Source organism: Brevibacillus jepli (genome assembly GCF_047229145.1).
Lineage (GTDB): Bacteria > Bacillota > Bacilli > Brevibacillales > Brevibacillaceae > Brevibacillus.
Genome location: NZ_JBFEFW010000012.1, coordinates 57672 through 172609 on the forward strand (window position 1 = coordinate 57672; position 114938 = coordinate 172609).

121 protein-coding genes, 1 pseudogene and 4 riboswitches (1 of these 126 only partly in view) are annotated in these 114938 nt (G+C 46.6%); of the genes and pseudogenes, 24 read left to right on the plus strand and 98 right to left on the minus strand.

Annotated features, from left to right (window positions below):
* Positions 1–165, minus strand: the start of a protein-coding gene (locus AB1L17_RS14790) for an MFS transporter (protein ID WP_412845659.1). It extends 1053 nt beyond the left edge of the window; 165 of the gene's 1218 nt are visible here — the first part of the coding sequence; its start codon is at positions 163–165; its stop codon lies beyond the left edge, outside the window.
* Positions 166–367: 202 nt separating this feature from the next.
* On the opposite strand from AB1L17_RS14790, the gene AB1L17_RS14795 reads away from it, so the two are divergent.
* The gene (locus tag AB1L17_RS14795) at positions 368–805 is read left to right on the plus strand and encodes a winged helix-turn-helix transcriptional regulator (protein WP_412845658.1); all 438 of its coding nucleotides are present in this window, start codon (positions 368–370) and stop codon (positions 803–805) included.
* Between the two features lie 131 nt (positions 806–936).
* On the opposite strand, the gene AB1L17_RS14800 is transcribed toward AB1L17_RS14795, so the two are convergent.
* From AB1L17_RS14800 to AB1L17_RS14825, 6 genes are all read right to left on the minus strand, one after another.
* Complete coding sequence (locus AB1L17_RS14800) at positions 937–2136, minus strand: MFS transporter (protein WP_412845657.1); 1200 nt, start codon at positions 2134–2136, stop codon at positions 937–939.
* Between the two features lie 142 nt (positions 2137–2278).
* The gene (locus tag AB1L17_RS14805) at positions 2279–2509 is read right to left on the minus strand and encodes a glutaredoxin (protein WP_412845656.1); all 231 of its coding nucleotides are present in this window, start codon (positions 2507–2509) and stop codon (positions 2279–2281) included.
* A 388-nt stretch (positions 2510–2897) separates the two neighbouring features.
* Positions 2898–3671: a CsxC family protein gene (locus tag AB1L17_RS14810; RefSeq protein ID WP_412845655.1), complete on the minus strand. Its 774-nt coding sequence runs from the start codon at positions 3669–3671 to the stop codon at positions 2898–2900.
* 97 nt (positions 3672–3768) lie between these two features.
* Positions 3769–4629: a hypothetical protein gene (locus AB1L17_RS14815; protein ID WP_412845654.1), complete on the minus strand. Its 861-nt coding sequence runs from the start codon at positions 4627–4629 to the stop codon at positions 3769–3771.
* Positions 4630–4792: 163 nt separating this feature from the next.
* Positions 4793–5452: a helix-turn-helix transcriptional regulator gene (locus tag AB1L17_RS14820; RefSeq protein WP_412845653.1), complete on the minus strand. Its 660-nt coding sequence runs from the start codon at positions 5450–5452 to the stop codon at positions 4793–4795.
* Between the two features lie 13 nt (positions 5453–5465).
* Complete coding sequence (locus AB1L17_RS14825; protein ID WP_412845652.1) at positions 5466–6080, minus strand: superoxide dismutase; 615 nt, start codon at positions 6078–6080, stop codon at positions 5466–5468.
* A gap of 235 nt (positions 6081–6315) precedes the next feature.
* Between AB1L17_RS14825 and AB1L17_RS14830 the strand changes: the two genes are divergently transcribed.
* Positions 6316–7026, plus strand: coding sequence for an EAL domain-containing protein (locus tag AB1L17_RS14830; protein ID WP_412845651.1), 711 nt, complete (start codon positions 6316–6318; stop codon positions 7024–7026).
* Positions 7027–7076: 50 nt separating this feature from the next.
* On the opposite strand, the gene AB1L17_RS14835 is transcribed toward AB1L17_RS14830, so the two are convergent.
* The 15 genes from AB1L17_RS14835 to AB1L17_RS14905 form a co-directional block, all read right to left on the minus strand.
* Positions 7077–7619: an NAD(P)H-dependent oxidoreductase gene (locus tag AB1L17_RS14835; RefSeq protein WP_412845650.1), complete on the minus strand. Its 543-nt coding sequence runs from the start codon at positions 7617–7619 to the stop codon at positions 7077–7079.
* A gap of 92 nt (positions 7620–7711) precedes the next feature.
* On the minus strand, positions 7712–8149 hold the full coding sequence (locus tag AB1L17_RS14840) for a MarR family winged helix-turn-helix transcriptional regulator (protein ID WP_412845649.1): 438 nt from the start codon (positions 8147–8149) through the stop codon (positions 7712–7714).
* Between the two features lie 118 nt (positions 8150–8267).
* On the minus strand, positions 8268–8456 hold the full coding sequence (locus tag AB1L17_RS14845) for an alpha/beta-type small acid-soluble spore protein (RefSeq protein WP_412845648.1): 189 nt from the start codon (positions 8454–8456) through the stop codon (positions 8268–8270).
* 66 nt (positions 8457–8522) lie between these two features.
* A complete protein-coding gene (locus AB1L17_RS14850) occupies positions 8523–9473 on the minus strand; it encodes a DNA primase (protein ID WP_412845647.1) in 951 nt (316 codons plus the stop codon).
* Positions 9474–9539: 66 nt separating this feature from the next.
* Positions 9540–9836 carry a hypothetical protein gene (locus AB1L17_RS14855; protein WP_412845646.1) on the minus strand — a complete coding sequence of 99 codons (297 nt, stop codon included), beginning with the start codon at positions 9834–9836 and terminating at the stop codon, positions 9540–9542.
* A gap of 7 nt (positions 9837–9843) precedes the next feature.
* The gene (locus tag AB1L17_RS14860; protein ID WP_412845645.1) at positions 9844–10314 is read right to left on the minus strand and encodes a MarR family transcriptional regulator; all 471 of its coding nucleotides are present in this window, start codon (positions 10312–10314) and stop codon (positions 9844–9846) included.
* Positions 10315–10430: 116 nt separating this feature from the next.
* Positions 10431–10706, minus strand: a complete 276-nt coding sequence (locus AB1L17_RS14865; protein ID WP_412845644.1) for a hypothetical protein — start codon at positions 10704–10706, stop codon at positions 10431–10433.
* Positions 10707–10820: 114 nt separating this feature from the next.
* Complete coding sequence (locus AB1L17_RS14870; protein ID WP_412845643.1) at positions 10821–11279, minus strand: GreA/GreB family elongation factor; 459 nt, start codon at positions 11277–11279, stop codon at positions 10821–10823.
* Positions 11280–11451: 172 nt separating this feature from the next.
* The gene (locus AB1L17_RS14875) at positions 11452–13350 is read right to left on the minus strand and encodes a putative bifunctional diguanylate cyclase/phosphodiesterase (protein ID WP_412845642.1); all 1899 of its coding nucleotides are present in this window, start codon (positions 13348–13350) and stop codon (positions 11452–11454) included.
* A 115-nt stretch (positions 13351–13465) separates the two neighbouring features.
* Positions 13466–14953 (minus strand): YcdB/YcdC domain-containing protein, encoded by a 1488-nt coding sequence (locus tag AB1L17_RS14880; RefSeq protein ID WP_412845641.1) that lies wholly within the window; start codon positions 14951–14953, stop codon positions 13466–13468.
* A gap of 125 nt (positions 14954–15078) precedes the next feature.
* Entirely contained in the window at positions 15079–17268 is a 2190-nt protein-coding gene (locus tag AB1L17_RS14885; protein ID WP_412845640.1) for a M56 family metallopeptidase, read from the minus strand.
* A gap of 11 nt (positions 17269–17279) precedes the next feature.
* Complete coding sequence (locus tag AB1L17_RS14890) at positions 17280–17666, minus strand: BlaI/MecI/CopY family transcriptional regulator (RefSeq protein WP_412845639.1); 387 nt, start codon at positions 17664–17666, stop codon at positions 17280–17282.
* Between the two features lie 158 nt (positions 17667–17824).
* Positions 17825–19939: an RCC1 domain-containing protein gene (locus AB1L17_RS14895; protein ID WP_412845638.1), complete on the minus strand. Its 2115-nt coding sequence runs from the start codon at positions 19937–19939 to the stop codon at positions 17825–17827.
* A gap of 320 nt (positions 19940–20259) precedes the next feature.
* On the minus strand, positions 20260–21852 hold the full coding sequence (locus tag AB1L17_RS14900) for a catalase (protein WP_412845637.1): 1593 nt from the start codon (positions 21850–21852) through the stop codon (positions 20260–20262).
* 85 nt (positions 21853–21937) lie between these two features.
* Positions 21938–22672 carry a 2-phosphosulfolactate phosphatase gene (locus AB1L17_RS14905; protein WP_412845636.1) on the minus strand — a complete coding sequence of 245 codons (735 nt, stop codon included), beginning with the start codon at positions 22670–22672 and terminating at the stop codon, positions 21938–21940.
* A 124-nt stretch (positions 22673–22796) separates the two neighbouring features.
* Between AB1L17_RS14905 and AB1L17_RS14910 the strand changes: the two genes are divergently transcribed.
* Positions 22797–23321 carry a hypothetical protein gene (locus AB1L17_RS14910; protein WP_412845635.1) on the plus strand — a complete coding sequence of 175 codons (525 nt, stop codon included), beginning with the start codon at positions 22797–22799 and terminating at the stop codon, positions 23319–23321.
* A gap of 173 nt (positions 23322–23494) precedes the next feature.
* Here the strand turns inward: AB1L17_RS14910 and AB1L17_RS14915 are convergent, their stop codons facing one another.
* On the minus strand, positions 23495–23698 hold the full coding sequence (locus tag AB1L17_RS14915) for a cold-shock protein (RefSeq protein ID WP_007729289.1): 204 nt from the start codon (positions 23696–23698) through the stop codon (positions 23495–23497).
* Between the two features lie 420 nt (positions 23699–24118).
* On the opposite strand from AB1L17_RS14915, the gene AB1L17_RS14920 reads away from it, so the two are divergent.
* Together AB1L17_RS14920 and AB1L17_RS14925 are read left to right on the plus strand one after the other, a co-directional pair.
* Entirely contained in the window at positions 24119–24472 is a 354-nt protein-coding gene (locus AB1L17_RS14920) for a rhodanese-like domain-containing protein (RefSeq protein ID WP_412845634.1), read from the plus strand.
* 78 nt (positions 24473–24550) lie between these two features.
* A riboswitch (cyclic di-AMP (ydaO/yuaA leader) is annotated at positions 24551–24706 on the plus strand.
* 7 nt (positions 24707–24713) lie between these two features.
* Complete coding sequence (locus AB1L17_RS14925) at positions 24714–25439, plus strand: CAP domain-containing protein (protein WP_412845633.1); 726 nt, start codon at positions 24714–24716, stop codon at positions 25437–25439.
* A gap of 64 nt (positions 25440–25503) precedes the next feature.
* On the opposite strand, the gene AB1L17_RS14930 is transcribed toward AB1L17_RS14925, so the two are convergent.
* From AB1L17_RS14930 to def, 3 genes are all read right to left on the minus strand, one after another.
* Complete coding sequence (locus AB1L17_RS14930) at positions 25504–25659, minus strand: hypothetical protein (protein WP_412845632.1); 156 nt, start codon at positions 25657–25659, stop codon at positions 25504–25506.
* Between the two features lie 100 nt (positions 25660–25759).
* Positions 25760–26770 carry a homoserine dehydrogenase gene (locus AB1L17_RS14935; RefSeq protein ID WP_412845631.1) on the minus strand — a complete coding sequence of 337 codons (1011 nt, stop codon included), beginning with the start codon at positions 26768–26770 and terminating at the stop codon, positions 25760–25762.
* 37 nt (positions 26771–26807) lie between these two features.
* Positions 26808–27326: a peptide deformylase gene (gene def, locus AB1L17_RS14940; protein ID WP_412845630.1), complete on the minus strand. Its 519-nt coding sequence runs from the start codon at positions 27324–27326 to the stop codon at positions 26808–26810.
* A gap of 179 nt (positions 27327–27505) precedes the next feature.
* Here def and AB1L17_RS14945 point away from each other — a divergent pair, with 179 nt between their 5' ends.
* A complete protein-coding gene (locus AB1L17_RS14945) occupies positions 27506–28813 on the plus strand; it encodes an aminotransferase class I/II-fold pyridoxal phosphate-dependent enzyme (RefSeq protein WP_412845629.1) in 1308 nt (435 codons plus the stop codon).
* Positions 28814–28941: 128 nt separating this feature from the next.
* On the opposite strand, the gene AB1L17_RS14950 is transcribed toward AB1L17_RS14945, so the two are convergent.
* From AB1L17_RS14950 to dacB, 10 genes are all read right to left on the minus strand, one after another.
* Positions 28942–29841: a DMT family transporter gene (locus tag AB1L17_RS14950; protein ID WP_412845628.1), complete on the minus strand. Its 900-nt coding sequence runs from the start codon at positions 29839–29841 to the stop codon at positions 28942–28944.
* Between the two features lie 61 nt (positions 29842–29902).
* Positions 29903–31078: an acyltransferase gene (locus AB1L17_RS14955; RefSeq protein ID WP_412845627.1), complete on the minus strand. Its 1176-nt coding sequence runs from the start codon at positions 31076–31078 to the stop codon at positions 29903–29905.
* A gap of 168 nt (positions 31079–31246) precedes the next feature.
* Positions 31247–32032, minus strand: coding sequence for a YqjF family protein (locus tag AB1L17_RS14960; RefSeq protein WP_412845626.1), 786 nt, complete (start codon positions 32030–32032; stop codon positions 31247–31249).
* Between the two features lie 20 nt (positions 32033–32052).
* On the minus strand, positions 32053–33465 hold the full coding sequence (locus AB1L17_RS14965; RefSeq protein WP_412845625.1) for an FMN-binding glutamate synthase family protein: 1413 nt from the start codon (positions 33463–33465) through the stop codon (positions 32053–32055).
* A gap of 320 nt (positions 33466–33785) precedes the next feature.
* A complete protein-coding gene (locus AB1L17_RS14970; protein WP_412845624.1) occupies positions 33786–34970 on the minus strand; it encodes a DUF418 domain-containing protein in 1185 nt (394 codons plus the stop codon).
* Between the two features lie 132 nt (positions 34971–35102).
* Complete coding sequence (gene brnQ / locus AB1L17_RS14975; protein WP_412845623.1) at positions 35103–36443, minus strand: branched-chain amino acid transport system II carrier protein; 1341 nt, start codon at positions 36441–36443, stop codon at positions 35103–35105.
* 189 nt (positions 36444–36632) lie between these two features.
* Positions 36633–37325: a YheC/YheD family protein gene (locus AB1L17_RS14980; RefSeq protein WP_412845622.1), complete on the minus strand. Its 693-nt coding sequence runs from the start codon at positions 37323–37325 to the stop codon at positions 36633–36635.
* A 38-nt stretch (positions 37326–37363) separates the two neighbouring features.
* Positions 37364–37756: an aspartate 1-decarboxylase gene (gene panD, locus AB1L17_RS14985; RefSeq protein WP_412845621.1), complete on the minus strand. Its 393-nt coding sequence runs from the start codon at positions 37754–37756 to the stop codon at positions 37364–37366.
* A gap of 84 nt (positions 37757–37840) precedes the next feature.
* A complete protein-coding gene (locus AB1L17_RS14990; RefSeq protein WP_412845620.1) occupies positions 37841–38905 on the minus strand; it encodes an Ldh family oxidoreductase in 1065 nt (354 codons plus the stop codon).
* A gap of 166 nt (positions 38906–39071) precedes the next feature.
* Positions 39072–41966, minus strand: coding sequence for a D-alanyl-D-alanine carboxypeptidase/D-alanyl-D-alanine endopeptidase (dacB, locus tag AB1L17_RS14995; RefSeq protein WP_412845619.1), 2895 nt, complete (start codon positions 41964–41966; stop codon positions 39072–39074).
* Between the two features lie 174 nt (positions 41967–42140).
* On the opposite strand from dacB, the gene AB1L17_RS15000 reads away from it, so the two are divergent.
* Positions 42141–42683: a hypothetical protein gene (locus tag AB1L17_RS15000; RefSeq protein ID WP_412845618.1), complete on the plus strand. Its 543-nt coding sequence runs from the start codon at positions 42141–42143 to the stop codon at positions 42681–42683.
* 247 nt (positions 42684–42930) lie between these two features.
* Here AB1L17_RS15000 and AB1L17_RS15005 read toward each other — a convergent pair whose 3' ends face one another.
* The 3 genes from AB1L17_RS15005 to AB1L17_RS15015 are packed head-to-tail and all read right to left on the minus strand — an operon-like array spanning position 42931 to position 45344.
* Positions 42931–43671: an ABC transporter permease gene (locus AB1L17_RS15005; RefSeq protein WP_412845617.1), complete on the minus strand. Its 741-nt coding sequence runs from the start codon at positions 43669–43671 to the stop codon at positions 42931–42933.
* Between the two features lie 12 nt (positions 43672–43683).
* Positions 43684–44433 (minus strand): ABC transporter permease, encoded by a 750-nt coding sequence (locus AB1L17_RS15010; RefSeq protein WP_412845616.1) that lies wholly within the window; start codon positions 44431–44433, stop codon positions 43684–43686.
* Positions 44433–45344 carry an ABC transporter ATP-binding protein gene (locus AB1L17_RS15015; protein WP_412845615.1) on the minus strand — a complete coding sequence of 304 codons (912 nt, stop codon included), beginning with the start codon at positions 45342–45344 and terminating at the stop codon, positions 44433–44435. The genes AB1L17_RS15010 and AB1L17_RS15015 overlap by 1 nt, the downstream gene beginning before the upstream one ends.
* Positions 45345–45499: 155 nt before the next feature.
* Between AB1L17_RS15015 and AB1L17_RS15020 the strand changes: the two genes are divergently transcribed.
* A complete protein-coding gene (locus AB1L17_RS15020; RefSeq protein ID WP_412845711.1) occupies positions 45500–46213 on the plus strand; it encodes a response regulator transcription factor in 714 nt (237 codons plus the stop codon).
* Positions 46214–47605: a sensor histidine kinase gene (locus tag AB1L17_RS15025; protein ID WP_412845614.1), complete on the plus strand. Its 1392-nt coding sequence runs from the start codon at positions 46214–46216 to the stop codon at positions 47603–47605.
* 68 nt (positions 47606–47673) lie between these two features.
* On the opposite strand, the gene AB1L17_RS15030 is transcribed toward AB1L17_RS15025, so the two are convergent.
* From AB1L17_RS15030 to AB1L17_RS15095, 14 genes are all read right to left on the minus strand, one after another.
* On the minus strand, positions 47674–48654 hold the full coding sequence (locus tag AB1L17_RS15030) for a phosphotransferase (protein WP_412845613.1): 981 nt from the start codon (positions 48652–48654) through the stop codon (positions 47674–47676).
* 13 nt (positions 48655–48667) lie between these two features.
* Positions 48668–49702, minus strand: coding sequence for a glycosyltransferase family 4 protein (locus AB1L17_RS15035; protein ID WP_412845612.1), 1035 nt, complete (start codon positions 49700–49702; stop codon positions 48668–48670).
* A gap of 562 nt (positions 49703–50264) precedes the next feature.
* Complete coding sequence (locus AB1L17_RS15040; protein WP_412845611.1) at positions 50265–51296, minus strand: ABC transporter substrate-binding protein; 1032 nt, start codon at positions 51294–51296, stop codon at positions 50265–50267.
* On the minus strand, positions 51293–52051 hold the full coding sequence (locus AB1L17_RS15045) for an ABC transporter permease (protein ID WP_412845710.1): 759 nt from the start codon (positions 52049–52051) through the stop codon (positions 51293–51295). Before AB1L17_RS15045 ends, AB1L17_RS15040 begins: the two co-directional genes overlap by 4 nt.
* A complete protein-coding gene (locus AB1L17_RS15050; protein WP_412845610.1) occupies positions 52051–52833 on the minus strand; it encodes an ABC transporter ATP-binding protein in 783 nt (260 codons plus the stop codon). The genes AB1L17_RS15045 and AB1L17_RS15050 overlap by 1 nt, the downstream gene beginning before the upstream one ends.
* Positions 52818–53498 carry a thiaminase II gene (gene tenA / locus AB1L17_RS15055; RefSeq protein WP_412845609.1) on the minus strand — a complete coding sequence of 227 codons (681 nt, stop codon included), beginning with the start codon at positions 53496–53498 and terminating at the stop codon, positions 52818–52820. Before tenA ends, AB1L17_RS15050 begins: the two co-directional genes overlap by 16 nt.
* 7 nt (positions 53499–53505) lie before the next feature.
* Entirely contained in the window at positions 53506–54801 is a 1296-nt protein-coding gene (locus AB1L17_RS15060) for an acetylornithine deacetylase (protein ID WP_412845608.1), read from the minus strand.
* Positions 54794–55564 (minus strand): thiazole synthase, encoded by a 771-nt coding sequence (locus AB1L17_RS15065; protein WP_412845607.1) that lies wholly within the window; start codon positions 55562–55564, stop codon positions 54794–54796. Before AB1L17_RS15065 ends, AB1L17_RS15060 begins: the two co-directional genes overlap by 8 nt.
* 5 nt (positions 55565–55569) lie before the next feature.
* Positions 55570–55773: a sulfur carrier protein ThiS gene (gene thiS, locus AB1L17_RS15070; RefSeq protein WP_412845606.1), complete on the minus strand. Its 204-nt coding sequence runs from the start codon at positions 55771–55773 to the stop codon at positions 55570–55572.
* A 205-nt stretch (positions 55774–55978) separates the two neighbouring features.
* Positions 55979–56089, minus strand: a riboswitch (TPP riboswitch).
* Between the two features lie 41 nt (positions 56090–56130).
* Positions 56131–56514, minus strand: coding sequence for a kinase-associated lipoprotein KapB (gene kapB, locus AB1L17_RS15075; RefSeq protein WP_412845605.1), 384 nt, complete (start codon positions 56512–56514; stop codon positions 56131–56133).
* Positions 56515–56527: 13 nt separating this feature from the next.
* A complete protein-coding gene (locus AB1L17_RS15080) occupies positions 56528–57736 on the minus strand; it encodes an alanyl-tRNA editing protein (protein ID WP_412845604.1) in 1209 nt (402 codons plus the stop codon).
* A gap of 81 nt (positions 57737–57817) precedes the next feature.
* The gene (locus tag AB1L17_RS15085; RefSeq protein ID WP_412845603.1) at positions 57818–58045 is read right to left on the minus strand and encodes a hypothetical protein; all 228 of its coding nucleotides are present in this window, start codon (positions 58043–58045) and stop codon (positions 57818–57820) included.
* Positions 58046–58142: 97 nt separating this feature from the next.
* Complete coding sequence (locus tag AB1L17_RS15090) at positions 58143–59426, minus strand: glycoside hydrolase family 18 protein (protein ID WP_412845602.1); 1284 nt, start codon at positions 59424–59426, stop codon at positions 58143–58145.
* A 64-nt stretch (positions 59427–59490) separates the two neighbouring features.
* The gene (locus tag AB1L17_RS15095; RefSeq protein ID WP_412845601.1) at positions 59491–59799 is read right to left on the minus strand and encodes a thioredoxin family protein; all 309 of its coding nucleotides are present in this window, start codon (positions 59797–59799) and stop codon (positions 59491–59493) included.
* A gap of 174 nt (positions 59800–59973) precedes the next feature.
* On the opposite strand from AB1L17_RS15095, the gene AB1L17_RS15100 reads away from it, so the two are divergent.
* Positions 59974–61269 (plus strand): DUF6080 domain-containing protein, encoded by a 1296-nt coding sequence (locus AB1L17_RS15100; RefSeq protein WP_412845600.1) that lies wholly within the window; start codon positions 59974–59976, stop codon positions 61267–61269.
* A 158-nt stretch (positions 61270–61427) separates the two neighbouring features.
* Here the strand turns inward: AB1L17_RS15100 and AB1L17_RS15105 are convergent, their stop codons facing one another.
* On the minus strand, positions 61428–62318 hold the full coding sequence (locus AB1L17_RS15105) for an NAD(P)-dependent oxidoreductase (protein ID WP_412845599.1): 891 nt from the start codon (positions 62316–62318) through the stop codon (positions 61428–61430).
* A 26-nt stretch (positions 62319–62344) separates the two neighbouring features.
* Positions 62345–63817, minus strand: coding sequence for an aldehyde dehydrogenase family protein (locus tag AB1L17_RS15110; RefSeq protein WP_412845598.1), 1473 nt, complete (start codon positions 63815–63817; stop codon positions 62345–62347).
* A 102-nt stretch (positions 63818–63919) separates the two neighbouring features.
* Here AB1L17_RS15110 and AB1L17_RS15115 point away from each other — a divergent pair, with 102 nt between their 5' ends.
* Positions 63920–66052, plus strand: coding sequence for a helix-turn-helix domain-containing protein (locus tag AB1L17_RS15115; RefSeq protein WP_412845597.1), 2133 nt, complete (start codon positions 63920–63922; stop codon positions 66050–66052).
* Between the two features lie 133 nt (positions 66053–66185).
* Here the strand turns inward: AB1L17_RS15115 and AB1L17_RS15120 are convergent, their stop codons facing one another.
* From AB1L17_RS15120 to AB1L17_RS15130, 3 genes are all read right to left on the minus strand, one after another.
* Positions 66186–67205 (minus strand): serine hydrolase domain-containing protein, encoded by a 1020-nt coding sequence (locus tag AB1L17_RS15120; protein ID WP_412845596.1) that lies wholly within the window; start codon positions 67203–67205, stop codon positions 66186–66188.
* Between the two features lie 13 nt (positions 67206–67218).
* Entirely contained in the window at positions 67219–68043 is an 825-nt protein-coding gene (locus AB1L17_RS15125; RefSeq protein WP_412845595.1) for a MerR family transcriptional regulator, read from the minus strand.
* Between the two features lie 156 nt (positions 68044–68199).
* Positions 68200–69660, minus strand: coding sequence for an Msr family ABC-F type ribosomal protection protein (locus AB1L17_RS15130; protein WP_412845709.1), 1461 nt, complete (start codon positions 69658–69660; stop codon positions 68200–68202).
* Between the two features lie 560 nt (positions 69661–70220).
* Here AB1L17_RS15130 and AB1L17_RS15135 point away from each other — a divergent pair.
* A complete protein-coding gene (locus AB1L17_RS15135) occupies positions 70221–70586 on the plus strand; it encodes a winged helix-turn-helix transcriptional regulator (protein ID WP_412845594.1) in 366 nt (121 codons plus the stop codon).
* 69 nt (positions 70587–70655) lie between these two features.
* Here AB1L17_RS15135 and AB1L17_RS15140 read toward each other — a convergent pair whose 3' ends face one another.
* From AB1L17_RS15140 to nrdI, 14 genes and pseudogenes are all read right to left on the minus strand, one after another.
* Positions 70656–71204: an NAD(P)H-dependent oxidoreductase gene (locus AB1L17_RS15140; protein WP_412845708.1), complete on the minus strand. Its 549-nt coding sequence runs from the start codon at positions 71202–71204 to the stop codon at positions 70656–70658.
* 174 nt (positions 71205–71378) lie between these two features.
* Positions 71379–72884, minus strand: coding sequence for a fatty acid--CoA ligase family protein (locus tag AB1L17_RS15145; protein ID WP_412845707.1), 1506 nt, complete (start codon positions 72882–72884; stop codon positions 71379–71381).
* Positions 72885–72947: 63 nt separating this feature from the next.
* Entirely contained in the window at positions 72948–74207 is a 1260-nt protein-coding gene (locus tag AB1L17_RS15150; RefSeq protein WP_412845593.1) for an MFS transporter, read from the minus strand.
* Positions 74208–74238: 31 nt separating this feature from the next.
* Positions 74239–75708, minus strand: coding sequence for a serine hydrolase (locus AB1L17_RS15155; protein WP_412845592.1), 1470 nt, complete (start codon positions 75706–75708; stop codon positions 74239–74241).
* Between the two features lie 44 nt (positions 75709–75752).
* Entirely contained in the window at positions 75753–77054 is a 1302-nt protein-coding gene (locus tag AB1L17_RS15160) for a CapA family protein (protein WP_412845591.1), read from the minus strand.
* Between the two features lie 41 nt (positions 77055–77095).
* Entirely contained in the window at positions 77096–77983 is an 888-nt protein-coding gene (locus AB1L17_RS15165) for a MurR/RpiR family transcriptional regulator (RefSeq protein ID WP_412845590.1), read from the minus strand.
* Between the two features lie 158 nt (positions 77984–78141).
* On the minus strand, positions 78142–78294 hold the full coding sequence (locus AB1L17_RS15170) for an SH3 domain-containing protein (protein WP_412845706.1): 153 nt from the start codon (positions 78292–78294) through the stop codon (positions 78142–78144).
* Between the two features lie 30 nt (positions 78295–78324).
* Positions 78325–78462 (minus strand): annotated as a pseudogene (locus tag AB1L17_RS15175) (SH3 domain-containing protein); the annotation flags it as partial.
* 25 nt (positions 78463–78487) lie between these two features.
* Positions 78488–78964 (minus strand): acyl-CoA thioesterase, encoded by a 477-nt coding sequence (locus AB1L17_RS15180; RefSeq protein WP_412845589.1) that lies wholly within the window; start codon positions 78962–78964, stop codon positions 78488–78490.
* A 29-nt stretch (positions 78965–78993) separates the two neighbouring features.
* The gene (metE, locus tag AB1L17_RS15185; protein ID WP_412845705.1) at positions 78994–81279 is read right to left on the minus strand and encodes a 5-methyltetrahydropteroyltriglutamate--homocysteine S-methyltransferase; all 2286 of its coding nucleotides are present in this window, start codon (positions 81277–81279) and stop codon (positions 78994–78996) included.
* A 145-nt stretch (positions 81280–81424) separates the two neighbouring features.
* Positions 81425–81623, minus strand: a riboswitch (cobalamin riboswitch).
* A gap of 86 nt (positions 81624–81709) precedes the next feature.
* Positions 81710–82660, minus strand: coding sequence for a class 1b ribonucleoside-diphosphate reductase subunit beta (gene nrdF / locus AB1L17_RS15190; RefSeq protein ID WP_412845588.1), 951 nt, complete (start codon positions 82658–82660; stop codon positions 81710–81712).
* A gap of 33 nt (positions 82661–82693) precedes the next feature.
* Positions 82694–83710, minus strand: coding sequence for a serine hydrolase domain-containing protein (locus AB1L17_RS15195; RefSeq protein WP_412845587.1), 1017 nt, complete (start codon positions 83708–83710; stop codon positions 82694–82696).
* A gap of 68 nt (positions 83711–83778) precedes the next feature.
* Positions 83779–85863 carry a class 1b ribonucleoside-diphosphate reductase subunit alpha gene (nrdE, locus tag AB1L17_RS15200; RefSeq protein WP_412845586.1) on the minus strand — a complete coding sequence of 695 codons (2085 nt, stop codon included), beginning with the start codon at positions 85861–85863 and terminating at the stop codon, positions 83779–83781.
* Entirely contained in the window at positions 85850–86209 is a 360-nt protein-coding gene (gene nrdI / locus AB1L17_RS15205) for a class Ib ribonucleoside-diphosphate reductase assembly flavoprotein NrdI (RefSeq protein ID WP_412845585.1), read from the minus strand. The genes nrdE and nrdI overlap by 14 nt, the downstream gene beginning before the upstream one ends.
* Before the next feature lie 161 nt (positions 86210–86370).
* Positions 86371–86569, minus strand: a riboswitch (cobalamin riboswitch).
* Between the two features lie 170 nt (positions 86570–86739).
* On the opposite strand from nrdI, the gene AB1L17_RS15210 reads away from it, so the two are divergent.
* Positions 86740–87561, plus strand: coding sequence for an alpha/beta hydrolase (locus AB1L17_RS15210; protein ID WP_412845584.1), 822 nt, complete (start codon positions 86740–86742; stop codon positions 87559–87561).
* Between the two features lie 32 nt (positions 87562–87593).
* Here AB1L17_RS15210 and AB1L17_RS15215 read toward each other — a convergent pair whose 3' ends face one another.
* From AB1L17_RS15215 to tlp, 4 genes are all read right to left on the minus strand, one after another.
* Positions 87594–88106: an ACT domain-containing protein gene (locus AB1L17_RS15215; RefSeq protein ID WP_412845583.1), complete on the minus strand. Its 513-nt coding sequence runs from the start codon at positions 88104–88106 to the stop codon at positions 87594–87596.
* A gap of 38 nt (positions 88107–88144) precedes the next feature.
* The gene (locus tag AB1L17_RS15220; protein WP_412845582.1) at positions 88145–88474 is read right to left on the minus strand and encodes a hypothetical protein; all 330 of its coding nucleotides are present in this window, start codon (positions 88472–88474) and stop codon (positions 88145–88147) included.
* Between the two features lie 21 nt (positions 88475–88495).
* Positions 88496–89608 carry a tRNA 2-thiouridine(34) synthase MnmA gene (gene mnmA, locus AB1L17_RS15225; protein WP_412845581.1) on the minus strand — a complete coding sequence of 371 codons (1113 nt, stop codon included), beginning with the start codon at positions 89606–89608 and terminating at the stop codon, positions 88496–88498.
* 150 nt (positions 89609–89758) lie between these two features.
* Entirely contained in the window at positions 89759–89977 is a 219-nt protein-coding gene (tlp, locus tag AB1L17_RS15230) for a small acid-soluble spore protein Tlp (RefSeq protein WP_412845580.1), read from the minus strand.
* 122 nt (positions 89978–90099) lie between these two features.
* Between tlp and AB1L17_RS15235 the strand changes: the two genes are divergently transcribed.
* On the plus strand, positions 90100–90315 hold the full coding sequence (locus AB1L17_RS15235) for a hypothetical protein (protein WP_412845579.1): 216 nt from the start codon (positions 90100–90102) through the stop codon (positions 90313–90315).
* Between the two features lie 3 nt (positions 90316–90318).
* Here the strand turns inward: AB1L17_RS15235 and AB1L17_RS15240 are convergent, their stop codons facing one another.
* Both AB1L17_RS15240 and AB1L17_RS15245 read right to left on the minus strand, forming a co-directional pair.
* Positions 90319–90669 (minus strand): DUF952 domain-containing protein, encoded by a 351-nt coding sequence (locus AB1L17_RS15240; protein WP_412845578.1) that lies wholly within the window; start codon positions 90667–90669, stop codon positions 90319–90321.
* A gap of 23 nt (positions 90670–90692) precedes the next feature.
* Positions 90693–90938, minus strand: a complete 246-nt coding sequence (locus tag AB1L17_RS15245) for a hypothetical protein (RefSeq protein ID WP_412845577.1) — start codon at positions 90936–90938, stop codon at positions 90693–90695.
* 164 nt (positions 90939–91102) lie between these two features.
* Between AB1L17_RS15245 and AB1L17_RS15250 the strand changes: the two genes are divergently transcribed.
* The gene (locus AB1L17_RS15250) at positions 91103–92110 is read left to right on the plus strand and encodes a glycerophosphodiester phosphodiesterase family protein (protein ID WP_412845576.1); all 1008 of its coding nucleotides are present in this window, start codon (positions 91103–91105) and stop codon (positions 92108–92110) included.
* Between the two features lie 72 nt (positions 92111–92182).
* Positions 92183–92368: a hypothetical protein gene (locus AB1L17_RS15255; protein ID WP_412845575.1), complete on the plus strand. Its 186-nt coding sequence runs from the start codon at positions 92183–92185 to the stop codon at positions 92366–92368.
* A 94-nt stretch (positions 92369–92462) separates the two neighbouring features.
* Here the strand turns inward: AB1L17_RS15255 and AB1L17_RS15260 are convergent, their stop codons facing one another.
* Positions 92463–93014: a GNAT family N-acetyltransferase gene (locus AB1L17_RS15260; protein WP_412845574.1), complete on the minus strand. Its 552-nt coding sequence runs from the start codon at positions 93012–93014 to the stop codon at positions 92463–92465.
* Positions 93015–93172: 158 nt separating this feature from the next.
* Here AB1L17_RS15260 and AB1L17_RS15265 point away from each other — a divergent pair, with 158 nt between their 5' ends.
* Positions 93173–93397, plus strand: coding sequence for a hypothetical protein (locus tag AB1L17_RS15265; RefSeq protein ID WP_412845573.1), 225 nt, complete (start codon positions 93173–93175; stop codon positions 93395–93397).
* A 225-nt stretch (positions 93398–93622) separates the two neighbouring features.
* On the opposite strand, the gene AB1L17_RS15270 is transcribed toward AB1L17_RS15265, so the two are convergent.
* On the minus strand, positions 93623–93874 hold the full coding sequence (locus tag AB1L17_RS15270) for a YolD-like family protein (RefSeq protein WP_412845572.1): 252 nt from the start codon (positions 93872–93874) through the stop codon (positions 93623–93625).
* Between the two features lie 115 nt (positions 93875–93989).
* The gene (locus AB1L17_RS15275) at positions 93990–94964 is read right to left on the minus strand and encodes a bile acid:sodium symporter family protein (protein ID WP_412845571.1); all 975 of its coding nucleotides are present in this window, start codon (positions 94962–94964) and stop codon (positions 93990–93992) included.
* A 181-nt stretch (positions 94965–95145) separates the two neighbouring features.
* On the opposite strand from AB1L17_RS15275, the gene AB1L17_RS15280 reads away from it, so the two are divergent.
* Positions 95146–95382 carry a hypothetical protein gene (locus AB1L17_RS15280; protein ID WP_412845570.1) on the plus strand — a complete coding sequence of 79 codons (237 nt, stop codon included), beginning with the start codon at positions 95146–95148 and terminating at the stop codon, positions 95380–95382.
* Positions 95383–95519: 137 nt separating this feature from the next.
* Here the strand turns inward: AB1L17_RS15280 and AB1L17_RS15285 are convergent, their stop codons facing one another.
* Complete coding sequence (locus tag AB1L17_RS15285; RefSeq protein WP_412845569.1) at positions 95520–95972, minus strand: YhcN/YlaJ family sporulation lipoprotein; 453 nt, start codon at positions 95970–95972, stop codon at positions 95520–95522.
* Between the two features lie 579 nt (positions 95973–96551).
* Between AB1L17_RS15285 and AB1L17_RS15290 the strand changes: the two genes are divergently transcribed.
* The 5 genes from AB1L17_RS15290 to AB1L17_RS15310 all read left to right on the plus strand — a co-directional run bounded on the left by AB1L17_RS15290 (position 96552) and on the right by AB1L17_RS15310 (position 99875).
* A complete protein-coding gene (locus tag AB1L17_RS15290; protein WP_412845568.1) occupies positions 96552–97244 on the plus strand; it encodes an O-methyltransferase in 693 nt (230 codons plus the stop codon).
* A 154-nt stretch (positions 97245–97398) separates the two neighbouring features.
* Positions 97399–97890 carry a GNAT family N-acetyltransferase gene (locus AB1L17_RS15295; protein ID WP_412845567.1) on the plus strand — a complete coding sequence of 164 codons (492 nt, stop codon included), beginning with the start codon at positions 97399–97401 and terminating at the stop codon, positions 97888–97890.
* Between the two features lie 18 nt (positions 97891–97908).
* On the plus strand, positions 97909–98469 hold the full coding sequence (locus tag AB1L17_RS15300; protein ID WP_412845566.1) for a GNAT family N-acetyltransferase: 561 nt from the start codon (positions 97909–97911) through the stop codon (positions 98467–98469).
* A gap of 304 nt (positions 98470–98773) precedes the next feature.
* A complete protein-coding gene (locus tag AB1L17_RS15305; protein WP_412845565.1) occupies positions 98774–99118 on the plus strand; it encodes a YkgJ family cysteine cluster protein in 345 nt (114 codons plus the stop codon).
* Between the two features lie 310 nt (positions 99119–99428).
* Positions 99429–99875 (plus strand): ribosomal maturation YjgA family protein, encoded by a 447-nt coding sequence (locus AB1L17_RS15310; protein ID WP_412845564.1) that lies wholly within the window; start codon positions 99429–99431, stop codon positions 99873–99875.
* 112 nt (positions 99876–99987) lie between these two features.
* Here AB1L17_RS15310 and AB1L17_RS15315 read toward each other — a convergent pair whose 3' ends face one another.
* The 14 genes from AB1L17_RS15315 to AB1L17_RS15380 form a co-directional block, all read right to left on the minus strand.
* Entirely contained in the window at positions 99988–100245 is a 258-nt protein-coding gene (locus tag AB1L17_RS15315; RefSeq protein ID WP_412845563.1) for an HPr family phosphocarrier protein, read from the minus strand.
* A 33-nt stretch (positions 100246–100278) separates the two neighbouring features.
* Complete coding sequence (locus AB1L17_RS15320; protein ID WP_412845562.1) at positions 100279–101001, minus strand: EF_0839/AHA_3917 family putative aldolase; 723 nt, start codon at positions 100999–101001, stop codon at positions 100279–100281.
* A complete protein-coding gene (locus tag AB1L17_RS15325; protein WP_412845561.1) occupies positions 100998–102122 on the minus strand; it encodes a DgaE family pyridoxal phosphate-dependent ammonia lyase in 1125 nt (374 codons plus the stop codon). Before AB1L17_RS15325 ends, AB1L17_RS15320 begins: the two co-directional genes overlap by 4 nt.
* Positions 102123–102162: 40 nt before the next feature.
* Positions 102163–102813, minus strand: a complete 651-nt coding sequence (locus tag AB1L17_RS15330) for an EF_0833/AHA_3914 family membrane protein (RefSeq protein WP_412845560.1) — start codon at positions 102811–102813, stop codon at positions 102163–102165.
* On the minus strand, positions 102813–103601 hold the full coding sequence (locus AB1L17_RS15335; RefSeq protein WP_412845559.1) for a DUF4311 domain-containing protein: 789 nt from the start codon (positions 103599–103601) through the stop codon (positions 102813–102815). The genes AB1L17_RS15330 and AB1L17_RS15335 overlap by 1 nt, the downstream gene beginning before the upstream one ends.
* A gap of 21 nt (positions 103602–103622) precedes the next feature.
* Positions 103623–103961, minus strand: a complete 339-nt coding sequence (locus AB1L17_RS15340) for a DUF4312 family protein (RefSeq protein WP_412845558.1) — start codon at positions 103959–103961, stop codon at positions 103623–103625.
* A 3-nt stretch (positions 103962–103964) separates the two neighbouring features.
* Positions 103965–104327 (minus strand): glycine-rich SFCGS family protein, encoded by a 363-nt coding sequence (locus tag AB1L17_RS15345; protein ID WP_047067412.1) that lies wholly within the window; start codon positions 104325–104327, stop codon positions 103965–103967.
* A gap of 31 nt (positions 104328–104358) precedes the next feature.
* Complete coding sequence (locus AB1L17_RS15350) at positions 104359–104730, minus strand: hypothetical protein (protein WP_412845557.1); 372 nt, start codon at positions 104728–104730, stop codon at positions 104359–104361.
* A complete protein-coding gene (locus tag AB1L17_RS15355) occupies positions 104721–105866 on the minus strand; it encodes an amidohydrolase/deacetylase family metallohydrolase (protein WP_412845556.1) in 1146 nt (381 codons plus the stop codon). The genes AB1L17_RS15350 and AB1L17_RS15355 overlap by 10 nt, the downstream gene beginning before the upstream one ends.
* Positions 105796–107796, minus strand: a complete 2001-nt coding sequence (locus AB1L17_RS15360) for a BglG family transcription antiterminator (protein WP_412845555.1) — start codon at positions 107794–107796, stop codon at positions 105796–105798. The genes AB1L17_RS15355 and AB1L17_RS15360 overlap by 71 nt, the downstream gene beginning before the upstream one ends.
* Positions 107797–107982: 186 nt before the next feature.
* The gene (locus AB1L17_RS15365) at positions 107983–109065 is read right to left on the minus strand and encodes a hypothetical protein (protein WP_412845554.1); all 1083 of its coding nucleotides are present in this window, start codon (positions 109063–109065) and stop codon (positions 107983–107985) included.
* Between the two features lie 107 nt (positions 109066–109172).
* Positions 109173–111002, minus strand: a complete 1830-nt coding sequence (locus AB1L17_RS15370; RefSeq protein ID WP_412845553.1) for a UbiD family decarboxylase — start codon at positions 111000–111002, stop codon at positions 109173–109175.
* Positions 111003–111075: 73 nt separating this feature from the next.
* Positions 111076–111777: a YjjG family noncanonical pyrimidine nucleotidase gene (locus AB1L17_RS15375; RefSeq protein WP_412845552.1), complete on the minus strand. Its 702-nt coding sequence runs from the start codon at positions 111775–111777 to the stop codon at positions 111076–111078.
* Between the two features lie 172 nt (positions 111778–111949).
* Complete coding sequence (locus AB1L17_RS15380) at positions 111950–112594, minus strand: hypothetical protein (protein WP_412845551.1); 645 nt, start codon at positions 112592–112594, stop codon at positions 111950–111952.
* Positions 112595–112711: 117 nt separating this feature from the next.
* On the opposite strand from AB1L17_RS15380, the gene AB1L17_RS15385 reads away from it, so the two are divergent.
* Complete coding sequence (locus AB1L17_RS15385) at positions 112712–113242, plus strand: cysteine hydrolase family protein (RefSeq protein WP_412845550.1); 531 nt, start codon at positions 112712–112714, stop codon at positions 113240–113242.
* Positions 113243–113354: 112 nt separating this feature from the next.
* Here AB1L17_RS15385 and AB1L17_RS15390 read toward each other — a convergent pair whose 3' ends face one another.
* Positions 113355–114038 carry a DUF4386 domain-containing protein gene (locus tag AB1L17_RS15390; RefSeq protein WP_412845549.1) on the minus strand — a complete coding sequence of 228 codons (684 nt, stop codon included), beginning with the start codon at positions 114036–114038 and terminating at the stop codon, positions 113355–113357.
* Between the two features lie 292 nt (positions 114039–114330).
* Positions 114331–114921, minus strand: a complete 591-nt coding sequence (locus tag AB1L17_RS15395; protein WP_412845548.1) for a hypothetical protein — start codon at positions 114919–114921, stop codon at positions 114331–114333.
* Between the last annotated feature and the right edge of the window lie 17 nt (positions 114922–114938).

The following is a 114938-nucleotide window of genomic DNA, read 5'->3' on the forward strand; positions in this document are numbered from 1 at the left end:
CGCTGTGACCAAGAGTCCACCAAGCTCAGGTGGAAACTGCAAATCGACTGAGATGACGGGGATAAAAGGGCCAACAATGAGTGAATCCAAGCCCACTAAAAAGGCACAAAAAATGAAAATGCGCATCATCCTGGATGCTTCCCTCGACTTCTCTGGATCTGACATGACCTTACCTCCTTTTGTCACGGTGAAAGTGAATGGGTATTTATTCCATTACGAAAACTATACGACAGTGAGTTTATTTTTTCAACTTAGTTTATTTTCAGAACCAAAAGAGATGTATATGTTGCGAATCTTATGTGATTGATCTACCATAATAAGGACACCTCTTCTGTCAGGAAATGATTGTTACGTAGGAGGTAATACAATGTCGAAGGCTTACAACTTGCCGTGCAATATTGCTGGTACGCTTGATATAATCGGAGATCGCTGGACGCTTTTAATCGTACGGGAATTGTTGCTGGGAAACACGAGATTTAATGAACTTCGTCAGTCTTTAAAAGGAATTGCTTCGAACCTCTTGTCAGACCGTCTCCAGTTTCTTGAGCAGGAAGGCTTGGTCGTGTCTGAGCTTTATTCGAGTCATCCTCCGCGTTACGAGTATGCACTGACCCAAAAGGGACAAGATCTCAAATACTTGCTTCACGCCTTGGCTGTCTGGGGCAATCGCTATCTGGAGCCGAAGTACTACGAGCTCGTTCACGCAACTTGTGAACATGAAGTAACCATCACTTGTTATTGCGAGCATTGCAAAACTACGACAGATGATGTCACTTATCTCCCTTACAGTCCGAGCGTGAAATAGAAAATGACCACTCCTCAAAGGGAGTGGTCATTTCTCTTATTTCTTATCATCAGATGAGTCCACGCCGATTGCATTCAGCCTGTCAATAATCTGGCCCGCTCCTTAGCACATATGGTTTCTTTGGCTTTCGATTACGAATCAATTATTCGATTCTCGTTCACCTCTGACCTGCTTTTTGCGAAAAGCAATGTCATCCCCATTAGCAGCACGACCAACGTTACGACTCCAAAGGGTAGATACTTGTTCAATTGGTATAGACCTGTGCTGAGAATGGGTGCGATGACAGCGGATATCCCTTGGACAGATGCCACAAGTCCCGCCACACCCCCTTGCTGTTCACGAGAAACAGCTAATGAAGCCCCTGCCATAAAACCTGGCATCATGAGCCCAGCTCCTACACCAAACAAGAAGAAAGCCACGTAATAGACGATCAAATTGATGAAGAAAAGAAAGAGCGACAAGGCGATAATAATGAGCACCGACCCGAAAAGAATCAGCGATTTTGGTTGCCATTTCGGATTTTTCATTTGCAGCCCTTGTGTGATAATCATCGCTACACCCGAAATCATGAGACCCAATGAAATCATTCGGGCGGTTTCCTTGGTCGTCAAAGACAGCTGATCCTGAAAATAAAACCCTCCAACCACTTGCAAGGTGACGATACTGAGCATCGTAGCCAAGCCGGCAAACAAATAGAGAGCGAGGCCTTTTTGAAATGGATTCACCTTGGGAGGCTTCTCTTGAATCACCGGTTTATGTGCTGGAATCAAGAAGTACACTACGCCTAATGCGACAATCGGCAACAGCGCGCCAATGTATAACGGCCAGATCAATCCGATAAGCGCAAAGGCTCCTGCGATCGCCGGGCCAAGAACAAGCCCCATGCCATTGGCTGCACCGATTAAGGCCATCCCTGCTGCTCTGCCTTTTTCGTTCGTAACGTCCGCTATATACGCCTGCGCTGCTGATGGAACGGCCGGAATAAACAACCCGATCAAGCCGCGTGCCACAATGAGCAAAACAATCAGAAGTGTACCGCCTATCAGCTGTGACAAACCCGCATACATCGTCGCTGTGAACAAGACATAGCTCACAAACATCCCGAGGAAACCAATTACGATGACTGCTTTCCTTCCTTTTATATCGCTTAATCGCCCCCAGACAGGTGCCATCACGGCCATTGCAATGGAGCCCAGTGAAATAATGATGCCCGAGTGAATTTCTCCAAGTCCTAATTCACGAATGAGCGGAGGCATGACGGGAGCGATTATCATTAGGCCCACCATAGCGACAAATACACTCAAAAATATGCTGAAACGTATTCGAAACATAGCACATCCTTCTCCTTTCAAGCCGTTCGCTTTATACCAAAATCGTAAGACAAATGCGTGACGGCTACTACCTCAGAACGGAGAGTTTATGCCCCGAAACGGATTTTGTTTGCACGGAAGTGATATTCTTAATGCTCTTGCTTCATTGAAATTTCACTTTGTCCAAATCCACTACTTTTCCATCCATCGTAACGGCTGGCAATGACTCAATCCCATATGCCTTTGTTTTCTCCTCAAATTCTCCCGTGACACTCTGTTCCAGTTTGTTATGAACGACGACTTCGCATTTTGAACAGCATAATCCTTTGACCTTTTGGACGAACGCTGAGCTTGATTGACTGCCGTCTACAAATATTTCAATTTTAGCGCCCATGCTACTTCTCCCCTTTTGCGCATTTTTGAATAATTGGACATTTTTCCTTTGAGAGGGACCACATGGATGGTGGACGACTCGTAACTTCCTCCAGCAATCCTTTGAAGTGTTGTAGCTGGATGATTTTTTTGTTGATTTCTTCCACTTTTTCAAGGGCACGCTGGTACATTTCTTCAGTAGGTAGCTCGTCATCTTTTTTGTACAGAGTCAATGGATCAGAAAAAATGGACTGCCCATTTGACAATCCATGTAAAAGCCATTCTTTCTTCTTTTATGAAACAGGATAGATTCGGATTCTAGATTGGTGCCCGGAATCCTTTTTACGCCATGAAAAAAGAGACCCCCAGTATGGATACTGGAGTGTCTCATCCAAGTTTTCCTTTTCGTATTACCATTTTTTATTGCACGGTTCTGGCGGTTTGGTAGGTGGCGGAGTCGGTTTTGGTGGTGGTGTCGTTGGAATAGGAACTTGTTGATTCTGCAAAACCTTCAGACCGATACGCAGAACAATTTTTTCACGAACAGTCGAGAATGTTTTCGTTGTGTCTTTGCACTTTTTATTAACCAAGCCGATGTCTAATTCGGTGAATTCAGTGAATAACAGCTCACAATACGGCCTCTCATTATATACTTTTCGGTTGCCAAACAGGCCTACGTTAATCTTTGCCGCATGACCCGATTTATTCAGATATTCCCCATGTGACTCGAAATCTGGAGCCAACTGCAAAGTCGGGCCTCCTGCCGGAAAGGTTAAGTCCGTACAGAAATCGAATGGTACCAGAGCTGTTGTGTGACGTACATCGCCGCATACCGCAGTGTCGGATACTTGATCGACTGTGGTGTACTCGATATTTTTCCGAATCAAGCCACTGACGAACAACTTTGCTGACAACGGGTTGAAGGTTGGGACAAGCTCACATTGCTCCAATATGACACTTTTTAATACCCGAATAATTTCGAGTGCAGGCATCTCCAGGTGGACATTTGCCTCCACACATACAACAACAGCCGTTTCTGCCAATGTTACAGGTACTTTAATCGTTCTAGGAAAAGTAGTTTCGGTTGGAGGTGTCCCGATTACGCGAGCGTTTCCTACCGTACAGCTACTTTGCGTTACTTGATCATGACTACCACACTTACAGTTATCGCCATGTATACCCATATAGATCTCTCCTTTATTAGCCACCCTCTCTCTTTATATTATATGGACTAGATTCAATATGGATTTGGCTGATGCCAAGCGTTATCTGCCCTTTTTTCTACCGAGTACTATTCACCCTGCTCGTTATATATGGAGAGCAAACAGGAACCAGCTGCTTCCGATACCACCATACACGACCACTAATGGATGCCAATCCGCTAAACTCCTTACATCCCGAATTTGTATTCATGAGCGGATCTGCTATGAGTGTGATTTGCCAATCCCCTGCCTCTACCCATCTATCTGCCGGGCAAGCTGGTACTCTTGGGGGGATTGCGCTTGTGACTACTTTTGCTGTGGGTAAGGATGGTCGTAATACTGTGGATGTAAATGGGATGCGAATCGTTTCATGCTGCAATTTTTGCGATTGGACTGTGGTTCCCAGTGCCTTTATTTCCAAATCACCAGCGATCCAGATTACCTTCTTATGATCATCGTGCCGAATATGATGGACTTCGATCTTACTATGGCATTCCACCTCATTCCAATTTTGCTTCCAAGGCACACGTAAGGCATGGACCCACTCTACGTCCCATATCTCTTCCAGCAAAGAAACCTGCATCATCGATTGTCCGATGCCCTCCGCATAGACGACTTTCGCTTGAATCAGTTCATGCTGCGCCCTGTTACTTTCTTGCGAGGTTTCCTTCTCATTCCTCTGGATAGGCGTTGAACGAGAAAAGTCATGCTCAATCGCTGTCGGGTTAACAGGAGGCCGCTTTGTATGAATTCTTTTGCCCTTATGCCTTTTGGAACGATATATAATAGGCTTCTTCATTTCATCTTCCTGCATCTGTGCCTGTTGTTGTTCCTTTGGTGCACCATAAAGGAGTGGAAGAGGTGCTCTAGATTTTCTCAAGGAGCCTCGATGGTTAAGAATCGGTCTTTTATTCTTTGGATGTTTCTTGATGTTTGCCATGATCTCACTCCTCTCCATCAAAATACTCCTTACTTTATCCATACGTTATCGCCCTTCTGTCGGTATAGACGCTTGCCCTTCCAGTAAGTAATTTGTCATCCCTTCCTAAATAACTCCAAGCTAACAACAAAAAGACATCCGCGTGCAACGGATGCCATTCTCATTACGATTCTTCAAGGTTATGGTATTTGGTAATCAGGTAACGGCATTTCCCGTGGCCTTCAGCCATACACGCAGTACGCTCTACTCGCGCGTCTAACAACGACTCAAACATAAAGAGCTCACACTGACATGCTTGACGATAGCAAGACGCTATTTGAAATACAGGACAATTGGACTCTTCAAACATATACATTCCATCTCTGACTTTTTCCAAGCATGGCATATATCCTTCTTCTTCTTGCAATCGCACCAACGATTTCACTCGCTGTTCAAAGCTTTGTCCCCTCATTGTTTCCCTGTATTTTTGAATGATCCGTTCCGTTCGCCTCTCAAATAATTGATGGAGCAATGCTTCCCCACACAAATCCTGAATGCCAGCGATTATCTCTGAAGCCAATTCGCTATAGTGTCGCGGGAATAATTGTTCCGCTGTACTCGTCAACTGATACACATAGGCTGGTCTGCCTGTTCGCTGGCGTATCATACGAGATTCTATATACCGTTCTCTTTGCAAAATATCTAAATGCTTACGAACCGCGACTTTTGTTATGCCTAAATGCTCCGACAGTTCCTGTACTTTGACTGAACGGCGCTTCTTGAGCAACACCAATATTTCACGACGTTTTTCTTGTTCTTGACGGAAGACTGCGTGTTTGTTCATCGCTGTACCTTCTTTAGCGAATGGCTTCGTTATACAGACGATTGACTTCCTCCCAGTTGACCACATTCCACCACGATGTAACAAAGTCAGGTCGCTTATTCTGGTACTGCAAGTAATAGGCGTGCTCCCAAACATCTACGACCAATATCGGCGTTTTCTTCTCCATAAAAGGCGTATCCTGATTGGGCGTACTGGTCACTTCCAACTTGTCCCCATTGACCACAAGCCACCCCCATCCAGATCCGAAACGACTGACTGCCGCTTTTGTCAATTCATCCTTCATTTGCTCAAAGCTGCCGAAATATTTATCGATCCCTTTTGCAATATCCCCATGCGGTTTACCACCGCCGACCGGGCTCATGATCGACCAATACAAACTATGGCCATAATGCCCACCACCATGATTTCGAACAGCCGTACGGATATCTTCCGGGATATCATCCAAGTGGCTGATTAGTTCTTCGACTGTCGCATTCTTGAACTGCGAGTGGTTTTCAAGAGCCTTGTTTAAGTTGGCCACATACGTTGCATGATGCTTTCCATGATGGATTTCCATCGTTTTTGCATCCAGGTATGGCTCCAGCTCATCATAACCATATGGCAGTTCTGGTAAAGTGAAGGCTTCCATTTCCTATCTCCTCCCATCCGATTGTCGGTTACATGCCTAGTTTACAAGATGAAAAAAGTTTTGTATATACCCAAAAATGTTTCCTTGAGTAAACTTATTGATTTTACATTCCACGTATATTGGCAGGCATTGCCAAATAAAGCTGATTTGTTGTAAAATATCGTCAACTTATTTTTCCTTTAGGAAATAATTTTTCTCAAAGCAAAACTTCTAGAGCAGGAAGGAATATTTATCAATGAACGACCTATCGTTAAAGGAATCCCTTTACCCTGTATTTCAACCTCTCGTGCAACTCGCGACGGGACAATTTTTCGGATATGAAGCACTTCTTCGTTCATCTACACACCAAACACCTGAATTACTTTTTCGCGCGGCTCGTACAGAAGAGCGCTTGTATGAATTAGATATTCTGTCAATGAAAAAAGCGATTCGTACCTACTTTACGAAGTCAACAGCTATTGACAGTGTTCCGCTACTGTTCATTAACGTATTTCCCTCTACTTTGTTAAACCCCGCGTTCATTGCGTTTATTACGGAAGACTTGTATAGACCGTGGAATCGTCGGATTGTCTTGGAAATCAATGAGGCCCATGAGGAAGACAAGATGTGGGAAATAAAGCTGTTGGGGCAGAAAATACATGAACTGCGTCAGCATGGATTCCTGATCGCATTAGATGATGTCGGCTCTGGTGCCGCTTCTTTGAAAAAAATCGTGGAGTATGAGCCAGATATTGTTAAGCTAGACCGTTATTTCGGCAAGCAATTGTCTTCCATTCCCACTAAACAAAAGCTCGTCTCGCTATTCGTCCATTACTGCCAAGGTCAAACGCAGCTTGTCCTAGAGGGTATCGAGGAGCCGGAGGACTTATCTGTCGCACTGGATTTAGGGGTTCCTGTTGGCCAAGGATTTTTGCTAGGCCACCCAGAGCAGCTTCCTTCCACATAAAGAAAGACGATGAAAAAGGTCGCTTCCTTCTCATCGTCTTTCGTGACTGATTATTTGCCTACTGGCTCCATCGACGCGTTCAGTGCATGGGCCACATATTCTTCCGCGCTATGTTGAATCTGTTCATCCGAGGCTCCAAGTACACCCTGGAACAAGAATGGTTTCAAGAATTTCATCCCGGTTAAATTCGCCATCGCATGCAGCGGTTTGATCAGCTCGCTGATGGAATAAAAGTTGTATCCCTCACGTTGATAGGCTTCCTCAGGACCACCTGTAGAAATCGCGAGCAGAAGCTCTTTTCCATGCAGCTTGTTTCCTTCAGAACCATAAGCCCAACCATACGTCAACACAGCATCCTGCCACTGTTTCAATAAGGCTGGTGTGCTGTACCAGTAAAGCGGAAATTGAAAAACGATACGATCGTGCTCTTGCATCAGCTTTTGCTCTTGTTCGACATCGATCTGGAAATTTGGATAAGCAGCGTATAGGTCGTGAACGGTTACGCTCTCTTCTTTTTGCATTCTTTCCTTCCATGCTTTATTGATTCGAGATTGAGACATGGTAGGGTGTACGGCGATGACGAGAGTTTTCATTGAATATCCTCCAAAATTTAATTTGTTTGTACATACAAATTATCAGAAGAACAGGACACTGTCAACTCTCCCGTTCTTCACAATTACTGGAATCAAGACTCCATCTCGTTCTTTTCCAGCATTTCGACTGACTCGTGAATCATCTGTGTAACTAATTTTGCCCGATCTTCCCCGAGCAATGCCACATAGCTCTTGTACATTTCTTTAATGGCTTCTTCTATGTTCGCCTGAGCTTCTCGCCCCTTTTTCGTAGGCAAAACGAAGATGTTTTTCCCCTCTACTTCTCGCTCCAGAAATCCTTTTACGACGAGCTTATCGACAAAACGAGTAATCGTTGATGGTGTCATATGAAGAATTTGCGCCAATTGGGTCGGGGTCACCTTCTCCTTCTCGTTTACAGCCAGCATGAGATACGCATGGGTAGGAGAAAATCCATAACGCTGGAAGGATTCTTCCGCCAATTTCGTAATCACACGGGATAAGCGATTGGAAGTGAAAAACAAACAGTTATGCAAATTGTCGCTATTCAAGCCAAGAATCCCCCTATTGCTGTTCTTCGGTCCATGCGACTGTCTCGTCGCTCTCCCCTAACTATACGCGATATTTCGGACAAATGTAAGCGAAAGAAAAATCCCTCACAAGGAGGGATTACAGTCGAAACATTTGTTGTTCTGCGTATTGTACCAAGCGCTTCGTCATCTCTCCGCCGACAGAGCCATTTTGGCGTGCCGACGTGTCTGCTCCAAGCACGACTCCGAACTCTGCCGCGATTTCGTACTTTAATTGATCAAGGGCAGTACGTGCTTGTCCATTGACCAGTGAATTTGAATTTGCCATTGCTGATTCCACCTCTAGTTGTGATTGATCGTGTGATGGTAGTATGTACTGAATATGGGAGCATATTCAAACATGCTCTGACCTTTGTCTTTGCTCTTGGGAAACCACACCACTCACCATGTAAATCGGCACGCCTTCCTGTGAATACACTTTTCTTGCTATATTCGTCTGTTCCCATTTTTCTAATACCTTCGCCGCTTCATCCATGGTGATTCTGGCATTATAAGCCAGTTCGTAAACAGCCACCGATCCGCCCTTTTTCGCAGCTACTTGTAGAGCGATTCGTTCCATTCTTTCTGGCTCCGTTGTCCTTTTGGATAAAGCGTAATACCCATAGACCCCACCTATAATGATACAAGCGAGATAGAAGATAAGGCTGTTCCAATGAACAAGGGCATAACCGCCTACATAACTGAAGATAAATGCTAAACAGCAAAATAGCAGAAACTTGGATCTTCTATCAATCCATGCAGGGATCGGATCATAATCATCGTCATATTCGTAGACTTCCGACTCATCCGAATAATTTGGAAAACGATAAATAATTCCACCGTCTTCATGATACGTAATCGTGCAGTAGTTGCTTCTGTGCCATTTATCGATGATAGGCTCAATCGATTGATAGCTTTCATGCGTATAGTAAGGAATCTCTTTCGGATTGAGTTCCCCTTCACGATCCATGACATATGTCAAAATATCGTGTTCCGAATGTCGTTGATCCTCTTTCCGATGGGATGACAATAGGTAACGTCCGATCAATACAAGAAAGATCATTGCAGTAATAGCTGCCGAGAGATACTCTTTCAAGTTCAGGAAAACCTGCTCCTCGGAGATGACAATCAGTGTGCCAATAACTCCTCCCAATACTGCCTGTACCATTCTTCTTTTACGTTTTCGCTGGATCTGTTCCAGCTTTGTTGTCTCCTCATCATCATGGTCCTCATTGTCGTCACTTTCATAAGGCATGTGTCCGTATACATGATCGTCTAAATGATAAACAGCCATCTTGCCAGGCATGGAGGACGTGCTCAGAACCTTTCTTTGCTCCAGCTCTCTCAGGATTTGCTCACATTCTGATAGTTTTCACTTCGATTCCAAAGCAAACGTAGCAGCAGAAACTACACCATGATTGCGATTGGCAGCCGTAATTGCAGAGGCTTGACGTGCTCGTTGTAATTGCTTCTTTGCCAGTCTTCTTCCTTCAAAGTAAAAAAGCGTGTATCCAATGGAAACGAGAATCATTAGGAAGCCTAAAAAGATAGTGTTGTTTAAGATTAGATAGATGCCTTCAATCACAAAAAAGCTGGAGATTAATGCTATGATGATAAAAATACAACCAAAGAGAAAAAAAATAACCAAATTTCCTAAAAAATCACCCATCTGCCTCTCATTCCTCACCTTCAGCAAAGCCCGCGAAATAGTAGAGAATGTCACCCGTCTCGGCTACACTTAAGTCAGCGAAGCCTTGTTGTTGAAGCTTATTTAATACATTTTGAGCTTTTTGTAACGTGAGTGCGGATTGGGATGCGATGTCGGCTGCCGTCACATAGCCATGCTGAGAGCGCGCAACTGAGAGAATAAAAAGGATATCATCGTTCTCCAGTTTATCAAAAAACTTGAGCTTTTTAAGCACTTTCGATACTGCCCTACTGTATTTGAGTTCAAGTGGCAGGCCAAGTATGAATCCAATCGTCATGGCATTCACCACATAATGTAGAGCCGTCATTTGATAAGGAATGTATGCTTGATATTTATCCTCGTAAACGGAGAGGAGAAAAGCTTCAACATAAGGTTGAAAGATCGGTTGCAGCCAAAGTGATAACAACCAAATGCATATGATAAAACCAAAAATGATCATGAAATCCCTTCTTTTCACTCTATTTTTCAGAAATATCGCTCGACTAAATTTTACCTGAATGCACATAAAAAGACACCAACAAATCGTTAGCGTCTTGATGGATGTGTGCCAGCAATTCAATCCTCTGAATTGCATTTTTTGATTTCTCCGAACCCAACCCTGGAAGGGAGATTCTTTACATCCTCACTGTGATAAGCATGGATGACATCCGGTACATACTCTTCCGTCAAACGTATGCCCACAAGTATCATTTCCTTTTCTTCCTCTGTCACGCTGAAGAACTGGTCACCGCATTTTTCGCAAGCCATCACCCATCTTTCGTCCAACTTCTGAAGGTGATTCATATCCCATTGCACATCTTGCTCACATGTTGGGCAGGCAATTGTTTTCATCGTTTTTTCCTCCCGTCTTACGGCTTGCTCCCCTTGCATTTTACTAAAATTTACAAAAAAAGACACTAACATCGAGTTAGTGCCTTCTTACATAGCATTGTGATGGTTAGATCCCTATGGTGACGAGAATCCCCCCATATATGTAAAGCTTATCTCCCTCACCTGCACCTGCTGCCTGCCGACCGGACTTTCCAGCACAACAGAATCGTGTGGAGCCGCTAGCAGCAATTGTCTGCCTATGGGCGATAAGAATGAAATTCTGTTGTTATCCGGGTCAATGTCTGTGGGGTACACCACAGTAAATGACTCCTCAAATTGGTCTTCCTCAAATAGCACTTTTACGCTGCTGCCTAATAAAGTAATTGCTTTAAGCGATTGAAAGAGTGCACGGTCTTCTTCTGCTAGAAGCTTTTCAAGTGTTTTCTTGTAACGAACGACAATGTCATCGATGGCTTGCTTTTCTTTCCCATAATTCCGTACATATTGATCGTAGAAAAGAGAATACTGCTCGTCAAAAAAGACTAACTGGTTGATCAGATGCTTTCTGGTGCCATTCAAAATACTAGGGTTCATAGTAGATTTCACCCCCCAGTTGATTTTCATAGACGTGTTTGATGAACGTATTGTTCTTCATTGGAAAACCCTCCTTAAAAAAATAGCCCCCGAAGGGACTCTTATTATTGTATCAATTATTTCAAAATGATTCCATCTACTGTTTCGAACTACTTTACAGACGTTGACCGAATCAATCGCGCTGTGGAATGAAAAAAGTTGTCTCCACTTCGTTTGCTGGTAATGGACGGCTAAAGTAGTACCCTTGAATTTCCTTGCAGGAATTTTCCATGAGAAAATCCAACTGACTCTGGGTCTCGATCCCTTCCGCAATCACATTCATATTCAAATGCTTCGCCATGGAAATAATCGTAGCAACAATCGCTTGATCACTGGTGTTCATCGTAATATCGGTAATGAATGAACGGTCGATCTTCAGCTTGTGAATCGGCAGCAGCTTGAGGTAGCTGAGTGAGCTATAGCCCGTACCGAAATCGTCCAAGCTAATTTTTACGCCGTACTCGTTCAATTCCTTTAAAATTTCTGTAGAGAGGTCTGCATCCATCATCATGCTTTCCGTTATTTCCAATTCCAAATACTGCGGTTCAAGTCCACTTTCTTCCAGTATTTGTCGAATATAGCCTACCAGATTAGGCTGATGGAACTGTCGCGAGGACAAATTGACCGATACAGGAATAAGCGGTCCACCTTCATCATGCCATTTCTTCATTTGCTTGCATGCTTCCTTCAATGTCCAGGTGCCAATCTCAAAAATCAGCCCTGTTTCTTCTGCAATCGGGATGAACATGCCGGGTGACAGGATGCCTTTTTTCGGATGATTCCACCGAATTAGTGCTTCGACTCCGATTAGTTGATTCTTCCCGGTTTGAATCTGTGGCTGGTAATACAAGACCAGCTCGTTATGCTTTACCGCTTTTCTTAGATCGCTCTCTAATTCAATCCGCAACAGCAGCTGGTCATCGAGCTCATTCGTAAAAAATTGAAAACCGTTTTTCCCGTTCTTCTTCACTTCGTACATAGCTGCATCTGCATTTTTGAGCAGCTGTTCGACACTGCATCCATGATCGGGATACACCGCAATACCAACGCTCGCCGATACGTAATAATCTTTCCCTTGCAAAAGATAGGGAATTTCGATTTCCTTGACCACGCGCTCTGCCAAAATCGAAAAATCGCGATCACTTTCAACATTTTGGCAGATCAGTGTGAACTCATCCCCACCCATCCGGGCAATCGTCACTTCGTATCCTTCGGAGCTGGTTTTGATCCGATTACTCACTTCTTGCAAAAAACGATCCCCGTACGTATGGCCTAATGAGTCATTAATCATTTTAAACCGATCGATATCCAAAACGAGTACAGCAAAACGAGTAACCTTTTCGCGATTACGCTCAATCGCCTCCTGCAAGGCATGATGCAGCATCCTTCTGTTTGGTAAGCCCGTTAGATCATCGTGGAACGCTTGGTATTCGATCATCGACTTCGCCCGCTGCTCCAGCAGACGAGTCTGGTCTTCGTAAGCCTCTAGTACCAATTGCTGTTCAAAGCTTAGGAGCTTCGTAATCGCTTGCGCTAGTTTTTTCGAGTCCGGATGTGATTCTTTCATTTCGTCTACGATTCGCAAAAGCGTGCCTAACAAATTTTGAAAAGAACCCATGTACCACTTAGGAGGAAGCCCGATCTTCTGATGGACCATCGCAATCTTCAAGCGCTTGTCAATAAATGCAGAATCGATCCGTCCATCAAACATTTCGATTAAATGATTGGATAAGGTTTGACGCAAACGTTCAACGGTGGTGTGTTCCATCACAATTTGCTTTAAAGAGTCAACATGGAGAATCGACTCATAAAAAGAAGCAGTAATCTGTTCTATTTCTGTCTCAATGACGGGACGAAAATCTGCGATCAACTGCAAATCCTCTTCAGTCAGGTTAATCATGTTCATTTGTGCTAATACTTCAGTGTTTCCTTCTATTAAAATGCGTGCAGAAGCAGAATTGTCTGCTCGCGGAAGTGACGGTTGGCAGCATGCAGCGCTGATTTGTTTGGACGAATGGGATGCCTTCTGCATTTACTTAGATTCTCCTTTTCCATTGAACCAAAGTACTTTTAGGCTCATGCTTTATTCATAAAGATACGTTCGACATAATTCTACATTGTCCTCCCATGTATATCCATGACAAAGATCAAGTTGTTACAGTTGCACCACTGCATGCATCGATATACAGGAGCTTTTGCTTACCACCGTCTGCCATTGTCGTAGTCTGCTCGTATATGAGTCGATATCCATTATCGTTCGTGTCTTCATACCACTTCAGCTTCAACCTGACATGCTCAGCATATCGTTCAAATGCTTCGTCGGCTGTAATCCTTGGCTGAAAGGAATGCTCAGCAATTGTGCGAAGCATGTCATATGAAACTCCCCTGTAAGCGATAATTTTACCGCTGGAAGTACTCACACTAAGTAAGACGCTCTCATTTTTAACCGGTGTATTCCCGATAACAACAGGAAGAAAAAATACCTCTCTATCTCGCAGTTCCCCGTCCATCTCTTCCTGTTCATCTTCCAGTTGAAGGTACTCATGGTAGTCAGGGAACACTTGCCGCAAAAACTGCTCCGCCTGCTCCCAGCACTGCTCCCTGCTTAGTCGTGGAGCGTCTTCTTGATTGACTTTGCGATGGAAAGCAACAATTCGTCCCGTCGACTTTTCGATATGGATCAAAAACGCCGCTTCCAGATTCCGAAACGACTCAGCGTACGTTCGCTTCATGTATGACTCTGCTGATTTTTCGTCTGGCGCCCTTCTAACGTCCTCTTCAGCTTGTACTCTACGATATCTCATGCGAATTCTTTCCCCGTCATCCGCACTTTTTTCTAGATGATAGTACTCAGGATCGACACCGAGTCTTTTCAACCAATCCGTGTTGCTGTAGATGATTGGCTCTCTGTCCACGCCTATTGAGGGAGCAATCGGACGAGAGTCTGGTAGTAGATAGTGATCCATTCCATGCAGATCGACACCAGTACTGGCATCGATCATTCGAAAGTCTGGGATTGGTTCATAGACAAGCCGATATTGTGGCTTTGTCCCAGCTTCTTCATGGCACGAAGGTTCTAAAGTGACGATGGTCAGCTTCATCTGGATTTCTTGCAGGATTTGCTGTTTAACTGTTTCTTCCTCACAGATGCTTTCTGGCCATACTGGTTTTGAAGTGGCTTCGTTTCCTTCCAAATCGTACTGAATGACGTCTAACTCATTGTCGATTGTCACTCTGCACCCTGTATGCGGCAGCGGGATTCCCCCGACTTCCTCCCTGTACGTGATGATTCGTACATGCTGTCGTTCTTCTATATGTACCCTTGTTAATAAATCATGATGGGGTGTATGTCTTTTCAGGAAGGCGTCAGCGATGCTTCGCGCTTCCTCAACCGAGCTGATTTCCCCAGCCGTATTCAGAGTTTCCTTCTCCAAATCTAACGACATTAATTGACCAGTTTCCAAATCGAGCGATACTGAAATCGTGCGGCTGGATTCTTCCGGGTCCGCCCAAATAAAGGAGCGCACGTTTTCATCGCCCTCTGGCGTATTGTCTTCCATTACGAGATGGTAATGCTTGGGGATGTCGACAATGGTGTGCGCAATCTTGCTGAGTCTCTCGTAATCGATTGACATGTTATTCCTCCTAGAGCTAAATCTCGTCTTTGTACTCTCAATGGTTATACGTAAATCTGAACAGGACGTCACAGGTAAAATGAAAAGAGCCTGCACCATAATTGTACAGACTCTATACGCTTTCTCTACTTTTTCAGGTCGATTGCCTTTGCCTTAATGAGAGCGGTGACCAATTGCTGTTGCTCCTCCGTGCCCTCATCGACAAACGTCGCCTTATAGCAAACCTCACCTTTTAGCCAAAAATACGAGTAGTTGTTTTTCTCATCAGGTCCGCTCATGGTGCCGTCAATTTTATACGGCTCTGTACGAAATACTTCTTGCCCACCAATGTTTAAAGGCGTGACTTTTACATCAAATTTTTGACCATCGATCCGATAGAAAGGAACCGTCTTTGTTTTTTTCATATTTTCCACAATTGATTTGTCCTTGATCTGAGCAAATCTGACGAGCTGAATCCCTTTCGCGTTTGCCTCTTTCGGCTTCTCCAAGGTGACATGCATCGTCCGCTTTTCTTCTTCCTCTTTATTGGCCGGGAAGCTGAAATTGAGCTTCTTGCTAACAAATGCATCTTTTGCCTTGAATCCACCAGGCAGCTCCAACGGAAAGACTGGTTCAATCCCCATCATCGTCGAGAAGTATCCCACATCATCCAAATCGAGGATCGAGATATTCTGCATGTCGTTATTGGCGTACTGTTTTCTCAACTTCTCGTTCGGTGCAGCGAGTGATTCGATGACTTTGACAAACTCTTCTTTAGTTTTACTGTTGATGGTTTGAATCTGGTAATAAACCCCTCCGTCACTCCAGAGATAAATATCCAGCTTGACATCGCGGTCTTCCAGATGAGAAGTCCTTGAGATAAGGGTGACTGGCTTGCCTTTTACGGATAATTGTTCTTTGGCCATTGTGTATTTGGGGATTTTCTTGTTGTCCAGGCTCGCATACACCGCGTCCGCAGTCTCTTCTACTTTGCTCGCTGAAATAGAAAACGCATCTCCATCCTTGCGAAAGTTGAGGGACACTAGTTTTTCCGAAGAATCTGACTGCTTTGCATTCATAATTCCACTGGATTCAAACGTAAAGCCTGCTGGCAAATAAGTAGGCACCTTAAAAGCGAAATCAACCATCTTTTCAGCTTTTTCCAACCGGTTCGTAAACTGGAACGATGCTTCGCCAAACAGAGGACGCATCTTATCGTCTTGCTTTACAGCCACCTGGAGTGAGGTCGGCTCTGCTGCGTTGGTCAGTGTCACTGCACTAATGACTAGGCCGCATGCAACGGCTACAGCTGATAACTGATAGGATCCTTTTTTGAACGTTGAAATCATCTGAATTCTCCTTTTCATTTGTTCAGAATGATGAGAATGGTGAAAATAGAGTGGATACGGCATGGGTCGTTTCTCCGAAATCTGTCTCGCAAAAGCGAGTAGCGTCATGCCATAAGGAATCGCTTCTTTTTCCCCCAATACATCCAAAACGTATTCATCACACGCAAGCTCCATATCTGCCTTCATTTTACGAATCGATAACCAGACGAGCGGATTCATCCAATGGATCGCGAGTGCGAGGGAGCCAAGGAAGCTCCACAGCAGATCCTTGCGTTTGTGATGAGCGAGCTCATGCGCGAAGACATGATAGAGCTCATCATCTGACAAGGATTGGTATACATCCCGCGGACAATATATCCAGGGTGCAAAGAGCCCGGAGATGAACGGCCCCTTCGCCAGTGTCCCTGTGTAAACTGGCATTTGCCTTTTCACACCAAACTTCTCTTTGCACGCCTTCATGATGGTCAATACTCTCTCATCTGTCACTCGCATCAGAAATCGTTCTTTGGTGTGCATGTTATACAGGTAAACGAATAATCTCACCAGCATAACTACCATTCCGATTAGCCACACCAACGCCAGAATCTGAATGTAGGCAGCGTGCGTGGATGTAACCCTTCGTTCATCATCACTGACAGCTTCCATTTGCATGACCCCGCCATTTTCCACCGATCCAGACATGTCTTGGACAGCAGGAATGACAAGAGGTTCCGTATGTGTTACTTCAGGTTCTAGAGAGGGAGAAAGCGGCTGGACAACCGACAAGCTGTTACTCGCCAAGGATATCCAGGTGAAGAGACTAAATGAACTCTCCGGCAGCACGGGAACCAAGAGGCGGGCCAAAACGATGAACCATAACAAATGATGCATGCGCCAGCTGATCGCTTGTCGAACCCCTTTTTTGATGGCTACCAACAAAATTGCTACCAGGCTTGCCCCCAGCGAGGCGTAGCTCATCCACAAAAAAACTTGGCAGAGAAGCTCCATTTACATGTCCCTCATCCCTGCTTTTTATTTTGTTTTTCCGTCAGTATTTTTTGCAGCTTGTCGATTTCTTCGTTGGAAAGCTGTACATCTTCGAGAAAATTGGTCATCATCGTGCCTACTGCGCCATTGAATACTCGCTTCAAAAACGACTCGCTTTCTGCTCGCTTGCAATCATCTTCTTCAACGAGTGGGAAATATCGATAGCTGCGACCAGATTTTTCATAGCTGATCGCCTTCTTTTTGAGCAGCCTGTTCAAAAACGTACGTACCGTCTGCTCTGTCCATTCGATATCAGCTGGTAAACGCTCAATGATCTGCTCCGCTGTCGCTGGATGATCTCTCCAGATCACCTTCATGATCTCCCACTCCGCCTCCGAAATTTTCGGAATGTTGCTCATCACATCATCACTCCTTAGATTTACAATTGTAATTTGAACTTCTGTTAAGATATTACAATTGTAAACCTTAGCTGTCAACCATCTTTTTCCACATCTTCTAAAAACGGCAAAAAAAGAAGCACAGTGGAAAATACCAATGCTCCACTGTGCTGATTCTTTTATTGTCTGACCTTATCTGGCTGAAGCTCGCCTGTTCCGTACGGATTATCGCCAATTATGACAACTTTATCATCTTCGGTGACCAGTACATGGTAGTGTGAGCCCGGTCCCTCGATCGCATAGTCGTATGTGGAAGAAATCAGGCGAACAGGTGCAGCAACTTTTTGCTTTTTAAACGGTTCCCAATCGTGCTCAAAGATTTGCCCATCTTTGGTTATCCGCAGGCGTCCACTTACCTTCGCGATGCCTTCTTCCGTTTTCGGTTCCAGCTTCACCTTGATTGCCCCTGCGTCATTTCCTTCTCTCTCTGGGTAACTCTGAATCTCTTGTACCTCGCCTGCCTCGTTGATCGCCCAAACAGATTCAATGTCCTTCGTATAACGGACAAAATATTCTGGTGCGAGCTCACGAATTCCTTCCAAGCCAGGAATCAGGGTCATCGATTTGAATGGTTCCTCATCTTTGCGCTCTGCAAACAGGACTTGCCCCTTTTTGGTCAAAGCAAAGAACGTATACGGATTGGCGTATAGCTTGCTGACATCCGCAGCAAGGCCAGCATCAATCTTGAGGTCTTCCACTTTTGTTGGCTGTAGGTCGGTAATGACGTATACCCCTCCGCGTTCCTCGGATTTAAAGCTAAGCTTTACCGTCAGAAATCGATCATCCTCCGTGCGCAACAAAAGATGCTCCTCACCACCAACGAAATCCTTGATGCGATAAGGCAATGCCAGTGTATTGCAGTTACTAAACTTACTGGTCCAGAGCTGAATTTGCCCACTTTGATTCAAGGTAACAGGAGAATTTAGTATGCTATCCAATTGCTGAATTTTTGTCGGCCCCTTGACTTCATAAGGAACACGAGCGCCATCGAGAGCCCAAATAGAGCCATCCTTGCGAACGAAATAAGGCTGATCCAGCTCTGTGACTACTTGTTTCACATCGCGAATCTCGCCGAGCTCTGTCCATTTGTCAAATGTGACAGGAATTCTTCCCAACTGTCCTGTCATATTACTGCCCCAAGAGTAGACGTTGCCTTTTTTATCGAGTGCCAACACGTGATCTGTACCGGCCTGGACATCGGTTATATCAGACAGACCTGTTATTTTTACCGGTACTTCTACCTGATTCGGCTGATTCTCTCCCAGCATCCCGAATGTATTATGTCCCCAGCCCCATACGGAACCATCTTTTTTGACAATCAAATACATGCCTTCTCCGCCAACTGCCATTCGTGTGGCACCATCTGCGTGAGCAGCACGCATGACTTTCTCACTTTCTTTTGTGTCATTACGATACATTTCGCCTTTTTCCGTTTGGATCAAGGCGAGATCCGAATAATCGACAGCTACCTGTTTGACTTTTCCGGGAATATCCATGACCTTCGCATTATTTGTGTCTAGCTCTCCAGATTGACCCTCAAGATAAAGAAGCTTCCCTTGGTCATCTACTAAAAACAGCGAAAATGAGGAGCTATACATGTCACGGATGTTCGAAAAGTTCGTCAGCTTCTGCGGTGCTTTTGCTCCGTTTTCCCATTTCAGCACAGATCCATCTTCATTCAACAAAAAGAGTACGCCGTCATGCAGGTCGATTTGCTGGATGTTTTTGATTTTGTCGATCCCTGCCAGTTTTTCCGGTGCTTTCTTCTCATCGATCTTCCATACTTCACCTGCGCCCGTGAGTACGTAATCCGTAGTCAATTGCTTGGCATCCTTGATCCCGGCTAGCTTCTGCGGTTCATACTTCTCATCAGACTGATATCCCCATTTCCACACTTGCCCATCGTCTGTGAACGCATAGGAAATGCCAGGTCTCCAACCATAGCCTGCTTCATCAAAAATTTTTCCTGTCGCAATGGCAGTTATCCCCTCCATGACCGGCCTCTCATCCAACGGTTTCCAGGACGTAAACGCCTTGTCCGAGACAGATGCTGTTGCTTTATCTGGACTGCAAGCCTGTAGCTTCACTTCGGTATTTCCAACGGTGCTAGCAAATGCTTCTGCCTTTTCAAGAGTTGCTTTTGCAGGGGAAGCAGCAACTACCCCTCCCGTTGTCAAAAGTGAGAGTACTGCTGTATAGCTCAACAGCGCTACCCATTTCCCTCTTCTCTCCATTATGATTCTCCTCGCCATTTTCTAATGTAAACAATTGTAAGACGTTGGCCAATCGAATTGTGTTACTTCTTTATTGTAAAATTACTTCGAAACCCTTCTCACTGTTTCCGCCAATACCTCGCTCCAATAACGCGTAAAGCCTTGCCAAAAATTTTGTTGCATCGCGCGCAGCTTTTCATGATACTTCTCTGTTTGACTTACCGATAGCAGATCTACTATATGATTGTTAAGTAAATATGCAGCAGCATGCCAAAAAGAGCTTCACCAAGGAATCAGCAAAGCTCCGCTGTACATTTTCAGTCTTCGTTCTTCATTTGGGATCAGTAAGGCTTGGACGGATGTGACTTTTGTTCCGCTTCCTTTACAGCCGCCCCTGGATTCGTTGCGCCCATCGGCCCGCCTATTCCTTTATTGTTTCCACCGTTGTCCTGTGTGATTCCAGCTTTCAAGCGTTGGCCGTACTCTTCGTCACATTTGAAAAAATAGCCGAGCATTTTCTCTTGAATGCGAGGATCACAGGAAAGCAGTGCATCTGTCAGATTGGTGATGAGGTCTTCTCGCTCCCAGTCTTCCATGAGGCGATAACGTTCTCCCGCCTGTTTGAAATCGTTGGTACGATCGAGCTTTTGACGGACGACCTTTCCTTCGACTTCTGGCTGGTGATCGGGAGAGGCTTGCTTCGCTTCTTGCAGACCGCCAATCGTGGATGGCTCGTAGTTAATATGCCGCTCTTTCCGATCCACACGATACAGCATCTGTCCGCCTTCCTGATTGGTAGCCACATGCTTTTGTGGAGCGTTGATTGGAAGCTGCAAATAGTTGGCGCCAACCCGATAACGCTGCGTGTCCGAATAAGAGAAGGTCCTTCCTTGCAATAGCTTGTCATCAGAGAAATCAAGTCCATCCACCAATACGCCTGTTCCAAAAGCTGCTTGCTCGACCTCTGCAAAATAGTTATCCGGGTTTTTGTTCAAAACCATTTTACCTACAGGAAGAAACGGGAATTGATCTTCTGGCCAAATTTTCGTTGGATCAAGCGGATCAAAATCGAGCTCAGGATGGTCGTCATCACTCATAATCTGGACGCACATTTCCCACTCGGGATATTCGCCTCGCTCAATAGCTTCATACAGATCCTGCGTGGCGTGATTGAAGTTTTTGCCCTGGACCTCTTCCGCCTGTCTTTGTGTCAAATTTTTAATACCTTGGGTTAACGGCTGCCAATGGTATTTGACCAGGACCGCTTTGCCTTCCTTGTTTACCCACTTGTAGGTGTTAACTCCAGAGCCTTGCATTTGCCGATAATTAGCTGGAATTCCCCACGGGGAGAACAAAAACGTGATCATATGCATGGCTTCTGGCGTATTCGAGATAAAGTCAAAAATCCGTTCCACGTCCTGAATGTTTGTCACGGGATCAGGCTTGAACGCATGCACGAGATCAGGGAACTTCATGGCATCCCGAATGAAAAAAACTTTCAGGTTGTTGCCAACGAGATCCCAGTTCCCGTCCTCTGTATAAAACTTCACAGCAAATCCGCGTGGATCGCGTAAAGTCTCGGGCGAATGTGTCCCATGAATGACCGTAGAAAACCGTACGAACACAGGCGTTTTTTTCCCCCGCTCCGAAAACAGCTTCGCTCTTGTGTACGTAGAAACAGGCTCATCTCCTACCGTTCCATACGCCTCAAAATAACCATGTGCACCTGCACCTCGACTATGTACGACACGTTCAGGCGTTTTCTCACGATCAAAATGCGTTATTTTTTCCAGAAAGTCGTAATTCTCCAGAACGGTCGGTCCACGATTCCCAACTGTCCGCAGGTTCTGGTTGTCTGTGATTGGGTGGCCTTGACGATTCGTCAGAATACTTTCTTCATCTGACTGGTTGATGGACTTGCTGTTGTCATCCATATGAATCCTCCCTGTCCAGTTTTTCTCATGTGTGCTTCATAACCATGGTTACCGAATGAGGGATTCTTTATGCGAAAAGGACGACTTACAAAATGGCTTGGTAAGCAAAATCTTCGTTGAGAATGGGGACTGCGCGACTACTATTCCACTTCGCTGCAAGTGTGACATCTTCAGCGTATCCCATACTTATCAATTCTTGACCTGACGCACAGTTTTGCAAATAAGCGGGGAGTTGATCTTGCACCGACCGAAAAGCTGCCACCGCTATTTCTGCCTCCGGTGACAAACGATACCCTTCTAATTCGTGAAGCAATGCACCTGCGGCAATCATATCCTCAATGGCGGGGCGCAAAGCTCCATTACGCCAACGCTCTCCACAAGCAATGACAGTCACTGTTCCCAAACGCTTGCGTATGTACGCTGCCACCGATGGTGCATTTCGCAAGCATGCTGCAATCACCGTCGCACCTGTTTTCTTTGCCAATACTGTGCATGTCGATCCGTTTGGTGAGGGTAAAACAATCTTACTTCCGACCGGAATCGTTTTCAGACAAGCGGGTGACAGAGAAATGGGTTCTCCACGTTTTCCAGCCAGCAGTGCTTCTTTATGCTGGGCGAACTCCACAGCAGATTCATCCTTCATCTGATAAGGATAGACGATTCCTCCGCGTCCAGTTACGATGTCGACACATGTGCTAAAGGACAGCACGTCGATGATGACGATCATATCCGATACCGCTCCGACATGCTCCACCCCTTCGTATCCCCACTCAAATCGAGCCGAATAGTCTAGTTGTTTGCATACATGATCTTCTTTCAAAAAATTCCACCTTCCCCTATCAAAAATAGTTACTCGTCCCATTACGTTCGCCGTTACAAATTTAGACAAGAAACAATATCGTATTATTGTCCCACTAGATTCTATACAAATTGGAGTGATCAGGATGACAGAAAAGGAATACGAAGAGCATCACAACCGTAACAAACATCACGAGGATCACAAGGATGATCACGAGGACCACAAAGATCACAAAGATCACGAGGATCACGAACGTCACGAACATCGCAAGCACCGCAAACATCACAGAGAAACACTTGTGAGAACAACAGGTATTTTGCAAAACAATCTCAATGTTGCGCTCACAGCTCACCTTGACATCGTAAATCTAAACAACCGAGATGTGGAAGTGCGTGTACAAGTATTAAACTGGGGTAATGCTGTTACTCAGACAAATCCAGTCAGTACATTAGTTGACGTTACAACAGTTCTTCCAGCAAACACTCGGACTGTATTTAATGCAGCGATTCCTGCTTCCTTCCATTATGAAGTACGCCTAACTGTAGCTCGCAACAATGAAAACGTTCTGCTCACCACATACGGCCGTACCTCCATTGGTGGCGGACAAGTGAATGGCCTTACTGTGCTCGATAGCCAATTTAAGACGATTGAAATCGATACTTGCCTCTAACGTGTTAGCAAAATGGAAATAAGGAATTATGGTGGGGCGCCATAGTTCCTTATTTTTTACCTTTCATTGAACAACTAGAACATCCGCTGACTTCCTCATACCTAGTCAGCGACATCATTATGTAACCAAACAAAAAAACTGCCCGCTAAAGGACAGTTTTTTTATAAGGAGACTTACAGTTTTACTACGTTCTCAGCTTGTGGACCACGGTTACCTTGAACGATGTTGAATTGAACTTTTTGACCTTCGTCCAAAGTTTTGAAACCGTCACCTTGGATTGCGCTGAAGTGTACGAATACATCGTCTCCGCCTTCTACTTGAATGAAACCGAAACCTTTTTCTGCGTTAAACCATTTTACTGTTCCGTTCGTTTGCATTTAAAAAAACCTCCAAAAATTCAATTTGAATATGCTAGTCATATTTACCGAAGCAAATAAAGCTCACATATCATGAAGAAATACCAGATCATCTATATGATACGCCTTCATGATATGTGAAAATTATTTACTCCGATTATCATAGGACGGAACTGCAAAACTAAAAACTAAACCTTTTGAAAACCTAAAACAATGAAAGCCCTTCCTCTCTTCCATCCTTGCGGCTCCGATGACCGCGCCAGTGTGAATCGGGGATTCAAAAATGTTATCCATCAGCATACAAATACACCTCGATGAATGTTAGGTATCAATTTTTCAAGTAGCAAGTTCATTCTACCATGGTTGTCCAATAAAATCAACCGTTCATCCTTATTCTGGTCATTGCGGTACTCTGTTACAATAGGACTGGGAGGGATTTCATTGCAAAATCATCACACACTAACAAAGATTCAATTATCTCAAATGCTTCAACAAAAAACGCCCGTTCTTTTAATAGACGTACGCGACGCAGAAAAATTTATGGCCGGCAGTCTTTTTAGCGAAAACGCACCAACTCGAAACATTCCCTATCTTCTAATGAAAGAACAGGACAAGCCGCTCGATGAGGAAACAGAAAAGCTGGTTCGGAATGTACAGATCGTCACCTTATGTACAACTGGAAATAAAGCGCAAAAGGCTGCTGCTCTTCTTCGTGAGCATGGTTTTACAGCAAATGCATTGGAAGGCGGCTTGACCGCTTGGAACGAACAATCAAACGAAGGGCAAAAAGCCTAATTTATCAACCATTCTAGCTATTTGCCATATATTACTCCTTTATTTCGATTGGGATTGTCTGATATCGTTGTTCATGCCAAACGAAATAAGCCGAGACTTCCTGCTTGACAGGAGGTGCGGGGGACTTTTTTGTGGATGAGCAGTTCCACATTGGGGTGAATCGCCAATTGGCGTAGGGTTGTTTCCTCAATCCGAATCCGACAACTAACCTCGTAGGCAAAAAAAAGGAGAGATTTGTTAAATGAAACGTTTTGGTTCTGTTACAATCGCGATGACTCTTGGTTTGGGCTTGGCTCTAACGGGCTTTGCTACTTCCGCTTCAGCTGCTTCTAATTGCCCTGTACCTGGCGGACAATTCCAATATATGATGCCACAATTCCAAAAAGCTCCAAATGCTCAACAATTTTGGAACTTCTATCCACAAAAGCAAGGCTATATGCCTGGACAACCAATGCCAGTACAGCCACAGCAGCCTAAGCAACAACCTGTGAAGCCAGTACAACCGACTCCAGTGCAACCAGCTCCAGCTCAGCAAGCACCAGTGCAGCCAGCACCTGTTCAACCTGCTGCTCCAGCAAATCAAGCGGATCAAGCACAAACTGGTGATTTTGCAAAGCAAGTCGCGGATTTGGTGAACCAAGAACGTGCAAAAGCAGGTCTCAAGCCTGTTCAATTGGATGCAGCACTGTCCAAAGTAGCTTTGGCAAAAGCACAAGATATGTCTAGCAACAACTACTTTGATCACAACAGCCCAACGTACGGTTCTCCATTTGACATGATGAAGCAGTTTGGCATTCAGTATCAAACTGCAGGTGAGAATATTGCCATGGGTCAACGCAGTCCACAAGAAGTGATGACACAATGGATGAACAGTGAAGGCCACCGCCAAAATATTATGAACCCTGCGTTCACTAAGATTGGTGTAGGCGTCACGAACGGTTACTGGGTACAAGAATTTATCGGATAGATCGCAAATGAATATACGAAAAGCCGGTGTCTCGTCATGAGACCCGGCTTTTTTCGTGTAGGCGCTATTCCTGCTGCTCATTAGCCGCCTGTTTATTGGGGGAACAACAACAGCTTTCCTGCTCATTTACCAGCGCAACGTCTTTTTGATGCATTTTTTGCTTGGTTGGGTAAGCAGATACTTGCTGCAGCTCGGCATTGACATCAGACGATCGATTCATCCGTATGGCCCCCTCGCCGTTTTTTGTGGTGCACACCTAGTATGCACGCCGTTGTAAACGACTCATTCCTAAGGAACGCTGGAAGCACATGCGAACCTGACTATTTGCTAATAATATGCTCAAGGTCTTTTAACGCAGCAGCTGCCGCAGCGACAGGATCTGATTTCCCACCGACGACCAATAAATCCCCCATGACATCTGTTTCTACACGAATGGCTTTCGTCGTACCTGATACAGCCGCAAATGGATGCATAGCATCAAGTGCAAGTAGCTCAACTGCTACAGAAAGTGATCCTTGCGCGTCCTTTTGGATCGTTCCGATCAGCTTTGGTATCTTCTTCTGCTGTTTCCATGCCTCTATTTGTGTTGGTGTTACTTCGCGAATACTCGTGCGATCGATATCAGACAGCTTGCATTGCGCATCAAAAGCGGCGTTGGCAAGGATCGTGAGCTTAGAAGCTGTATCCCAACCATCTATATCGTAAGAAGGATCAGGCTCAGCGATTCCCATTTTCTGAGCGAGCTGGACTGCTTCCGTGCAGGTGAGTCCTTCGTCCATCATTTTCGTGAGAACGAAGTTGGTCGTCCCTGTAAATATGCCTTCGACTCTCTTCACTTCACATCCTGCCAGGTTATATCGCAAAAGATCGATGGTCGGCAGGGCTGCTGCTGTGGCCCCACTGATTTTTAACTCGACGCCTTGTTTTTTAGCCAAATCGGCTAAACCCGCATAATCAACGACGAGTGCCCCTTTTGAAATGGCAATGGCATGGATGGCATTTTTCAAAGCATATCGAATGAAAGTGAGACCGGGCCCGCCATCTTTCATGGATGGACCAGCCTCAATAAGTACATCTGCTTGTACCGACTTCATAAAATCAAGCGAGTCCCACGATGGGTCCACTGCTTGTATTGCTTGCGCATAGTCTTCCCATTTTCGTGAATCAATTCCGTTCTCATCGTATAGACCAGAAGAAGAACGAACAACACCCACGAGTCTGACATCAGCCTGATACAGATTGCGGTACCTCTCCCTTCGCTGCTCCAACAGTTTTGCTACCTGTTGTCCTACGGTTCCAAAGCCTGTCAACATAATATTCCAACGCTTCATCGGTCAATCTCCTTGGTGTTTATGCATATTCATTTCGTTATCTTCTTCTGCGGTCAAACAACATACGATGAAGATCCTGAAGGCTTACTTTCTTTCCTGTTTTTGCCGAGAAGAGCTCTTTCACATGATCAATAAACAAAATACCTTCTAAATGGTCCAGCTCGTGCTGAATGCACCGGGCAAGGAAGTCGTCGGCTTCGATCGTGATCGTTTCTCCTTGGCGGTTTAACGTCTGAACTTTGACATAATTCGCCCTGCGTACAATTCCAAAAACACCCGGGATCGAAAGACATGCTTCTTGACCTACCTGCTCCCCTGATTTTTCAAGCAGCACAGGATTGATCAGTTCAACCAAGCCGCTACCGCAATCCATGACCACCAGGCGCTTCGGTATGCCAATTTGAATAGCGGACAAGCCAGCACGACCTTTCCCTGCATAAATGGTTTGGGCCATATCATCCAATATCTTCTCGACTTGCGGCGTAATGGCTGATACTTTTTTCGAAGTTTCACGCAAGATAGGGTCACCCAGGCGAACAATAATGCGCTCTGCCATCTCTATCTCCCTCCCGCAACTCCTCTGTTTTCGATTTCACGGTAGCAAATGAAGTCTTCGTTTGTCAAAAGGAACCTTGAAAAATCTGAAATATCCCATTGGGCAAGGGTGACAAATGCATGTAGATACGCTATCTTTATTGGTAAAGATAGATGTTTGAAATGAAGAGGGAGGCTACCATGCATTCATTGGCATCAACGCTGAACGAAACTATCCAACGGGAAAACCCGCACGTTTATGAAATGCTGTCCGATATCGCAAAGCTGATTTATTTCCCAAAAGAGGGGATTCTCAGCCAATCGGCAGAAGCTAAAGCAAAAGCGAAAAAGTACAACGCCACTATCGGGATTGCACTGGAAAACGGTCAACCGATGCATCTGAAGGTCATTCAGGATAATCTGTCTGCTTACCAGCCAAAAGACATTTACGAATATGCCCCACCAGCAGGAAAGCCTGAGCTTCGTGCAGCATGGCGTCAAAAAATGATCGAGGAACAGCCAGCATTGGCAAATCAGACGTTTAGTAATCCGATTGTGACAAACGCTCTGACACATGGCTTGAGCATCGTATCAGACTTGTTCGCTGACAAAGGCGACAGTGTTATTATCCCGGACAAAAACTGGGAAAACTACGAGCTTACTTTCTCTATCCGCCGCGGTGCGGAAATGGTCTACTACCCATTGTATAACGACGAGATGAAGTTTAATGCCTCCGCTTTGCGTGATGCAATTTTTGCGCAAAAAGACAAGGGCAAAGCCATCGTCGTACTCAACTTCCCGAACAACCCAACTGGCTATACACCAGGTCCGGAAGAAGGAAAGCAAATCGTGGCAGTACTCAAGGAAGGTGCTGAAGCAGGCATCAACATCGTTGCAGTCACAGATGACGCTTACTTCGGCTTGTTCTTCGAGGATTCCATGCACGAATCCCTCTTTGCGAGCTTGTCCAACGTTCACCCGCGCATCTTGCCTGTAAAAGTAGATGGGGCTACCAAAGAAGATTACGTGTGGGGCTTCCGTGTTGGCTTCATTACGTATGCTGCTCCATCCAGCGACTTGCTCAGTGCTCTTGAGCAGAAGACAATGGGAATCATCCGCGCGACTCTGTCCAGTGGATCTCACCCATCCCAAACGTTCGTGCTGCATGCGCTCACAGCTCCTGAATACAAAGCACAAAAGCAGGAGAAATTCGAGATCATGAAACGCCGCGCCAACCGCGTCAAGGAAGTGCTCGACAGTGGAAAATACGATGACGTGTGGGGCTACTATCCGTTCAACTCCGGCTACTTTATGTGCCTCAAGCTGAAGACGGTAGAAGCGGAAACATTGCGTCAGCACCTGCTGGAACAGTATGGTGTCGGTACGATCGCTCTTGGACAAACTGATCTGCGCATCGCCTTCTCTTGCATCGAAGAAGAAAACATCGCTGACTTGTTCGAATTGGTTTACAGTGGCGTGAAAGATTTGGAAAATGCATTAACCAAATAAATTTGATAACAACTGGACAAAAACGTCTTGGCCATGCTGCCAGGGCGTTTTTTTGCAACAGAAAAGCCCCGGAATCCCTCGACGAAATTACACAAGAGTATCCGAGACCTTTCTTTTATGCTATCCCACTAGCCTTCAACGGGTGAACTCCTACGCCGCGGCTGCTGTGTCCCGATAAAAATGGAGGCGAGTACCAGCATCATCCCCACTCCATGCATCCACGTAAACGCTTCGTTCAAGAAAAAGACAGCCACGAGAGCAGCGCTGATCGGCATCATTCCTGTGAACAAGCCAGCCTTGGAAGCCTCCACCTTCTCCACTCCTTTGTACCAGAGAAAGAAGGATAAGATACTGGCCGTAAACGCATAGTACACTAGCAACCACCATACATTTGCAGGTACTGCACTCCAATCAAACTGCAAGCTTTCCCAAATGGCAAACGGCAGAAACAAGACAAAGCTGATGACATTAATTGCGGCCGTCATTTGGAATGGCGTAATTTTTCCAGACAGTCTTTTGGCAAAAATCGTGAAGAGCGCTTCGCTGACGACTGCGAAAAATACGAGAAGATTGCCCAGCATGCTGATCCAGCTTTGTCCCCCACTGCCTCCTGTGAACGTGATGAAGGATATGCCGCCGACCGAAAGAACGATCGCCAATAAGCTGTTAGCGTGTAATTTTTCCTTGAGAATCCAGAACGAAAACAAAGCGATGCAGGCAGGTACAGTACTCGTGATGATGCCAGCTGCGGTAGCTGTCGTCCACTGCACGCCGTACAGCATGCAAATACTGAACAGAAACACACCGAAAAACGACTGCCAAAATAACACCTTGCCTTCCTCACGGCTCCAGGAAGTTTTCCACTCTCCACGCATTGCAAGCAGTGGCAGAAGGATTACGATCGCGAGTAAAAAGCGCAATTCAGAAAACAAAAACACCGGAACATGGGAAACAATTTCTTTACCGATGGAGATGTTACTTCCCACCAAGGCCATCGCCAAGGCTAACTGAATGTAAGCAAACAGCATGACGACTCGCTTCTCCCCTCATCCTCCTACGATTCACTACATCTGGCTAAACTGCTCTATGTCAACCTGCGTTTTGCCATTCCTTTTGAGCCCGCGGGATCGTTTTTGACTTTTTCTCTGCTGCCCCCACCAGCCAGGAGCCAAACGGCAGTTTTCCCAGCCCATACGATATGGCAAAAGAAAGAATCGAGCACAAGATAAATGCGACGATACTTCCCCACACTCCTGTGTGAAAAAGCTCAAGCTTGCGCAAACCCTTCATCAAGTACGTCAAGATCAACGCATGAATCAAATACGCTCCGTATGAATATTTCCCGATGAGACCTAGCCAATGTGTCCATTTTGATTGCTTTTTGCTCATCCACAAGCAGATAGCATACACAGCCAGTAAGCAAGCCATCGTATAGAGAAACATGGACGGCTTCAAGGAAGTTGCTACATTTAAATTGATCTTGCCTTCGCCCGAATCACGGAAAAGCTCATAGCCAATGATTGCGTACAGGACTCCAACCGAGATGACAATCCATTGCCAGTATCGTTTCAGAATTCCGCGAAAGGCAGGTATTGTGAAAGCAACCAAGCCACCGAACAAAAAGTAATAGAAATAATAGAAGGCATTTCTGTCCCGATATTTGATGAAATACGTATCGAGCCAAGTCATGTCAAAACGGAAAGCGTGGGCCGGAATGTAGCGAGCTGAGAACCACATCAGTCCCCCGTAGACCAAGCCGGTGACACCTAGTGCAACTGCGAGGCGGAAGCGGCTTGAAACAAATCCGCGCAATAGATCAAAAACTTTTTGCCAAAATGGATACAGCAGATAGAATTGAAAAATCATCACGACGAACCACAGATGATAGGAGGACGTCCCAGTCAGGAAGTTTTTGCTTACATTCCAGACGAACGCAGCTCCTTCTCCCAGTGGTCTCTCCATCAAGTAAAGATACACCACCGACCAGATCCCATATGGAACCAAAATCTCTGTTACCCGTTTGCGCGTGAAGGAAAGGTAGTTCACTTTCTCGGAGTAGTTGTAAAACAGAACGAGCCCCGTGATGAAAATAAATGCAGGTACGGCGAATTTCAGCAAATGAAACAACATTCCATAGACAATCGCTGTTTGCTCTGTCAGTCCCGGCTCACGGATGTACACACCAATGACATGCTGGTATACCACTGCCAGAAATGCAAAAGCACGGATCAAATCCAGCTCAGCGATTCGTTCTTTTCGTGCCATAACCGAATACCAGATCCTTCCTGTTTTTCGAAAAAAAGTACTATCTCTCATCTTACCGACCAAAAGTCAGTCTGGCAAGTCTCTTGTTCGAAAAAGACTGATACCGGATGGACAGGTATCAGTCACTTATGTCTCCTGGAATCGATATGAGTCCTGGGCGGATAGCATTCATAGGCTCTTATCTCCTGAAGATGATAGATCAGCTATTCTTTGTATCGGCCAAATAAAGCTTCGCACCCCACGTGCATACAAGGCTAGGTCCGGAGAGTCCGCTAGTGGGAACGCAAGATTTTGGGTCATCGAATTTTCACGAATATGATAGGTTGCCTGCTGTAGCTGCCACGGCTCGTGAAACACATCTGCATACATGATTTGATTCGTTCTGTTACAGGTACAAAAAAGCGTGTAGCGTTCCGTCAACCAATGAATCAGTGTCGCCTCTTGCGTCATGAAGGTGTCCGCAACGGGTTGATAGCTGCCTCTGAACAACGGAGACAAGGATGCATCCCCTATACGCCTGGATGTAAAATCGATCAAGCTCCCTTGTCGATGAAAAGTCATCTGGGCGGGATAATAGGGCAGGCGGTACCAATATTTCGCAATCTTGATCACAAGGGGATTAGATGCGTCCAGCGAAAGAAAGAAGACACCCGATTTTCCTTTCGCCTTTACATATGTTCTAACATTGATTTCTGGAAAGGTGGTCGTGTACGGAACATAAGGCATACGACGCAATCGCACGCCGCTCAGCAAAAACGGTATGATACTGATCCATGCCTTGCCTGCGTATGTATCGAGCGCAAGCCCTGCTGGTATCAGCTCCTGGATAGACGCTGGAGAAATGGCCCAATGTAAAAAGAGAAGATGCTCCCACGTCTGGGTCATGGTCCACCCGGTGTACTGTGCGGGCGACTTGATTTGGATGATCCCCTGATCGATACGAATCCCTCCCATTCGTACGACTATCATGCTGTTCAATTGGAAGAGGATGAATGATAGGCAAGAGGTACTTTCGTCACTTTGCTAGTCAGTTCATCAAGTGAGACGAGATCAGCAGCCGTAACTTCACGTAGAGACGTTTTCCCCATAGCGAGGATTGCAATTTCCATTTCATCCACAAAGGAAAGAAAAAAGTTAGTCAAATGTTTGGTAGCAGAATCGGGGTCGAATTTGTTTTTTAAGCTGCCAGGATAAGTCGTCAGCTCAGTTGGCGGTTCCCACGGTATAGCTTTTGTCACCTGATCATGGGTCATCGCCCACAAAATAGCTGTCCCCATAAAGATTCCGTCTGCTCCCAAAGCAATGGCTTTCAGGCACTCACCCGGAGTTGTATAGCCGCCTCCAGACAATAAGGTAATCCGGTCTTTTACTCCTTTTTCGTTCAAATAACGTACGGCACGCGTCAATGCATAGATAGTAGGCAAACCGAAATCATCCTCCAAGATTGGAGGTCCCCCTTTTGTTCCCGCTTGTCCCCCATCGATACTGATAAAATCTACCCCTGCTTGAATCGCTATCTCCAAGTCTTGTTCGAGAATGCCGCTCGCACAAATTTTGACGCCAATTGGCACGCCGTCTGTCAGCGTGCGCAGTTTGTCAATCAGCTTAGTAAGATCCTCCGGCTTCGATACTTCCGGCTGTCGTGAAGGAATGACGATCATTTCCTCATTTTGAACGCCCATGATTTCAGCAGCTCTTCCCTGGATGTATTCTGCAGGGATGAAGCTTGCTGCTGCAGCAGTCGCTCCCTGACCAAAATGGATTTCAATGGCGTCTGCCTGTCGTAAAATCTCCGGCTCCTTCGCCCACGTTCCCGAGTTATATTGAATCACCAGATGCTTGGCGAATTTCCTTTCTTCCGGTAATAACGGACCTTCCCCGGTATTGGTCAATGTACCCACAGCAGCTGTTCCTTTTGCCATAGCGATTTTCACATCGGCACTCACTCCGATTCCGTACCCCATCGCTCCTGCCATGAGCGGAATATCCAACGTCAACGGCTTTTTGGCCATGGGTCCAATCGTGATGCGCATGTCAACTTCTGCATCCTCACGCGTTGGCAGCACCGCCAGCTGCGCAGGAGAAAAGATCAAGCTGTCGAAATTCAAGAACTTGCGCGGACTCCCGAAAGGACGCTCGATGGCTTCTCCAGTCGTTGCTCGCAGACTGTTCTCAAGGACATAGCGAGGGCTGACTTTGGTCATCGCGGAGAACATCTCAAATATATTTTCCGGATAGCGATCTGACATAAGGCGCTTCATGAACCGAGCAAGCAACCACTGCGTTAGAGGACGAAAAAGACAGACCAAGAGCACTCCCAGCAGGATGAGAGCCGCCATCGATCCTACAAAGGAGCCGATCAAAAAAGGAATCCAATTGCCATCCATCCTCTTCCTCCTTCCTACTGCCAGAGCGCTGCTGCCTGTTATTTCTTAGGTTGATCCGGAGAAACGGCAACGTTATATATGAAGAAGCTTGGAAACCGTCATGTCCCCTCCCTTTCCCAAAACTCAAGTGAGATAGGAAAATTTTGCCCCATTGCTTCCACTTTTATCCTCCGCGTTCATACGGTTCGGAAGGCACAAAAAAACGCCCAGATCAACTGGACGTTTTCGAACGAAGCCATCTCCATAAATAATAATAACAGGACGTCAGCACAAGCACGACAGCAATTGTCATGATAGTGTCAAATCGCATGAGATCCTCCTTATCGTTTCATCGGTACATATTTGCCGTATGTCAAACACCGCCAAAGCCATTCCGCCGGACCGAACTGATAGTTGGTGAGCCACCAGCGACTCACGAAGATTTGAACTGCAAAGATAACCAAACTAAACACCAAGCCTATTGCAAGACCAGTCGTTCCGTACAAATTGCCGATACGCACAACAACCACAGCAATGATGGTTTGACTCAAGTAGTTGCTTAATGCCATCCTGCCAACCGGCTCCAAATGCTTCAGTATGCGCTTGCCGCTATCTTTCCGATAGAGAAGCAGGAGTGAAGTAACGTAAAAAGCACTCAGGCTAAGGCCACTCCAGGTAACAAATGTCTGAACAGTGATCGCGATCGAGGCTGGGAATTTTACGATGCCGAATTGAACAAGTGGAATCATCGTTACGAGTACAAGGCTAAATCCGAGTGCAATCCACCATACGCGACGAATAGCCGGAATAAATTCTTCCGTTCTCTCAAATACTCCTCGCTTCGCTGCCAACAATCCGAACAAAAAGAGAGGCAGAACGGATAGGACAATAAAAAACTCAAGTGAGAAAATGATTGGTATTTCATTCGCAATCCGGAATTGCCACAACTCGGCCATCGACCCATTCGTATAAGCATCGATTGCTTTTTGAACAAGCGGTGATTCATCCAGCACGGGAACGAAGCTCTCTGGAACGGTTAGCATAAGAGCGTACAAGGCTTGCACACCTATCAAGAGTGTCCACGCCCATCTTTTTATGGTCTTTTCTTGTCTGTGGTAAAACAACAACAAAAGAAATCCAGCCAAGGCGTACGTATGAAGAATATCTCCGTACCAGAGAAAAATCATATGTGCCATCCCAAAAATGAGCAATACAACTAATCTGCGAGTGAACAAGCTCTGATAAGGCAGCTGTTTGCTCTCGGCACGGTGCATAAACAAATAAAACCCTACCCCAAACAAAAACGCGAAGATTGTGTAAAACTTCGTTTGTACAAACATATTGAACAGCAGTCGTATCCAACCATCCATTTCTGAATGAGTATGTACGAGCCCTGAATCTGGTAAAAACAAGAGCGGATACATAAAGGACGGCATATTCACCAGCAAGATTCCCAAGAGGGCAAATCCTCTTATGCCATCTAACTGTCGGATTCGCTCACCTTCTGCAACAGGTGTTAACTTCACGTAATTGAACCTCCCCAATTCTCTCTAGGTAGTAACACATTTACTACGAATGAACCTCTTAAAAAGTAACAAATTTGTTATCCGCACAACAAGAGAGCCCCGCGAAAACGAAGCCCTCTCTTGCTTGCTGCGTTATTTAGATGATTGGGTTGGACCTGTTCTGCCACGGTTTGTCCGATTTCGAAAATCGAGCAGGACACCCGCACAACCAGCAAATAATGCAGGCATGATCCAACCGGCCCCTTCCTTGTAAAACGGAAGTACGCCCAAAATATCGTCCCAACGACGTGCGAAAAACGTAAGGTTCATCAAATCTACGAGTCCAAAGACCGTCACAACTACGACAGTCGTCATATACACTGAGGAATGCTCCGGTATCCAACGTTCAAGCAATGCCAATAGAATGAGCACGATGGCAATCGGGTAGATAGCGCCCAGGATCGGAACCGAAACACTTAGAATCTCCGATAATCCCAAATTGGCTACTCCCATGCTCAGAACACATAGAAGCATCGCCCACCCTCTATACGACAACCCGCTGAATCGTCCATGAAAATATTGACTGCACGAGGTCACGAGCCCAATTGAGACACATAGACAGGCAACTGTAAAAATAACACCGAGAATGAGCGTGCCGCTTGTCCCAAACAGCTGCCTCATGATCGCCGTCAATAGGAGTCCGCCATTTTCTGGCCTGCCTAAAGAGGCACCAGATGAACCCAGCAGTCCCAAAATAACATAGATGAACGTGAGCAAAACACCTGCGCCGAGACCTGCTTTAATCATATTCGCGGACAGTTGCTTTTTGTCTTCGATTCCCTTGCTCCTTAATGTATTGGCGATCACGATACCAAACACAAGAGCAGCCAAAGCATCCATTGTTAAATACCCGTCAAGAAAGCCTTGGACAACCGGATTAGCGGCATATTTTCCTTCTGGCATCCCTGTCGGACCGAGTGGCGTGAATAAGCTCTTGATGTAGATCAACGCAATCAAGGTCAACAGTGTAGGAGTCAGTATTTTCCCAAAGCGATCAATCAGTTTGGAAGGCGTGAGGCTGAACCAAAACACAATGCCAAAAAATACAATGGTATAGATGAACAGATTCAGGGAGGAGTCAGCAGCTTGTGCCGGCAAAAACGGCGCCATCCCCATCTCGTACGCAAGACTGCCTGCACGCGGTATGGCAAGAGCGGGTCCAATCGATACGTAGATCAAAATAGGAAAAATAAGAGCAAAGCTTGGATGAACCCGATTTGCCAAATTGTAAAAGCTTCCTGCTTTTGCGATGGCGATTACCCCAAGGATGGGAAGACCGACAGCAGATAACACAAAGCCTGCAATGGATAACCAAACAAAGGTTCCAGCCTCTTGACCGAGATAGGGTGGAAAAATGAGGTTGCCCGCGCCAAAAAACATCGAAAAGAGCATAAAACTGACAAGCAACAGTTCTTTTTTAGACAAAGTTATCATCGACGTTTATATTACCTCCCATCTTATTGAGAGGCATTCTATCAACTTTTTCGTTCCTTAGCTAGTGGCTGCGACATAGTTGTAATTGCAAGATCATTAACATTATTCCCATATTATTTTGATGTAGATAAACATAGAAAACCACCTATCCATGTTCTACCGTTTGAACATCGACAAGTGGTTTTCCCCTTATCGTTTTCTCATTGCGGCGATGCGTTTGTAAAAGGTCTGATCCTCCAGCTTTTGAAAAAGGGAAAGGGATGGGCGGAAATTCGCTTCAATAATCCATGGCTTGCCATCGACATCAATCCCTAAATCCAAACCGATTTCCCGAAGGGTCGGATAGGCTCTTCCCAGTTGCTTGGCAGCAGCCGCAGCTACAATGCGAATATCACTCAAGAGATGAGGGCCAGCCTCTATATTGGACTGTTTTATTGCCGTGCGAATGGGCAGCACCCTTCCGCGGCTGCGAGCCACATTCGTCACGACATACCCTGGACCTGCGAGCTTGGCACACCACCCCGTAATAATCCAAGGCTCCCTGCTGCTCCTTCGCTGGATCATGACACGCACATCAAAAGGTTTTCCGTTGATTCTACCAAGCGGGATACGTGGCTGGAGCAAATATGTTTTGGGTCGAAACAGCGATTGTACATACTGGATTGTGTTGTTCTTTCCTACTACGACACGACGGCGCTTCCCGCTATGAATCAAGTACTTGTCTTCTCCTTGCGCAGTTACTTGAATAATCCCTGCCCCACCGCCACCTCCCGAAGGCTTCAGCATCACACGCTTGTATGCTTCCGTATACTCCCATAGCTCTTCAGGAGAATACACGCGGGTTTTGGGCAAATGCTCCTGTAAAAATTTGTCTTTGACCAAGTGCTTATGCTTGCCCCATTTACCTACGTTTGGCGGTTTTATGGCAGTGTCTCTCCATTCTTTATAAGATGATGCTCCTCTATTTTCGTAATGCGATTGTGTTCGTCTACAAACACAACCTTGGGTACGAGCTGATCAAGCTCAGACTCATCGTACATGCCCATACTCAAAATGATGACGATATCTCCTGGCGAGAATAGATGAGCGGGTGGACCATTCAGACAAATAACTCCACTACCTAGCGCACCGGGTAACGCGTATGTTTTCCAGCGCGTGGCATTACGCAAGCTGGTTATTTGTACGATTTCATAAGGCTTGATATCAGCCGCGTCCATGAGAGCAACGTCAATCGTGATACTCCCCACGTAATCCAATTCGGCCTGCGTTACTGTCGCCCTGTGAATTTTGCCTTTGCACATATGCCGTTGCATAGGCGGTTCACTCCTTTCCAAACCGATGACATTAGTCTATGTCAGAGGAATTGTCCGTGAAACCATCGGTGAGCGGAAATCTGATCACACAGTATGGCACGCTGCCGCCAACTCGACTCCATAAGAACGACACAATTGGTTGAGTTCTTCTGCCAAGGGCAGATCAAATGGTATACCGTTTTTCATGCGTTCGTGCTTTATTCGACTCTCGATTTCCCCGGGTATCAAAATTTCGGAAACACCTTCTCTCGTAGGCACGCTTTTCACCTCACGAATGTACGCATCCATATTGATGTAAAAAGCGGGCAGCGGCATAAATCGTTGGATATCAATCGTCAAGAAAAGATGACCGACATTTTGTGGATCATGCCAATTCTCATACAGACTTTTCACATGAGGTCCAGCTGCAGCACCTGTCAGCAGGCCACATAGGATATCAATGAACATCGCCAGTCCGTAGCCTTTCGCTCCACCGATAGGCAATAGAGAGCCTAGCAAGGCTTGTTTGGGATCAGTCGTTTCCTTCCCATGTTGATCAATTGCCCAATCGGACGGAATAGACTCTCCTTTTTTAGCAGCTAAGGCAATTTTCCCCCTGGCAGCTACACTGGTAGCCATATCTAGCAAAAAGGGCGACTCTTCCCCAGCGGGAATCCCAACAGCAATCGGATTCGTCCCGAAAAACGGGCGAATTCCCCCTGTGGGCGCCATCGCTTCAGGCGCATTGGATAGTACAAGAAGAATGAAACCTTCTGCCATCGCTCGTTCGGCATAATAAGAACAGGAGCCAAAGTGGTTCGAATGACGAACGCCAACCACCCCGATTCCCATCTGTCGCGACAGTCTAATCGCTTCCTCCAATGCCGCGATCCCGACGACAGCACCCAGCTGGTTTTTGCCGTCTACGAGAGCTGTTGCTCCCTCCTGTTTACATACGACTGGTTCCTCGTTCAATTCGATCAAGCCTGCTTCGATTCGTTGTACATAAATCGGCAGCCTCGACAAACCATGTGACTCGATCCCACGCAAATCGGCGTGTACTAATGACTCAGCGACAATCCGTGCATGCTCACCTCTGACACCAGCCTGTACAAGCACTTCAGCTACGACTTGCTCCAAACGTTTCCAATGAAAGAGTGTAGGGTTCACCTTCTTATTTCCCCTCCTTCAACCCTGTGTTGTACTTCGTCTGCTTTCTAATCTGAATATAGATATGTCACCCGTTCATTGACCGCTACAGGCATTGACCCAGTTACCGAGTCGATCAAAGCAAAAAAGGAGCACCCGGTCATAGGGCTCCTCTTTCGCGCAATCCTTATTCATAACTCGCCAGAATCGTGATGATCTGGTCCTGCATCTTCGTAAACAGCTCTTCATCCTCGACATACCCATTGAACATAATCGAAACAATGAGCTTCTCTTTGCCCTTTGTCGTCATATAGCCAGACAAAGTGTTTACGCCCGTCATCGAGCCTGTTTTCGCATGCAGATTATTCGCTGCTGGCGTTTCCTTCAAGCGGTTTTTCAGAGTGCCATCCATTCCAGCTACTGGCAGGGATTCATTAAAAGCTCCAAAGGTTGATTGCTTCGTCATTCCCTCCAGGACGGCTACGATCTGACGTGCAGAGATCAGATTGTAGCGAGTCAAACCTGATCCGTCCATCATATCGAAGGTGATATTCCCGCCAAGCGAAGCGACTGTTTCCTGGACGACCTCTGCACCTGCTGCTGCCGTTCCACTCCCTTTCTTCGCAGCCCCGAGAGTCTTGAGAAGCATCTCCGCGTAGTAGTTGTCACTCCGCTTATTGAGATACTGAACGATGTCCTTCAGTGGAAGCGACTGAAATTGTGTCCACTTGACTGCCGTTGTTGGAACTGGCTGGATGACGACCTCACTCTTCGGAGCAAACGTAATCCCTTGCTGCTCCAACGCCTCCCTAAGGACAGTCCCGACATACTTGGCTGGCTCTTCCACGGGTACCCGTTCGTAGTCGCCTTCATGATCCAGCGGGAGGTTCCCGGTCAATCTGATTGTATTTGTCCCGCGGTCACGCAAAATGGAAAACGTATTGTCCTCGCCTTTTTGCACGGTCTTGGCCTCATTGATCACTTGCACATAGCTCGTCTTCGGAAGCAAATTCATCTGCACAGCTTCCCCAGCACTTCCCGCGGGCTTGTATTCAACCATGACCGTTCCACGGTTTAGAGCAAGAGCCCCTATGGTCGGGTTGTAATAATAGCTCTCGTCATCCCACGCCCAGCCGAGACCAAGGCGCTGTTGGTCAAAGTAGCTTTCGTCCATGACGAGATTCCCTTTGATTTGCTTGATTCCTTGTTGCTTGATCCAGCCTGCGATTTTTTCTATCGAGACACCTTCCTGCACCTGAAGTGCATTCTCCGTATGCAAGGTAGGATCGCCGAATCCTTTCACATACAAATTGCCCTGCTGTACGCCAGAAGGGGTGATTGGCGCATCTCCGTACACTTCCGTTTTGAAAACATAATCCGAACCGAGCTGGTTCAGAGCTGTTGCTGTCGTCAGCAGCTTCAGATTAGAGGCTGGAGTGAGTAATGTGTCTGCATCCCTCTCGTACAGGATGGGCTCACCAGCTGTGTCTAACGATTTGATCATGATGCTAGCCGTTACTCCAGCTGCTTCCGGGGTATCCAGGATGGGATCGATCAAAGCGGATAGTTCGTACGATTTTTCTGGTGGGGGGTTGAACCCTTCTGGCGCTACGATATCCGGGTAAGTCGTGAGCAATATCCCGATTCGGTCCTGCAGCTCCCTCGCATACTTCGATTTATAAATACCGTTGATCAAAATCGAAAAGGCCAGCTTATGACCATTTTTGGCGGTTACATAGCCCGACATGGTGTTGACGCCGCTTAGCGAGCCTGTCTTTGCAGCCAAATTCTTTTCCGCACTCGTTCCTTTCATACGGTTTTTCAGCGTGCCGTCTACCCCTGCAATCGGGAGTGATTCTTCCAGTTCGGTTCGATATTCCTGCTCTTGCAAAAAGATGAGCGTCTCGATCATCTGTTCCGGTGTGATCATATTAAATCTCGATAACCCCGAACCATCGACCTGGCGGAAGCCCGTATCAATGTCCGCGCGCTTCATTACGTCTGCGACCGCTTCACTGCCAGCCTCGAAGCTGCCCTCTCCCTTCTGGGTAACGCCCAGTGTCTTCAAAAGCATCTCTGCGTAGAAGTTGTCGCTATCCTTGTTGAGCTCTATCGTGATTTCACTCAACGGCTTGGATAAATGAGTATAGAGGGGAACTCCGCTTTGCAGCACTGTTTTTTTCAGTTCCACCTGCGGATTCAATTTGATTCCTTGTTTCAGCAGCTCCTCTTTCCATAAATCACCCACATAAAAAGCCGGGTCTTCCATCGTGACATCTTCATCATAAGGTGCCGCATTGACACCAATTGTTCCGGATACGATGATTTCATTTTTCCCGCGTGGACGCTCGACCAGCACATTGCTCTCCTTGCCTTCCGTCGTTATCAGTTTGTTTGTCACCGTTATGTATGTCGTAGCTGGATTCATCGTCAAGACGGGAGCTTCGTTCACCGTTTTACCAGGAGTAGCTGTTAGTGTCGTGAAGTTTTTGTTGACCGCTAATCCACTTACCTGCGCGCTGTACCCATATGGTTCGTCATCCCACATCCAGCTCGTACCCAATCTTGTCTCATCGAAATAGCTTTCATCGAGTAGCAGGTTTCCTTTTATTTGTTTGATCCCCAGATCTTTGATGGCTTTTGCCATTGTTTGCAAATCTGCTGGTGTCAGGCTCGGATCGCCATAGCCTTTTAAAATCAGGTCTCCTTGCAGAACCCCACTTGGTTGTACCTTGCCTGAGGCGAAAACATCGGTCTTCCACTGATAATCTGGCCCCAGCTTATCGAGACCTGCCATTGTCGTAAACAGCTTCATGTTGGAAGCCGGGATAAAATTGCGCGCGGCGTTGTGCTTATATAAGTACTTGTTGTCTGTCAGATCGTAGATGGCGATTCCTGCGTACATCCCTTTGCTGTTCTCATCGTTTTTCAAATCAGCGAGGTATTTTTCTATGCTGAGCGCAAGTGTACCAGAAGGAGCGCTCTCTTCTCTGGCAAGCGCAGGCGATGCCGCTACCTGAAACAAGAGAGCCAGCACGAAAAACCATGTACAGACACGTCGATAAACAAATAAATGATTCATGGTAACCTCCTTGTCTTAGTCTGAGCGATTTCAGCCAATCACAGTACGAACCCATGATAGCATGTATTCTTTTTATTCGGAATATTACCATTATACTAAAAATAAACAGGGATAACCTGTTCCGATTCCGTTCATACTACCTTCAAGACTTTTGAAAGGGAGGAATTCGGTTCCATGCTGTATCGACTGCTGTTATGCCTATCTCTTCTCTGTATCTTTTCATTCCCTGTACATGCACAGACCGACATGGGCCGTGTCCAAGTGGACGCCTCAACCTTCCCTTCTCTTGCGGAGCTCGTCAAAAAGTGCGACCTGATCGTCATTGCTTGGGTAGACAGTGCCCATCAAGCGTATCCAACTGGTCGTACCATCCCCCAAGGCAAAATCGTGAACTACACACAAAGTCTCCAGGTGAAAACCACCATAAAAGGCACGTCATCCAGATTATTAACTGTGGTTAGCACTGGAGTCGAGCCGCTTCCCGATGCTTCCAGTCCACTCAACTTACAATATCCTGGACCGCTGTCGGAGGGAAATTATTTATTGTTTTTACGAAAAGTGCGCGGTTCACAGCTGTACAGTACAGCCGGTATCTGGCAAGGCGTATATCCCATTTATGAAGGAAAAACAATTGCCCTCACAAGCGCCGGCTTTTCCGAGTTAAACCAACTGACGCAAGAGGAAGTCGTGCGAAAAATAAAAGCAATCTCTCCTTAATACTACAGCAAAAAACCGCTCTTCCTTCCGAGCGGTTTTTGACTTCCCCCACTGTGTGCTGTTTAGTTTCGCATTACATAGATGAAAATCACCATAGACACAGCACAAGCGAGAACACTGAGAACAAAGCCCCAGATGACCCATTTGCTATTGGTTTTGTTAATGTGTTTATCGTCCATGGAAAATTCTCCTTATTCAAGCATTCAACCTCTCTATTATAAGGTTGTTTAACAGGAAAGGGAAACGGTTATTGTGACATGACATCTGCTCGGATAAGACGACGAATCCCAAGCGCACAACCGCCCGTCACAAACAATACGCACATGACCACAAACGTCCCAAGCTCCCCTACTGTCATACTATCTTGACTAAGCACACCCATCCCAATCGTCAATAGTGACTGCGGAAAAAACAACCCGAGCCCAGACACATACAAGCCCAATCCTATAAACACAGAGCATACACTTATGCCAACTGGTAAAGCAAAGCTCTGTATCCGCATGGAAAGCCATAGTTGAAAGACAATGATAGTGAGCGAAGCGAGCCAGCCTCGCATGATCCATCCAAACACTTCAGGTGGAAAGGTAAAATGTGCGGGGAGTCCAGCTACGAATCCAGCACAAATATAGAGTGCGAGAAAGAATAGCTGCACGAAAAATATGAGAATGCTGACCATCATTACCTTGGCGAGAAAAACTTGAGATACCGCTACGGGTGCTGTCAGAACTATATTCCAGTTGCGATTTACATGCTCCAGTCGACATACGAACGCACAGCAAATCGCGATAAGAATCGGCAAGAAAAATTCACCATAGAACAAGCTCACCTGCGTCCATAGACTGTACCAGCCATTTCGCAGGATCGCTTGATTCATCCAGTAATTCGCGAAGCCGATCAGCGTACTCAAAACGGGAAGCACCAGCAATATTAGCCACATCCGAGAGTGACGCAGCTTTCCCCATTCAGCTTCCAAACATCTTCGTAGCATACGAGATCCTCCTTATACGTCTAGCCGGGATACGTGAATGCTCCCTGCCATATAAAATGCGATGCCCATGAGCAAAACGATGATGGGTACATGTGCGCCGATTTCGCGTGTCGTAAACAGGATCGTTTCATTTACGAATTGATACGTAACAGGCGAAAAATCTACGTAGTACGACCAGATGAAAAGGCGTCCTACTTGTGGCGGAAACAAGCTTGCTGTCATTCCGATGAAGCCCCCGATCATCCCTAGACTTAGACTGAACGCCTGATTTTTGATAGCAAGAGAAACCCATTGCTGCAGGGCGATCACCACCAGATTCGTCAGCATAGCCCCTGCAAAAAAGCGAGTCATGAGCGCAATGGGGACGGGCTCTGTTAAGCCATAGCCAATGCCAAAAACAACGATAGCCAATGCCTGTAGCAATATGGCAAACACCATCAAAACAGCCGCACATATAAATTTTGCCGCATAAATCGATTTTCTGCTGACAGACGCAGCCATCAATTGTTTCCATGTACGACCTTTGTGCTCCATGTCGCCAATCCGTGAAACGATGACAGCCGAACCGATGGGCAGGAACAAGCCGTTCATGGCTGAAATCGTGACCAATATGGCGCTCCACGAGGCTGCATTCGGATCTTTCGTCATGGAGCTACTGACAGCCATAAATCCCCATGCCAATTCGACGCCCAACAGAATGGCAATCATAAGAAACAAATGTTTATGCCGAATTTTATAAAACTCCAGGAGTAGAATCCTCACTATAGACTCCCCTCCTTCCCCGTGAGCGATAGGAAGATACTCTCCAGGCTTTTTCTGTGCTCTTCAATCCGATAAACGTCAATCCCCGCCATGATCAGCGCCCGATTTGTCTTCGCTACCTCCCTATCCTTCATGCCTTCCAATACGAGGAAGCCGTCTTGCAGACTCGGAGATAGCTCTATGTCATGAAGAACGCTTCTCGCTCTTTCATTATCTTCTGTTTTGATTCGGACACGAGACTTGCTATTCCGCTGCAGCTGCTCCATACTCCCTTGAAACAACAGTTTTCCCCCGTGAATAATGCCAACGGACGTCGCCACGTGCTCGATTTCCGAGAGCAAATGACTAGAGAGCAATACCGTCATCCCATAAAGCTGTGGCAACGATTGAATCAGTTCTCGTATTTCTCCGATTCCCGCAGGGTCCAGCCCGTTTGTCGGTTCATCAAGAATGACGAGCTTTGGAAAATGCAGCAAAGCCATAGCAATTCCGAGACGCTGTTTCATTCCGAGAGAATACTGGTCTACCTTTTTATGTTTTTGCTTTTCCAAACGGACGATCTGCAAGGCTTTCTCTACCTGTTTGTCCGGGACATTGCGCAGGCGTTGCATGACGCGCATGTTTTCGAGACCGGTAAGATGTCCGTAATAGGACGGCGACTCTATCAAGGAACCCGTCTGACTCAAAATCTCAAGTCGATCACTATTGAAGTCCTTTCCAAATACAGAAACGCTTCCTTCTGTCGGCTTGACTAATCCTAACAGCATTTTGAGTGTTGTCGATTTTCCTGCGCCATTTGGACCAAGGAAGCCATATACCTCGCCTTCTCCTACCGCAAGATTCACTTTATGAACGGAATACGTCCCCCCATATCGCTTGGAAAGGTCTTGTGTACTGATCACTGCATTCATGCCTCACTCACTCCTATCTGTTGTTCTCTGCTACCAAATCATAGAGTCCCAACCCTTCGATAAGCTGACAGGAACCTTACGACAACCTTAAATTGATTCATGAAGGGTAGAACACACAAACAGAGCGAGTATAATGAATACGGGTGATCTGAATGATGGAAGAATGGAAGCAAAAAAAAGTGCTCATCGTGGAAGATGAGCTAGAAATTAGAAGTATGATCGATGGATTTTTGCGAAAAGAGGGATTCTCTCGCATTTTTCATGCGGGGAGCTGTAGAGAGGCGTTAGCTGTATGCGCTTCGGACAAGCCTGATGTAGCGATCCTGGATGTCATGCTGCCTGATGGCGATGGGTTTGAGCTATTGACCTCGATTCGCCGTTTCACGCAAATCCCCGTCGTTTTTCTCTCCGCCAGAGGGGAAGATGAGGATCGGTTACTCGGACTCGGTCTAGGCGCTGACGACTATATTGTCAAACCATTTTTACCACGCGAGCTCGTTCTTCGGCTCCTGGTCATATTGCGGCGAGTATACGCCCCTCCCCAAATCGATCGCCAGCCCGTTTTTCAGCTTGGTGACAGTACGATTGACCTGGAAGCCGCTATCGTTACAAGAAATCAAATGGAATACTCTTTGACTGCCAAAGAACACGCACTCCTCCGTAAGCTCTATGAAAATCGGGGACGAATTGTCACGAGTGATGCTCTCTGCCAGTCCGTCTGGGGCGACGATTACTATGGGTATGAAAATACACTTATGGTGCATATGCGGCGCATTCGCGAAAAAATCGAGCCCTGTCCTTCATCACCGGAGTATTTGCTGACTGTAAGAGGGCTCGGGTACAAATTGCTAGTAAAGGAAGAGTCATAGATGGATGGAGCTGCACGAATTTTACGTCGTTATACGGGTGCTTCTGTCTTGATCGCCGTCTTCTTGCTTATCGTCAATTATGTGATTCTGGGTACATTTGTGTTCAAAGGCATGAATGAGGGATATCCTCCGGTTCACGTCACACAAAGTGTCGCAGAAGGTCTCCACAAAATCGGTGACCATTACGTATTGGATGCAAAAGCACAAGATTGGCTACGAAAGAGCCAGGCATGGGCCATGCTGATCGCGAACAATGGACAAGTCATCTGGAACGAAGCGTTACCTGAACAATTACCTCGTACCTATTCCCTTGCTGAGGTAGCGCAGCTCTCGCGAAATTACTTGCAGGATTATCCTGTTTTTGTTTGGGAGCATGAGATGGGGCTGATCGTCGTAGGCTACCCGAAGGACAGTCTGGCCAAATACCAGTTTCATTTTCCCATCAGCTGGATTAGTGACCTGCCATTTCGATTACTGGCTTTAGTGATTGGGAATATCCTCCTCGCCGCTCTTCTCTCGCTTCTCATCGGCTCTCGTCTCATTCGAGCCATCCGTCCACTGATTAGCGGGATTCACGCCCTGGCAGAAGAGCAGCAGACACAGGTCGAGGCAAAAGGAATGCTCAGCGGGATCGCCAGGAGCATTAATCATGCGTCAAAGCTACTGCAAGAGAAAAACGATCTACTTAAGGCGAGAGATGAAGCACGCTCGAACTGGATAGCTGGAATCTCCCATGATATACGCACACCTTTATCAATGGTGCTCGGGTATGCCAGTGAACTGGAAGAAAGCGAAGAGGTTCCCTACGAACAGCAGCAAAAAGCGAGCATCATTCGAAAACAGGGTGAAAAGCTCCGTTCCCTTGTCAGCGATTTGAATCTCGTCTCCATGCTCGAATACGAAATGCAGCCTCTCCATACGAAAACGATTCGCACCTCGACACTCGCCCGTCGAATCGTCTCAGATTTTTTGAACAACGGTTTGCCGGAAGCTTATACCATCGAGCTAGATGTAACGACAGAGCAATGCTTCGTGATGGGTGATGAAAAACTTCTCACCCGCGCCATCACGAACCTGGTTCAAAACAGCATCATACACAATCCTGATGGCTGTCACATACTTGTGCAAACCACGCTGTCACCAGATCAGCAGCACGCTTGTCTCATTATCGCAGACAACGGCAGAGGCATCGCAAAACACTTGCTTCCAGACTTGCTGGAATTGCCCTATTCGTCCAAAAGAAATACCCCAGTTCACAATGGTCATGGATTGGGCCTGCCGATGGTTGCTCGTATTGCCGCCGCTCATCATGGACGACTTCAGTTATCAAGCGACACAGGTAAAGGGATGACCGCAGAAATATGTCTGCCCCTCTCCTCACAGCCTGAATAGAAAATAAGTGTGAGTACCGGCTGCAGATGAGGATAAGCATCTGTCAGCTTTACTTGTTTTTATTTCGGTCAAAGCCGTAAATCACGTATTTTTTTCTTATCAATTTCTATAGAACGTTTTAATTCTTCGAACGTGGTGGGTCCAGCGGTTTTTCGGTTGTACTTCCTCGCCAAATCAATCACCTGATGGGGAAAAACCTGATCGATGAGTAGAAGCTCTTTCTCATTTTCAGTAAGTTCGCGTACTTGTTGGTAGGTGTTTAAAACCATTTCGAATCTCTCTAGAGACCAATCCTGCAGAGCGTGGTTCATCCATGTTATTAATCGAGAGAGATCCCATATGGGTAGGGATATGCTTACATTATCTAAATCGATAATCGTAAGCTCACCGTTATTGTCGAGAAGGAGATTTGCCTGAGAGTAATCACCGTGTCCAAGGAGAGGGTCAAGACGAGCTAACTTTGCCAAATTGGTAAAGCCAGTGTGGGGCAGGCGTTCTATCACCCATGTGCATCGCTTCTGAAGCCATGAATAATGATCGAAAAATAGTTGAAAAAACGGGTTACTGTCTGATCGAGCCATCAGTGAAATCTCGTTTAAAAATTTTATTCTTTTTGAATAATAGGAAGGCCAGTCAAGATTTGACTTGACCGAGTTGGCTTGAGAGACAAACCCTCGAGATCTCTCGTGAAAGATAGCAAGCAAGGTTACGATTCGTTCAGTCATATTCGGTTCCTCATAGCGTGGCACTGCTCCCTTTACCCATGGAAATAGCAATAAGCAACCATCTTTAAGTCTGACAAATGAGTCACCATATATCGTGGGCAATACAATGATTACGGGTACCCCCATTTTTGCTAAGTATTTGCTCACTTCAGCAATCGTTGAAGCTGATTTTTTCGCTACGAACTTGAGGGCATAGTCGCCTTTTTGGGTGGTAACTCGCCAAACGAGCCTGTCACTTCTTTCCGTGATCATACATATCTCTTTTTCAGTTATGCCATATTCTTTGAGGGCCTTGTCTATCACTTTCTCACTGACAATTGACATTTGTTCATCCCCCTCAGAAATTATCCTCCAATCGACGAATACAATGTTGCCAAGTAATCTGCTTAATAGTTTCAGCTCCTGTAGTACCCATAAGTAAAGAAAGTGCTCGATCGTTGTATAGAAGATCGATTGCCTCGGCAAAAGCTTTAGGTTCTGAAGGTAGTACTTTACCATTCATGCCGTCTTGTACAAACTCAAGAACTCCGCCAGAATCAGTGGTCGTAAGAATCGGCTTTGAAGATTTGAAGGCTTCTAAGGTAACCAGCCCATAGTCCTCGTCCACGGGAGCGTAGTAAACACCAAGTGAATTGGCATAAAGCTCAATAAGCTTCTCGTCAGAAACCCACCCCAGGAGTTGAACTCTCTCTTGCAGCTTGCATTCTGCGATTAACTTTTCCAGCTTTGGCCGCTCCATACCATCTCCTACGATATAGCACATCACCCCACTCTTTGTCTGTTCCATAGCCTTGATCAGCAGGTCTACTCGCTTCATGGAGACCAGCCGCCCAACAGACAAGATATAGTCGCCACTGTTACCCGCGTAATGCCTTTCTTCCAAGGGTAGTCCATGATAGAGCAGTTCACTGTCCAATTTGTTAAATGTTTTGAGTCGCTGCTGAACATTTCGAGATACAGCAAATATTTTTTTGGATTTGGCCAGTGCGGTATCTGCAGCCACCACGTATTTTCTTGCTAATTGAGTATCTGAATTCTTGGATGGACCGTATGGTGTATCAAACAAGTCGTAGGCAATCCGAAGCTGGTGGTTGAGGTATACAATTTTATTGGGATGTTGAACCAGCCAGGTTGGAAAACGGAGCGGTATGACAACATCCGCCATTTTGCTTAAATCGAGACTTTCCCAGGGAGTACAAGCGCGGACTAGGTTATCTTTTCTAAACCTCCCGAATTGAAACGGAAAAGTGACGAGTATGGCTTGATGTCCCGCCTCGTTTAATTGTTCAGTCAATTTGGCAGCGAACAACTCGCTGCCACCTGTCACAAAAGGATGTAAGGTATTACAGACTATAATCCTGGTTTTAGCCATACTCTCCCTCTTTCTCTCTTTTTAGGAACAATAATGTATATTTAAGATTAGAATCGATCCAGGGCATCGCCCATCAAACAATTGTCTGTTCTTCGGTTGTAAATGGGTATTCAAGGTGACTTTTCTCCTGAACTATCGCTACGACGTAAAAATCCTGTATCCTAATGACATTTCACTTATTATTCACGGAATTCATACCCATCTGCGAGCTTATGTTTGTATGTAGGATATGACGTTTGTGGGATTTGAGAGACAGGTTCAATCGTACATTTATTTCACCGGATCATTTCCTTTCAATCAGTATTTAGGAGAGAATCAACCAGAGAGTTTGCATTCATGAAAACTCGTGCACATCCTCTTCCTCTTTCCATGAAGGAACTCTATTACTTGAGTAGAAAAAAGCCACCAAAATCTATGAAGTGGTATTTCATAGATTAGGCGGCTCTCAATTTAGTTTATTTACCAATATTTGTCATGTGTGATTACAAGACAATGGTACTACCCCCTAATGAGAGTTGACTCCCAAAAGCGAGCAAAGGAGGTGCTTTTTCATGTTCATTGATTACTTCACGAGGTCGCGCATGATATCTTCAGCCTTGACGTCTGTCGTAATCAGCTTTTCTTTTTTCATCCAATCAATCAAGGTTTGCCACGATTCCGCAGTTTGGTAGCCAAACGGCTTATCTCCCGCATCCATCAACGGAATCAGGATATCCAAGCTCTTGGTCTCAATATCTTCTTCCAACGGGAATTCGCCTGCCTGTTTCGTCAGCAACAGATCGAGTGCCTTTTCTTTGTTGTTCTTCACATAGTCTTGGCCTTTGCCAATCGCACGGAGGAACCCTTCCACAGCCTGTTGTTTTTTGCCCAACGTATCGTCGCTGGTCGCCAATACGAGCTCATAGTAGTCTGGTACGCCAAACTCAGATGGCTTGAAGACATTCACCGAAACACCGTGCTTCTCCAAAATCGGCAGCTCGTGATTGATGTAGCCGCCTACTACTGCATCCACCTTTTTGGCCGTCATCGCTGGCACAATATCGAAGCCGATATCGGTAAATGTTAAGCCAGCATCGTCAGCACCCGCGTGCTTGATGACTTGGCGTACGATCGACTCATTGATCGGAATCGAAGGATACCCGATATTTTTGCCAGCCAGCTTTTGCGGAGTATCGAGTCCGCTATCCTGACGTGTCATGATCACGTTGAGTGGATGACGGACAAGAGCTCCTACGGATACAACCGGAACACCTTCGGAACGAGCCTGGATAAGCTGATGCTGATAGCTGATCGCCAAATCAACCTTTCCCGCTGCTGCCATTTTCAGTGGATCGTTGCTGTCTGAAGGCATTTGCATGGTCACCTTGAGGTTCTCATCTTTGAAATAGCCTTGCTCCTCTGCTGCATACAAGAAGGAGTGTACAGCATTTGGATACCAATCGAGCGCAATCGTCAGCTCTGTCGGCTCCGCTCCTTTTTCAGCAGGGGGTTGCGCTTGGCCTGCATCTGAGCTCGCCTGATTGCCGCAAGCAGCAAGACCTGTTGCCAATGTAAGTGCCATAAATGCTTTCGTCCATTTGTTGAAAGGTTTCATTGTTGTTCTCCTTTGATTTTCATATGCGGGGAAAAATGTCGTTCGATCCGTCCAACCAGCCAGAACAGCAGTATGCCGAGAATCGAGAGTAACAGGACCGAGGCAAAAAGCGCTGGCGCTTGAAAATTACCTGACGCCCGTCTGCCAAAATACCCGAGTCCCTCACTCGCTCCCAGCCACTCCCCAATCGTCGCTCCAGCCACACTGTAGGTCGCAGCTACCTTAAGACCACTGAAAAAATGCGGTAAACTCGATGGCAATTGCAGCTTCGTAAAAATTTGACCATTTGTCGCTCCCATTGTTTTTAACAGCTGGAGCATTTCCTTATCAGTCGAACGAAGCCCATCATACGTGTTGACGACGATCGGAAAGAAAGTAAACAGAATCGTAACGGCGATTTTTCCAGATAAATCATACCCGAACCACAAAATAAAAACGGGTGATAATGCTATTATTGGGATTGTTTGGGATATGACGATATACGGATAGACCAAGCGTTCCACAATCCGACTGCGAATCATCGCAAATGCAAGAGAGATTCCAAACACAATCGAGATCGAGAGTCCCAGCAGCACTTCTTGTAACGTCGCCCAAAGATGCACCCCCACTAACGAGGCACGTAAATCCCACAAAGACACAACCACAGCGCTAGGCGGCGGTAAAATGAATGGCGGCACTCCGAGGAAACGACAAACGGCTTCCCACACCAGGAGAAAAATGGCGATGGAGATGCCAAACCAGAGCCCTCTCCCCATCATGCTTCTCTCCTCAACGGCTTCATCGTGCCTTGGCGCTCCTGACGAAGCAGCTCCCAGATTTGTTCTCGCAATGCCAAAAATCCGGCTTGGTTGCGGCTGCTTGCCGTTCGAGGTCTGCTTACTGGAACGGTGAATTCAATCGGCTTGGTAATGGGGCTCCCTGTCAGCACGATGATACGATCGGCAAGCAAAATAGCTTCGTCGATGTCATGTGTAATCATCAGCATCGTACTGCCTGTTTCCTGCCACTGTTCCATCAGCCACTCTTGCATGTCCATTCTCGTAATCCCATCCAATGCACTAAACGGCTCATCCAGCAGCATCATTTCTGCACCTGAAAACAATGCGCGCAAAAAGGAAACACGTTGACGCATCCCACCGGAGAGCTGGGCTGGATAGCTGTCCGCCCAATCCGAAAGCCCATATCTCGGCAATTGCTGCCTTACTTGCTCATGCGCTTCTTTTTTCGTCATGCCTTTGATTTCTAACGGCAGAGCAGCATTTTCGACAATGGTACGCCATGGCATGAGCAAATCGCGTTGGGGCATATAGCCGACCTGCCCCAAACGATTTTCTACTTGTACACTGCCGAGTCTGATTTCGCCTTGACCCGGCGTAAGAAGACCTGCGATAAGTTGAAACAAGGTGCTTTTTCCGATCCCGCTCGGACCGATCAAGCTGACGAACTCCCCTTTTTCCACACGCAGATCAAAATGATCGAGAATCTGCTTGTCACCATACGAAAAGCTGACGTCGGCGAAAGCTAGTTGTTCTCCCACGGCCACATTTCCTCTCTGTAGGACATGTCCCAGAACATGTACTCCATTTTGGAGGTATTCACAAAATACTCTTCCATTCTAGCCAGCTCTTGCTCGCGCTTTCCTTCCGCCAGCTGATTCATGATGTCCATGAGCCAAATCGCAAGCGCACCGAACTCATCAGAGCTGTACATGCGAACCCATTCGCCATACAGTTCGTGATCCAAGGCCCCTTCTACTTGTGCCAAGCGCTTGCCGATTTCCCAATAGCTCCACGTGCAAGGGAGAAGTGCACTCACCAATTCTGCCAAAGACCCTTGATGAGCGACACGCAACATGTAGCTGGTATACCCCAGCATGACAAACGAAGGCTCTGTTGCTTCCAGTTCCGCGCGGGAGATGCCAAAACGCTCGGCATATTGACGATGCAGCTCCATCTCTGTGTTCAGCGTAGACTCTTGCAAAGCAGCGAACCGGGAGCTCGTTTCCAGATCGTACGCCTTGACACTCGCAATCGCGAACATTTTCGCGTAATCAATCAGGTAGATGTAGTCTTGCTTCATGTAATATTTGAATGCGCCAACTGGCAGGCTGCCATCTCCAAGTCCTGTAACGAAAGGATGTTGATGAACACGCTCCCAGATCGGAGCTACACTCTTTCGCAAACGATCCGTAAAGGTTGTCATGATAGACTCACTCCTTTGCTTCCTTTGAGGTATTGCACCAGGTGGCGATAAAACGGGCCATGATCTGGGCAAAATGAACAAGCTGGTCAGGATCAATCGACTCGTCTACAGCATGCGCATACGTGAGCTCACCAGGTCCGAAAAGCACAGCCGGAATGCCAGCATGCGCGAACCAGCCTGCATCTGTTACAGTCGGCGACATATTGACGACAGGCGCTTGCTTCAATTGACCTTCATAAGCGGATTGCAGCGTGGCCAGACCCGGATGCCCGGTATCCAGCTCCAGGGAAGGAAAGATTTCTCCGCGCTCCTCAATCATGGAACGTCCCCCCCACCGGAATGTTGGTGGATGGTCCCTCAGCCACAGATCGGCAGCTGCCGCACGTCCGATATGATCCTCGATTTCTCGAATGATCTCTTCATACGATTCATTTGGGTAAAAATGAACCGTAATCCATAGAGCGCAACGGTCCGCGATGAACGCAGCGTGACGCCCTCCTTCGATGACGGCAGGATTGATCGTGTTGCTGCCCGCAGGGAAACCGGGATAGGACTTCATAACAGCCCAGTCCCGCTCCAGCTCCTGTAGAGCTGTGATTACCTTTGTCATTTTCTCGATAGCAGACGCTCCACGAACACGTCCACCTGCATGAATCGTCTGTGCGCGCATTCCGTCATGCAGCGTTGTCGGACTCTCAATCGTGATCCAGCCAGTAATGACACCGCCCTGCCCTTGCATCTGCAGATTGCTCGTATCCACAACGACGGCATAGTCTGCCTGATAGCCTCGCTCGATAGCGACCAACGTCCCTGCTTCACCTGCTTCTTCTCCGATGACGGATTGAAAGAGCAGATCACCTTTCAGCTCTAGTCCGTGTTCACGCAGCATTTGGATTGTGAACAAGCTCGCTGCCAGTCCACCTTTCATATCGGCAACACCACGGCCGTACAGACGTCCATCCGTACCATATGACAGCGAAAAAGGGGCATAGGTCCACCCTGAATCGTCTCCAACCTCAGCCACATCGATATGCCCGTTGATAATCAGGCTGTTTGCATGAGTAGAGGCACTGCCTGGTAAGCGACCTACGACATTGTCGTCCCCTGGATAGACCGTCCAGCGATCCACTTCGAATCCCATCGCTTGCAGTCGGTTTGCGATTACAGCTTGTGCTTGATCGCTGTTTCGTGCGGGGGGACTTACCGTCGGATGAGAAACGAGCTCTGCCAATAATGCGAACAGCTCTTCTTTGCGGCTGGCAATCGATTCTACCGCTTCCGTCAGTCGATCCACGCTACTCAATCATCCCTTCAGTCGGGCTGCTCGCGGAAGCATAGCGTTTTTTCGCGATACGGCCAGCGAGGAAGCCTTTGCGACCTGCTTCCACCCCGAGCTTCATCGCTTCTGCCATCAGGACAGGATTGTCAGCGAGGGCGACTGCTGTATTCAGCAAGACACCGTCCGCTCCCAGCTCCATTGCTTTTGCGCAGTCAGCTGGAGAGCCAATCCCTGCATCCACGATAATCGGTACCTTGGCATCCTCGATGATAAAGCGGATGTTGTTTTCGTTGACAATTCCTTGTCCAGAACCGATTGGCGAAGCACCTGGCATAACAGCGTGTACGCCCACTTCTTGCAGACGTCTGGCGAGAATCGGATCATCATTGGTGTAGGTCAGCACGATAAAGCCTTCTTCTACCAAGATTTTCGAAGCTTCGAGTGTACCAATTGGATCAGGCAGCAATGTTTTCGGGTCTCCGATCACTTCGACCTTGATCATGTCACACAGACCAGATGCTTTTGCCAAGCGTGCAATGCGCACCGCTTCCTCAACTGTGTAGGCACCTGCCGTATTCGGCAGCAGGGTGAATTTTTTCAAGTCGAGCTGTTCCAAAAAGTTCGGTTCTTGCGGATTTTCCAAATTCAATCGACGAATGGCAAATGTCAAAATTTCTGCTTCAGACACCTCTACCGCTTTTCCTTGTGTATCCAAATCTGCGAATTTACCTGTGCCCAAAAGCAAGCGGGAGCGAAACTCGTAAGGTCCAATTTTCAATGTATCCATGATGGTCATCCTCCTCCGACAAAATGAACGATTTCTATGCGATCTCCGTCTGCAATCGGTGTTTGTTCGTACGCTTGGCGATCAATGATTTCACCATTTCGCTCAACGACGACAATCTTCTCTTGCAGGGAATAAGAAGCAAGCAAGGCTCGCACTGTTGTGATCTCTTCCGCCAACTCTACTTTTTTCCCATTAAGCTGAACAACCATCGTTTACCTCCTTCTAATGGGGACATAAAAAAACGGCTTCCTCCGCCTGCCTGAGTCGATTCAGACAAACAGAAGAAGCCGTATACCCATCCCAACTCACCGGACGAATGGTATAAAAAAACCATCCGCCTCGGATGGTTGAGTGTGATCTTATCATACGTGCACGCAAACAAGCTTCCTTCGCCTCGAATGCGACACCGTGATACCGATTCCATATACCTCTTCCTCCGCTGGCATGACCCAGGTCAGGTTCAACGGTCAGTAACACACTCGTTACAATCTCAGCCAACGTTGCTCGGCCCCCGTTTGGTAGTAAAGCTATGCAATTGTCGTACATTCGTGTACTACAGTACCACTCTATTTCGTGTTTGTAAAGGCTTCCTTGTGCATCTTTTCCAATTCATTGAGACAACGCTGTGCCCAAGCTGACATTTTCGCAAGCTTCTGCATCTCTTTCTCCATCGCCTGACGCATAGATTCCTTGTAGTCTGGAATCGCGCCATTATAGCGAATAACTCCTTGGACGGGTGTCATGAATTTTTCCATGTAAGAGAGTGCTGGACGCTGGTGAAACAGCGGTACATCTACTTCGTAGGAAGAATGCAAGTCGCCTTGTGTTGGGAATTTGGTTACTGCCAATACTTTTACCAGCAGCTTCGAATCGTGAATTTCCAATACTTCTGCAATATATTCTCCAGTTCTCTGCGCAACGCGAACGATATCTCCCGGATTCCAGTTCATCACGTTTTCCTCCTTAAGTGAGTGATGCTTCCAGCAGCTTGCGAGCATGCAGCAATACTTCCTCTGCCTCTACCAATGGCTGCCCGCCACCTTGTGCCATGGCAGGATTTCCGCCACCTTTTCCTTCTATAATCGGCAAGGTTTCTTTCAACACCTGATTAATGGCTACGTTTACTTCTTGTCCACGAGCAAACACTACCTGCATTTTCTCTCCGGTAGCTGCGAGCAGGCAAATGGCATCTGGTGCGAGAGCTGTAGCTAGCTGCGCGAACTGCTGAAGCTGTTGAATGGTTTTGTCTGTAAAGGTACGCATAATGAGGCGTGAATTGCCCATTTGGCTCGCTTCGGACAATTGTTGGTTGACTTCCACTTCCAACAGTAGCTTATCTACTTCTGCCAATTTTGCCTTCAAGGTATCTCGCTCTGCAAGGAGTCGTTCCGTCTGTGCAATCAGCTCGCCTTCATTGGTTGCGAGTAGCTTAGCCGCTTCACGAACAACGGCTTGCTTCTGATTGTAGTCCCGCAATGCTCGCCAGCCGCAAATAAATTCCAGACGAATGTTCCCGCGATGGCGCTCCCAGCCCAAGATTTTGATTATGCCGACTTCGCCCGTACGTGCTGGATGCGTACCTCCGCATGGGTTGTAGTCAAACTCAGGTATCATCACGACGCGTATATTTTCGGTAACGGTCGGCTGCTTTTTCAATGGCAACGCAGCCAATTCCTCATCATCGACGAACCGCGCAATGATTGGATGATTTTCCAAGACGATCTGATTAGCTCGATTCTCTACCTGTTCCCATACATCAGCTGTCAGTTCATCCAATCGTACGTCAATAGTGACGCGCTCCTTGCCCAAGTGAAACGCAACGGTCTCGGCCTGCACGACTTCCAGAAAGGACGCGGATAAGATATGCTGACCAGCATGTTGCTGCATGTGATCGAAGCGACGCTCCCAGTCGATGTGACCTGTCACTTCCGCTATGTTTTCGGACAAGGGCGATTCCAAGCGATGACGAATCTCGCCTTCTACTTCTTCTACATCTACTACACACATATCTCCCAATACGCCCAGATCGGAAGGCTGTCCCCCTCCTGTAGGATAAAAAGCCGTTTGACTAAGCACGACGAAAGGTGTCCCATCCTGTTCAACGCCAGTTTTGGTCACTTCAGCCGAAAATGATCTCGTATAAGCATCCTGATAATAGAGTCTGTCGTCCATCGTTACTCCTCGCTGCATGGAACCATGATTCCAGCCGTATTCTCCCACTTGGGTTAAAAGGTACACGCTTATGTAATGGGCTTAACCGAACAGACGATCCATCTGTTTTTCACGCTCCAGGCGCTCTTCCGGGCTTGCCAGATCGTACTTTTTCAACAAATGAAACAGCTCGTTAAGACGCTCTTGGCTGAGTTCGCCATTCAACTGGCTTTGGAATTGCTTCACGCGCAGCTCCGACAAATGTGGAGCTTGTTCCGCCAGCTTTTTTACTACGTCCTCATGGCTGTGATCCAATTTGCATTCTCCCATGATTTCTCCCCTTTTCCATACTGTCATTCTTCATCATACCATGATTTTTCGTTGAAAAAAAAGGCGTACAACCCTCGATGGAATGTACGCCTGATGCCTATGCACGCTTACGGACGCGAAAGCTCTCCTCGATCAGAAGCCAGTTTTGCGGAAATGGCAAACCGAGCTTCCAGTAGCTAACGCCCCGCAAATTAAGTTGTTTAACCAGATTGAACTTCGCTTGGATCGACCGGGCATCCTCAAACCACACCTGATGCTGCTTGCCTTGATCATCCGTATACGTAAAAAACGGAGCCTGCGCGCGATAGTCATACCGGATGACGGCATTATGCTGCGCAGCCAGAGCAATGGCCGCCTGGGGACTCAAAGCCCTCGCCGTCGTCCCTCGCTCATACGGTAATGTCCAGTCGTATCCGTACAGATTTTGACCCATCAAAATTTTCTCGGCTGGCATCTCGGTAACGGCGTACTGCAAGACACGCCGCACCGGGCCGATCGGGGAAACCGCCATGGGAGGACCGCCACTATACCCCCATTCATAGGTCATGATCACGACAAAATCGGCAATGGCACCGATCGCCTTGTAATCATGGGCGGTATACCATTTGCCTGCCTGCTCAGCACTTGTCTTAGGTGCCAGCGCAACAGACATCATCAGCCCTGCTGCATGGATACGGTCTCTCGCTTTTCGCAAGAAGTTGGCATACGCTTCTGCACCGGTTGTGGGTAATGCTTCCAAGTCAAAATGAATATCTCCCATTCCCAGCTCTCGTGCTGTCTGAAGAATATTGTTCAACAAGGTATTCTGAAGCTCTTGATTGTTGAGGATAAGCTCGCCCAATTCGGTGCTGAACTGCTCTCTTTCCAGATTCGTAATGACCATCATAAGTAGAACCTGGTTTTCTTTTGCGATTTGCGGAAAATTGTTCATTGTTGGTCGCACGAGGGTGCCATCCCGTCTGATACGAAAGCTGAACGGAGCCAAATATGTCAGATGCGGTGCAGCCGTGCGAACATCGGCTTCCATAGCTGGTGTGACGGTGCGTCTCGGTTCCACATAGGCATTGAAATCGGCTGCACGCCGAGGACGGGGCGGGATGTAAAGGCGTTGCCCGACTTGAAGCGGTCTGTATTGCGGAATCCTATTGATTCGTGCAAGCTCTGCCGCACTGATCTGATAACGCTGACCGATAGTGTACAACGTATCTCCTTGCTTGACCCAATAGTAGCTCCCTACAATCGGAATCACCATCGCCTGTCCAGTTACCAGCTTTTTAGGATCAGGCAGTTCATTTGCCTCAGTTATCGCCGCTGGTGTGGTTCCATACGTCTCGGCGATGCTTGCTAAGGTTTGTCCTTCTTCCACCACGTGGATTTGCATACGCCCCCTCCTTCGCATTTCTTCTCTCTTTGTCATATTCATGGCGAAGGAAATAGGTGTATGTCTAGGCAAGAGGTTTCAGAACTTCGTATACGAATCCAACAGACTGGATGGCATAATGGCGTTCCACCACTTCCTCACCGTGGAAAACAAGCAAGGCGGGAACACTCGTGATCTGCCAATGTTCAGCTAAGGTAGCAGCCGTATTGATATTAAGTTGATACAAAGGCACGGAAGGCAAAGCCTCATGTGTGATGCTGAGCATGCGCGCCGCGAGCTTGCAGGTCCCGCACATCGGTGTATAGACAAAAAGAGCGACCGACTCCTTTTTTTGCAGGTATTGTGTCAGTTCTGCGGAGGTTAGTTCTTGCAAGTCGTTCTCTCCTTTCTCTTCCTACGGACATGATGCTTAATGCTAGACCCACCCTTTGTGACTGTCAACAGACGCTGTCTATTTTTTCCTGCGCTACTGCATAATTGGTGTATAATGTACAAAACTTTAAATGCAGGTGTCCTGCGAGAAAAATATGTTGAATGGTGGATTGGTATGAGTTTTTTCAGCTATCTGTTTCAAGATCGAAAAGATAATGTCAGAGCGTTCATTTTGTTTGCCTGCTTTTTCGTCTTTTATTTGGCGATGAATGCGCCTTTTCTCACTTACATGAATCAAAATTCGGCCGTACTTGCCCCAGTCAGCCCTTTCTTAACGCCGTTTACACTTAATCTGTTTAATTTTGACCCGACGCTGTACTATAGCGATAACAACCCAACAGTGATCCATCCGTTTATTCAATTCCTCTCCATTCCTTTGGCTTATTTTTCGAAATTTTTTACGGATAACTTCTTCTTCGCGACGGTTCAATCGATTATGAACGCGCTTGGCGTTGTCATGGTTTACTATTACCTGCGCAAAGGACATGAGAGGGTCTTTACGCCTTTGCTCTTTGCGGTATTTTTCGGTACGACCTCTTATCAAATTTTCACGGCGATGATTCCCGATTCGTATCCGTACGCGCAATTCGTCATTTTATGGTCGATACTGTACATCCAATACAGCCGGGCGGAAGGAAAATTGTCCGTGTGGCCAAACGCTTCGCTAGCCTTCGTCAACTTCGCCATCACCTCGACGAACATTATCACGTTCATGAGCGCGTTGGCCTTCCATTTATTTAGCAAGGAAAGCAAGCGTATATTTATGAGGCTTGTGCGGATTGGACTTGGTTTTCTCGGATTGGTCGTTGCTTTCACGTTGCTCCAGCACGTAATATTCGGGCAATCCTGGTTGTCGACCTGGTTCAAATCACTTCATGCCGGAGGCTTCATCTACACTGCTCCGTTCTCGTTTGGCGAACACTGGAAAGCCCTGTATATGCTCGTGATCAGCCCTGTGCTAACGCCGGACATTACGTTCACCGATCCAAATCCAGGGATGGTCGCATTCGCTTCCAACCTGGCCGTGCCGTATCCATGGTATGTGCATGTCATCGGCTTTTCGCTTATTACGCTGGCAGTACTTGGTTTCATCAAGGGGATTCGAACGCAGGAAGCGTGGTCGTTGGCAGCCTATATTGGATTTGGCTTCGTCCTGCATATTGTGGTAGGGTTCGGTCTGGCCACATTCAAATACGACTTGTACCTGTACGCCGGACATTACTTGTTCGCCTTCTTCCTGCTCGCAGCCCGGTTCGTCATGCAGCTGAGCCATGTGCAAGTAAAGAAGGCAATGCTTGGTATCACCCTGTTGTTCGTCATCGCGACGCTGGGCAACAATGTCGTGAAGCACTTCGAGGCTATGGATGTGATTGAGCGATCTTATGAGCAGATGAGCAAAACAGCTGAGTAAATTCGCAACCAACTTGATCCAGTGCCATTGACAGGCGTGGTTGCCTAGTGAGCACGACATTTGCTCCGGTAACCAGTCTATTTGGCCTGCGAAAATAAAAAAGTAGACTACAAGCGAAAATCCGCTGTCATCTACTTTTTCATTCAGAATTAACTTACTTAACGCGCAATCGTTGTATGAGCTAGCTCCTCCGTCACAGTACAAACCGCACTTGAATCCCAGCTTCCCTTGCCCTGTGCTTTCGCTGCTTCATACATCTGAGCAACGGTGCCGCCAACGAGAACAGGCACCTGCTGTTCTCGTGCGGTCTGCGCATAAAGCTGCAAATCTTTGTGCATATGGTCGAGTGAAAAGATCGTATTTTCATAAGTACCGTACAAGATGTTTGGTCCAAATACGGAGAGGACACGATTATGAGCAGAGCCTTTATCCATGACGGCTGCCAGCTTGTGAGGATCTACGCCAGCTTTTGCCCCGACACTAAACGCCTCTCCCAATGCCGTCGTGATAACGGCTACAACAGAATTGTGGCATAGCTTTGCGACTTGAGCCGAACCAGATTCACCCAGATAAAAGATTTCTTTTCCGATCGCTCTAAGGTAGTCCATGATAACAGGCAGCTTTGCTTCATCGCCGCCAACCATGATGGTCAACGTTCCGGCCGCCGAACCAGCTGGCCCTCCACTCACTGGGCAATCGTAGTAGTAGATCCCCTTTTCTAGCCCTTGTTGATTGAGACGCTTTGCGGTGGCTGGGTCGATCGTACTCGTATCAAATACAAAGCTGCCGGCTTCTAATGATAAGAAAAGCCCTTCCGCCCCCAGCATGACTTCCTCGACAATAGCAGGACCTGGAAGCGAGGTGAAAACGACACGTGCTACGCTACCAACTGCCTGTGGAGACTCGACGACCGTCGCTCCTTTTTCCTTTGCCCATGCTTTTGCTGCCGGACTTGGATCATAGGCATACACATGGTAGCCTTTTTGCAACAGATTGCAAACCATTCCTTTACCCATTGCGCCTATGCCGATTACACCAATCGCTTCCATCCTCGCTCCTCCTACTTTCTCAAGGCTTATGGCCGAATATAAACCGTCTTCGTCTCGACGTAGAAATCGAGTGCTGACTCCCCTTGTTCTCTCGGACCCAATCCGGATATCTTTTTGCCACCGAATGGAAACTGTGATTCAAAATGAGTCGATGGCATATTAACATGCGTCACGCCTGACTGAATGCCTTTGACAAATTGGAAGGCCTTTTGCAAATCGTTCGTAAAAATCGTAGAAGACAAGCCGAATTCCACCTGATTGGCTACTTCCAATGCATGCTCGAATGAATCAACATCGATAACAGCAATCACAGGGGCAAAAATTTCTTCATTGGCAATCGTCATCTCCTGCGTAATTCCGGTAAACACTGTCGGAGCAACGAAATAGCCCTGCGCAAAATCACCTTCCATGAGGCGCTTACCCCCACATTCCAAAACGCCACCTTCTTCGATCCCTTTTTGTACATAATGGAGATACAGATTGAGCTGATGCTCGTCCACGACTGGACCGTTATGATTGTCTGGATCGAAGCCATTCCCAATTTTCAAGCTCTTCGCTCGCTCAATCAGCTTTGCTTTTACTTGTTCGGCTACCTCCGGGACGACCAATACACGGCTCGTACCCGTACAGCGTTGGCCGTTATCGAAGAATCCACTTAACACAATGGAATCAATGGCCAAATCGATATCTGCGTCTGCGAGAATAATCGCTGGGTTTTTCCCGCCCATCTCAGCCTGAATCTTGCCGCCTCTCGCTCCAACTGCCTTACCTAAGGCAAGTCCCACTTCAGAAGAGCCAGTAAAGGAAATGCCCTTGATCAACGGATGATTCGCCAATTCATCACCGATTACCGCACCAGGCCCCGTGACTAAATTCACTACGCCTTTAGGCACTCCGCTTTCAATCAGGAGCTCCACCAGCTTTACGCTAATCAAGGATGTGTTGCTCGCTGGCTTAAATACAACCGTATTTCCAGCAAGGATAGCAGGAACGATCTTCCACAAACCAATCCCCAGTGGGAAATTCCATGGGGCGATAATCGCAAAAACCCCCATTGGCTCACGTACCGTGTAACCAATCACCCGTTCATCAAAGGAAGGCACCGTTTGGCCTGTCAAGCGAGTAGCTTCTCCGGTGAGCTGCTTCATGGAAGTGATCGTCTTGACGACCTCGCCTCTCGCTTCCCGCAATGTTTTTCCGACTTCGCGGGTTATCGTTTCTGCGAGCTCTTCTTTGTGTTTTTCCAATAAAGTAATGAGAAAAAACAAGAACTCTCCTCGCGCAGGAGCAGATTTTTGTGACCATTCACCAAAAGCTTTGGCCGCAGCTTCAATGGCTGTACGCGCATCCAGCCCGTCCGATTTTTGAAAATAGCCGAGTACCTCGTTCGTATTGGCAGGGTTCGTGCTAGGAAAAACTTGTCCAGTATGGCTCGTGACCCAAGCTCCGTCGATGTAGTTATTGTAGGTTGCTGTCAAATCGTCTCCCACCTTCCGCATCTTATAGAAGTATTGTATATATTCTAAATATTGAATACAATGTACACACAGACACATATTTCCAAATAACAATGTGTATTTCTCTACATGGAGGATACGTGGATGAAATCTTTTTCGTTCCTGCTTGAAAAGCTACATGAATGGTTCGACGATCAGTCTTTTTCCATTTGGTTCCAATTTTCGCGTGATCGACATTTTCGCCCTTTTTACTCGTCTTCTCACGGAGACGCTACTACCATCCCCCCTCAGACTTCATTACCTATCGCAAGCAACTATACCACCCTGACACGTTACTGCTATGAAACGATTGGCTCACAACAAATGTACCGTTTTTTCTACGAGGACGAAGGACAAGCCCTCCTTTTCCTTCCCCATAAAGACGAGCGACAGATTACCCTTACCCCAGACCAATGTGACATGCTGTGGATCGGGATTCGCCTGCTGCTGGCAGAAGAAGTCATTTCAGCCAAAGCTGAGGAAAGCAAGAAGCTATTTGAAGGGATTCGTTCCATATCTGCTACCCTCGACGTCCATCAAATCATCCGGAAAATCATCGGTAACGCCCTGTCCGTTATCCCGGCAGCAGACGCAGGACTTCTGCACTTGTATGACCCAACCGTCGATCGCCTGATCCCGAAAGCGACCGTCGGCTTTCATGACACCGTGTTCAAGGATGTAAAGATGCGCGTAGGAGAATCCATTGCTGGTAAAGTGTTCGAGGACGGAATCCCCCGCATGTACAAGACCAGCCAAGAGACAAACCGCGCGATGAAGGATCTCTCCGCAGATAACTTTCATTCTCTGAACCATGCGAAAACATTGCGTGATCTGAATGGATTGTTATGCGTGCCGATTTCACGTGAAGAGAAGCGAATCGGCGTGCTCGTCCTCCATCAGTTTCATCAAGAAAATGTGTTTACCGCATACGACCTTGATCTACTGCAAGGCTTTGCAGACCAAACATCCATCGCCCTGCAAAATGCTGAGCTCTATACAAAAGCCAAGCATGCGTATGAAAATATGGCTACGATTAGCGCTCAACTGCAAGCCAAGCACGATGCTTTGATTCAACGCAACCATATTCATGAATCCATCAAACAGCTGTCTTTGCAAAATAAAGGAGCGGAGACGATTGTAAAAGCACTCGGAAAGATGACAGACCATACGATCTTCTTTGCCGATTGGCTTGAGCAGCAATTTCATCCAGAAGAAAGCCTTGTATTTTTTAGCTGGGATGAACTCCATTCATTGCTTGCTGGCAGAAGACACCCTGTTTCTATCAAACTATTTTCACCTACCACAGGTGATAGCCGGCTGTTCTACTTGTACCCGCTGGTCAATGGGAGCATCTTTCTCGGGTGTCTCATTATTCCTCTAGCTGAAGGAGAGCTTTCTGATCTGGCACGTATGACCGTCGAACAAGGGAGTTCAGTACTCATACTCGATTTGGTGAAGAAGCAATCGATCAGCTCCGTGCTGTACAAGCGAGCACACGATCTTTTTCAAGAGCTGATTACTAGCAAAGGAAATGAAGTGTACGACCGCGCACGTTCGATGGGATTACAGCCGCAGGGGAAGTACTACGTTATTTACGCCCACTTGAGTCAATGCCACGACCTGGCTTTGCTCGAAGCAAGCATTCACCGTCTCGTAACCCGTTGGAAATGGGAGTTCAGTAAATCGCAGGTGTTTGTCTACGGCTTTCACAACCATGTCACACTCCTTATTCGCTCCTTTGGTTCCCGAGATGGCAAGGACATTCGCGAGCGGTTGCAACAAGCTAGCTACGAATGGGAGCTCGGAAGGGAAGCATCGTTATCGATTGGAGTAGGAAGTATCGCAAGCGGTATCGAGCAGATCGGCAAAAGCTATGAAGAAGCCAAAAAAGCTGCTCACTATTTGACTAACCGCAGCCGTTCTGGAGTCGTCCACTATAAAGACTTGGGCGTAAATCGCCTCATGCTAAATCAAAGTCAGGCTGATATCAATGCCTTCATTCACGATGTTTTCGCCCCTTTTTGGGAAGACCCTGATAAATATCTGGAGTGGGAGCAGACGATTCTTACCTATATGAGATGCAGCCAATCCCCTCAGCTCGCGGCCAAGGAGCTTCACATTCACGTCAACACCTTGTACCAACGCTTGCGAAAAGTCGAGGAGCTGCTTCATATCGATTTGAAAAACCCGGAAGACTTGCTGAAATTACAGCTTGCGTGCCATCTGCGCCAGGAATAACGAAACGAAAAAGGAATTTGCATTGCTGCCGAAAATTACGCTTCCAAGTAAAGTGTGGTTAAACGATCGTTTAACAGTAAAACCGGGTGAGCTACAACTCCCCGGTTCATTGTTTCAATTCTTACTTGGTGCCTTAGATTACCGCCCCGATAATATGCTCCTTGATCAGCGTCCACCGATCACGAGGATTCAGCATGAAATTCGATGCGATGGCTACGACGAGGTTTTTTTCCGGGATGCAGCAGATAACATTACCGCCATCGCCCATTGCAGCGTATGAAAAAACACCGTCTTCTTCACGTAACCACCATAGATACCCGTATTGATTGGGGTTCATAATGGTTGATTCATTTATCCAAGCCTCAGGAATGATCTGATGATTGTCCCAACAGCCACGATTCAGATAGAGTAAACCAAAACGCGCCATGTCACGGGGAGTTAACGTGAGCCCCCAACCTCCCGTGGAGTTGTTGTTTGGATCTTTTACCCATCCTCTCACATCTTTACCGAATAAATCCTCAAACGCAAACGACTTCATTTCATAATCTGGGATTGATTCCATTCCGATGGGTGTAAACAAGCGTTCGTTGGCAAATTCTCTGGCACTTTTTCCTGTACTGCGTGTGAGGATCGCTGAAAGCAGATGCGCCCCGGCAGTCGAATATTTAAACGCTCCAATCTTTCCCTTTTGCCCGAGCATATCCAGGGTATATGTTATCCAATCGGACTGCATACACATCTCGTCCAGTGGTTCGTGCCAATCCTCAAAAGGATAAGGCGCTGTCATCGTGAGAAGATGGCGTATCGTAATTTCTCGTTTTTGCGTATCAATAGAATCGGGAGCATAGTCTGGAAAAAAATCCAGCACCTTTTGGTCGACGTTTTTGATAAGCCCTGCATCTATAGCAATGCCAATAAGGGCAGACAAGATACTTTTCGTTACAGAAGCTATATGATGCCTATCTTCAGGTCCATAGCCATGATAGTAACTTTCATGGGCGATATAACCATTTCTCACAACAACCATTCCGTTTATGTTGCTGTACGTAGATTTTATGATAGGGTCTAGCTCTGCTAGTTTTTCAGCGTCTATGTTCAAGATGGCCGGGTCTACTGCTTGCCATTCTGTAGTGGGCCAATAGCTTCTTTGCATGATGATTCCCTCCTCATTTTTTTCTGACTGGAAAATACACCTCCGTTACAAGCTCTTCAGGAACACTGGCTTGATCGGGTGCGGTTACATAGACTTCATAGGGTGATCTCACCAATTCATAGCCTTCATTTTCTACCCATTCCCTCAGCCTGGCATATACCGCTGTCAATTCTGAATAGGGGCCCTTACCTACAGACTTCGCGCAAATGCCCCCAGGCATCTCTCTTGTACCCTTTACATCCTCCACGATCGGAAGGGCGAACTCGGTATCGTTTCCGGCAGGATTAAATTCAGGGCTGTGATAAATCGTCATCGGCGTACCGAGCAAAGTAAGTTTTTCAGTGGCAATCCTTTCATAAAGCTTGCTAAAATACATTCCATATCCTGTAGCATAGTCATCACTACTCAACATCTGACGAATTGAAAGTATATGCATTGACTGGGTATCCACAAGCTGTACTTCTATATTGTCAAGATATGACATCATGGGAATACCCTGCTCCATATTGGCAAGATCATTGGTCAGTTGTTGCAAGGTATACTCCAAAGCGTTTCGTTTTTCATTCATCTCCCTTTGCTTGCGAAGAAGGGCGGAAACAAGCTTCTCTTCTAATTGATCTTCTTCCCATTCCAGAACGGCTTTTATTTCATCCAGCGAAAAATGATACGATTTCAAACGGTTGATGAAGAGCATCTTCTTTAATTGCCTGAGGGAATAATACCGGTAACCATTTTCAGGATTAATCTCATCCGGATTCATTACTCCGATTTCCGCATAATAGCGTAATGTTTTGGTAGACACGCCGCATATCTTCGAGAATTCTCCAATCGTTAGCAAAGGCTCACCTCCATGGGTCATGATCGCATCGATAATCTACTTATACCCCTTCCCCTAAGGGCAAAGTCAACTGTAAGTATAAAAGCAAAGAGGGCATCAGCAAAAAAATACAGCGATACTGCGTGACATGCAGTATCGCTGTATGAACGAAACGCGTTACACCTTCCGAATGATTTTCTTATCGTCGATGGTATAGACCATATCGGCTACGTTCTCCAACAATCGGACATCGTGCGAGATGAAAATGATCGTACCCGCGTAGCTTTTCATCAAGTTTTCTAGCGCTTCGACGGTAGGAAGATCGAGAAAATTGCTTGGTTCATCCATGAGCAAGATGTTAAATCGCCCCAACAGCATTTTAGCCAGCTGTAATTTCATGCTCTCGCCACCACTGAGCGCAGACAGCTCTTTGCGTACATCCTGATGAGAAAAGCCCATAGAGGCCAGTACAGCACGAATTTCGGAAACCTGGTAATCGCAGTTTTCGAGCATGAACTCCATCACACCCTGATTGCGGTCAAACTTGTAGCCATCCTGAGAAAGGTAGCCGATTTCCGCTTTGGGTGACAAGCAGATGCCTTCTTCGCGATCCATGATCATTTTCATGAGCGTTGTTTTGCCTGTTCCATTTCCGCCAACGAGGCCTATCTTGGCCCCCAACGGAAACTGGAAGGAAGCCTGCTCGAATATGATTTTGTCCCCAAACTGCTTGCTTATATCCTTCCCCACGATTGGGTATGGATTATGGAGCTCCAATGCTTTGCTCTGGCGAAACTGAATGGTACGAATCGTTTCAGGAGGCTTCACTTCTCCAAGCGCTTCGATTCTCTGCTCCATATTTTTGGCTGCATTGTGGAGCTTTTTCTGCTTGCTGCCGACCGTTTTTTGATGGCTCAAACGTCCCCCGCTCTCGGAACTGTTTTTTCTGGAAGCGCCCTTCGCCTTCTGATCCAGCTTTCGTGCCTGATCCTTTTTTTCGGCGATGGCTTTCTCAAGACGGTCTCGTTCCGCTGTAAACTGCTTATATTGTTCAGCTTGGCGTTGCCGTTCCTCTTCCTTTTGCGCCACGTATTCGGAGTATCCGCCCCAATACTCGGTAATCTTCCCCTCTTTCAACTCCCAAATCTTATCGACGGCTTTATCCAGGAAATAGCGGTCATGACTGATGATTAACATAGCTCCATTGAAATACTTCAGCTGGTTGATGAACAAGTCTACGCCATCGCGATCCAGGTGACTCGTCGGTTCATCGGCAAAAATTCCATGTACCTCTCCTGACAGAGCATGTGCGATCTTTAGCCGTGTGTCTTCTCCGCCGCTCCTATGCTCCTGTAATCGGTCCACTCCCAGCTTGCCCATCACCGCATAATCCTTTATCTCTTGTTCTACCGCATCCTCCAGCTGTGGGATGTAAGCAAAATTCCCTTCCCGTACTACTTTCCCATACGGTAAAGGCATCTCACCGAGCAGTACCTTTAACAACGTACTCTTTCCTGCCCCGTTCGCTCCTACCAGACCAATGCGGTCATAGTCATAAATCTCCAATTCGTTAATATCTAAGACTTCACGTCCCATATATTCCACATAAATATCTTTTGCCTTCAACAATACATTCATCATCGTGCCCTCCTTATAAATCGCAGTTGTTATCGTTCGCAGGTTAGCCTGCGATTTTAGGAGAGCGGATTATATAAAGAAGTACCAATGCATATACATCGTTCGCATCGTTTTCAGTCCTTTTCGTTTTTTCTACGTTTCGAATAAAGGGAAGCAGCACACGCTACGCTTGATTTTCTGGCAATAAAAAATACAGATCCCAGTCCACATTACGGGCCTAGATCTGCATGATCACGTTAGAGAACACGGCGATAGGAAGGTACGACAAAAGAAGCCTTCCCAATCGCAATCTATGTCACCATCCGTAATAATAAGCAGCTCAAAAAAAGCCCACAATTTGTGGTGGATAAAAAATCCGCTTTTTTATTGCCAGCTTATCGAATACGCTTGGAATGTAACATAGATAACGAGCCTCCTCATTCATAATTAGCTAGGATGATAACATTGACTGCTCCTTCTGTCAATCGAGTCAGGCTGCATCACTTTCAAAAAAAGGCATAATGATGTATGGTAATATATGTGCATTTACAAACTATACTTCACAAAGGAGAGTGTGCTTTGTGCGTGAATCCTGTGTTCCAACTGGCGTAGCACTAAAAGAAACTGGATTTGGATATACGTTGGCTTTAATTGGCGGAAAATATAAAATGATTATTTTGTATTGGCTAGCTGAAAATAACGTGATGCGGCATAATGAGCTGAAGCGAAGTATCGGCACCATTTCCTTTAAAACGCTAAGCATCATGTTAAAAGAGCTGGAGGCAGATGGCCTGATCATCCGAAAGGAATATCCCCAAGTACCTCCAAAAGTCGAATATTCATTATCAGAACGTGGTCTTTCTCTCCTTCCTATCTTAAATATGATGTGCGAGTGGGGAGAAAACAACAGTTTGCCCGCTCAGGTGGATGTACAGCAGCGTGCATAGCAATTATTACGGACAGTAAAAAGAAGTATCTCCTCAACAAAGGAAATACTTCTTTTTTCATTCGAACGATTACAGGTTGTCAATGAAATCCATATAGTCTTGTGCGCTTTTATCCAATGCACTTGCAGTCGGTACATCTTCTTTGCCAGGTTCATTTTCTGCACCGTAATAAGCAAAGAACGAACGATAATCTGCTTGGCAGTACAGGAAGGTCGTTTCAAAAGGTGTTAAAATTTGTTCAAGTGTATACCGGTATCTTCCTTCCTCACGATAATCTTCCTCTTTGATTCCAGCAGACACAGCCAAAGCTGCTTTGCGATTTTTTAGTTTATCGCCTCCCTTTGAACCATAAGCCCAACCATAAGCAAAAACATCGTCCAGCCATTTTTTCAGGAGTGGCGGACAATTAAACCAGTAAACCGGGAACTGTAAAACCAAATGACCATGTGATTCGATCAATTGCTGTTCTTTTTCCACATCAATGTTTCCATCAGGGTATACCTTATGCAATTCGTGAACGGTATACTTTTCTGGATATTTTTTCAGTTCTTCTACCCATCGCTTGTTAATAACGGATGTTTCCAAGCTTGGGTGCGTTACGATCACAAGAGTTCTCAACATTTTGTCCTCCTTGAAGGGTGATTTCTTGTTGAGTATAAAGTTCTCACTACAATTTTGTAAGTATGCACTTTTCCTTCAGTTACTTACATAAAGGTAAGTGTAGGGAACCGATTTGGTCCATGACACAAAAAAAGAGCGCCCATTGAGCGCCCTTCCCCTTTTGTGCAACTATTATGTTCGCAGCGAACGCCGCAAGATTTTCCCCGTACTATTTTTCGGAAGCTCGGCTACGAATTCGACCTGACGAGGAACTTTGTATTTCGCCAGCTTGTCACGGCAAAATGCCACAATATCCTCTTGGGAGACAGCGACTTCCTTCAAAGCGACGAATGCCTTGACTGCTTCGCCATGCACTTCGTCAGGAATCCCGATCACAGCTGCCTCGATGATCGCAGGATGCTGGTACAGCACTTCTTCTACCTCACGTGGATACACATTATAGCCATCGACGAGAATCATGTCTTTTTTGCGGTCGACGATGTACACATACCCTTCCTCGTCCATACGAGCCATGTCTCCTGTATACAGCCAACCATCCCGGAGCGCTGCGGCCGTATCATCTGGCAAGCCCAGGTAGCCCATCATTACGTTCGGCCCTTGGACGACGAGCTCACCCACTTCTCCACGCGCTACTTCCGTTCCTTCAGGATCAACGACCTTGTTCTTCACTAATGGAATGTCTACCCCGACTGATCCAGGCTTTCTCGTCCCGTGCAGCGGGTTGAATGTAGTAGCCGGAGCTGCCTCTGACAGACCGTAGCCCTCAAGCACCTTGGCGTCGTACTTCGCTTCGAACTTGTGCAAGAGCTCGACTGGCATCGATGCACCTCCCGAGCAGTAAATACGGATGGAGGAGAAATCGTCTTTTGTCGCTGTCGGCAATTGCAGCAAGTAGTTGTACATAGTCGGCACACCTGCGAAGCACGTAGCCTTTTGCTCGCGAATCGTTTGAACGACCTCTACCGGGTGGAATCTAGGCACGATGATGATAGTCGCTCCAGTGCGAATCGGTCCGTTCATACAAACCGTCATGCAGAAGACGTGAAACATCGGCAGAACTGCCACCATCCGATCTTCTGGCACCAGCTCGAACAGCATCCCCATCGCTTCCGCATTGGAGGCCATATTGCGGTGAGAAAGCATCGCTCCTTTTGGTTGACCAGTCGTTCCTGACGTGTACAGAATGACTGCGAGGTCATCCTCGTTGCGCTCCGGCTCCTCGTATCCTGCGTCCGATTCTTGTCCTTCCTGTACGAGGTGATCGACTGTTACCTCATTTTCAATTGCTTCTGTGTATATGAGTAGTTGCAAATCTTCCAATTGGTCCTTCATCGGGGTCAATACCGGCTGCAATGCAGATAAGGCAATGGCTGCCTTTGCCTTGCTATTCGCCAGTATGTAGCTAATTTCGCGTGATGTATAAATGGGGTTCATCGGAACAACAACCGCTCCAATACGGAGAATGGCGTAGTAAGCGCTAACAAAATGTGGTCGATTATCCATCAGCAAGGCAACGGCGTCCCCTTTTCCAATTCCGTGCTTGGCGAGTCCGGCTGCGAGATGGTCGACCTGCTGATTGAAGTCCGCATACGTCGTCGTTTCTCCCAAGAAGATGTAAGCTGGGCGATCCGGGTACTGTTGCGCACTCTGCATGAGGCTTTCATTCAAATGATACATCACACATCTACCCCCTTTTCAGAAAATTTTAACATTTAGAACCAAGCCTATAAAGTGTTTCTTTTAGGAAACATGAGAGATTGGCGGGGCGGATTGACTGGCTTGCTCATTGCGCTTCACAAAGAGCAGGAAAAGCACGCCGCAAATGATAAAGAGCAGTCCGTTGACGATCATCGCATGGCCAAAACCAGTGCCAATATCCCCGGCTGCCTGCACGATGGAACCCGTAACCAGTGGCGAGATAATTCCTGCCAACGTGACCAAGCTGGACAACACGCCTACCAAAAGACCCGTCCGTTCAGGGAGCAAGCTACTGACAATGACGGAAGCCGCTGTTCCCACAGAAAAAGCAAATCCTTTCCCTAAGCACAGCAGAATCAACACAAGCACAGTAGATTGCACGACGGTTACACCGTAAAAGCACAGCCCACCCAAAATAATGGATACGCCACCTACCATTACGTATGATTTCCGATAGCTGCGATGCTTTTTAAAGAAACGATCACCAATCGAGGAAATCAGAATAGTCATGAGCCCAGCCAAAAGTCCAGTACCTGCAATCGCGTAGGCCATTTCCTGATTGGTAAACTGGAAGACCTTGACGAGATAGACAGGCTCCCATACTGCCGCGAAAGTCGTACCCCAGATTTGCGCGAAATAAATCAGGAAGCAGAAAATAAAAGTAGAAGAGAGCAAGACCCCAGATATATCCGACCATTTCGCTTTTGGTAAGGTAGGAGCTTCGACTTTTGCAAGAGTGACGCTGACATGTGGTTTTTCTTTTCCAATCCACAGCCAGATCAAGAGCCATACCAAACTGAGAGCGCCCATAAATGCCCAGGCAAATCGCCATCCATTGCTATCAATTAGCGCGACGATGACTGGTGCAGAGGCAACAGCACCAACAAAGGCTCCGAAGTTCACCGTCGAATAAACAAGTCCGCGCTTTTCTTCTGGAAACCATTTGTTCAAATGACTGACAACCGTTGCCCAAAATGGCCCTTCCCCTATTCCAAGCAATACTCGCGCAACGACAAGCATCGGCAAACCAGCAATGGCGTAAGCGCCAAATTGAATGACGGTCCAGGAGAGTGCCATGATCGCCAGCATTTTTTTGGTCCCAATGCGATCTGATAACGCCGCCCCTACAATTCCGGCGATGGAGAAAAACCAGTAAAAGCTGCTTCCGACAAGCCCCCATTCCTTCTGGGTTAATGAAAATTCATCCATAATCGGCACAGCAGAATATCCCGCAATCGTTTTATCCGCATAATTGATCATGTAAAGCACAAACAACATTATCATTGTGATTCTGGCCATCATTTGAATCACTCCATTTGTCCTCAAAATAGAATCAGATGCGGGAAAACATGATTTCTTTTGCACCAGTTACTGGCTCGAACGGTGCGGACAAGCTGACAACCTCCCCTGACGAGTCCGTCTGAAACGTCATCGGCATGCAGAGAATGTATGTCTCATCGTAAGTGGCCAAGTAGCGATTTTCTCCGATTGGCTCCAGTAAAAATGAAAGACTGTTATAGTTCGCATGCATGATTCCCTCTACTTCCGTCACGGAAATCTGCCCGTAGCCTGCATGACGATACATTCCCACACAACCTTGATTGGATGTTTTTTCTGGCAGGATGGATGTCTCATGCAGTCCGAGCGACGTTTTCATCTCTTGGAGCTCGCGGTAACGTGCCTGTCGTTCATTCGCTTCTTTTTCGTCTTCGCTTCTCAATTTTCCATGCCAATCTACCGGCAATAGTCCAAGTACTCGATCGTAAGCTTCATGGGTCACAATCATCGGCAAGCGCGAATTGTCTACCTGGCTCAATACGACTACTCCGCATTTTTTATCAGGAAGAAAGCTGATTAGAGAGGAAAATCCTTGCAAGTTGCCCGCATGATAGACCATGCGCTCCCCGCGATAGGCTTGGACGAACCAGCCAAGAGCCGCGCTGCTGAGCATGACCTCAGGGTAAGTCGCGGGATATGGCCCTACAGCAATTTGAGGTGCCCGCAGCTCCTCCTGCATATAAGCGGACATGATTGATTCTCCTGCATTCGTCAGAGAATTGTCCGGCTGTAGCTGGAATCGCAGCCATTTACACATATCTTCGAGTGTTGCGATCATCGATCCGGCTGGGCCAATCGCCTCGTTGTTCAGAAAAGGAACCTCCGTTACTCGCTCGCCATTCCTCATGTACGGATGGGCAAGCATGCCTTTTTCCCCAGCTTCTCGTAAGGAAAAGCAGCTGTTGTTCATCCCGAGCGGCAGCAGGATTTTTTCTCTGACAAAGGTCTCCCAGGGCAAGCCTGTCAACCGTTCGACTAAGTAGCCTGCTGCTGCATACATCAGATTCTGGTATTGATAAGCGGAGCGAAAATCTTTGCTTGGTTCCAAATAGCGTAGTCGCTCCATTAATTCCAAACGGGACAGAGGTGATTGGTACCATAGTAAATCATGTCGAGATAAGCCTGATCGGTGGCAAAGCAAATCACGTACCGTCAGTCGATTGGAGGCGACAGGGTCAAACAGCCTGAATTCGGGCCAATATTGTTGAAGCGGAGTATCCCAATTCAAAATGCCTTTCTCGACGAGGATGGCGAGACTGTGTGCGGTAAATGGTTTTGTGGCTGATGCAATCGGAAAAAGCGTCTTGGGCGTAATGGGAGTGGCCTCTCCTTCTCGGCAAGAGCCAAAGCCTCTGGAAAAAATGACTTCCCCTTCTTCTATGACCGCCACCGCGCAGCCTGGCACATGCCAGTCCTGTCTTCTGCGTTCGATATCTTCTGCAAATCCAGCCAGTGTCGCAGGCACCTCATTCCCCCCTCTCTTTTTCGCGGTTAGCGCATGCTTGGCTGTTACTTTGCAAGTCTCACACGTCCAATCCCATCCTTAATTTCGATGACCGTGCCATATGGTTCACTTAACGTCTTTAGCCCTTCCAATATGGATGCATCCGCGCTCAATTTCGGCCATCCCATGCGATGAATAGGCAGATCAAAACCTAATTCAATCGGATGCAGCTCCAATTCGAGCAGTTCACCGTCCTGCATTTTCCACAATGGAATGACGGACTCCCACACCTCTTGATGAACACACAGACCGCGTGTGTAGTTGGCACTCATCGCTTCTAAGGCATCTGCCACAGTATGGGTGTGGTTCAGGCCATAATGCTCATAGAAATCAGCGGGCTGACTGGTAACCGCTTCGGTCTGGAAAATGAAATCTCCCAAGCTGTAAAAGATCGGCCGATTGTTGTAGATTTCAATACCTCGTAATAAATGTGGCCCGTGACCTACCACTGCATGGGCACCCGCATCGATGCAAGCTTTTGCAAATACAGGCAAGAAATCAGCCGCAATCTCTTTTGCTTCACCCTTCATCTCATGCGCGTGGATACTCATGATGACGTAATCAGCGCGCCTTTTGGCCTCCTCAATCGTTTTGACGATTCTGTTCAAATCACGCGGATGCGGTTGGGTAGTTGTTCCCTCTTCGTCGCTTACCATGAACCGTGCATTTCCAAACAGAAAGACATCCTTACCCGGATCGTTCATGAAGCCTTCCTCGATCAGAAGCTTGTTGAAGGCGTTAATGTCCGTAGATTCCGCAATGGCTCTCAAATCAGCCAGCTTTTCTTCCGTGACGTGATGTGTCATTACATAGCGCATCGGATTGATTCCTGGTCTGCCGATACTATCCGATCGCTGATCACCGGCCGCCCACCATGGATGAAAGGTCGACGTCGCGGCAATCAAGGCTACCCTTGCTCCTTCGCATTCGAGATAACGCGGCGCTCCCGCTTCTGCGAGATTTTTGCCTGCACCTGCATGGACGAAGCCGTATTCATTGAGATATCGCTCGGTCGCTTCTAGACCGCCATACAAATAATCGAGCGTATGGTTATTCGCCCACCCAATCATGTTAAAGCCGTAATCTTTCATGACTTGCAAAACAGAAGGTGGTGACATCGCCCACGTGCCTCCGCTTTGCGCGCTCGGATAGCCTTCGTTATCGTGTACGGTTGTCTCCAGATTCGCAATGCGTACGTCCGCACGATGCAGCAAACCGGATACTTCGTGAAAAGCCTGGTCCCTGTATGGCAAATTGCGTGTAATGAAGCTGTCACCAGTTGCTGTAAACCAAATTGGCTTCGTCATTGGCAGGATTTTCCCCTTTCCCTTTGCACATCTTTCTCATCTCAAAAGATCGAGAAGTCTTCCTCTTCCTCTCCGACAAAAGAATAGAGCTTTGAGCTGATTTCATCATAGTGCTGCAATCGTTTCTGTACATTTTCCGCATCGTGGAGCATGACGCCTTTGATCAAAACATTCAGCATGGAGAATAATGTGGGCATTCCGCTAGTGGCAGCAGGTTGGGGTGTGGTGATTTTCAGAAGATGATCGGCCACTTGACTGATGGGTGAGAGCTCGCCTTCCGTAATCGCCAAAACCTTCGCCCCCAGCTCTTTTGCTGAGTGAACCATTGCGACCGTCTCGCTGGGATGACGAGGAAATGATATCGCAATGACCAGCCACTCTTGCTCTCGTTCGGTGAGAAAGTAGTCCGCGTTATCAACTGCTCCCGTATACAGATGTGTGTTTCCCTTAATTGCATTCAACGTCTGGAACAACCATTTGGCAGGAATATGGCACCAACGAAAACCTACCACCACGATTCGATTTGCAGCCACGATGCTCTTGACCGCCTCTTGCAGCAAGGTGTAGTCAATTTGCTGCAAGGCTTGTTGAAGATACGCAATGTCACTCTCCATTACTTGATGTGCGTAATTGCTCTTATCGAGCGCAACCTCGGTATCTCGATATTTCTCGATCGGCCCCCTCCTTTGGTCTCCTATCAACAGTGACTTTTTGATTTCTTCTTGAAGCTCTGTGTATCCGGAGTAACCCAATGCGTAACAAAAGCGAATGACGGTCGCTTCACTGGTATTCGTCAAATCAGCGATTTTTTTGGCGGTATGGATCGCAAGCAGGCTCGGCTTTTCAATAGCGATCTTGGAGATGATTTTTTGGCTTGCTGTCAGCTTTCCATACTGCTTCCGAATCCGTTCTTTTACGAGTTGTGCCATGCCAGGAGCTCCTTTATCACTCGGATTTGCGTTAATTTTGAGAATAGTATATCTCTTGCAAGAAATCACTTCAATACTTATGAGAAAATGTAGTTTTCGCTTCATTTTGGTGTAAAACAAAAGGGACCCCATAGTTGGAAGTGCCCTTTCCCTCATCTTTATCGTTCCGTGCTGAGACAATCATTTGGAATCCAGCCGTATTCCCCAGTGCTCTCTAATTCACACCAACTCCAGCCATTCAACTCATGCATAGAGACTACGCGATCACCAGCGTCCACATTTAGCTCTTTTGCCGTGTAAGCTGTGGTCAAAATCCCAATCTCCCCATCTTTTTCAATGATTTGCTCAGGTACCCAGCCCTCCAGCTGTTCATCCAAGGTGTGGCAATACCGCCAATTGTGCCAATTTTCCGGACCATCATACAGCTCTCCCAATCGAACCCTTTGCCCTTCTACCAGTGTGATTGGATTCGGATAATTGGAGCGATGATTCGGGGTTCGCTTTCTACATCTCTACCTTCCGCTCCCTTCTCAATGCATGGCGTTCCTTTGCTTTTTCATACTGCCTGCATTCTTCTTCTGTATCAGGAATGACACCTGGTACAAGCGTCGGCTTTCCGTGTTCATCGAGAGCAATCATCGTCAAATAGGCGCGTGCTGTCATACGTTTTTCCCCGGTTAACAAATTCTCTGCTTCCACCCTCACGAATACTTCCATGGATGTCTTATGGGTCCAAGTGACATACGCTTCCAGGTTGATCGCTTCCCCCGTCTTGATCGGCGCGAGAAAATCGAAGGAATCGCTGGACGCAGTGACAACGGGCTTACGGCAATGTCGCATGGCTGCGATGCAGGCGATCTTGTCCACATATGCCATGACTTTCCCACCGAAAATGGTATGATGGTGATTCGTATCAGGTGGTAAGACGAGATCAGTCAAGAAGGTTCTTGATTGTTGAATCGGTCGTGCTTCCGTCATCATTTGGGTGGCTCCTCTCATGGTGTGCAACTTTACGGCTGGGCTGTCAAACGACTCCGAATTGCCTTCGTTGCCGCAACCATGTTTCGCAATGACTGAACGGTTTCTTCTCTGCCCCTTGTTTTCAGACCGCAGTCCGGGTTAATCCAAAATTGACCTGGCGGAAGTACTTGTACACCCCGTGCGACCATATCTTCCATTTCTGAGACAGCTGGAATTCGAGGGCTATGGATATCGTATACGCCGAGCCCGATGCCTTTGTCATACGTACCTGTTTCGAAAACAGACACGAGCTCTCCATGGCTGCGTGATGTTTCAATCGAAATCACATCAGCATCAAGTTCGCTGATGACATCCATAAAATCATGGAATTCGCAATAGCACATATGCGTATGAATTTGGGTGCTCGGAGCAACTGTGGACGTCGCTAGGCGAAATGCTCTGACGGCCCAATCAAGATAAGCTGGCTGCTCTTCTTTTTTAAGCGGCAATCCTTCGCGCAGCGCTGGCTCATCGACTTGAATCATGTGAATGCCCGCTTCTTCCAAGGCTTCTACTTCTTTTCGCAATGCCAAGGCGATTTGCTCGCACACCTCTTGCTTGGTGATATCGACCCGGGCGAACGACCAATTCAAAATGGTTGCTGGTCCAGTTAGCATGCCTTTCATTGGTTTGTCCGTCAATGATTTTGCATACACACTCTCTTTGACCGTCATCGGGGAAACAAACTCCACATCTCCATAAATAACGGGTGGCTTCACGCAACGCGAGCCATACGACTGCACCCAGCCGTTTTTCGTGAACAAAAAACCAGCGAGCTTTTCGCCGAAATATTCCACCATATCTGTCCGTTCGAACTCTCCATGGACGAGGACATCCAGACCGAGTTCTTCTTGTATATCGATCCATTCCTTGATTTGCCCCTGGATAAAAGCATCGTACTGCTCGGCTGTCCAATTGCCTTTTTTAAACTGTTGGCGGGCTTGGCGCACCTCCGAGGTCTGAGGGAAGCTCCCGATTGTGGTAGTTGGCAGCAGTGGCAGCTTCCACGTATGCTGTTGAATCTCTCGACGCTCCAGGTAAGAGACGTTTCTTTCAGGCTTCATAGCAGCCAATTGACGTAAAGCAAGCTTCACTTCCTGCCGATTCCTTGCTGGGGACAATGCCAGCTTGAGCAGATCAGCTTCATTTTGCGCAATCTCTTTTGAAATGACGTACTTTCCATATCGGAATCCTTGGACTAGAAGCTGTACTTCCCCTAGTTTTTCGTCGGCAAACGCCAATGCGGGCATGACTTCCTCTGGCAAATCGGTCTCGGCATCAACTGATACAGGTACATGTAACAAGCTACTCGATGGTTGTAGCCACAGCTTTTCGATTGGAACGACGTCGGAAATGTCTTTGACGAGCTCCCACTTCTCATCAATGGACGCACGCCATATATTTCGACCGTCGATGATACCCGCCGCGAGAACCTTATCTTCTGGAAAACCGTATGCTTTCAGATTGGCCAGATTGCGTTTTTCCCCGTGCACAAAATCAAGACCGATGCCTTGAACAGGCAGGGAAACGAGCTCCTCGTACCAATCCACCGCTTCAAAATACGTTTGTAGCATCAGCTGTAGATGCGGCAGTGCCTGAACGATTTGCCCATAGATGCGTGTAATGATAGCCCGATCAGCTTCCGAAACATCCAGCACAAATGCCGGCTCGTCCATTTGCACCCATTCCACGCCATGCAGCTCCAGCTCTTGGAGAATATTAATGTAGAGTGGAACGAGCTGATCCAGAACGTGCTCAAATTCTGATTTGGCATACCCCTTGGACAGCGTGACAAACGTATACGGACCGACGATGACAGGCTTCCCGATGATCCCGAGCTTTTCTTTAGCCTCCAAGAATGCTTGAAGAGGTTTGTTCTCCGTAATGGCTGGTTGCCGTTCGCCAAACTCAGGTACGATATAGTGGTAGTTCGTGTTAAACCATTTCGTCATCTCGCAAGCTACTGCGTCCTTCGAACCGCGCGCCATGGCGAAGTATGTGGGAAGCGATACTGGACCTCCCTCGTATTCATAGCGTTTCGGGACGAGTCCGAACATCACAGCCATATCCAGCATGTGGTCGTAATACGTAAAGTCACCCACCGGGATCAGTTCAACCCCTATTTCCTGTTGACGCAGTAGATGCTGATGACGGATTTGCTCCATTTGCTGTACCAGGCTCGATTCATCCATGGTCGCAGCCCAAAATGCCTCCAAGGCCTTCTTCCAATCCCGGTTCTTACCGATTCGTGGATATCCCAAATTGCTGCTTTTCATGAGCTTCCTCTCCATTCTTTTATCGATCATGACTCGAATCCACCCAATAAAAAAGGCATCTCCAACGATCAAAAAGAACGTTAGAAATGCCAAATAAGCACTGAGATCACAGCATCCTAACACCTCCCTATCTCCCGTAGGTTAAGCAGTGTCGTCGAAACAGGCAGGTCTCCTGACTTTGGGATCATCATCTGCACATGCCTTCCCAATCCATTTGGATCAGTGGCGCATCAATGTGCCGACTCCCCTCATACAGTGGCGGGACCGTGTCGGATTCTCACCGACTTCCCTTTTCATCCTTGGTCGATCTGGCTGACCAAAGAACCTGTTCCCACTTATATGAAATTGTAAGGTTATCTTGAAGTGCCCCTATTAACAAGCAGGGCAGCATTCTTTTCATACAGTAACACAGAATCCATTTTTTGTCATACTAAAAACGAAAATCATCGTCCGTCAACGGCTCTACGTTCAAGGTGCGGACATAGCCATTTCCTTTTTTCGAGAAAAAGTCATGCTGCTTCGTTTGCGTGCGAATGCCATTCAGCACGATCGGGTTCACTTCTTCCTCCGGGAAAAGCGGGTCCAGACCCAGATTCATCAATGCCTTGTTCGCGTTGTAGCGCACGTAGGCGTGAACTTCGTCTGCCAAGCCAATTTCCGTATACAACGAAGTCGTATAGGCCTCTTCATTCTCTTGCAGCTCATGCAGAAGCGCATACAGCTCCTCTTTTGCCGCTGCTTGCTCAACTACACTCAGACGTTGATATACTTCTTGCGCGAGAACACCGACATAGAGTCCGTGAATGCTCTCGTCTCGAACAATCAGGTCGATGATTTCCCCGCTGCTTGTCATTTTCCCTTGCCCAGCCAGGAAGAGCGGATAGAAGAAGCCGCTGTAGAACAGATAGCTTTCCAGGAAGACGGACGCTACCATCGCCATATACAAGTCTTTCTGGGTCGAGATTTCCTGATAACGCTTGGAGATAAGAGCCGCTTTCTTTTGCAAATGCGGATTGTTTTCTACCCAAGCAAAAATGCCGTCGATTTCTTCAGTCGATGCCAGCGTAGTAAAAATACTGCTGTAAGATTTGGCGTGGATTTGCTCCATCATGCCCATGAAGGCGAGAACCGCTTTTCGTTGCAGTCCATCGACATGCTCCATGATCTTCGGCATTCCTACCCCGCCCTGAACCGTATCCAGCAAGGTAAGACCGCCCAAAACTTTTTTATAGGTATCCCGTTCAGTCGCACTGAGCTCCATCCAGGACATCTTGTCATCTGATAGTGGAATCTCGTCATCGGTCCAGAACTGCATGATGTTTTGATTCCAAAACGTCATCGTAAAATCGTCGTCCGGCCTGTTCCAATTGACAGCTTTCATTTGGCGTTCCTCTTCTCTATGTGCTTGATCCTTCTATGAATCTAGTTCTTCCAAACATTGCATGATCTGGTCTCCGAAGCCGCGAACATCAGCCAAATAATCATAGCCCGGCGGAGAACCAAAACTGTTAAACATACGCACCGCCACCAAATCATGATCGGGTATAACCAACAGTGTCACTCCTGTATATCCAAGAATTTGGTAGGAGCCTTTCGGTACCATTTCTCCTATTTCTGTCTTGGCGGCAGGCAAATCCTTTACAAACCATAAAAATCCGTTTTGCGGCAAATCCTTCTCGATGGTACTTGGACTTTGCAAGGACGTAGCCAACTCGATAATTTCCTTTTCCACTACCTGCTTCCCGCCAATTATTCCTTGCTTCAAATGCAAGTAGCCCCAATAAGCGAGTTCTCTTGTGGACACGTACATATTCATCTGGTCTCCATCGGTGCTATCACTGGTTCGCCAGCTCGTGTCACCTGGCAGCCGAATCACTTCAACCAGCCTTTCATGAAAATGCCCGTACCACCCTGACTCCCTCAATCCTAACGGCTCGAATACTTGTCCAGATACAATTTGCGCAATCGTCTTTCCTGTCGTCTTGAAAACGATCTGAGTCAGCATCTCGATCCCGACGTTACGATACGACCAGCTCGAACCAGCAGGAAATTCACGAATCATCTCATCTCCGAGAAGGTTCAAGCCGTGTGTATGTGTAAGCAGATGGCGAATTGTTGTTTGAGAGAGCAAATCGGAATCCAGTTCGGGCAAATACTTCGTGACCGCATCATTGATGGAGTGGATGTAACCATGGTGTACTGCGTACGCAACTGCGAATCCTATATAGCTTTTCCGAACAGATGCGACGTGAAATTGCGTATCAGCTTGTACCAGTCTGGCATCGGCCGCGGTACCCTGCTTTCCCCAATATTCTTCAACGACTACTTGATCTTTGTGGATAACGAGGACGGCAGCGCCCGTTCCTACAACTGTTCCCGAGGTCTTTTTCACATGTTCGACTACTGGTAAAAATGATGCCGACTTGTTCATTTACACCCAACCCTCTCGAAAGTTTTCCTAGCCTTTACTATTCGAGAGAAATGTTGGGTTTCCTATTATTAAACGGCGCAGCTAATGCACTCTTCTACCGTCAAATGCTTCGTACGCGTGTAGTAGAGCGATTTCAAGCCTTTTTTCGCTGCGTAAATGTAATAGCGAGCCAGCTCTCTGGTTGAAATATTGCTATTCACATGTAGCACGGTCGAAATTCCTTGGTCGACGTGCTCTTGAATTTCTGCAATCAAATCAATGACTTTGAATTGATCAATGACATACGCAGATTTGTAGTAGAAATAGTTTTCCTGCGACAAATACGGCATCGGGTAATACGTCGTAGAGTTGGCATACGTTCTCGTTTCGATATGCTCTACGATTGGCATCACACTGGAAGTCGCATTCTGAATGTAAGAAATGCTCTGTGTAGGAGCAATCGCCAAACGATAAGCATGGTAAACGCCATACTTTTGTACCTTTTGTTGCAAATCCGCCCAATCCTCAGGCGTCGGAATGTGCATTCCTTCGAAAAGAAGCTTTCCTTTTTCAGTACGCGGGCTGTAATCGTTCGTCACGTATTTGGTGAAGTACGTGCCTTTGGCGTATTCCGATTGTTCAAAGCCCATGAAGGTCTTGCCCGTGTCCTTCGCGATTTCCATGCTTTTTTCCAAGGAGTAGAAGTTCATCATCATGAAGAACGTACGCGCGAAATCCTTGGCTTCCTCACTCTCGTAAGCGATTCTGTTCTTTGCCAGATAACCGTTCAGGTTCATCGCGCCGAGACCAACAGAGTGAAGCTCACGGTTTGCCTTTTGAACGCCGGGTGCGTTTTCAACACGAGTCATGTCGCTCACGGCTGTAATCGCTTCGATTCCTTCGTGAACGGATTCTCGGATCATTTTGCGTTCCATCACGTTGACGATATTCAGGGAAGCCAGGTTGCAGCTAATATCGCGACGAATGATATCCATCTCTCCGTAATTGGTGATGGTCGAAGTCTCCTGGAGCTGGAAGATTTCCGTGCACAGGTTGGACATTTTCACCGAACCGAGATCTTTTAACGCATGGTTGTTGTTCGCATTCGTTTTGTTCATGATGTACGGATAGCCTGATTCCATTTGAATCATCGCGATTTTCGTCAACATCTCGCGAGCGCTCATCACCGTCTTTTTCTTAACGCGATCGTTTGCCAGGAGCTCTTCGTACTTTTCGTCCAGGTCCATATCATCCAGATGCACGCCATATTCCTTGTACACGGAGTACGGAGCGAAAACGGTCAGCGGCTTGTTTTCTTCTGCCAGCTTGTAGAAAACGTTCGGCACGATCAAGCCGATAGACAACGTTTTGATACGTGCCTTTTCATCCGCGTTGATCTTTTTGCAATCGAGAAATTCGTTGATATCCCAACCGAAGATGTTGTAATACGCAGCACCTGAGCCTTTGCGCTGCCCCATTTGATCTGCGTAGGAAAACGCATCCTCCAACAGCTTGAGGACTGGCATGACACCTTTCGCTGCGCCCTCGACGCCTTTGATCGGCTCTCCGCGTCCGCGAAGCTTGGACAGGTTCACAGCTACACCGCCGCCAATTTTGGATAGCTGCATACAAGTTCCCAAAATAAAGTTGATAGAGTTCAGAGAATCATCCATTTCGAGCAGGAAGCAGGAGACCATTTCCCCACGGCGGCTTTTGCCTGCGTTCAGGAAGGTCGGCGTCGCAGGCTGCAAGCGTTGATCCATCATGGATACGGTTAAACGCTTGGCGAGCTCGAAGTTACCTTGTCCGAGTGATAAGGCCACAATGGCCACTCGATCTGGATACTGCTCCAGATACATCGATTTATCGTCCGTTTTCAGTGCATAATCTTTATAAAATTTGGAGATGGCCATGTACGAAGCAAATTGAAAAGCAGCGTCATAGGCCAAACGAAATACTTCGTCGACCTGTTCAACTGTGTATGTTTCATAGACGTTTTCGTAGAAGTCATTCTCGATTAAATAGTCCATGCGCTCTTTGACACTGTTAAAGGTCATCGTCTTGGACTTTACTTCTTCCATGAAGACCGCGACTGCTTCCCGATCCTTTTCCAGTTGGTAAAATCCGTCGTTGCCACGCTGCATCAGTTGGTTGTTCAATTCAATATGCCGCAATTGCTGCCACCCCACTCGTAAATTGTTCCACATCCCGGCCGGTACCGGACAGTTCGAATTTGGAAATCACCGGAACACCATATTGGTTCGCGATCGTATCCGCACTTTTGGCAAAGCTCGTACCCCAGTTGCGGTTTCCGCTGGCAGACACGCCGCGCAGATTGACATGATTTCGCTTCAGGAACGTTGCCACTTTCTCTGGCACTTGTCCGAATCCCGTCGTGTATGTAATCAAAACGAATGGCTCTTCCAACACCATATCTGGATCAATTTCCACATGTCGGAAATCAATTTTATTGACGAATCTTCGGACGTTTCCTGTTTTTGAATCATAAGCGATTAGCATGTCCCTCATCCTATCCTGCTAGTTTTACTCTAAATGTATGTATTTTAGCCAAAGTAAAAGCGCATCCGACGTTTACATGCCGAATGCGCGTGATGACTGCCATCTAGCAATCCGCAAAAGCGAATTGAGCGCTCGAACACTTCCCTATCTCCCGTAGGTTATACAGTGCAAGCGGTTAGGCAGGTCTCCTGGCTCTGGATCATCGCTCCATTATCGCCTTCCCGATCCTCTTTGATCAGTGGCTTAACTGCTGAAATGGAACTCTCTCATTACAGTGGCGGGACCGCGTCGGACTCTCACCGACTTCCCTATTAAGTCTACCAAATCTGGCTGGTAAACACCTTACCGCATCAATATGTAGTTGGTAAAACTTACTTTACATCAATATATCGTAGGAGTCAAGCTCCGTATGCGCTATTTAGGAAAACTAACTATTCTCCCTTTTCGACTATTGCCAATCTCTGGTTTTCGTCCATATAATAGTTTTTGTGCGTGTTGGTTTGCTATAGACGGATTGGAGAGCTGCCCTTATGAAAAGCACCGACTATCAAGCTGTTGTCATTCCTCGTACCTACAGCAAAATCATGACATATAATGAGCGTGAATATCACATTTTCATAAGTGTACCTGCAGAAACGCCACCGGAATCAGGGTTTCCCGTCATTTACCTGCTAGATGGCAACTCTGTTTTTGCCACGATGACGGAAGCCATACGGATACAATCGCGTGGTCCAGAGCGAACAGGCGTGTATCCCGCTATCGTAGTCGGGATTGGCTATTCTACAGACGGCCCATTCCACCCTGCCCGTTTCTACGATTACACGTACGAGGTTCCCGTCTCGGAGCTTCCTGGCAACCCAAAAGGCACGGATTGGCCGCAAATGGGTGGAGCAGATCAGTTCCTCGACTTTTTGGAGGTTGAGCTCAAGCCTCGCATCGAACAAGATTTCCCGATCGATCGGACACAACAAGCTATTTTTGGGCATTCGCTGGGCGGTTTATTAGTCTTGCATGCTCTTTTGTCGAGACCACATGCTTTCCAGCGGTATATAGCAGGCAGTCCCTCGATCCATTGGAATGAGAGTGTACTGCTAGCGAAGGAGCTGCAGCTGCCGTCCTTGCTTACAGAGGACCTCGACGTCCATGCTCTCCTCACCATCGGGGAGCTGGAAAACGACAGCCGCTTTTTCGTCAAGGAAAAATCACTGGCGATGATCGAACGATTGTCCTCTATGGGCCATGGTCAAATCAAGGCATCCTTTAAAGAATATCCTGACGAGAATCATTCGTCGGTCTTGCCTGTCTTAATCAGCCAGGGAATCAAGTTCGCCACGAAAAAAACTGCCCGCTAAAACGGGCAGTTTTTGTTTGTGTAATGGCTCTCTTACTGAAGAGACAACACTTTGGTGATTTTGGGCAGCTCTTCGATGGCGGATACAATCGTCGGTGTTATTTCTTCATCGGTCACAGAGATGAGCAGGGCATTTTTCCCCTTTTGCTCACGCGACACATTCAGCTTGGAAATATTGATTTCATGGTCGGCCAGTTTTTGTGAGACATCATAAATCACGCCCGGGTAATCGATATGGTGAACCAATAGTCCATGTGACCCTGGAGGAATACGGCAAGCACAGTAATTGATTTCACTGATGTACACTTCTCTCCAATCTTGCGCGAAGGTGTACTTGTTCGCTCCTACCCGCAGAACCGCCAAATGATTCGCATATTCACCGGAGCTATTTTGGACGGGAACCTTCGTCCCGAGTCCTTCCACTAACAGTGTAGCGATTGTCTCTTTATTTTCATGAGCAAGAATACTTAATTGTGCACTCGCTAAATCGGGCTCGAGTCTTCCAATCAGTTCAGCCAGCTCACGCAGTCCATCATATTGGGTCATGTGATACTCTCACTCTCCCAGTCAGGTTTATCCTTGTTTCACGGAAGAATCCATGCTTCCGGCTCTTTCTTAATGGAGGAATTATTATCGGCACGAAACCAAGCTGTCAGAGTTTGCCCATCTTTCGTGTAGTGAATACGGTAGATTGTATTGCCTTTTCCACTATCCGTGAATGGACTTTCCTCAAGTGGCACAGCTGTTACTCCACCTTCCGCTACAACTCCACCGTTCTCCTTGATGACTTTCTGAATCGCCGCCATATGCTCTTCACCCAGCGCTGACATCCCCAGGTAAGCAACGACCGCTAAGAGAATGGCTCCAACCATAAACGAAACGATAATCACTTTTGATTTTTTTGTCGCATCCACCGAGTGCTTCCCCCGTCTATCTTAGTTCTCTTTATCGACTAAGCGTACCTTGTCAATCGTACCGCCACCCAAACATACTTCTCCATCATAGAAGACAACGGCTTGACCAGGCGTCACGGCTTTTTGCGGTTGATCAAAAACAACCTCCACCGTTCCTTCCTCACGCAGGTGTACAGTTACTCCTTGATCCGGCTGACGATAACGGAATTTGGCTGTACACGTAAATGTATCCGCTGGCTTCTTATCGCTTACCCAGCTTACATTGGTTGCCAAGAGACTCTTCGAATACAGACGGATATGATCAGAGCCTTCTCCGACGATCAGTACATTGCGTTCCAGGTCCTTGTCGACAACAAACCATGGTTGTCCACTGCTGCCATGACCTCCGCCAATTCCCAAGCCTTGTCGCTGACCCAATGTATAGTACATCAGTCCATCATGCGATCCAATAACTGCTCCATCCACGGTCTCGATATTCCCTGGCTTGGCAGGCAAGTAGTTTTGCAGGAACTCGCGGAAGTTACGCTCCCCAATAAAGCAGATACCAGTACTGTCCTTCTTCTTCGCTGTATAGAGCCCTGCCTTCTCAGCGATCTCCCTCACTTGAGGCTTCGGAAGGTGACCGATCGGGAACATCGTTTTGGATAACTGCTCTTGCCCCAGTACATTCAAGAAGTAAGTCTGATCCTTGTTGTTGTCAGCTCCGCGAATCAGCTTGTATTCGCCATCGATGTACTTGACCTGCGCGTAATGACCGGTGGCAATATAATCTGCTCCAAGATCCATGACCTTGGCAAGAAGCTCACCGAACTTGATTTCACGGTTGCACATGACATCCGGATTCGGTGTACGCCCCCGTTTATATTCATCCAAAAAATACTGGAATACCTTGTCCATGTATTCTTTTTCAAAGTTCACGGTGTAATATGGAATGCCGATCTGTTCACAGACGCGCCGGACATCCTGGAAGTCTTCTTCCGCCGTGCAGTGGCCGAATTCATCGGTATCATCCCAGTTTTTCATGAAGATGCCGATGACGTCATATCCCTGTTGTTTGAGCAGGTAAGCCGTCACGGAGGAGTCGACCCCGCCGGACATGCCGACAACGACGCGAGTATCTTCTGGTCGTTTCATAGTCTTTCTCCTCTTTATTCAAATTGTACCATTACAGATTACCATGTTTCGCAAAACAAATCATGTTTTGTTACACTTTCCCCCGACTTTTACCTGATTACAAGAAAAAACGCCTGACGCTTCGTTGGCGACAGACGTTTGTATACATTTTTAAGCCTGAGAAGATTCATCCTTGATCTCTGCACGATATCCTTCGATGCTTTCTCCACGACGCTGATTTTTTGCTTCGAGGTTCGCTCTTTCCTCCGCAGAAATCTCGCCATCGTTGGCTGCCATATACGCTTCGGACTCACGAATGTTCTCTTCTGTATTGGAAATCATCTCTTGAAGTTTCTCTGCGTTGTCCGAACGGTCATCCGGTTTCGCCATGATCATACGCCTCCTACAAAAGGTTTATTTAACACCTTTACCATTGTGCGCCAATCATGGTTTCTTTATGTACCCATGTTATAATGGAAGAAACGGATGAAAAGAAAAAGAGGGTTTCACCTATGGCTTCCTTAGATTTGTTGGAAAGAAAGCTGCTTCGGATCATCGCTGATACCGATCCCGTACGACTGAAACGACACTGGATGAAGGGACAAAAGGTACCTGAATCTGAAGTCGAACAACGCATGAGAATCGATCTCCTTTTGCGCAGACTAGACAAGCTGCCTGAGGCCAAGCGCGAAGAAGTGCTTGCGTTACTCAAATGGTTTAACTGGTAAAGACTAGCGGATGGACTTTCCTAGACGCCACTGGCCGTCTATCCGCTCCATTTGTTTCTTATCCACGATCGCATCTTGATTCAACGGTCCGTAGATGTGCGGATACAGCAATCCATCCTTCGCAGCCTCGTATTTGACTTCGGAAGTACATTTCGTCTCATCCACAACAAGTACATACAGCTCTTCGTCAAACTGTGCGTAGACGCGGTTCGCTACCTTTTCAAGCAGCTCGTTCCCTTTCGTTGCGTGAATGAAGCCTTCCTGTTCGTAATCCCTTGGTAAATAGTGATCCTGATCGATCCGCTTTTTCCAATATGCCTTAGGAACCAAGCAGTAAATAATATAGTCTTGCATGTTTCTCCTCCTATTATTTGCTCTTATTTTTTTGGCATGGCTTTGTTCAGGTGACGCATAGCTTTATCATAGAACATCTGATCATAACGCCCCTGATCATATCGCCATTGAATGAAGTTCCGCAGGGAGTGCAAATCAACCCAAGCATCCTTCGCTTGGGGATTGCGGTCAGGTACATCTCCAGTTATTTCTCCATCGTAGACAAGCTTCGCCATCTCGGTAGGGTGCATGCCTATTTGATAAGCGATTTGGTGTAATGCGATTTTCATGGAACCTCCCCTTGCGCTACATACATACGTTTATCACTTTCATCTATTGTGCCAGTCTTTTCCGATGATGCCAAGCCCTTAGCCCTAATCCTAAAGGGTGTACCTTCCTCTCATGCGTTTTGCTACAATGATCACAGTATTTCAGGAAGGGGCAGTATCTCATCATGTCTAACCATCATGATCGACCACACAAGAAATGGTTCCAGCGAAAACGCATATGGATTCCCTTTCTTGTCATCGTTTTATTGTTTCTGGGTAACAGCTCCAATCTTGCAAAAGAACCTCAAGGCGATCCTTTTTTACTTGCACACCGCGGGATGGCACAGACGTTTCACATGGAGGACATCACCAATGAAACTTGTACGGCGGAGCGTATATATCCACCGGAGCATCCGTACCTGGAAAATACGATTCCTTCCATGCAAGCGGCCTTTGATGCAGGAGCGGACGTCGTCGAGCTCGACGTGCAATGGACCAAGGACAATCGATTTGCTGTTTTTCATGACTGGACGCTTGACTGTCGGACAAACGGTACTGGCGTCACGAGAGATTATACCTTGGCCCAATTACAGCAACTCGATATTGGCTACAACTATACAGCGGATGAGGGTAAGACCTTTCCGTTCCGTGGAAAAGGAATTGGCATGATGCCATCTCTTGATGATGTGCTACAAACATTCCCTGATCGCTCGTTGCTTATCCATATCAAGAGCAATGATCCGCTCGAGGGTAGTGCGTTAGCTGATGTTTTGGCTACTTTGCCTGCAGAACGGCTGACACAGCTCGCGGTTTATGGCGGCGACAAGCCAATCGAGACATTGAAACAGCAAATGCCCGAGCTTCGCGTGATGTCCAAGGCCACACTAAAAAGCTGCCTGATCCCCTACATAGCAGTAGGCTGGTCCGGATATGTGCCAGAAGCCTGTGCTCAGACACAGCTACATATCCCTGATCAGATTGCACCGTGGCTCTGGGGTTGGCCGAACCGTTTCATGGCAAGAATGGAAGCAAAAGAGACCCGCGTCATCCTCGTCGCAGGTAGTGGCGATGTATCGCAAGGCTTCGATGTACCGACTGATTTAAAACGAGTACCCGCAAGCTTTACAGGAGGAATATGGACCAACCGGATTGATCTGATCGGTCCAGCCTTTAACGAAAACGTAGAAAAATAATGAAACGATTACCAGACATATTCGTATATACTTATACGGAATAGAATTCCAACCTAACTAGGAGTGATTGATATGCTTAAAAAACTTTTGAAAAATTTACTCGGTAATCACTCATCTTCACACAAACATCGGAAATATAGCAGCAGCGATTACAAGCGCCGGAGAAAATACAGCTCTAGCAATCGATACGGCCATTCCCATTACGGCAGCTCCCATTATAAAAGAAAGCACTCCAGCCGTAGCTTCTTTAGTAGTTAAACAATTGTTTAACAAATATTTCACGCGACAAAACTCCGCTATGCACTGGTGGAGTTTTTTTCCTCTAACGAGACAGGATCTCTCCAAATTTTAACTACTCATTATGTTTGAATCTTCCCATAATAATCGTGTGATAGTAGTTGCCATCGGACAAAACCTTGTCGTTCTTGAGTACACCTTCGATTTCAAAGCCAAACCTTTTGTACAGCTCAATCGCTTTCTCATTCGTTTCCATCACATGTAACGTCATTTTGGTAATGTGGTTGGCATCTGCCCAGGCAACCGATTCTTGCAACAGATTTCTTCCAATGCCATAACCCCAGAACTCTTGTAAGACGCATACACCAAACTCTACTTTGTGAGCAAATCTGTTTAAGTAAACACCTTCGCATCTCGAAAACCCGACAATCCGATCCTGTACAACAGCAACTAAAAACAAGTTCCTTGGTTTTTCTGCATCCGTCTTGATGATATGTTCGAAGCCTTGCACATCAATGAAGGCCTCTCCACTTTCTCTGTCCAAATTCTCAGTCTCTCCATCAATTTGCGGTCGCAGCTCGGACAATTCTTTTGCATCTTTTTCGATTGCGGAACGAACTGTATACACGAACCCATTCACAGTAAATTGTTGTTCACGAATGATCATTATTTTCTCCTAGTAGTAAAAATTTGGATTTACATTTTATCACAGGTTCATTCAGTTGGGAATGACCATAAAGCAAAGTTTGTTTACATAATATTTATTATGTTCATTAATACGTCGGTCTCCTATTATGCTACAATATAGGAAAGGAGCGTGCTCGCATGAATTTTTCCAAATCATTTTATTATACGGTCGATCATTCCAAGGTTCAAGAATATAAGAAGATGCTCGACCTCATGAAAATACCTTATGTCGTGGAAGCACCCATCGCCTTGCTTCATCAAGGAGCGAATCAATACTCCTTCGTCTTTCCTAATATGTCAGGTCGTCTTTATGCGATGGTGAGCAAACTATTCCAAACTGATGGTAAGCCGTACCCGAATTGATGGAATTAGACAAAAAAAAGGACCCAATCACTGGGTCAAAGTAGGAAGTGGAGAGAATGCATGCTATGTAATATATTCTAACACAAAAACAACGATCGTCAATTAAACTTTCGAATTTTCTGTGATTTTATGTTAGGTTTCATGACATAATATCAACGTTTGACTTTATTAATTAGAAATTCCATTTAAAAAGCCCGTTTCCATGTAAGCTTTTCACACTTTCATCTACACGTGCACATCGATAATTTTCTCCATTTCAATCCACTTACTACTTGTTTGATTTGCCAATTGGACACGTCTTGCCTTCGGGTCCACCCATTTAACCACTCCCCACATACTGCACGTATTCCCCCGCTCCCCTTCAAAGGATACACACCAACTCACATTCAAGGGATAATTCTCTCTTGCCGAATCTCGCAGCATGTACATAAATGCCTCTCTTTCCGCATCCGTTACTTCATGATTCCCTTTATCCACACTGTTCCACCCACCCTGATCACGAACGTTTGTTTCTATTATATACGAACAAGATACGAACAAGCAACAACGTTCATTGAACCCACGAAAAAAAGCAGGAGTGATTCCCCTGCTTTTAGCTTGATAATTCCTGTGAATGATTTTGTGGTTTTTTCTCGACGATCTCCAAAAACTTTCCGAAGGTGGAAGCGAGTGTTTGTTGAAAAAGCATACCGAGCACAACCGGAAGAGCAACCGGCGCAGGAAAGTACGTGATCGCCATAACTGCACCCGCACTAATATTTCGCATTCCGCTGTTGAACGTTAACGTGACGATCACATCACGTTCCCACCCAAACAATTTCGCTATCCCCCATCCCATCAAGTACCCTAATATCGCCACAATCAGTACGAGGACCGCCATCCCAAGCAGCTTGGCGTCAAGCATATGAAAGTATTCCGCGACCATCGAGCTGTTGATCGCAACGACAACACCCATTCCCAGCTTAGAAAATGGTGCTAGCTTTGGTGCCAGCGTTTTCTTGACGTTGCCATTTGATACATGATTGAGGAACATTCCCAACAGAGAAGGCAATACGATCATATAAAACAAACCCTTCATCAGTTCAGCCAAATCCATCTCGACTGTTGCCCCTAAAAACAAGGACATGCCTAACGGAACAATCAGGGGTGAGAGCATCGTGTCCAACAAAATAATGGACAGTGTAAGCGCGATGTTCCCGAAATAAATCGAGGTCCACAAGAAGCTCGTTATTCCCGTAGGTATCAAAGCTGCCAGTAAAAAGCCCGTAACAACATGGATATCATCTGGATAAAACAAACGAGCGATTGACCACGCTACTAACGGCATGAGTGCATGTAGAATGAGCAAATTGACGATTAAGGGGAGCGGCCTGGACAGCACCTTTGCGAATTCTTTAAATCCTGAACCCAAACTACCAGCAAAAGTCATGAAGGCAAACACCCAAGGAGACAAAAAAGCAAACGGCTGCAGGTGAGGCCCCGCTATGACGCCAATGGCAACACTCGTCGGCGTTAATATAGGCATTATTTTCTCAAGCGATCGATTCAGTTTAGCTAATCCGTTCATATGTTACACCTCAGTCTAGTCCATTGATGCTATTGATTGATGTGAGGTATGTTATCATGAACGCTCTATCCTTACAAGACCAAAGTTCATTATTAGATTAATATGTATCATTTATTATCTCTTACAAGCTTGCATACTTTATCGCAAGGGAGTAAAGCCTATGACGGAAAGGAGGTATTTTATGAACGGAATGGATTGGGTAGAATTTATCCGAAAAACCGAAGATAAGATGTATCACCTCCATCGAGCGATAGATGGAATCTGTAATGATCCCGACTATAAAGAATCTGTTACCACCTTGACGGAAGTGGTCAGAGATTATCAAGTCCTTGTGGAAAAAGCAAAAGGTGAATTACGCGGCATCGACCTTCATCGCGAGCGCGCGCACCATCACCATCATGATCGAGATTATCACTAGCCTATACAGACTCCCAGGTAGGGAGTTCTTCTTTTTTACTCGATAACAGAATGTTCGTTTGATACTGAGCATTTCGACCAGCAAACACAAAAGAACCCCACTCGATCAATGCTCTGCGTGAGGTTTTGGGAAATGTACTATCCCTTCATTTTCTTTTCGATTCCTTTTAAGGATTTCTTTTTCTGGCACGCCGCTTTTACATCGGTAGGCCATGGTTCCTCACTTAACGTTTGCAAATCTTTGATCAATCGCTTGTCCGCTGTCACATGCACATTGGCTTCCGGAAATGCTTCTTTTAGTTTCTTACCCACTTCTTTTTGAATCGCTTCCAGCCTGAACCGGTTGAAATTCGTTACTTGAATAGCCACGTCGAGCTCTTTATCAATTTGCACGGCGACTACTTTATCTATGCCTTTCACACTAGCTGTAATCGTTCTTGCTTGCTCTTCCCATTGATAATGTCTAACGGGAACTGGCATACACAAGGGCTCCGCTTCCGATTTCTGCTTTGTTTCCGTGCCAGATTGGTTCGTGCACCCCGTTACCGTCAAAGCAAAAGCCACTGTCAATACGACTAAAGTTGCGCGCAAACAAAACACCTCCAGACCTAAATCACCTGTTACTAGCATGACCTGGATCGGAGGAAGTATGTAAAGAAAAAAGCGGTGGCTCCTCTGCATAGTTTGAGCCACCGCGGACCCCAAGAACATGTCGAGTCCTACGTACAAGCATATAGAAAAACGTATCGAAAGGCGATAGGAGATGACTGGATATAAAAATGGAGCAAAAAAAATCCCAACCAATAGCACTTGGTTGGGGCGTACAGGGTAGTACGAATATGTCATACGTGAATATGTTAATCATACAGGACTTTGTTTTCGTTGACAACGAACAACATTAGGTATATATACCTATAGATGGAATAAAAAAATTGCGCCGACTTTGACTGCTTCATTTCGTCGAACGCGTGGAATAGAATCCCCAAGGTTGGATTATACTAGCTAGCTTGGATTACTTTTCTATTATCATTCCAAATCAGCATTCTTGCTATGCGAAAATTATGGTAACAGGTGAAAATCTTACCTAAAAATTTTGATCTACAAAAAAATCCATCCATAAGTTTCTAATCGTGTTATGATATCCCTGTAAAATCTTGAGGAGATGAGACCATGAACAGAGAGCAATGGACTGCAGTAGATCATTATTTTACGGATAAATTACTGGCAGCTGATCCCGTTCTAGACACAGTACTTCAAGCGAATGCAGCTGCAGGCCTTCCTGCTATCGATGTAGCACCCAATCAAGGTAAGCTACTTCATCTGTTAGCACGTATTCAGGGCGCACGTTCGATTTTAGAAATCGGCACTCTCGGTGGATACAGCACCATCTGGCTTGCCCGTGCACTTCCTGCAGACGGTCGTCTCATCACTCTGGAATATGATCCCAAGCACGCTGAAGTAGCAAAATCAAACATGACTCGGGCTGGTCTGGATCACGTCGTTGAAGTAAGAGTCGGACTTGCCCTTGATTCGCTCATTCAACTGCACCAAGAAAATCAGGGCCCTTTTGATTTTATTTTTATTGATGCCGATAAAAAAGGAAATCCGGACTATTTTCAATGGGCTTTGAAGCTCTCCCGCAAAGGAACTGTGATCATCACCGACAACGTGGTGAGAAACGGTCAAGTCGTAGATGATACGAGCACGGACCCTAATATTGTAGGCGTCCGTCAATTCACCGATCTAGTAGCTGATGAGCAACGTGTCAGTGCAACCGTTGTACAAACAGTTGGCAGCAAGGGCTATGATGGATTCGCGATCATGCTGGTCAACGAGGATAACGAAACTTCTTCCCTTACATAGGTTCTAACGATTAGGAGTGTGTACGTTTTGTTTAGGCTTGGTCTACCTAGTTTTATGCTCATCGCAAATGTCATCTTGGTTCTAACTGTCGTATCGATGATTATTAAAGTGTTAGTAAAAAAAGAATAACATTTTTCCAGGGAGGTATTTTTCCGTGAAGCACTCTCTTGAGCATTCCCTTGTTTTACGAGAAGCAACAGAGGAAGATCTCCCCGTGTTTTTCGAACAGCAATTGGACAAAACTGCTAATGAGATGGCGGCATTTACTGTCAAGGACCCTACAGACAAAGATAGATTCCATGCTCATTGGACAAAGATATTGAACGATCATTCCATTGTAAAAAGAACGATACTTTTGAATGGGCAGATCGCTGGAAATATTTTGTGCTTTGAATTTTTGGGCCTCCCTACTATTGGATATTGGATTGATAAAAGCTATTGGGGTAAAGGAATCGCAACTCATGCGCTTTCTGTCTTTTTAGAGCAATACAAAGCACGTCCATTATATGCGCGTGTCGCCCATGACAATATTGCATCCATTCGCGTTTTGGAAAAAAACGGTTTTGTTTCTTTTGGAGTAGATAAAGCCTTTTCCGAAGCACGCGGTGAAGAAATGGAAGAGCTTATCTTGATTAAACAAGCTTAAAAGGAAAGGGACATATCCATGCAAACAACAATCGCAGACATGCATGTAGAAACAGAACGTCTCATCATCCGTCCCTACGTCGAGGATGATTTGATGGAATCTTTTGAACTCATGCAAAATCCAGAGCTGTTTACCTACCTGCCTATGGATGTAATGCCTCTCGAAAACTACAAGGGCTTGTTCCGCTGGCTGATAAAAAGCTATGACACTCCTTTTGACGAGCCTTTTAAATATTCTGTAGCCATACGGGAAAAGGCTACTGGTAGATTCGTTGGTTGGTGTGGTGTCGGCGTGCTTGATTTTCTCGCCCCGGAAAAAGAGCTCTATTATTTGATCGGGCGGGATGATTGGGGGAACGGCTATGCTTTCGAAGCCGCCTCCGCTCTCACTGCGTATGCCTTCGATGTAATCGGATTGGATCGCCTGTACGCAAAGGCACATCCAGACAACAAAGCTTCGCTGCGCATCATTGAGAAGCTCGGCTTCTCTTTTGAAAGAGTCCTGGAAGGCTTGACTGGTGATGATGAGGACTGTAATGGTGAGTGGTTGTACGTTTTGACGAAAGAAAGCCAAAAATGAAGTAGAAAGCATACAAAGCACATCCAATCCAATATTTAGCAAAGCGCGTCATGGTGGCGATATTGTCGCGTCCGCTCGCGGACTAAAAACGATGATTTGCTCAGTCAACTCTTTCCACGATGCAGCATTCGTCAAAATATTGCTACTTGTGTTATAATGAAAGTAGGCTTTCTTCTTTATTAATTTTTGGGTAACCAACACAATTTCAAGGTAGCAGCTCTTAACAGATGATCTCCCGAATAATCGAGGATCATCTTTTTTGTTCTTGCTAGCATCTATCACATGACGAAAGGTTGTAGATTCGATGAATACATTGCCTTGCCAAGGCTGTAAAGGACTGTGCTGTGGCTCTGTTCCCATTACGGAGAGAGAGTATAAAATGATAAACAAGAAATTGAAAGCGCTTCCAATTAAACTTCGCGACGAATTGAAAAATCAACCGAGGATGTTTGGAACTTGTATTTTTTACGATATGTACAAAGATCAGTGTGGCATTCATAGTGTTCGCCCTGAGGTTTGTCGTGCTTTTGGCTATCACAAGGACCTCGTCTGTTTTCGCAAACCGGAAGTGGCGACGAAGGAAAAGCTGATCTTCAAGGAAAGGCATGTTGGGTATTTGAGTATTGATTTTACTTGGAAGCATTTTTAAAGTTATTATGGAGGAATTCCTGACAAATTGGCGAGATCGTCTAGAAAATAATGTGTTAGACTGTAAAAATATAGTACTAGACTAAGAAAAATTAGATTTAGACTGACTGCGAGCATGTAAACTCCTCTTAAAATTACTCTCGCAGTATAGGCAGGTTACTAGTCAGAAATTGGGGATAGACACCGCTTCACTACCCGGGTCAGCTGGCTCGCTTTTCAGGAATTACCCCGATCATAATAATGATAAAGAAAAGAGGTAGATTGATGGTGTTTGCACAAGGCCGAATGAAAGTACTGACCGGACGATACCTATGAGCACATGTAACGATTGGTCCCCGCGTCGTTGGAGAGTCAGGGTCGCCTATATCGTGGCCATTTTTGCTACCATGGCTTTGGGCTTAGGGTCGAGAGTGTTCGCAGATGTGTTGCCTGTCTTTGTAGCTGAGCATTTTGGCGATGCATTATGGGCGTGCATGATCTACTTCGGCTTTCGCAGTTGTTTTGCGCATAAAAAGATTTCTTTCTCGCTGTGGTGCAGCCTCGCGTTTTGCTTTGCGATCGAGGGCAGCCAATTGTATCAGGCTGGTTGGATCAATTCCCTACGGGAGACAACCCTTGGCGCATTAGTATTAGGAAAAGGCTTTTTGGCGGCAGACTTTGTGCGGTACACTGCGGGATTAGCTGTCTCTTCCCTGCTCGACCTAGCTTGCTCTTTGCGCAGCCAGCATGGGTGCAGATATAAAAAGGTTTTACTCTAGCAAGTTCTCCATTTTAAGAAGACACAAAAAATCCCTCATTGCAAAAACGAGGGATAGCAGGATGTCTCATGATTTTCATGTGAGACATCCTTTTTTCCTATATGCACAACCATTACTCCACAGTAACCAACACACGCTCCAACGCATCCAACGCCTGCTCCGCATCTGCACCATCCGCAGTCAAAGTAACAGACTGTCCTCTCGACACCGCGAGGGACATAACCCCGATAATGCTCTTCGCATTTACACTCTTCTTATCCTTGTTCAATCCGATTTCACTGGAAAAGGAAGCCGCCACTTTCACAAACAAAGTAGCTGGGCGAGCGTGTAATCCTTGTGCCAACTGAACGACGACCTGTCTCTCTCTCATTTGATTCACTCCTATCCCTTTCTCGTAAAATAGCTACAGGCTTTCTATAGCAGCCAGCAGTTCTTCTACCTGATCCAAACGAGTCAAACCCGTCTCCTTGTCGACGATCGATGTATAAATGTGAGGAATGACCTGCATTGCACCTGCTTCGAGGCATACCTCCACAATCGGACGAATCGAAGCTGCATCAATCCCGCCTGTCGGTTCAAAAATTGGAATCCCGTAACGTACGGCTGCTTCCGCCATCGCCTTGATTTCATTCAACCTTTCCAGCCCGTCGACTGGATAAAATTTGACCGAGTGTACGCCAATCTCCGCCAGCATTGCGGCTGCTGCGTCGCAAGAGAGCAATTCTGACACGTTGTTGCTCATTGGCCCTGTGGTGACTTGAACCTTTCCTGGTTGTCCACCGGGGGCAATCAATGCATTTACGATGGTATGTGAGTTGCCGACTGCCTGTAGTCCCCCGAGCGTATAGCCTGCTGCCGGAAAGACCTGATTGACGTGATCCGGTTGTGTCTGCACAGCGACTTCTGCGACCTTTTTCCATTGAGTAGGATCACCTGCGCCCAGTCCTACTGACACGGGTACACCTGCTTGCTGATATTGCTCAACTGCGGTTATTGCTGCTTCTACGGATGGAAATCCTTTGACCAAGATCCCGATAAGAGCGCGACCTTCAGCCACGGAACATATTTGTTTTGCGTTTTCTACATCTCTCGCCAGAAGATTCAATCGTATTTTGGGTGTGCTCACTGTTGGTATTCTCCTTCTCCTTGTTTTTGCAAGAGCTCCTTCATCCGAGCTGCAATCATCTGCTCTTGCCCCTCGTGAAACGGCCGTGGATCGAATGCAATCACGCCCGTATTTACATAATGGTTACGAGTAAAAATGGCTGGATTACCTTGCTCCAGGTAGCGTGTTAGTTCTCGTGCTGTCATTCCAGTCACCTGTTCGTCCACTTGAACCTGAACACGATAGATCGCCCTGCCTGCTTCATCCTGTACGATGGCAGCCCGCAGACCAGGTAGACCGTTTAGCTCTCCTGCCAGCCACTCCACACGCCTGCGCTGCTCAGTTACATCTTGATTTTCTGGGTCGTATTGCCTCAGTGCTTCAAGCAAACCTGCAATGGCCTCTTTCCCTACCTTCATAGCACGACCGATGCCTTTATACTGAGCGCGACATGCTGCCACCAGCTCAGCACGACCCGTAATAAACCCGGAAGTTGGTCCGCCAATTGCCTTTCCACCGCTGTAAATGACCAGATCCGCCCCCATCGCCACGTAGCGACGCAAGTCCTCCTCCGCAGCGGCATCTACAATCACCGGCAGCCCAAACTCACGCCCGAGCTGAATCATCGTTTCTAGTGACTGCATCCCTTTTTGAATCGCATGATGAGATTTGACATAGAGCAGTGCAGCTGTCCGATCATCAATCGCTTCACGCAGATGAGCTTCCTCTACGTGATTGGCATGCCCGACCTCTACTGCTATCCCACCTCCTAATGCAATCATCTGTTGGACGGATGCTCCGAAATGCACCGCGTGCCCTTTTTGAAGGATGATCTTGTTATTCAACCCATCAGAGAAAGGAAGCTGCTCGATCAAGCTCAGATGGCTGCCAGCTATGACCGCAGCGACACTGATGGCAATGCCCGCCGCTGCTCCTGAAGTAGGACAACCATCCTCTGCTCCGGTCGCCTCTGCGATGTGACGGCCTGCCACAAGCATCAGCTCACTGATTTCTACATAATCCATGGCGGCTTCGCCCATGGCCTGTGCGATAGAAGGATGGACGGCACTTGCACCCAGTGCCGTCATCTTTCCACTTGCGTTAATGACTTGCTTCAACCCTAGCTGCTGATAGATACCCATTGTTTGCCCACCTTTCCTGTAAAAACGCTTCGCTCCTTCCCTATTGAGTCGGGATCGGGAAAATTGCGCCGAGGATCATGGCTCCGATAATCGCGCCACCCGCAATTGGCTTGTTGTAATAGTAGAAAATAGCTGCTCCTGCTGTTGCGCCGAGTCCAACCGGAATGGAAGCCATGATCGCTGAAATGACGATCAATGGACCTAAGTAACGCCCTGCCGCATTTCCGGCTCCCATCATGACATCCGCACCAAACGTAGAGTTCGATGCATTGATCGTATACTTCCGTATCAAAATGATGACAGCACCAATGATGAAGCCCAAGAGCGCCCCTGTTGCCAACGCCAACGGAAAGGATGTCAATGGAGCTGTAAAGCCCGCGCCCAGCATAAGCGCCGGAACGCCAATCCCAATACCTGTTTGCAAGGACCCTCCAATATCGAGAATCCCGACGAGAGGTCCTTCCAAAACGCGGGCGAATAAAAAGCTCGCACCGAACGCAGCCGCCGCACCATACCCGCCGCCTTTGATCCCTGCCTCCAGCATCGCGACGATGGCGATATCGTTAAAAGCCCCGACATGATACACATAGTAAAGATGAGTACCGGCAAAAATCCCGGAGGACAAACACGCAACAAAGAGTGGAAATGCCCATTCTGAATACCAAAAGCCTTTTGCTTGCAGTTCACCCATTACTTTTTCACCACCGATCCGAATGTTTCGTGAAGCTCAACCAGCCACTGTGGAATTTCCACGTACATGCTCTTCAATAGCGCCACATCAAAACCGCGGAAGAAGCCGCTGAATACAAACAAGAGAATGACTGCAATAAGCATTGATTTCGTAATTTTGTTCCAACCACTGTCGTCCAAGCCTTTGCCGATCAAAATACCCAAAACGATTCCCGGCACCGCATTTCCCATGACCAAGTGCGACATACCGCCCAAGACCGTTCCCCAAATCCCTGTCCGTTTGCCTGCATCCATCGCCGCCATCCAGAACACAATCGGCATGATCGGGTTAATTAACCAGTTCGCCGCTGGAACCAATACCTTCGTCGCCACGAGCTGCATCGATTCAGGAATCGCAGTCGCTGTCGAATTCAGCAGCGTGACAACTACAACACCGACCACTGCTCCAGCAAATGCCATTCGCTTTGGATTGTGCAAGGTCTCTGCGACGTTCTTGTTTTTCCAGAGCAGGACCGCAGCCGCCCAGTTCGGGATGACACGATGATCCACGTCTTGTGTCAAAGCACCGGCACCGACCACAGATGCCCATGAGTTAAACAAAAAGCCAAGCCCGAATGAAAAGTGGGATATGGGATCGCCAGCACATGCATTCAGCTCTCCAAAAGTTCGGAATGCCCCCATCCCTTGGACATTGGGTGCGTGGAACATCCTCGCTGCCCCAGCACCAACTCCGAAGCCGACCAATGCCCCGATGACGATCGACTTCAACACAATCATCAAAGTAACCATGAACCTACCCCCTGTTTGCTTCTATCGCTGACGAGCCAGCTGCCCCACACCTGCAGTCTGCTCGGTCTGCTGCTGAAACGTTATGTTTTCTACATGAACCAGGCCCAGCCTCACTTGAATATCTACGGTGATGTCGTACTGCGTTCTTTTTTTCGGAAAAAATAATCCAAAAAACCGCTCATGCTTCACTGTTTCTGTAGCAGAAACAATCGAAAGTCCCACAGGTTCGATCCGCACGACCAAATCATTCGTCTGTCTCGCCACGACATGCTTGATTTGGGAAAAAATCTTGTTGAAGGCTCCCTCTTTCGTATCGCCGCTGCCGGATAGTCTCAAGGTCTGCGTCGTCTCCGTGTACATGGATTACTTCCCTCCCAGCTTGATGTATTCTTCAACCATGCGTCTGCCTAATTCTTCTGTATCCATGAAGCCAAAGCCAATCACCTTTTTGCCGCTGCGCAATGCCGTAACACCTGCATCTACCGAGCGCAGCCCGTACTCGACAGGAAAACCATACTTCGTCTTGGCAGTCAGTGCACCAGCTCCACCACTTCCGCAAAAGGACAGCCCGAGATCAGCGCTTTCGCTAACCATGACATCCCCAACTTTCATATCAGCGCCCACACCTGGAATGACAATTGCAGTTCCACCAGCTGCTTCGATTCCTTTCGCTATGTTCTGTCCTTTTCCAAGACGATCACCGATCACGATTTTTACCTTTGACATGTACATTACCTCCCTTTGTATCCGCTATGTTTTAGGATGGGTCCATCTGCATGGCACGGATGGCTTCAAAATGGACGGCCAACAGAAACGCTTCTGTGTCATCTGCCTGCCACGCACTCTTTTCTTCCGTCAGGACGCGATGTGAGAGCGTGACCATATCGGGATGAATTTCGGCAAATAATTCCGCTTCAATTACTGGCAGCTTCTCTCCGTTCGTCATCCGACGCACAAATGCCAGTACATGAGCACCGATAGCCAGCCAGCGCTCTCGAGGTGTGTGAATCCCCAAGAGGCGAAGTTCATCCTCGATTTTTTGAAGAATCCGCTTACATTCTGAAATTTCAGATAAATAATCCGGTTTTGTCTCTGTCAATTCTTTGAGGATGTCATCAATCATTTGCATGTCAGAACCTTTCCCGAAGTAATCGCTTGATAGGCCACTACTCTTTCATTTGTCTCCACTGTTTCTTGCTCACTATCCGTCAAGAGTGTCTGTTCTTTTTGTATGTGCAAAATGGTTACGTCTGCACAAGCACCCAGCTTCAACGTTCCGATCTCATCCTCCATTCCGAGAATGCGCGCGGGCGAAATCGTACTCGCCGCAATCACCTCGTCGAGCGAATAGCCCATGGCGAGAAACTTCGTGAGTGTGTGCGTTAAGCTGTAGACGGGTCCATCGATGTTGCGCTTGTGAACATCCGTGCTAATAACATGTGGCATAATTCCTTGTGCCTGTGCATGACGCAACGTTTGGAAGCTGAAGCTCGCCTCGCCGTGCCCGATGTCGAGCAAGACTCCCCGCTCCAATGCATCTCTCGCCTCCGGAATCAGATCCCCGCATTCGTCGAACATTCCGCCTTTTTTGCCGTGAAACGCATGTGTCACGATGTCTCCGCGGTCTAGCAGAGGCAGTATTTCCGTTAGCTTTGGCGGAGCATTGCCGATGTGCACCATGATCGGTACGCCCGCTTCCCTCGCTGCTTCCTTGGCTACGAGCAAGGGACGGATGCCGTTTTGCTTAACCACAGAACTACTCATGCGGGCTTTAATTCCTCGCAATACTGGCTGCTCCCGTATGAGCGCTGCCGCTTCTCTCGGGGTTAACCGCGACATGTCTGCGAGCTCACCGCCTCCTGTACACAAGCCATCTCCCGAAATATTCAGAAATGCAAGAACGCGAGTAGCAGAGGGACGAACGGCTTCTTCGAGAAAAGCATCAAATGACCATAACCCGACACTGCCCGCATCTACTACCGTTGTCACTCCTTGTTCAACCCCTACGCGATCCGCAGCTACGCCTAAAAACGACTTACTCGGAAAAACATGTGCGTGCAGATCGATCAGACCAGGTGTCACAATATACCCTTCAGCATCGATCGTTTCCTTGCTTTCCAGATCCATCCCTTGAACGTCCGTTGCCTTCCCTTTCTCATACAAGCCAACGATTCGTCCTTCCCGAATGGCAACATCATAGTGCCCGTTCAGGTTCTGGGAAGGATCGATGACCTGTCCGTTGCGTATGAGCAGATCCACTTTCACTCTCTAACGTCCCCTTTCCTGAAAAATAGCGCATTATGGCCGTCACTTCACTAGGCGGAACTTGGAGGTTTGCCTCCGCCATCAATTGATTTAGCTGTTCACGCCATGCCTTCCATTCTTTTGATTCTACCTCTGTGGGTGATTCCCACTCCTCCTGATAAGGAGAGCCAAATGCGAGGCGATTCACCATTAACAGCAGGTGTAACGTAAGTCCACTTGCCGTTTGTTCCGATAAGTACTCCCGAAAAGCAGCCACGATTTTTTGACTGATCTCATAACCTTTGCAGATGACATCCTGAGATAGCTTTTCCACCACGGGTAAATCTGTCGGATTGAGATCAGTGGTAAGGGTAGGAAACCAAGCTTCCTTGCGAGATTTCACATCCTGTTGCCGAACCGCTCCGTCTACTTGCAGCACTCCCAGACAATTTTGAATTTGGTTGATATCTTGGCGTGTTGGGAGTGGACTTACCATCACAACAGGAACCTCTGCTTTGATCGGCAGTACGCTGATAATGACGTCGACGCGACGACTTGCCAAATACTTTTCTACTTCTGTACTGGAACATAGTCCTACGACCCGCAGTGAACGCAATTCGCTCTCCAAGTACGTTTTCAAAAAGCGCGAAGTCCCTCTGCCTGTTCCGCAAACGACGAGTGCATCTATTTTTTTCTGCTCCAACCAGCGATCATAGGCCGCTTGAAAATGAAGGACGAAATAGGCGATATCTGCATCGAGCCAATAGACACCGCGATGCCAAAACACTTCTTCACACGAGCGTTTGACAGCATCAAAAATGCGAGCGTAAGACCGGCGAATCTCCTCTGTCAGTGGATTCGCAAATAGAACGCCTTGGCGATAACGGTTCAGACTGTCATCCAGATGAGCGAAAAGAAGTCTGCCCAGCTCCTGATCCTCGTGCAATGGTGCCAGCATCCGGCTACTCACTGCTTGTGTCAGCTCTTTGGTCGCCTGAAAAACGTCTAGAACAATCCTGCCAGCACGCGCCTCTCTTGGGACCTGTTCGGTCCCTAATAGCGGAAGGCACGCATACGCAATCTCGTGTTCTGGTATTTCTACGCCTAATCGCTGACATAACGATCGAACCTCACGTGAAAACAGCTCGTACCCGCTCCAATGCCTCGCTTCTTCCATTTCGGCATCATCCGCCGTCACCAATTGCCCCCGCTGAACACGATGAGCAACGATACATAAGCGAATGAGCAAACTAATTAACGTTCGATCTGCCAGCGTCTCGGCTGTGGCTTTCATCCATCCTTTGATGGTATGGATGATTTCCCCTAATTCTGCCCGGCTGATCAGCCATTTCTCTAATAACGGACCTGTCCGTGCCTCTTGTCCATACTCTGGAAAGATCCCCTGTACCATACGATACATGTCGATTCCATCGAGCAAATCGTGAATCAAGTTTTCGAGAGCGTATCGCTTGTGCCGCTCACTCCCGTCCACTCTTACACCATACCTCTGCTTCGCGACGAGCTCGAGGCGCCAGCCATCAAGCAGCTTTTCCGCATCCTTGACATCTGCTACGACAGTATTGCGACTGACTCCCATGTGGTCGGCCAAATCGTTCATCCGCTGATACCCTTCTGCTAATAACAGAATGAACAAAAAATGCTTGACCCGGTCCTTTTGCGGCAGAATGAGTGTCTTGCTATCATCACTTTGCAAGTTTTCCTTCAAAGCAATTCGACGCTCTTGCTCTTCAGTGATCCACAGTCCTTTATTCGGTTGAGAATGGAGGATGACATTTCGTTCGTTTAGCCATTGCCTGACGTACTCCAGATCGTACTTGACGGTCCTTTCGCTTACCTGGAAATCGCGCGCGACGTCCTTGATTTTCAGCGGATAGTAGCTGTCCAGTATCACCTTCAGTAACGCATGGGAACGTGTTGTTAAAAAGACCATTCCTTTCTCCTTTCCGCAAAAAGCCGTGTCCTTGCTTGAGATTTATTATAGAAAACGCTTTCTCAGTGGTAAAGAACGATTCCTTTCCCCATCAATCGTGCAATTTTTGCAATTGTCACTATCATTCGACACCAATGAAAAAGATGACCCCGGATGAAATCAGGAGCCATCTCTCTTCCTCATACCTTACCTGACATAGATCGTTGTTTTTGCCGTTGATTTTGTATCAGTTTCGATGTTTTTCACGGTTGCTTCAATTATATGTGTCTTTTTTTGCTCTGGTTTGAACTTTAGCAGCACTTTGTACGTCTTGTTTTCTTTGTCATATTCCTCATTGATTTCAGTGACGTCATAATTGTACTCTCTGCTAAATTTTGCGGATTCGATATCATAGACCTGATAGGTGAATAGCAGGTAGATTTCATCCCCGAATTTCATTGTTGCCGTGTGCGGGCTTATGGAGGTTTCGATTTTGGGGTTGGCTTTTACGTTAAACTCAATGGACCCATTTCCATCAAAGAGCTCATCTTTCTCTTTATCATACATAATCAAGGAAAAGTGAGGTGTATAGGTCCCCGCTTTTCGTGGCGTAAAGTAGCCTGTCGTAATGTAAATCCCTTTCCTACGATCATGTATCGTTTTTATCTTTTCTACCTTTTGTGATGTGTCCACTGAATCGAATGTAAAAAAATGAAACTCCGCCTCTCTCTCAATCGTTCCTTTATACGGCGTATGTACAGTGAACTTTATTTTTTCTCCGACCTTCAACGATTCTTTTGGCGAAATAGAAAATTCTGATTCTACACTAGGCATTTCACTCGGCATGTTGTCTACGAAGATCCTCTTTTTTGCTTTTCCAACCCATACATTCTCTTCATCCCGCATAATGATTTCGTACTGGATATACATGTTCGCTACTCGGCTACCGATCAAATCCTCTGGTATAATTGTTGCCTTTGACACATAGTTCTTCCCTTTTATGTTCGTGTCGGGCTCTATCGTTATGATCTGTTCTTTATCTGCATCAGATGTGATCTCGATTTTCGCTTCGAATGAATCACCTTCTTTTTTCGTAACCGCCTCCAGTTGAATCTTGCTATTCGGGGAAAATCTCTCTTTGTCCGGACTTATTTTGATTTCTACTGGAATTGATTTTTCTTCAGATGCCAACGTGATAGCGGGAGACAATGTTACCAGTAATGCCAACGATACAATCCAGCTCATGAGGAAATAAATCCCTGATGACTGCCTTCGTTTCATGAAAAACATCCCTTACCCCTCCATCCATTTTTAGGTGAGCACATATTATCCAAATAGTACCATTACATAAAAAAAGTCCGCAACGGAATGTTACGGACTCTACTCGTATAACAAACTTACAAGATTCCACCCAAGCTCGCACCTTTGACAAACAGTCGTTCGATATTTTTCTCGACAGTTGGATCTGGTATCAATGGTGGTGCTTGATGTGGCTTCGTACGCGCATCAATGATCAAATTATCGCAACCCCAATGCTTGTTCTCGTAATAACTGTTCACGCCGTAAATGTCGTGGGATGGATTGCTGCGTGTGAAGGTTGCCCACAGGAAGTTTTGTAGTGACGCGCTCATGAATGTGCTGTCATCGCAAAGGATAATCATCGGGCAAGTTGGAATCGGCCCTCTTGCCTGAATCGCATCACACAGATCCTGCAATTGCTGTTGGGCACTCGCGTAATCGGTGAAAGCAGGACCTTGGATCGCCACCACTCCCGGCATAATCAAGCGAGCATTCTCAAACTCTCGCAATTCCTTCAGTTCGTCCGGCACCTCTTTGCACAGCTCTCTCTTTTGATCGCCGTAAGCAGCGAGGACAACCTTACTGCCGCTGTTTAAGCCCGTTCCGGAATAATCCAGCGTATCAATGGTCGTGTTCGTATAAAAATGAACATCGCGGTGCAGGTCGATTCTCTCCAAAATATAGGTCATAAAATCAACTTCATCATGCGTCGTCAATGGACGATTTTCTTCTGCGGTAATGAACAAATATTTGGCCAAGCTTAATTGACCCGTACCTAAAATACGATTGGCAATGGTGAGCATTTCTGTTGGCTGTTTGACTTGCTGATACGGCGTATATCGCTCGCTTCCAATCGCGAACAGCAACGGATGAACACCTGCAGCATCTACGGCATGGACTTCTTTTACACCCGGGATTTCCTGCTTGATCGCATCGCCCGTTAACTCGTGAATCAGTTGACCGAACGACGTGTCTTCTTGTGGCGGACGGCCAACGACCGTAAATGGCCAGATGGCATTCGGCTTGGCGTACACTTTCTTAATCTTCATGACAGGGAAAGGATGAATCAGACTGTAATAGCCCAAATGATCGCCGAATGGTCCTTCAGGCTTCGTATCTCCGGGACAAATGTCTCCCGTGATGACAAAATCCGCATCATTGCTAATGCAGTAGCCATCGATGTAGCTGTAGTGAAAACGACGGCCAGATAGCAAGCCTGCGAAGGTAATCTCGCTCAAGCCTTCTGGCAACGGCATTACTGCTGACAAGGTATGTGCGGGAGGCCCGCCTACGAAGCAGCTTACTTTTAGCGGCATTCCCATTTTGTTCGCTTTGTCTTGGTGAACACCGATACCGCGGTGAATCTGATAGTGTATGCCCATTTCTTTGTTTACTTCATAGTCATTACCAGTCAGCTGCACCCGGTACATGCCCAAATTAGAATTCATGATTCCGGGCTTTTCCGGATCTTCCGAATAGATTTGGGGCAGTGTGACAAAGGCTCCGCCATCCATCGGCCAGCTTTGAATGAGTGGAAGGTCGGTGATGTTGATTTCCTGTGCAGTTACTGGCATACTAGTCGATTTTTTTGCAGGCAAAGCTTTCAGAGCAGCAAAGCCGTTCTCGATATTTTTAAAAGGGTGCTTTAACGCTTTCATCGGATCATTGCGCATAGCGATTATATTTTCAGCGGCTTGCCAAGTGCTTCTGAAAATAAACTTGCTGCGCTCGATTGTGCCAAACAGATTGGATACGGCACGAAATTTTGAGCCTTTTACGTTTTCAAAAAGCAATGCTGGGCCGCCCGCTTCATATACTTTCAGGTGAATCGCGGCCATTTCCAGATAGGGATCGACTTCTTCCCGAATCCGGACCAAATGACCATGTCTTTCCAAATCAAGTATGCATTCTTCTAAGTTCTGATACATATCTATAGGGCTCCAATCACTAGATTCTAGATTTACCTGTAGACCAATTCCCTCTTATCATACAGGAAAGATCCTACAAATTCACGTTACCCATGCGCACAATTTCTTGAAGCTCTCTCAGCTCTCTGATTTCGTAGGTTGGCTGAATATTTGTCTGGTTTTCCTTGCCAAGAGGATTGAACCAGCACGTATCAACCCCATAATTGACTCCCCCTTGGATATCGGAGGTCAACGAATCTCCCACCATCAACACATTCGACTTATCCGTCAGCTGCAGCTTGGAAAACGCGTATTCAAAAATCTCCTGGTCCGGCTTTTTGTAGCCAACCTCCTCGGAAATAATGAGATGCTCAAAAGAATCGCAAAGCGGTGAAGCAGCAATTCTCGAAGTTTGCACAGAAGCGAATCCGTTCGTAATGATCCCCAAGCGACACCCTTCCAGACTGTTGCACAATTCAACCGCTCCTGGCACGAGATGTACTTCTTTGCCCAGGTTTTCGAGATAGGCACTGCTGAAATCCTCAGCACGAACGTCCAGCTGAGTCGTCTGGAACAATCTTCGGAATCTCTCTACTCCCAGCTCTGCGAGAGTGATACGACCCTCTTCTAAATCTTCCCATAGTCCTTTACTGATCTCTTTGTAAGCAGCTCCATAATCAGCCAATCCTGTAGCTAGTTCAAACTGGGAAAATGTCTTATGCAGAGCTTTTTCCTCCGTCGTTTTGAAGTCGAATAACGTATCGTCTACATCGAAAAGAATGATGTTGTAGCTCATGGCAAACCTCCAGGAATCTTTACTGATCAAGTATTCGTACGAAACATCTCCTATCTATCATATCAAAAACAGACCGCCTAGCTGCATAGAAAAAGCCCCGAAGTGTTTCATTCGAGGCGTTATGCTAACTGGTCATCTGCTTGCTTCCTACGTAAAATCCATCTTTCCCAGCTTAATTCGTGCTTTTCCCTACATAGCTGCCGGCTATGATAATCGTATTCGTGTATCCACCACTTATATTTTCGAATCCTGAGAGCAAGGTTGGAACCCCCACGAATTCAACCGTATCGTCTTCGTAAATGTCTAATGAACCAGGGTACAAGATTTGGTAGCTATCCTCCTCATCATTGATCACATGCAAAATGGAAACGGTCCCGATTTCCGTTTGTTCTTCTTCTTCGATGCTCAATACCGTTCCTTTATCCTGAATCATTGAGGCATAGTACTTGGAGATATTTTTATTGATATGTTTCGGTTGAACATTTGGATCGACTAATTGCTTGGCTTCCTTCACTTTATCGCCTGTTGCCGGAAACAAGTGAGCATGTTTGATCAAAAACTCATTGGCTTGTAGCGGAAATTCTTCGCCTGCTTCGAAGCCATTGAGTTCATGCAGCTCAAGTGTAGCCATCGAAATGTATGGAATGACGGAGGTTTTCTCTGATTCAGCAGCTGCCTTCGTCGCTTCCTTCGTTGTAGAAGAGCCTGGACTGGCTAAATTGGAGAACACAGAAGAAGTACTTGAACCGGTTGAACCACAACCCGTTACGATCATGAATACAATAAGTATGAAAGCATAGTAGAAGGAAACTCTCATCCATACCAACCTTTCCTATTATTCCCTTCCAATGATTATCTCATGGTAACCAATTTGCAGGAAGTACCCAGTTTCTCTCGAAGTAAGTAGCTAGGCCATAGAATGGAAGGTGACAGAATGAACGCTCTCTTAGTCGTTGATGTACAAACCGGCATTGTCAGTTGTGGGGATTACAAAGAGGAACTGTTCTTGATGGAACAAGTGATCAAAGATTTCAAAGACAGGAGTCTCCCTGTCATTTTTATCAGGCATATCGATGAGGCCGAGGATAGTCCGCTGAGTCGAGGCGCTGTAGGTTCTGAACTACACCCTCCATTGAAAGATTATTCCGACTACGTTATTGAGAAGCATACACCCAGTTCGTTCTTCCAAACAGAACTCGCTCAAACATTGGAAAAATTGGGTGTCACTCATCTTTTCATTACTGGATTTGAGACTGAATTTTGTTGTATGTTTACAGCTATCGCGGCCTACGATCGAGGATATCAAGTCACTTTTATTAAGAATGCGACTGGAACAACGAATACAGCCGAGACCTACGGAATGCCAGGCTTGAACATTCCAGGTTTCGTAGGAAAAGTGCTCCGTTGGTCGAGTGTGATTGAAGTAGTAGACTACGAGGAATACGTTGAGAAATATAAATCCTAATTAGCTGAACCGGGCCACATGTCATTGACTCGCCATCCATTGTCCGTGAAGGAATAGATGGCGAGTTTTTTTATGTAGGTAAGGAGGAGTATATGACCCAGCCGTATTTCAGTTACTGTTCCGCACGGTTGAATCCTTTAATAATTAGCCATATAGCCAAAACCAATTGTTGAAAGGCTATTAGGATGTTCAACATCATGTAGGTTGTATCCAGACCGATGAAGCGAATCATAAATAATAAGCTTGCCAATATGGACAATATTGACCCAATAAGACCCGAAACTGACAACCAACGTGGAACTAATTTTGTTTGGTAAAATATGCAGGTAAACAAGAACATAGCCAAAACAAATGCCAGTGTCGTTGCCACATGGTTCACCAAATCACGACCATCCCGTAACAATCCGCCCATGGTCTGAAAATACGATACATTCAGAGCTCCAGCTTTTGCAAATTCGTGGCTAAGATTCAATAGCAACAGAAGAAGGATTACACCAATCATAATGAACACACCCGCAATGATGCCGAAAGCAACAGATCCAAGAGCTAAGCCTTTATGATGCTTACTTAAAATCGGATACATCAAGATAGGAATACCAACATAGGCAACAATCATTAACAACTGGAAAAACGCTCCTATTAGTACCTGATTTTCATTTGTAGAAGCATTGACGAGGTAGTCTGCTCCATCTATAACAGGAACAACACTAAATATACCTGTAACCAACCCGGCTATTAATAACAACCCAGTCATTACTGCAGACCTTCTACCTGAATTTGTACTCTTCCTCACCATAATTAACCCTCCTTATCATAAGCTCCTTTTCTATAAAAGGATATTCTTCGTTGCCTTTGGATAACACTGTACTCTTGTCTTTCTTCCATGCTTGGTGGCTGCGTTCTTTAGCGGGATGCAGCTTGCCTAAAAACTTGTTGGCGTAACTCACAAGCGTATAATGAAGTATCGTACCATTCGAGCAATATTAGGCATCGGACGATCATACCCCCACTCCACAAGAACATAACATTTTTACCTAACAGAAAAAGAACCCCAGACGAGAAGGTAGTTACTCGTTTGGGGCATGATCCTATAACTTCTTTGTTTCAGACCAGACTATTTCACCGCTTTTATTAAGCTCGTAAGAATATCTTGCTGTCGCTTTAGACCTTGATACCGCTTCTTTTTTATCGTTATAATAATACGTTATTTCTCTGATCCCTCCGTCCTGTAAGTTGTCGGTAATAACCTCTATAGCAGGATCAGGATTCTCAATCTCAATTGTTTCATTTAGCAATTGATGTGCTACTTCATCCATGCCTACGTGACGACGAAAACTCCATTGAATTTCTCTATTCTCAGGTTTGTCATACTCCCAAAAGTTATCGTAAAGAGTTACTCTAACACCGCCATTTGAAAGCTCTATTGACTCGTAACCATCTTTAAAGTTAAGTAAAATATCTTTAGGAATGTACTGGAAGTATTTCTGACCAAACCACATCCTCCAGTTTGAGCCAAACCAAAGATCATTTACTAAATGTGAATGTCCCGGCAAACATACAATATCTACTATTTGTTTGTTTTTTAAAATGACTTGTGGCTTTATCTTAATATTCCCGGTTATTTTATTATATTTTTCATACTGATCCAGATGTGTGTTATTCTGCCAAAAGTTATCCACAGAAGTTACCACAAAAC

What these genes read in the sequence shown, in the direction of transcription:
- AB1L17_RS15335 (WP_412845559.1), bottom strand. Translation starts at nt 103,601, where the DNA reads ATGGTTACTTTGATGATTGTGTTGAAGTCGATCGTCATCGGGGCATTG.
- AB1L17_RS15315 (WP_412845563.1), bottom strand. Translation starts at nt 100,245, where the DNA reads ATGAGAGAGAGACAGGTCGTCGTTCAGTTGGCACAAGGATTACACGCT.
- AB1L17_RS14805 (WP_412845656.1), bottom strand. Translation starts at nt 2,509, where the DNA reads ATGGGCGCTAAAATTGAAATATTTGTAGACGGCAGTCAATCAAGCTCA.
- AB1L17_RS15000 (WP_412845618.1), top strand. Translation starts at nt 42,141, where the DNA reads ATGCTGTATCGACTGCTGTTATGCCTATCTCTTCTCTGTATCTTTTCA.
- AB1L17_RS14825 (WP_412845652.1), bottom strand. Translation starts at nt 6,080, where the DNA reads ATGGAAGCCTTCACTTTACCAGAACTGCCATATGGTTATGATGAGCTG.
- AB1L17_RS14845 (WP_412845648.1), bottom strand. Translation starts at nt 8,456, where the DNA reads ATGGCAAATTCAAATTCACTGGTCAATGGACAAGCACGTACTGCCCTT.
- brnQ (WP_412845623.1), bottom strand. Translation starts at nt 36,443, where the DNA reads ATGATAACTTTGTCTAAAAAAGAACTGTTGCTTGTCAGTTTTATGCTC.
- AB1L17_RS15160 (WP_412845591.1), bottom strand. Translation starts at nt 77,054, where the DNA reads ATGACGAAGCCAATTTGGTTTACAGCAACTGGTGACAGCTTCATTACA.
- AB1L17_RS14795 (WP_412845658.1), top strand. Translation starts at nt 368, where the DNA reads ATGTCGAAGGCTTACAACTTGCCGTGCAATATTGCTGGTACGCTTGAT.
- AB1L17_RS14900 (WP_412845637.1), bottom strand. Translation starts at nt 21,852, where the DNA reads ATGGATGACAACAGCAAGTCCATCAACCAGTCAGATGAAGAAAGTATT.
- AB1L17_RS15115 (WP_412845597.1), top strand. Translation starts at nt 63,920, where the DNA reads ATGAAATCTTTTTCGTTCCTGCTTGAAAAGCTACATGAATGGTTCGAC.
- AB1L17_RS15345 (WP_047067412.1), bottom strand. Translation starts at nt 104,327, where the DNA reads ATGTCAAAGGTAAAAATCGTGATCGGTGATCGTCTTGGAAAAGGACAG.
- AB1L17_RS14955 (WP_412845627.1), bottom strand. Translation starts at nt 31,078, where the DNA reads ATGGCACGAAAAGAACGAATCGCTGAGCTGGATTTGATCCGTGCTTTT.
- AB1L17_RS15105 (WP_412845599.1), bottom strand. Translation starts at nt 62,318, where the DNA reads ATGGAAGCGATTGGTGTAATCGGCATAGGCGCAATGGGTAAAGGAATG.
- AB1L17_RS14875 (WP_412845642.1), bottom strand. Translation starts at nt 13,350, where the DNA reads ATGCAGAAGGCATCCCATTCGTCCAAACAAATCAGCGCTGCATGCTGC.
- AB1L17_RS15005 (WP_412845617.1), bottom strand. Translation starts at nt 43,671, where the DNA reads ATGCTACGAAGATGTTTGGAAGCTGAATGGGGAAAGCTGCGTCACTCT.
- AB1L17_RS15340 (WP_412845558.1), bottom strand. Translation starts at nt 103,961, where the DNA reads ATGTACACGGAGACGACGCAGACCTTGAGACTATCCGGCAGCGGCGAT.
- AB1L17_RS15180 (WP_412845589.1), bottom strand. Translation starts at nt 78,964, where the DNA reads ATGATGACGGAAGCACGACCGATTCAACAATCAAGAACCTTCTTGACT.
- AB1L17_RS15080 (WP_412845604.1), bottom strand. Translation starts at nt 57,736, where the DNA reads ATGGACGACAGACTCTATTATCAGGATGCTTATACGAGATCATTTTCG.
- AB1L17_RS14860 (WP_412845645.1), bottom strand. Translation starts at nt 10,314, where the DNA reads ATGATCATTTTTGGTTTTATCATATGCATTTGGTTGTTATCACTTTGG.
- AB1L17_RS15065 (WP_412845607.1), bottom strand. Translation starts at nt 55,564, where the DNA reads ATGGATACATTGAAAATTGGACCTTACGAGTTTCGCTCCCGCTTGCTT.
- AB1L17_RS15390 (WP_412845549.1), bottom strand. Translation starts at nt 114,038, where the DNA reads ATGGTGAGGAAGAGTACAAATTCAGGTAGAAGGTCTGCAGTAATGACT.
- AB1L17_RS15015 (WP_412845615.1), bottom strand. Translation starts at nt 45,344, where the DNA reads ATGAATGCAGTGATCAGTACACAAGACCTTTCCAAGCGATATGGGGGG.
- AB1L17_RS15145 (WP_412845707.1), bottom strand. Translation starts at nt 72,884, where the DNA reads ATGTATCATTTGAATGAAAGCCTCATGCAGAGTGCGCAACAGTACCCG.
- AB1L17_RS15255 (WP_412845575.1), top strand. Translation starts at nt 92,183, where the DNA reads ATGCTTAAAAAACTTTTGAAAAATTTACTCGGTAATCACTCATCTTCA.
- kapB (WP_412845605.1), bottom strand. Translation starts at nt 56,514, where the DNA reads ATGAACTGGAATCCGGGAGATATCGTTCGCGTTGCGCAGAGAACTGGA.
- panD (WP_412845621.1), bottom strand. Translation starts at nt 37,756, where the DNA reads ATGCAACGGCATATGTGCAAAGGCAAAATTCACAGGGCGACAGTAACG.
- AB1L17_RS14810 (WP_412845655.1), bottom strand. Translation starts at nt 3,671, where the DNA reads ATGGGTATACATGGCGATAACTGTAAGTGTGGTAGTCATGATCAAGTA.
- AB1L17_RS15365 (WP_412845554.1), bottom strand. Translation starts at nt 109,065, where the DNA reads ATGTTTTTCATGAAACGAAGGCAGTCATCAGGGATTTATTTCCTCATG.
- AB1L17_RS15330 (WP_412845560.1), bottom strand. Translation starts at nt 102,813, where the DNA reads ATGGGTGAACTGCAAGCAAAAGGCTTTTGGTATTCAGAATGGGCATTT.
- AB1L17_RS15370 (WP_412845553.1), bottom strand. Translation starts at nt 111,002, where the DNA reads ATGTATCAGAACTTAGAAGAATGCATACTTGATTTGGAAAGACATGGT.
- AB1L17_RS14960 (WP_412845626.1), bottom strand. Translation starts at nt 32,032, where the DNA reads ATGGGAGGGATTCGTATCGATCAGGGGATCATCCAAATCAAGTCGCCC.
- AB1L17_RS15275 (WP_412845571.1), bottom strand. Translation starts at nt 94,964, where the DNA reads ATGAACGGATTAGCTAAACTGAATCGATCGCTTGAGAAAATAATGCCT.
- AB1L17_RS14855 (WP_412845646.1), bottom strand. Translation starts at nt 9,836, where the DNA reads ATGGGTGATTTTTTAGGAAATTTGGTTATTTTTTTTCTCTTTGGTTGT.
- AB1L17_RS15240 (WP_412845578.1), bottom strand. Translation starts at nt 90,669, where the DNA reads ATGCAAGACTATATTATTTACTGCTTGGTTCCTAAGGCATATTGGAAA.
- AB1L17_RS15085 (WP_412845603.1), bottom strand. Translation starts at nt 58,045, where the DNA reads ATGGGAGAATGCAAATTGGATCACAGCCATGAGGACGTAGTAAAAAAG.
- AB1L17_RS15020 (WP_412845711.1), top strand. Translation starts at nt 45,500, where the DNA reads ATGGAAGAATGGAAGCAAAAAAAAGTGCTCATCGTGGAAGATGAGCTA.
- AB1L17_RS15300 (WP_412845566.1), top strand. Translation starts at nt 97,909, where the DNA reads ATGCAAACAACAATCGCAGACATGCATGTAGAAACAGAACGTCTCATC.
- AB1L17_RS15310 (WP_412845564.1), top strand. Translation starts at nt 99,429, where the DNA reads ATGAGCACATGTAACGATTGGTCCCCGCGTCGTTGGAGAGTCAGGGTC.
- AB1L17_RS14945 (WP_412845629.1), top strand. Translation starts at nt 27,506, where the DNA reads ATGCATTCATTGGCATCAACGCTGAACGAAACTATCCAACGGGAAAAC.
- AB1L17_RS14800 (WP_412845657.1), bottom strand. Translation starts at nt 2,136, where the DNA reads ATGTTTCGAATACGTTTCAGCATATTTTTGAGTGTATTTGTCGCTATG.
- AB1L17_RS15165 (WP_412845590.1), bottom strand. Translation starts at nt 77,983, where the DNA reads ATGGCACAACTCGTAAAAGAACGGATTCGGAAGCAGTATGGAAAGCTG.
- def (WP_412845630.1), bottom strand. Translation starts at nt 27,326, where the DNA reads ATGGCAGAGCGCATTATTGTTCGCCTGGGTGACCCTATCTTGCGTGAA.
- tlp (WP_412845580.1), bottom strand. Translation starts at nt 89,977, where the DNA reads ATGGCGAAACCGGATGACCGTTCGGACAACGCAGAGAAACTTCAAGAG.
- AB1L17_RS15305 (WP_412845565.1), top strand. Translation starts at nt 98,774, where the DNA reads ATGAATACATTGCCTTGCCAAGGCTGTAAAGGACTGTGCTGTGGCTCT.
- AB1L17_RS15210 (WP_412845584.1), top strand. Translation starts at nt 86,740, where the DNA reads ATGAAAAGCACCGACTATCAAGCTGTTGTCATTCCTCGTACCTACAGC.
- AB1L17_RS15130 (WP_412845709.1), bottom strand. Translation starts at nt 69,660, where the DNA reads ATGAATGTATTGTTGAAGGCAAAAGATATTTATGTGGAATATATGGGA.
- nrdI (WP_412845585.1), bottom strand. Translation starts at nt 86,209, where the DNA reads ATGCTAATCGCTTATGATTCAAAAACAGGAAACGTCCGAAGATTCGTC.
- AB1L17_RS15100 (WP_412845600.1), top strand. Translation starts at nt 59,974, where the DNA reads ATGAGTTTTTTCAGCTATCTGTTTCAAGATCGAAAAGATAATGTCAGA.
- mnmA (WP_412845581.1), bottom strand. Translation starts at nt 89,608, where the DNA reads ATGAAACGACCAGAAGATACTCGCGTCGTTGTCGGCATGTCCGGCGGG.
- AB1L17_RS15110 (WP_412845598.1), bottom strand. Translation starts at nt 63,817, where the DNA reads ATGCGGAAGGTGGGAGACGATTTGACAGCAACCTACAATAACTACATC.
- AB1L17_RS15215 (WP_412845583.1), bottom strand. Translation starts at nt 88,106, where the DNA reads ATGACCCAATATGATGGACTGCGTGAGCTGGCTGAACTGATTGGAAGA.
- AB1L17_RS14890 (WP_412845639.1), bottom strand. Translation starts at nt 17,666, where the DNA reads ATGAGCAACATTCCGAAAATTTCGGAGGCGGAGTGGGAGATCATGAAG.
- AB1L17_RS14925 (WP_412845633.1), top strand. Translation starts at nt 24,714, where the DNA reads ATGAAACGTTTTGGTTCTGTTACAATCGCGATGACTCTTGGTTTGGGC.
- AB1L17_RS15250 (WP_412845576.1), top strand. Translation starts at nt 91,103, where the DNA reads ATGTCTAACCATCATGATCGACCACACAAGAAATGGTTCCAGCGAAAA.
- AB1L17_RS14885 (WP_412845640.1), bottom strand. Translation starts at nt 17,268, where the DNA reads ATGGAGCTTCTCTGCCAAGTTTTTTTGTGGATGAGCTACGCCTCGCTG.
- AB1L17_RS14910 (WP_412845635.1), top strand. Translation starts at nt 22,797, where the DNA reads ATGACAGAAAAGGAATACGAAGAGCATCACAACCGTAACAAACATCAC.
- AB1L17_RS14880 (WP_412845641.1), bottom strand. Translation starts at nt 14,953, where the DNA reads ATGTCAATCGATTACGAGAGACTCAGCAAGATTGCGCACACCATTGTC.
- AB1L17_RS15245 (WP_412845577.1), bottom strand. Translation starts at nt 90,938, where the DNA reads ATGAAAATCGCATTACACCAAATCGCTTATCAAATAGGCATGCACCCT.
- AB1L17_RS14895 (WP_412845638.1), bottom strand. Translation starts at nt 19,939, where the DNA reads ATGGAGAGAAGAGGGAAATGGGTAGCGCTGTTGAGCTATACAGCAGTA.
- AB1L17_RS15260 (WP_412845574.1), bottom strand. Translation starts at nt 93,014, where the DNA reads ATGATCATTCGTGAACAACAATTTACTGTGAATGGGTTCGTGTATACA.
- tenA (WP_412845609.1), bottom strand. Translation starts at nt 53,498, where the DNA reads ATGACAACCTTTACGGATCGTTTGCGAAAGAGTGTAGCTCCGATCTGG.
- AB1L17_RS15090 (WP_412845602.1), bottom strand. Translation starts at nt 59,426, where the DNA reads ATGCAAATCCACGTGGTGGAAGAAGGACAAACCTTAGCAAGCATCGCC.
- AB1L17_RS15380 (WP_412845551.1), bottom strand. Translation starts at nt 112,594, where the DNA reads ATGAGAGTTTCCTTCTACTATGCTTTCATACTTATTGTATTCATGATC.
- AB1L17_RS15030 (WP_412845613.1), bottom strand. Translation starts at nt 48,654, where the DNA reads ATGTCAATTGTCAGTGAGAAAGTGATAGACAAGGCCCTCAAAGAATAT.
- AB1L17_RS14870 (WP_412845643.1), bottom strand. Translation starts at nt 11,279, where the DNA reads ATGAACCCTAGTATTTTGAATGGCACCAGAAAGCATCTGATCAACCAG.
- AB1L17_RS15360 (WP_412845555.1), bottom strand. Translation starts at nt 107,796, where the DNA reads ATGGTCTTTTTAACAACACGTTCCCATGCGTTACTGAAGGTGATACTG.
- AB1L17_RS15265 (WP_412845573.1), top strand. Translation starts at nt 93,173, where the DNA reads ATGAATTTTTCCAAATCATTTTATTATACGGTCGATCATTCCAAGGTT.
- AB1L17_RS14820 (WP_412845653.1), bottom strand. Translation starts at nt 5,452, where the DNA reads ATGAACAAACACGCAGTCTTCCGTCAAGAACAAGAAAAACGTCGTGAA.
- AB1L17_RS14915 (WP_007729289.1), bottom strand. Translation starts at nt 23,698, where the DNA reads ATGCAAACGAACGGAACAGTAAAATGGTTTAACGCAGAAAAAGGTTTC.
- AB1L17_RS15325 (WP_412845561.1), bottom strand. Translation starts at nt 102,122, where the DNA reads ATGGGTATCTATCAGCAGCTAGGGTTGAAGCAAGTCATTAACGCAAGT.
- dacB (WP_412845619.1), bottom strand. Translation starts at nt 41,966, where the DNA reads ATGAATCATTTATTTGTTTATCGACGTGTCTGTACATGGTTTTTCGTG.
- AB1L17_RS15350 (WP_412845557.1), bottom strand. Translation starts at nt 104,730, where the DNA reads ATGCAAATGATTGATGACATCCTCAAAGAATTGACAGAGACAAAACCG.
- AB1L17_RS15040 (WP_412845611.1), bottom strand. Translation starts at nt 51,296, where the DNA reads ATGAAACCTTTCAACAAATGGACGAAAGCATTTATGGCACTTACATTG.
- AB1L17_RS15375 (WP_412845552.1), bottom strand. Translation starts at nt 111,777, where the DNA reads ATGAGCTACAACATCATTCTTTTCGATGTAGACGATACGTTATTCGAC.
- AB1L17_RS14950 (WP_412845628.1), bottom strand. Translation starts at nt 29,841, where the DNA reads ATGCTGTTTGCTTACATTCAGTTAGCCTTGGCGATGGCCTTGGTGGGA.
- AB1L17_RS14830 (WP_412845651.1), top strand. Translation starts at nt 6,316, where the DNA reads ATGAACGACCTATCGTTAAAGGAATCCCTTTACCCTGTATTTCAACCT.
- AB1L17_RS15150 (WP_412845593.1), bottom strand. Translation starts at nt 74,207, where the DNA reads ATGATGGCCAGAATCACAATGATAATGTTGTTTGTGCTTTACATGATC.
- AB1L17_RS15290 (WP_412845568.1), top strand. Translation starts at nt 96,552, where the DNA reads ATGAACAGAGAGCAATGGACTGCAGTAGATCATTATTTTACGGATAAA.
- metE (WP_412845705.1), bottom strand. Translation starts at nt 81,279, where the DNA reads ATGAAAAGCAGCAATTTGGGATATCCACGAATCGGTAAGAACCGGGAT.
- AB1L17_RS15045 (WP_412845710.1), bottom strand. Translation starts at nt 52,051, where the DNA reads ATGGGGAGAGGGCTCTGGTTTGGCATCTCCATCGCCATTTTTCTCCTG.
- AB1L17_RS15025 (WP_412845614.1), top strand. Translation starts at nt 46,214, where the DNA reads ATGGATGGAGCTGCACGAATTTTACGTCGTTATACGGGTGCTTCTGTC.
- thiS (WP_412845606.1), bottom strand. Translation starts at nt 55,773, where the DNA reads ATGGTTGTTCAGCTTAATGGGAAAAAAGTAGAGTTGGCGGAAGAGATC.
- AB1L17_RS15120 (WP_412845596.1), bottom strand. Translation starts at nt 67,205, where the DNA reads ATGCAAAGAAGCTATTGGCCCACTACAGAATGGCAAGCAGTAGACCCG.
- AB1L17_RS14835 (WP_412845650.1), bottom strand. Translation starts at nt 7,619, where the DNA reads ATGAAAACTCTCGTCATCGCCGTACACCCTACCATGTCTCAATCTCGA.
- AB1L17_RS14965 (WP_412845625.1), bottom strand. Translation starts at nt 33,465, where the DNA reads ATGGATGGCAATTGGATTCCTTTTTTGATCGGCTCCTTTGTAGGATCG.
- AB1L17_RS14865 (WP_412845644.1), bottom strand. Translation starts at nt 10,706, where the DNA reads ATGAAAACAATTGCCTGCCCAACATGTGAGCAAGATGTGCAATGGGAT.
- AB1L17_RS14935 (WP_412845631.1), bottom strand. Translation starts at nt 26,770, where the DNA reads ATGAAGCGTTGGAATATTATGTTGACAGGCTTTGGAACCGTAGGACAA.
- nrdF (WP_412845588.1), bottom strand. Translation starts at nt 82,660, where the DNA reads ATGAAAGCTGTCAATTGGAACAGGCCGGACGACGATTTTACGATGACG.
- AB1L17_RS14930 (WP_412845632.1), bottom strand. Translation starts at nt 25,659, where the DNA reads ATGAATCGATCGTCTGATGTCAATGCCGAGCTGCAGCAAGTATCTGCT.
- AB1L17_RS15280 (WP_412845570.1), top strand. Translation starts at nt 95,146, where the DNA reads ATGAACGGAATGGATTGGGTAGAATTTATCCGAAAAACCGAAGATAAG.
- AB1L17_RS15195 (WP_412845587.1), bottom strand. Translation starts at nt 83,710, where the DNA reads ATGAACAAGTCGGCATCATTTTTACCAGTAGTCGAACATGTGAAAAAG.
- AB1L17_RS14815 (WP_412845654.1), bottom strand. Translation starts at nt 4,629, where the DNA reads ATGGCAAACATCAAGAAACATCCAAAGAATAAAAGACCGATTCTTAAC.
- AB1L17_RS15235 (WP_412845579.1), top strand. Translation starts at nt 90,100, where the DNA reads ATGGCTTCCTTAGATTTGTTGGAAAGAAAGCTGCTTCGGATCATCGCT.
- AB1L17_RS15035 (WP_412845612.1), bottom strand. Translation starts at nt 49,702, where the DNA reads ATGGCTAAAACCAGGATTATAGTCTGTAATACCTTACATCCTTTTGTG.
- AB1L17_RS14850 (WP_412845647.1), bottom strand. Translation starts at nt 9,473, where the DNA reads ATGCCTGGCAAGATGGCTGTTTATCATTTAGACGATCATGTATACGGA.
- AB1L17_RS15385 (WP_412845550.1), top strand. Translation starts at nt 112,712, where the DNA reads ATGAACGCTCTCTTAGTCGTTGATGTACAAACCGGCATTGTCAGTTGT.